This is a genomic window from Rhizobium leguminosarum (assembly GCF_010668065.1).
In the GTDB taxonomy this organism is placed as follows: Bacteria; Pseudomonadota; Alphaproteobacteria; order Rhizobiales; family Rhizobiaceae; genus Rhizobium; species Rhizobium leguminosarum_S.
In genome coordinates this window covers 55,635-169,701 of sequence record NZ_WUEN01000006.1, presented here as the reverse complement: position 1 = coordinate 169,701, position 114,067 = coordinate 55,635, and the positions used below count along the sequence as shown (strand labels likewise).

103 protein-coding genes, 14 pseudogenes and 1 riboswitch (2 of these 118 only partly in view) are annotated in these 114,067 nt (G+C 57.1%); of the genes and pseudogenes, 46 read left to right on the top strand and 71 right to left on the bottom strand.

The genetic code is table 11. The features are described from left to right. On the bottom strand, positions 1-496 hold the 5' portion of the coding sequence (locus GR198_RS18845; protein ID WP_028734672.1) for an acyl-homoserine-lactone synthase. Its footprint begins 59 nt before the window's first position; 496 of the gene's 555 nt are visible here — the first part of the coding sequence; its start codon is at positions 494-496; the stop codon falls past the left edge of the window. 582 nt (positions 497-1,078) lie between these two features. Between GR198_RS18845 and GR198_RS18840 the strand changes: the two genes are divergently transcribed. Together GR198_RS18840 and GR198_RS18835 are read left to right on the top strand one after the other, a co-directional pair. Further along, complete coding sequence (locus GR198_RS18840; RefSeq protein ID WP_018484262.1) at positions 1,079-1,774, top strand: hypothetical protein; 696 nt, start codon at positions 1,079-1,081, stop codon at positions 1,772-1,774. A 232-nt stretch (positions 1,775-2,006) separates the two neighbouring features. Further along, on the top strand, positions 2,007-2,483 hold the full coding sequence (locus tag GR198_RS18835; protein ID WP_032998704.1) for a tail fiber protein: 477 nt from the start codon (positions 2,007-2,009) through the stop codon (positions 2,481-2,483). A 756-nt stretch (positions 2,484-3,239) separates the two neighbouring features. Here GR198_RS18835 and GR198_RS18830 read toward each other — a convergent pair. Next, positions 3,240-3,983, bottom strand: coding sequence for a helix-turn-helix transcriptional regulator (locus tag GR198_RS18830; protein WP_018484264.1), 744 nt, complete (start codon positions 3,981-3,983; stop codon positions 3,240-3,242). Positions 3,984-4,679: 696 nt separating this feature from the next. Between GR198_RS18830 and GR198_RS18825 the strand changes: the two genes are divergently transcribed. Beyond that, positions 4,680-5,330: an outer membrane protein gene (locus tag GR198_RS18825; RefSeq protein ID WP_131591390.1), complete on the top strand. Its 651-nt coding sequence runs from the start codon at positions 4,680-4,682 to the stop codon at positions 5,328-5,330. 56 nt (positions 5,331-5,386) lie between these two features. Here GR198_RS18825 and GR198_RS18820 read toward each other — a convergent pair. Then, a pseudogene (locus tag GR198_RS18820) lies at positions 5,387-5,788 on the bottom strand (DDE-type integrase/transposase/recombinase); the annotation flags it as partial. 651 nt (positions 5,789-6,439) lie between these two features. Between GR198_RS18820 and msuE the strand changes: the two are divergent. From msuE to GR198_RS18780, 8 genes are all read left to right on the top strand, one after another. Beyond that, positions 6,440-7,027 (top strand): FMN reductase, encoded by a 588-nt coding sequence (gene msuE, locus GR198_RS18815; protein ID WP_131714145.1) that lies wholly within the window; start codon positions 6,440-6,442, stop codon positions 7,025-7,027. Positions 7,028-7,047: 20 nt separating this feature from the next. Then, on the top strand, positions 7,048-8,151 hold the full coding sequence (gene sfnG, locus GR198_RS18810; RefSeq protein ID WP_018517082.1) for a dimethylsulfone monooxygenase SfnG: 1,104 nt from the start codon (positions 7,048-7,050) through the stop codon (positions 8,149-8,151). A 124-nt stretch (positions 8,152-8,275) separates the two neighbouring features. After that, the gene (locus tag GR198_RS18805; RefSeq protein ID WP_164021376.1) at positions 8,276-9,190 is read left to right on the top strand and encodes an ABC transporter ATP-binding protein; all 915 of its coding nucleotides are present in this window, start codon (positions 8,276-8,278) and stop codon (positions 9,188-9,190) included. After that, entirely contained in the window at positions 9,190-10,086 is an 897-nt protein-coding gene (locus GR198_RS18800; protein WP_018517084.1) for a branched-chain amino acid ABC transporter permease, read from the top strand. Before GR198_RS18805 ends, GR198_RS18800 begins: the two co-directional genes overlap by 1 nt. A gap of 3 nt (positions 10,087-10,089) precedes the next feature. Beyond that, on the top strand, positions 10,090-11,130 hold the full coding sequence (locus GR198_RS18795; RefSeq protein ID WP_028734677.1) for a branched-chain amino acid ABC transporter permease: 1,041 nt from the start codon (positions 10,090-10,092) through the stop codon (positions 11,128-11,130). Positions 11,131-11,228: 98 nt separating this feature from the next. Further along, positions 11,229-12,563 (top strand): ABC transporter substrate-binding protein, encoded by a 1,335-nt coding sequence (locus GR198_RS18790; RefSeq protein WP_018484271.1) that lies wholly within the window; start codon positions 11,229-11,231, stop codon positions 12,561-12,563. 130 nt (positions 12,564-12,693) lie between these two features. Further along, positions 12,694-13,476 carry an ABC transporter ATP-binding protein gene (locus GR198_RS18785; protein ID WP_164069374.1) on the top strand — a complete coding sequence of 261 codons (783 nt, stop codon included), beginning with the start codon at positions 12,694-12,696 and terminating at the stop codon, positions 13,474-13,476. Between the two features lie 24 nt (positions 13,477-13,500). Further along, on the top strand, positions 13,501-14,748 hold the full coding sequence (locus GR198_RS18780) for an SfnB family sulfur acquisition oxidoreductase (RefSeq protein WP_164069373.1): 1,248 nt from the start codon (positions 13,501-13,503) through the stop codon (positions 14,746-14,748). A gap of 86 nt (positions 14,749-14,834) precedes the next feature. On the opposite strand, the gene GR198_RS36130 is transcribed toward GR198_RS18780, so the two are convergent. Then, a complete protein-coding gene (locus GR198_RS36130) occupies positions 14,835-14,969 on the bottom strand; it encodes a hypothetical protein (RefSeq protein WP_280753381.1) in 135 nt (44 codons plus the stop codon). A 98-nt stretch (positions 14,970-15,067) separates the two neighbouring features. On the opposite strand from GR198_RS36130, the gene GR198_RS18775 reads away from it, so the two are divergent. Next, positions 15,068-15,922, top strand: coding sequence for a calcium-binding protein (locus GR198_RS18775; protein ID WP_164069372.1), 855 nt, complete (start codon positions 15,068-15,070; stop codon positions 15,920-15,922). Between the two features lie 740 nt (positions 15,923-16,662). On the opposite strand, the gene GR198_RS18770 is transcribed toward GR198_RS18775, so the two are convergent. The 6 genes from GR198_RS18770 to nodD1 all read right to left on the bottom strand — a co-directional run bounded on the left by GR198_RS18770 (position 16,663) and on the right by nodD1 (position 23,688). After that, positions 16,663-17,148 carry a MaoC family dehydratase gene (locus tag GR198_RS18770; RefSeq protein WP_018068343.1) on the bottom strand — a complete coding sequence of 162 codons (486 nt, stop codon included), beginning with the start codon at positions 17,146-17,148 and terminating at the stop codon, positions 16,663-16,665. A 76-nt stretch (positions 17,149-17,224) separates the two neighbouring features. Next, entirely contained in the window at positions 17,225-19,051 is a 1,827-nt protein-coding gene (gene glmS / locus GR198_RS18765; protein ID WP_164069371.1) for a glutamine--fructose-6-phosphate transaminase (isomerizing), read from the bottom strand. A gap of 599 nt (positions 19,052-19,650) precedes the next feature. Further along, complete coding sequence (nodL, locus tag GR198_RS18760; RefSeq protein WP_164069370.1) at positions 19,651-20,223, bottom strand: nodulation O-acetyltransferase NodL; 573 nt, start codon at positions 20,221-20,223, stop codon at positions 19,651-19,653. Between the two features lie 381 nt (positions 20,224-20,604). Then, the gene (locus GR198_RS18755) at positions 20,605-21,816 is read right to left on the bottom strand and encodes a beta-ketoacyl-[acyl-carrier-protein] synthase family protein (protein WP_018068346.1); all 1,212 of its coding nucleotides are present in this window, start codon (positions 21,814-21,816) and stop codon (positions 20,605-20,607) included. Next, positions 21,817-22,095, bottom strand: coding sequence for an acyl carrier protein (locus GR198_RS18750; RefSeq protein WP_018068347.1), 279 nt, complete (start codon positions 22,093-22,095; stop codon positions 21,817-21,819). Positions 22,096-22,755: 660 nt separating this feature from the next. Beyond that, complete coding sequence (nodD1, locus tag GR198_RS18745; RefSeq protein ID WP_018484279.1) at positions 22,756-23,688, bottom strand: transcriptional regulator NodD1; 933 nt, start codon at positions 23,686-23,688, stop codon at positions 22,756-22,758. Between the two features lie 257 nt (positions 23,689-23,945). On the opposite strand from nodD1, the gene GR198_RS18740 reads away from it, so the two are divergent. The 6 genes and pseudogenes from GR198_RS18740 to GR198_RS35885 all read left to right on the top strand — a co-directional run. After that, positions 23,946-24,536, top strand: coding sequence for a NodA family N-acyltransferase (locus GR198_RS18740; protein ID WP_018068349.1), 591 nt, complete (start codon positions 23,946-23,948; stop codon positions 24,534-24,536). Next, positions 24,533-25,183, top strand: a complete 651-nt coding sequence (nodB, locus tag GR198_RS18735; RefSeq protein WP_131599290.1) for a chitooligosaccharide deacetylase NodB — start codon at positions 24,533-24,535, stop codon at positions 25,181-25,183. The genes GR198_RS18740 and nodB overlap by 4 nt, the downstream gene beginning before the upstream one ends. Positions 25,184-25,205: 22 nt before the next feature. Beyond that, a complete protein-coding gene (gene nodC, locus GR198_RS18730; protein ID WP_131599292.1) occupies positions 25,206-26,483 on the top strand; it encodes a chitooligosaccharide synthase NodC in 1,278 nt (425 codons plus the stop codon). A gap of 37 nt (positions 26,484-26,520) precedes the next feature. Then, on the top strand, positions 26,521-27,555 hold the full coding sequence (gene nodI, locus GR198_RS18725) for a nodulation factor ABC transporter ATP-binding protein NodI (RefSeq protein WP_131602520.1): 1,035 nt from the start codon (positions 26,521-26,523) through the stop codon (positions 27,553-27,555). A gap of 3 nt (positions 27,556-27,558) precedes the next feature. Next, complete coding sequence (locus GR198_RS18720) at positions 27,559-28,338, top strand: ABC transporter permease (protein ID WP_018517100.1); 780 nt, start codon at positions 27,559-27,561, stop codon at positions 28,336-28,338. A gap of 655 nt (positions 28,339-28,993) precedes the next feature. Beyond that, positions 28,994-29,215 (top strand): annotated as a pseudogene (locus GR198_RS35885) (DUF982 domain-containing protein); the annotation flags it as partial. 92 nt (positions 29,216-29,307) lie between these two features. On the opposite strand, the gene GR198_RS18710 reads toward GR198_RS35885, so the two are convergent. From GR198_RS18710 to GR198_RS18665, 10 genes are all read right to left on the bottom strand, one after another. After that, entirely contained in the window at positions 29,308-30,357 is a 1,050-nt protein-coding gene (locus tag GR198_RS18710) for a class I SAM-dependent methyltransferase (RefSeq protein WP_131714150.1), read from the bottom strand. A 136-nt stretch (positions 30,358-30,493) separates the two neighbouring features. After that, positions 30,494-30,700, bottom strand: coding sequence for a putative nitrogen fixation protein NifT (gene nifT, locus GR198_RS18705; protein ID WP_027667872.1), 207 nt, complete (start codon positions 30,698-30,700; stop codon positions 30,494-30,496). A gap of 274 nt (positions 30,701-30,974) precedes the next feature. Further along, a complete protein-coding gene (locus tag GR198_RS18700) occupies positions 30,975-31,169 on the bottom strand; it encodes a 4Fe-4S dicluster domain-containing protein (protein WP_018484288.1) in 195 nt (64 codons plus the stop codon). Between the two features lie 15 nt (positions 31,170-31,184). Next, complete coding sequence (gene nifB / locus GR198_RS18695; RefSeq protein ID WP_131714151.1) at positions 31,185-32,678, bottom strand: nitrogenase cofactor biosynthesis protein NifB; 1,494 nt, start codon at positions 32,676-32,678, stop codon at positions 31,185-31,187. A 197-nt stretch (positions 32,679-32,875) separates the two neighbouring features. Further along, on the bottom strand, positions 32,876-34,435 hold the full coding sequence (nifA, locus tag GR198_RS18690) for a nif-specific transcriptional activator NifA (protein WP_164021421.1): 1,560 nt from the start codon (positions 34,433-34,435) through the stop codon (positions 32,876-32,878). A 195-nt stretch (positions 34,436-34,630) separates the two neighbouring features. Further along, complete coding sequence (locus GR198_RS18685) at positions 34,631-34,927, bottom strand: ferredoxin family protein (RefSeq protein WP_018517503.1); 297 nt, start codon at positions 34,925-34,927, stop codon at positions 34,631-34,633. A gap of 12 nt (positions 34,928-34,939) precedes the next feature. Beyond that, complete coding sequence (locus GR198_RS18680; protein ID WP_131714152.1) at positions 34,940-36,247, bottom strand: FAD-dependent oxidoreductase; 1,308 nt, start codon at positions 36,245-36,247, stop codon at positions 34,940-34,942. After that, entirely contained in the window at positions 36,234-37,370 is a 1,137-nt protein-coding gene (locus tag GR198_RS18675; protein ID WP_164021372.1) for an electron transfer flavoprotein subunit alpha/FixB family protein, read from the bottom strand. Before GR198_RS18675 ends, GR198_RS18680 begins: the two co-directional genes overlap by 14 nt. 17 nt (positions 37,371-37,387) lie before the next feature. Then, positions 37,388-38,239 (bottom strand): electron transfer flavoprotein subunit beta/FixA family protein, encoded by an 852-nt coding sequence (locus GR198_RS18670; RefSeq protein ID WP_131714154.1) that lies wholly within the window; start codon positions 38,237-38,239, stop codon positions 37,388-37,390. A 176-nt stretch (positions 38,240-38,415) separates the two neighbouring features. Next, the gene (locus tag GR198_RS18665) at positions 38,416-38,961 is read right to left on the bottom strand and encodes a TlpA disulfide reductase family protein (RefSeq protein WP_131714155.1); all 546 of its coding nucleotides are present in this window, start codon (positions 38,959-38,961) and stop codon (positions 38,416-38,418) included. A 1,949-nt stretch (positions 38,962-40,910) separates the two neighbouring features. On the opposite strand from GR198_RS18665, the pseudogene GR198_RS18655 reads away from it, so the two are divergent. From GR198_RS18655 to nifN, 6 genes and pseudogenes are all read left to right on the top strand, one after another. Beyond that, a pseudogene (locus GR198_RS18655) lies at positions 40,911-41,507 on the top strand (IS30 family transposase); the annotation flags it as partial. Between the two features lie 597 nt (positions 41,508-42,104). Further along, positions 42,105-42,983, top strand: a complete 879-nt coding sequence (gene nifH / locus GR198_RS18650; RefSeq protein ID WP_018484299.1) for a nitrogenase iron protein — start codon at positions 42,105-42,107, stop codon at positions 42,981-42,983. Positions 42,984-43,098: 115 nt separating this feature from the next. Further along, complete coding sequence (gene nifD, locus GR198_RS18645) at positions 43,099-44,604, top strand: nitrogenase molybdenum-iron protein alpha chain (RefSeq protein ID WP_018484300.1); 1,506 nt, start codon at positions 43,099-43,101, stop codon at positions 44,602-44,604. Between the two features lie 88 nt (positions 44,605-44,692). After that, complete coding sequence (nifK, locus tag GR198_RS18640) at positions 44,693-46,234, top strand: nitrogenase molybdenum-iron protein subunit beta (RefSeq protein WP_018484301.1); 1,542 nt, start codon at positions 44,693-44,695, stop codon at positions 46,232-46,234. Between the two features lie 53 nt (positions 46,235-46,287). Next, positions 46,288-47,685, top strand: a complete 1,398-nt coding sequence (gene nifE, locus GR198_RS18635) for a nitrogenase iron-molybdenum cofactor biosynthesis protein NifE (RefSeq protein WP_164069369.1) — start codon at positions 46,288-46,290, stop codon at positions 47,683-47,685. 77 nt (positions 47,686-47,762) lie between these two features. After that, the gene (gene nifN, locus GR198_RS18630) at positions 47,763-49,082 is read left to right on the top strand and encodes a nitrogenase iron-molybdenum cofactor biosynthesis protein NifN (RefSeq protein ID WP_164069368.1); all 1,320 of its coding nucleotides are present in this window, start codon (positions 47,763-47,765) and stop codon (positions 49,080-49,082) included. A 55-nt stretch (positions 49,083-49,137) separates the two neighbouring features. Here nifN and GR198_RS18625 read toward each other — a convergent pair whose 3' ends face one another. Further along, positions 49,138-49,398 (bottom strand): hypothetical protein, encoded by a 261-nt coding sequence (locus GR198_RS18625; RefSeq protein ID WP_164021370.1) that lies wholly within the window; start codon positions 49,396-49,398, stop codon positions 49,138-49,140. Positions 49,399-49,427: 29 nt separating this feature from the next. On the opposite strand from GR198_RS18625, the gene fdxB reads away from it, so the two are divergent. The 3 genes and pseudogenes from fdxB to GR198_RS36360 all read left to right on the top strand — a co-directional run. After that, positions 49,428-49,751 carry a ferredoxin III, nif-specific gene (gene fdxB, locus GR198_RS18620; RefSeq protein WP_018484305.1) on the top strand — a complete coding sequence of 108 codons (324 nt, stop codon included), beginning with the start codon at positions 49,428-49,430 and terminating at the stop codon, positions 49,749-49,751. A gap of 449 nt (positions 49,752-50,200) precedes the next feature. Then, positions 50,201-51,280, top strand: a complete 1,080-nt coding sequence (locus GR198_RS18615; RefSeq protein ID WP_131588191.1) for an aspartate-semialdehyde dehydrogenase — start codon at positions 50,201-50,203, stop codon at positions 51,278-51,280. Further along, positions 51,234-51,857, top strand: a pseudogene (locus tag GR198_RS36360) (amino acid kinase family protein); the annotation flags it as partial. The gene GR198_RS18615 and the pseudogene GR198_RS36360, both read left to right, overlap by 47 nt. A gap of 394 nt (positions 51,858-52,251) precedes the next feature. Here GR198_RS36360 and rpoN read toward each other — a convergent pair. The 16 genes and pseudogenes from rpoN to GR198_RS18530 form a co-directional block, all read right to left on the bottom strand. Further along, the gene (rpoN, locus tag GR198_RS18600; protein WP_164069367.1) at positions 52,252-53,811 is read right to left on the bottom strand and encodes an RNA polymerase factor sigma-54; all 1,560 of its coding nucleotides are present in this window, start codon (positions 53,809-53,811) and stop codon (positions 52,252-52,254) included. 111 nt (positions 53,812-53,922) lie between these two features. Further along, positions 53,923-54,081 (bottom strand): cbb3-type cytochrome oxidase assembly protein CcoS, encoded by a 159-nt coding sequence (gene ccoS, locus GR198_RS18595; protein WP_003549679.1) that lies wholly within the window; start codon positions 54,079-54,081, stop codon positions 53,923-53,925. After that, positions 54,078-56,363: a cation-translocating P-type ATPase gene (locus GR198_RS18590; protein WP_164069366.1), complete on the bottom strand. Its 2,286-nt coding sequence runs from the start codon at positions 56,361-56,363 to the stop codon at positions 54,078-54,080. Before GR198_RS18590 ends, ccoS begins: the two co-directional genes overlap by 4 nt. Continuing rightward, entirely contained in the window at positions 56,360-56,845 is a 486-nt protein-coding gene (locus tag GR198_RS18585; protein ID WP_164069365.1) for a FixH family protein, read from the bottom strand. Before GR198_RS18585 ends, GR198_RS18590 begins: the two co-directional genes overlap by 4 nt. Further along, entirely contained in the window at positions 56,842-58,410 is a 1,569-nt protein-coding gene (gene ccoG, locus GR198_RS18580) for a cytochrome c oxidase accessory protein CcoG (protein WP_164069364.1), read from the bottom strand. Before ccoG ends, GR198_RS18585 begins: the two co-directional genes overlap by 4 nt. A 168-nt stretch (positions 58,411-58,578) precedes the next feature. Continuing rightward, on the bottom strand, positions 58,579-58,752 hold the full coding sequence (locus GR198_RS35430) for a hypothetical protein (RefSeq protein ID WP_018481651.1): 174 nt from the start codon (positions 58,750-58,752) through the stop codon (positions 58,579-58,581). A 10-nt stretch (positions 58,753-58,762) separates the two neighbouring features. After that, positions 58,763-59,626 (bottom strand): cytochrome-c oxidase, cbb3-type subunit III, encoded by an 864-nt coding sequence (gene ccoP, locus GR198_RS18575; protein ID WP_164069363.1) that lies wholly within the window; start codon positions 59,624-59,626, stop codon positions 58,763-58,765. Position 59,627: 1 nt separating this feature from the next. After that, entirely contained in the window at positions 59,628-59,780 is a 153-nt protein-coding gene (locus tag GR198_RS18570; protein ID WP_003549664.1) for a CcoQ/FixQ family Cbb3-type cytochrome c oxidase assembly chaperone, read from the bottom strand. Positions 59,781-59,788: 8 nt separating this feature from the next. Next, a complete protein-coding gene (gene ccoO, locus GR198_RS18565; RefSeq protein ID WP_164069362.1) occupies positions 59,789-60,523 on the bottom strand; it encodes a cytochrome-c oxidase, cbb3-type subunit II in 735 nt (244 codons plus the stop codon). An 8-nt stretch (positions 60,524-60,531) separates the two neighbouring features. Then, positions 60,532-62,154: a cytochrome-c oxidase, cbb3-type subunit I gene (gene ccoN / locus GR198_RS18560; RefSeq protein ID WP_131588197.1), complete on the bottom strand. Its 1,623-nt coding sequence runs from the start codon at positions 62,152-62,154 to the stop codon at positions 60,532-60,534. Positions 62,155-62,725: 571 nt separating this feature from the next. Further along, positions 62,726-62,872: pseudogene (locus GR198_RS36445) on the bottom strand (IS91 family transposase); the annotation flags it as partial. A gap of 146 nt (positions 62,873-63,018) precedes the next feature. Beyond that, entirely contained in the window at positions 63,019-63,471 is a 453-nt protein-coding gene (locus tag GR198_RS18550) for a c-type cytochrome (RefSeq protein WP_018485027.1), read from the bottom strand. Between the two features lie 3 nt (positions 63,472-63,474). Continuing rightward, positions 63,475-65,259 carry a GMC family oxidoreductase gene (locus GR198_RS18545; protein ID WP_131588199.1) on the bottom strand — a complete coding sequence of 595 codons (1,785 nt, stop codon included), beginning with the start codon at positions 65,257-65,259 and terminating at the stop codon, positions 63,475-63,477. Between the two features lie 45 nt (positions 65,260-65,304). Then, positions 65,305-66,036: a gluconate 2-dehydrogenase subunit 3 family protein gene (locus tag GR198_RS18540; protein WP_018485029.1), complete on the bottom strand. Its 732-nt coding sequence runs from the start codon at positions 66,034-66,036 to the stop codon at positions 65,305-65,307. Positions 66,037-66,088: 52 nt separating this feature from the next. Continuing rightward, entirely contained in the window at positions 66,089-67,252 is a 1,164-nt protein-coding gene (locus GR198_RS18535) for an MFS transporter (protein ID WP_018485030.1), read from the bottom strand. A 79-nt stretch (positions 67,253-67,331) separates the two neighbouring features. After that, complete coding sequence (locus tag GR198_RS18530) at positions 67,332-68,597, bottom strand: DegT/DnrJ/EryC1/StrS aminotransferase family protein (RefSeq protein ID WP_164069361.1); 1,266 nt, start codon at positions 68,595-68,597, stop codon at positions 67,332-67,334. 1,012 nt (positions 68,598-69,609) lie between these two features. Between GR198_RS18530 and GR198_RS18525 the strand changes: the two genes are divergently transcribed. The 3 genes from GR198_RS18525 (at position 69,610) to GR198_RS18515 (ending at position 72,665) form a co-directional block, all read left to right on the top strand. Beyond that, entirely contained in the window at positions 69,610-70,623 is a 1,014-nt protein-coding gene (locus GR198_RS18525; protein ID WP_164069360.1) for a substrate-binding domain-containing protein, read from the top strand. 71 nt (positions 70,624-70,694) lie between these two features. After that, the gene (locus GR198_RS18520; protein WP_131588202.1) at positions 70,695-71,795 is read left to right on the top strand and encodes an ABC transporter permease; all 1,101 of its coding nucleotides are present in this window, start codon (positions 70,695-70,697) and stop codon (positions 71,793-71,795) included. Between the two features lie 6 nt (positions 71,796-71,801). Beyond that, a complete protein-coding gene (locus tag GR198_RS18515) occupies positions 71,802-72,665 on the top strand; it encodes an ATP-binding cassette domain-containing protein (RefSeq protein WP_164069359.1) in 864 nt (287 codons plus the stop codon). A 162-nt stretch (positions 72,666-72,827) separates the two neighbouring features. Here the strand turns inward: GR198_RS18515 and GR198_RS18510 are convergent. The 7 genes and pseudogenes from GR198_RS18510 to mocR all read right to left on the bottom strand — a co-directional run bounded on the left by GR198_RS18510 (position 72,828) and on the right by mocR (position 79,798). Continuing rightward, positions 72,828-73,638, bottom strand: a pseudogene (locus GR198_RS18510) (tetrahydrofolate dehydrogenase/cyclohydrolase catalytic domain-containing protein). A gap of 3 nt (positions 73,639-73,641) precedes the next feature. Next, positions 73,642-74,526, bottom strand: coding sequence for a formyltetrahydrofolate deformylase (purU, locus tag GR198_RS18505; protein WP_164069358.1), 885 nt, complete (start codon positions 74,524-74,526; stop codon positions 73,642-73,644). Positions 74,527-74,535: 9 nt separating this feature from the next. Beyond that, positions 74,536-75,378, bottom strand: coding sequence for a 3-methyl-2-oxobutanoate hydroxymethyltransferase (locus tag GR198_RS18500; protein WP_028734529.1), 843 nt, complete (start codon positions 75,376-75,378; stop codon positions 74,536-74,538). A gap of 39 nt (positions 75,379-75,417) precedes the next feature. Continuing rightward, the gene (locus tag GR198_RS18495) at positions 75,418-76,650 is read right to left on the bottom strand and encodes an NAD(P)/FAD-dependent oxidoreductase (RefSeq protein ID WP_028734530.1); all 1,233 of its coding nucleotides are present in this window, start codon (positions 76,648-76,650) and stop codon (positions 75,418-75,420) included. A 37-nt stretch (positions 76,651-76,687) separates the two neighbouring features. Next, positions 76,688-77,005 carry a MocE family 2Fe-2S type ferredoxin gene (locus GR198_RS18490; protein ID WP_018485038.1) on the bottom strand — a complete coding sequence of 106 codons (318 nt, stop codon included), beginning with the start codon at positions 77,003-77,005 and terminating at the stop codon, positions 76,688-76,690. Between the two features lie 45 nt (positions 77,006-77,050). Beyond that, positions 77,051-78,136, bottom strand: a complete 1,086-nt coding sequence (locus GR198_RS18485) for a fatty acid desaturase family protein (RefSeq protein WP_131714165.1) — start codon at positions 78,134-78,136, stop codon at positions 77,051-77,053. A gap of 162 nt (positions 78,137-78,298) precedes the next feature. After that, positions 78,299-79,798, bottom strand: a complete 1,500-nt coding sequence (mocR, locus tag GR198_RS18480; RefSeq protein ID WP_441005367.1) for a rhizopine catabolism transcriptional regulator MocR — start codon at positions 79,796-79,798, stop codon at positions 78,299-78,301. A gap of 112 nt (positions 79,799-79,910) precedes the next feature. Here mocR and GR198_RS18475 point away from each other — a divergent pair, with 112 nt between their 5' ends. The 3 genes from GR198_RS18475 to GR198_RS18465 all read left to right on the top strand — a co-directional run bounded on the left by GR198_RS18475 (position 79,911) and on the right by GR198_RS18465 (position 83,124). Next, positions 79,911-80,840 carry a sugar ABC transporter substrate-binding protein gene (locus GR198_RS18475; protein ID WP_131714166.1) on the top strand — a complete coding sequence of 310 codons (930 nt, stop codon included), beginning with the start codon at positions 79,911-79,913 and terminating at the stop codon, positions 80,838-80,840. A 292-nt stretch (positions 80,841-81,132) separates the two neighbouring features. Beyond that, complete coding sequence (locus tag GR198_RS18470) at positions 81,133-82,053, top strand: Gfo/Idh/MocA family protein (RefSeq protein WP_018485042.1); 921 nt, start codon at positions 81,133-81,135, stop codon at positions 82,051-82,053. 177 nt (positions 82,054-82,230) lie between these two features. Continuing rightward, positions 82,231-83,124, top strand: coding sequence for a polysaccharide deacetylase family protein (locus GR198_RS18465; protein ID WP_018485043.1), 894 nt, complete (start codon positions 82,231-82,233; stop codon positions 83,122-83,124). 661 nt (positions 83,125-83,785) lie between these two features. Here the strand turns inward: GR198_RS18465 and GR198_RS18460 are convergent. The 5 genes and pseudogenes from GR198_RS18460 to GR198_RS18445 all read right to left on the bottom strand — a co-directional run bounded on the left by GR198_RS18460 (position 83,786) and on the right by GR198_RS18445 (position 88,174). Further along, entirely contained in the window at positions 83,786-84,790 is a 1,005-nt protein-coding gene (locus tag GR198_RS18460) for a Gfo/Idh/MocA family protein (protein ID WP_131714167.1), read from the bottom strand. A 335-nt stretch (positions 84,791-85,125) separates the two neighbouring features. Then, positions 85,126-86,013, bottom strand: a complete 888-nt coding sequence (gene iolE, locus GR198_RS18455) for a myo-inosose-2 dehydratase (protein ID WP_018485047.1) — start codon at positions 86,011-86,013, stop codon at positions 85,126-85,128. Positions 86,014-86,297: 284 nt separating this feature from the next. Further along, positions 86,298-86,593: pseudogene (locus GR198_RS35875) on the bottom strand (hypothetical protein); the annotation flags it as partial. 225 nt (positions 86,594-86,818) lie between these two features. Beyond that, positions 86,819-87,379: a hypothetical protein gene (locus GR198_RS18450; protein WP_131588209.1), complete on the bottom strand. Its 561-nt coding sequence runs from the start codon at positions 87,377-87,379 to the stop codon at positions 86,819-86,821. Positions 87,380-87,511: 132 nt separating this feature from the next. After that, the gene (locus GR198_RS18445) at positions 87,512-88,174 is read right to left on the bottom strand and encodes a transcriptional regulator (protein ID WP_018485049.1); all 663 of its coding nucleotides are present in this window, start codon (positions 88,172-88,174) and stop codon (positions 87,512-87,514) included. 522 nt (positions 88,175-88,696) lie between these two features. Between GR198_RS18445 and GR198_RS18440 the strand changes: the two genes are divergently transcribed. Further along, positions 88,697-89,008 (top strand): hypothetical protein, encoded by a 312-nt coding sequence (locus GR198_RS18440; RefSeq protein WP_028734799.1) that lies wholly within the window; start codon positions 88,697-88,699, stop codon positions 89,006-89,008. Positions 89,009-89,384: 376 nt separating this feature from the next. Here the strand turns inward: GR198_RS18440 and GR198_RS18435 are convergent, their stop codons facing one another. From GR198_RS18435 to GR198_RS18415, 5 genes and pseudogenes are all read right to left on the bottom strand, one after another. Then, positions 89,385-89,810, bottom strand: a complete 426-nt coding sequence (locus GR198_RS18435; RefSeq protein ID WP_018485051.1) for an ACT domain-containing protein — start codon at positions 89,808-89,810, stop codon at positions 89,385-89,387. 859 nt (positions 89,811-90,669) lie between these two features. After that, positions 90,670-91,620 (bottom strand): PLP-dependent cysteine synthase family protein, encoded by a 951-nt coding sequence (locus GR198_RS18430; RefSeq protein ID WP_018485052.1) that lies wholly within the window; start codon positions 91,618-91,620, stop codon positions 90,670-90,672. 389 nt (positions 91,621-92,009) lie between these two features. Further along, the gene (locus GR198_RS18425; RefSeq protein WP_026237082.1) at positions 92,010-92,243 is read right to left on the bottom strand and encodes a helix-turn-helix domain-containing protein; all 234 of its coding nucleotides are present in this window, start codon (positions 92,241-92,243) and stop codon (positions 92,010-92,012) included. A 565-nt stretch (positions 92,244-92,808) separates the two neighbouring features. Further along, entirely contained in the window at positions 92,809-93,738 is a 930-nt protein-coding gene (locus GR198_RS18420) for a sugar ABC transporter substrate-binding protein (protein WP_131714169.1), read from the bottom strand. 965 nt (positions 93,739-94,703) lie between these two features. Then, positions 94,704-94,916 (bottom strand): annotated as a pseudogene (locus GR198_RS18415) (IS5/IS1182 family transposase); the annotation flags it as partial. 207 nt (positions 94,917-95,123) lie between these two features. On the opposite strand from GR198_RS18415, the gene GR198_RS18410 reads away from it, so the two are divergent. The 8 genes from GR198_RS18410 (at position 95,124) to rpsU (ending at position 101,909) form a co-directional block, all read left to right on the top strand. Continuing rightward, positions 95,124-95,435, top strand: a complete 312-nt coding sequence (locus tag GR198_RS18410) for a hypothetical protein (RefSeq protein WP_131588211.1) — start codon at positions 95,124-95,126, stop codon at positions 95,433-95,435. A 424-nt stretch (positions 95,436-95,859) separates the two neighbouring features. Beyond that, positions 95,860-96,570, top strand: coding sequence for a hypothetical protein (locus GR198_RS18405; protein WP_131714170.1), 711 nt, complete (start codon positions 95,860-95,862; stop codon positions 96,568-96,570). A 221-nt stretch (positions 96,571-96,791) separates the two neighbouring features. Beyond that, positions 96,792-96,903: riboswitch (TPP riboswitch) on the top strand. A gap of 93 nt (positions 96,904-96,996) precedes the next feature. Further along, complete coding sequence (gene thiC, locus GR198_RS18400) at positions 96,997-98,823, top strand: phosphomethylpyrimidine synthase ThiC (protein WP_131714171.1); 1,827 nt, start codon at positions 96,997-96,999, stop codon at positions 98,821-98,823. A 1-nt stretch (position 98,824) separates the two neighbouring features. Beyond that, positions 98,825-99,796 (top strand): glycine oxidase ThiO, encoded by a 972-nt coding sequence (thiO, locus tag GR198_RS18395; protein WP_131714172.1) that lies wholly within the window; start codon positions 98,825-98,827, stop codon positions 99,794-99,796. Beyond that, positions 99,793-99,990 carry a sulfur carrier protein ThiS gene (gene thiS / locus GR198_RS18390; RefSeq protein ID WP_131591212.1) on the top strand — a complete coding sequence of 66 codons (198 nt, stop codon included), beginning with the start codon at positions 99,793-99,795 and terminating at the stop codon, positions 99,988-99,990. The genes thiO and thiS overlap by 4 nt, the downstream gene beginning before the upstream one ends. 3 nt (positions 99,991-99,993) lie before the next feature. Then, positions 99,994-100,767, top strand: coding sequence for a thiazole synthase (locus tag GR198_RS18385; RefSeq protein WP_131714173.1), 774 nt, complete (start codon positions 99,994-99,996; stop codon positions 100,765-100,767). Beyond that, positions 100,764-101,384, top strand: a complete 621-nt coding sequence (locus tag GR198_RS18380; protein WP_131588216.1) for a thiamine phosphate synthase — start codon at positions 100,764-100,766, stop codon at positions 101,382-101,384. Before GR198_RS18385 ends, GR198_RS18380 begins: the two co-directional genes overlap by 4 nt. A 285-nt stretch (positions 101,385-101,669) precedes the next feature. Beyond that, a complete protein-coding gene (gene rpsU / locus GR198_RS18375) occupies positions 101,670-101,909 on the top strand; it encodes a 30S ribosomal protein S21 (RefSeq protein ID WP_003554884.1) in 240 nt (79 codons plus the stop codon). A gap of 191 nt (positions 101,910-102,100) precedes the next feature. On the opposite strand, the gene GR198_RS18370 is transcribed toward rpsU, so the two are convergent. Together GR198_RS18370 and GR198_RS35870 are read right to left on the bottom strand one after the other, a co-directional pair. After that, positions 102,101-102,835, bottom strand: coding sequence for an SDR family NAD(P)-dependent oxidoreductase (locus GR198_RS18370; protein ID WP_018486496.1), 735 nt, complete (start codon positions 102,833-102,835; stop codon positions 102,101-102,103). Between the two features lie 221 nt (positions 102,836-103,056). Then, positions 103,057-103,437, bottom strand: a complete 381-nt coding sequence (locus tag GR198_RS35870; RefSeq protein ID WP_245510340.1) for a hypothetical protein — start codon at positions 103,435-103,437, stop codon at positions 103,057-103,059. A gap of 77 nt (positions 103,438-103,514) precedes the next feature. On the opposite strand from GR198_RS35870, the gene GR198_RS35865 reads away from it, so the two are divergent. Next, complete coding sequence (locus GR198_RS35865) at positions 103,515-103,721, top strand: hypothetical protein (RefSeq protein WP_245510342.1); 207 nt, start codon at positions 103,515-103,517, stop codon at positions 103,719-103,721. A 327-nt stretch (positions 103,722-104,048) separates the two neighbouring features. Here the strand turns inward: GR198_RS35865 and GR198_RS18360 are convergent, their stop codons facing one another. From GR198_RS18360 to GR198_RS18350, 3 genes and pseudogenes are all read right to left on the bottom strand, one after another. Further along, positions 104,049-104,909 carry a nucleotidyl transferase AbiEii/AbiGii toxin family protein gene (locus GR198_RS18360; RefSeq protein WP_018486494.1) on the bottom strand — a complete coding sequence of 287 codons (861 nt, stop codon included), beginning with the start codon at positions 104,907-104,909 and terminating at the stop codon, positions 104,049-104,051. Further along, positions 104,906-105,733 (bottom strand): type IV toxin-antitoxin system AbiEi family antitoxin domain-containing protein, encoded by an 828-nt coding sequence (locus GR198_RS18355; protein WP_131714175.1) that lies wholly within the window; start codon positions 105,731-105,733, stop codon positions 104,906-104,908. Before GR198_RS18355 ends, GR198_RS18360 begins: the two co-directional genes overlap by 4 nt. Positions 105,734-106,080: 347 nt before the next feature. After that, a pseudogene (locus tag GR198_RS18350) lies at positions 106,081-106,444 on the bottom strand (DDE-type integrase/transposase/recombinase); the annotation flags it as partial. A 72-nt stretch (positions 106,445-106,516) separates the two neighbouring features. On the opposite strand from GR198_RS18350, the pseudogene GR198_RS36355 reads away from it, so the two are divergent. Further along, a pseudogene (locus GR198_RS36355) lies at positions 106,517-106,631 on the top strand (IS6 family transposase); the annotation flags it as partial. Positions 106,632-106,768: 137 nt separating this feature from the next. On the opposite strand, the pseudogene GR198_RS18345 reads toward GR198_RS36355, so the two are convergent. Together GR198_RS18345 and GR198_RS18340 are read right to left on the bottom strand one after the other, a co-directional pair. After that, positions 106,769-106,939: pseudogene (locus tag GR198_RS18345) on the bottom strand (transposase); the annotation flags it as partial. 78 nt (positions 106,940-107,017) lie between these two features. After that, entirely contained in the window at positions 107,018-107,218 is a 201-nt protein-coding gene (locus tag GR198_RS18340; RefSeq protein WP_026237248.1) for a hypothetical protein, read from the bottom strand. Between the two features lie 701 nt (positions 107,219-107,919). Between GR198_RS18340 and GR198_RS18335 the strand changes: the two are divergent. Next, positions 107,920-108,323: pseudogene (locus tag GR198_RS18335) on the top strand (AraC family transcriptional regulator); the annotation flags it as partial. A 171-nt stretch (positions 108,324-108,494) separates the two neighbouring features. Here GR198_RS18335 and GR198_RS36350 read toward each other — a convergent pair. Next, positions 108,495-108,611 (bottom strand): annotated as a pseudogene (locus GR198_RS36350) (type II secretion system protein GspK); the annotation flags it as partial. 22 nt (positions 108,612-108,633) lie between these two features. Here GR198_RS36350 and GR198_RS36440 point away from each other — a divergent pair. Further along, positions 108,634-108,760: pseudogene (locus tag GR198_RS36440) on the top strand (oxidoreductase); the annotation flags it as partial. A gap of 43 nt (positions 108,761-108,803) precedes the next feature. On the opposite strand, the gene GR198_RS18320 reads toward GR198_RS36440, so the two are convergent. The 9 genes in view from GR198_RS18320 to GR198_RS18280 are tightly spaced (at most 60 nt apart) and all read right to left on the bottom strand, a layout consistent with a single transcriptional unit that may run on beyond the window. Beyond that, positions 108,804-109,880: a GlxA family transcriptional regulator gene (locus GR198_RS18320; RefSeq protein WP_164069357.1), complete on the bottom strand. Its 1,077-nt coding sequence runs from the start codon at positions 109,878-109,880 to the stop codon at positions 108,804-108,806. A 5-nt stretch (positions 109,881-109,885) separates the two neighbouring features. Then, positions 109,886-110,191, bottom strand: coding sequence for a hypothetical protein (locus GR198_RS18315; RefSeq protein ID WP_063828058.1), 306 nt, complete (start codon positions 110,189-110,191; stop codon positions 109,886-109,888). 13 nt (positions 110,192-110,204) lie between these two features. Continuing rightward, on the bottom strand, positions 110,205-110,930 hold the full coding sequence (locus tag GR198_RS18310; RefSeq protein ID WP_064249224.1) for a CbtA family protein: 726 nt from the start codon (positions 110,928-110,930) through the stop codon (positions 110,205-110,207). An 11-nt stretch (positions 110,931-110,941) separates the two neighbouring features. Beyond that, entirely contained in the window at positions 110,942-111,130 is a 189-nt protein-coding gene (locus GR198_RS18305) for a CbtB domain-containing protein (RefSeq protein WP_018484460.1), read from the bottom strand. Between the two features lie 60 nt (positions 111,131-111,190). Further along, entirely contained in the window at positions 111,191-111,517 is a 327-nt protein-coding gene (locus tag GR198_RS18300) for a nitrile hydratase accessory protein (protein ID WP_164069356.1), read from the bottom strand. An 11-nt stretch (positions 111,518-111,528) separates the two neighbouring features. Continuing rightward, the gene (gene nthA / locus GR198_RS18295) at positions 111,529-112,146 is read right to left on the bottom strand and encodes a nitrile hydratase subunit alpha (protein ID WP_018484462.1); all 618 of its coding nucleotides are present in this window, start codon (positions 112,144-112,146) and stop codon (positions 111,529-111,531) included. Positions 112,147-112,174: 28 nt separating this feature from the next. Then, a complete protein-coding gene (gene nthB / locus GR198_RS18290) occupies positions 112,175-112,918 on the bottom strand; it encodes a nitrile hydratase subunit beta (RefSeq protein ID WP_131714181.1) in 744 nt (247 codons plus the stop codon). Positions 112,919-112,944: 26 nt separating this feature from the next. Beyond that, positions 112,945-113,445, bottom strand: a complete 501-nt coding sequence (locus GR198_RS18285; protein WP_164069355.1) for a DUF1097 domain-containing protein — start codon at positions 113,443-113,445, stop codon at positions 112,945-112,947. A gap of 45 nt (positions 113,446-113,490) precedes the next feature. Further along, positions 113,491-114,067 carry the 3' portion of a CobW family GTP-binding protein gene (locus tag GR198_RS18280; protein ID WP_018484465.1) on the bottom strand. It continues 398 nt past the right edge of the window, so the window shows 577 of its 975 coding nt (coding positions 399-975); its start codon lies beyond the right edge, outside the window — the gene reads right to left on this strand; it ends in the stop codon at positions 113,491-113,493.

Genomic DNA, 114,067 nt, shown 5'->3' with positions numbered 1-114,067 from the left:
CGAAAATGCTAGGCTCTGAGAGGATGTGTGTTTGCCACCCGTTGGCGCGCAAGGTGTTTATCAGCTTTGGGTGCGTCTCGCCGATAAGCGAGGTGATGCCAGCAACGCGGCAAAACTCCATCAACCCGATCATCAAAACACGCGATACTGGAACCCCGTCAATCTTTTCGTCACCGCTTGCAACCGCCCATCGCGTCCATTCGAAAACGTCGTGCGACCTTGGCCACTTTTGGCCCCGCATGATTTGCGGGTAGACGGTTGAAAGAAGATGTGGCTGCACCGTAGGAAGGAGCCGAGAATACCCGATCACCGTATCGTTCTTGAGAACGCTAAAATGAATAGCGCAATCGTGATCAAACTGATCTATTTCCCGTCTGTCACTCTTGCGTAATGCCTGCCACCCACGTCGCTCCACAAATTGCTGGTGTCGAAATCGCCAGATTTTCTCCATGATTACGGCGTTAGCCCGAGAGTCCCCAATGCAAATCTTCATCATCGCTTCCTGACCCCCGGGGATCACTATGCGCGATCTTTCTGTCCTTCAAAATGAGTAGAAATACTCATTTCTGAGCTAGGTCGCGGATGAAAGTTCAGTGGCAGCTCATCGTTCGTCGCGCTACCATGGTTTGAAACCAAACAATCCCGCGCGGCATGGGAAATAGCGGCAACGGAAAGATCGGCCAAAACGCGCTTAAGAATGCCATCATCTCATAGCGCTAGAGTAAATTTGCAGAGCATACGGTGTGCGTCAAAGACGCCTAAGGCTCGATCAAGCCGCCTCTCAGGCCGCTTTTCGTTGATGGGATCACGTTAAAAAACCATCTCGGCCGATGCTTATCCGCTACCGACCAAATAGGCTTCCACCGCTCTTACCGTCCCGGGTCTCGGGGGCATGCCTATGGGTTAGTGGCGGCCTGTCAGGGAGTATATCTACTCATTTACGTCACCTAGAAATGATTATAGCTGAATTGGTGTCTCCAATAACACTCGCCTCAGTTGGAGCTGGGCCAAGAAGCGGTCCAAACGATTGGATCAGTCCTGGCGTCAAGACAGAAAATCAGCGGAAAGGGAGAATCAAATGTCCTTGCATGTCAGCTACGTAGACAAGGAAATGACGGATCATGCCCGTGCATCACAGCCGGGAAGCGCGGCGCTTGCCCAAGGAACGCAATATTCGTTGTTGTTGAAGAATCAATCGGCGCAACCTTGGACCTTCTATGTCTATCAAAAGATGCCTCAACCTGTTGCCAATGTCTTCTCCTTGGCATGGTTCTGCTCTCCGTATCAAATTCGGGTTGGCAATCAAATCAAGTTCACTTGGGAGCTCGCCTATAATTTCGTCTGGAGCGACACGGGACAACTGATTCCTGGCGTGGACTTTTTTGCCTCCGGGGTGGAGGACTGCAGCCCCAGCGGGAAAAACACCACTACTTTTTCATTAAGTGGTGGACCCGGCCTGACCGTGCCGATCAAGGCGGATCCTGCAGGATCACTGGTCATCAACGATGCTGGCAATGTGCCAAACAATCGGTTCTCCGTGGGCATCGGCATGTCCGGTACAGGAACTTATGTTGTACAAGCGGGCACCAATCTGTTCCACACGTTCACGCCGACTCCGAGCTATTGGATTGCGGCGGGAACGAATGTGTCTATCGGCTCGGTGCTCAGTATCGACACGATCACCCAGACCAGTGAAGCCAAGTTTCCCTCTGCCGTCTTCAATCTCGTAGGCGTGCTCCACGAGGACAATACCTGGGATGTCAACCCGGCTTGATGGCAAGGTGAATTGGCTTCAGCTCCGCCGGTCAGGTCGGAACTGATGCATGGGAGTGCCTCTTGTTGCTGATAAGTGGCACTCCTTCACTCACACATCAATCTTGACCGAGGAACCAAAGATGTTTGCAGGGCCTCCAATCGGTGCGGTGTGTTCGTTTGCGGGGCAAGTTGCCCCTATCTCGAGCTCGGTCAATACAATCTGGAGCAATACATCCTGCGCGAGCTCTGGCGTGGCTGCGGGTACAAATGCGGAAGCTCCTATCTGCTACATCGAAGCCCAGGGATGGATGCTTTGCGACGGACGTTATCTTAGGGCAGCCGCCTATCCAGAACTCTACGCCGTTCTCGGCGGACTCTATGGAGAGCGGAATTCTACGGCCGATCTGGAATTTCGGATTCCGGACTACCGTGGGCTGTTCCTGCGCGGTTTCGATGCCGGTGCCGGTATGGACCCTGACGCGAAACGACGGCTAGATCCAACCGGCAATAATGTTGCGAATGTCGTTGGATCACTCCAATGCGATGCTATGCAAGTTCATGCGCATCCCTATGAGATAACGACGCCGGCGGGAATTTCGCAACAGGGCAGTGCCGCCGGAACTTCTATTTCAAGCAAATCGACAGGTTCACCGGAAAATCCGGCACGCACAGCTCTTGAGACGCGTCCCAAGAACGTGGCCGTGAACTATCTGATCAAGTTTCGGTAACTCGAAAGGGGCGTAGGTCCTTTCATTCGATTCAGAAGCGTCGGTCCGGAAGCGACATCTTGCCGGGCGGCAAAAGAGGAGAAGCTTAATGACTGGTACTTTGAGAGCTTTCGGATGCCTAGCTGCTTTCGCTCTGACCGTCACGTTCGCGCAGGGTGCCGCGGCTGAGAAGCATCAAAAAGGCAAGGTCGGAGCGAAGCCCGTAGAAACTGGCGTTGTGATCCGCGGCGTCACGCTTGCCGGCCCGGTTGGAAATCCGGGAACGTCAACCGGGAAAACATGCGACTTCAGCGGTGAGCCCGTGGATCCATCCGGACGTTTGGAGGGGGCAAGCGTCAACTGCAGGCCAAATGGCACCCGGGCGAATACATTGCCTGGGCTACCTGCACGCTTTAACGCGTATTGCATGATAAATGCGCCGGTCAAAAGTGCGCGGATAATCCAAGCTGCCCGACCAGAAAATGCCAGCCACTGCGACCTGTCGGGGATCACCCCAAAAGACGCGACTGGTCAATTCGGGGGGGCCGTCTGGCGGTAGGCGGTCATTGGACGACTTCTGAGGAAACAAATTCAAAGCACGTCCTCGCAGCCACCCAATGGATGCTGTCTGCTCGGCCTACCGAAAACTGTGTTGCGCCTGTCTATCAATTCAGGCGCAAATTTAGCTCTGCATTTCAACGGGGCTACTATCTGATCATGATGGCTGTCGTGATCCAATAGGCCCGATCTTTGAAGTGCCCGAAAACTCCATATATTTCAGCGGATGATTCTGAGACGAAAGCTTTCGGCAATCATCTGAGGTGTATTAACCACATCGAGCTTTCGCTGGATGTTCAAAATGACATTTTGGATGGTTCGATGGGATCGTCCGAGAATCGTTGCGATCTCTATTGCTGTTTTGCCTGCGGCACACCAATGGATGATTTCGCGCTCTCGCGTTGTGATCATGGGTAAGGCCTGAATTTTTCGACTGGCATCATTCCCAATTTGGGCGCGGAGCAAGCTGTGCGCGTAAGCCGCCATCAGATAGAGCGCGCTTCGGTCGCAGGTTGAGAGCTCTACCTTTTCCGCTCCAAAACTGACAATCGATTGAAACCCAGCGGCAGTGTGTAAAGGAACGCTGAAGCCGTCAATCAACTTGAATTCGCGTGCCTCATTCATGACGCGACGGCTCTGCCGATCGAGTTTTTGATCTCGCAGAGCTTCCGACCAAACAAATGCGTGATCACATGTCTTGCTAAGCTGCACTATGGGGTCGGCGTGGACATAGTTGTTTTCACGATAGCGATCAAACCACCCGGCTGACCAATTGCCCAAAACGAAATAGGGATCAATTCGCTCCGGAGGCGAGGGAATTCCGGATATCGCGAAATAACTAAACCCGAAATATTGTGAAATTTTGCCAAGTAAGAGTAACACATCGTCTTTGCTCTTTGCACTGGCTGACTCTGACAGGAAATCGAACACCAGATTCGAGACCGTTGAGGATTCTTCCTTCACGACAACCTCCCGGTTCGGCGCAAGATTAACGTCGTCACATCTAAGCAGTGAGTGCCCAGTTCGGTGGGCGGCTAAACTCTAAAAACCATATTAGATACCCTTGATACATACAACCAAAAAGCGCATCTTTCAGGTCACGTTGGTCGCCCGAATAAACGTGCGCGTTTTCGCCAGCGGGATCGTCGTCGGCAAACCGTTTGGCGCCAGTGCCACCAGCTGGAAAATAAACCAGAATATATTAGTAAATATATGTTTGTATATTTTTCCAGTTATTGGTGAACTATCAATGCATTACCGTTCTTTTACATAGACTAAACGAATATACTATTAAATATATCCCCTGCGTCTCTTGTCTTGAATCACGTATTTGTAGAGAGTCTGCTTATGAAGGAGGTATGACAACGCTGGAATATTCAACAGGCGAAGGGCTGTCGCAGGGAAGAACGTCGGGGGCTATGGTCCAGGAGGTAGGCTCCAGCACAGCAGGGGACAACGCCCCTATGTTCCAAAAAGCGTCGGGTCGACACAAGACCCAACGGACGCGATGCGAAACTTGATCCAGTCGAGCGATCTGGCTCTTCTCATGGAAGCTCATGATGCCCTCCCCGCGGCTATCGCGGGTCAGGCGGGCTTTGCAGACCTTTGGGCGTCCAGCCCAGCACCGGATGTTAGTTTCCGCTCGTTATGGAGTTATATATGTCGCTAATTGAAAGAAAAATCTTCTCCGTGGGCGTCTCGATCCTAATGGCATGCGGCGCGTCGGCGGCCGATCTAGCTGACCACAGCGTTCCGAGCGCCCCCTCTTATGACGCACCGCGAACCTTCTCGTGGGCCGGGGCTTACGCCGGTCTTCACGGAGGTGTCGCGGCCTCCAAATTCAACCCGTTCAACAATGATCGCGCCCCAGCGGTGGGCGCTCAGGTAGGTTACAATTTCCAGGCCGGACCAGGCGTTTTCGGCGCAGAACTGGAAGGCTCTTACATGAACAACGAAGTGCGTGTGCCTGGCGGTAAGGTGGAAAGCCGCTTCCGCGGTGCCGCGAAGGCGAAGGCTGGTCTGGGCTTTGACCGCACTTTCGTCTACGGCACCGCGGGCGTCACAACGACCGAGTTCGAGGGCCGCCGCCCCGCATCCGGATCGGACAAGTGGAAATCCGGACCGGATAGCTGGAAACAGGGCTACCTCTTCGGCGGCGGCGTCGAGCACGCGTTTTCGGGCGGCGTGTCGGCAAAGATCGAGTACAACTACGTCATTAACAACGCCGTCCCGACCCCGAGCGCAGGCATCGGCTCGAAGTCCGACCTCAACGATAATGTAATCAAGGCGGGCCTCAACTTTCGCTTCTGACGAACTCGTCTGAAGCCTTGAGCATGGGCACGAATCAAGGCCCGTGCGGACAGTTTTCAGACGAGCTGGCCGCTGACGGCTTTCCACTGGGCCATGGCATGCGGTCGGTGATTGCGAATTTGGTTGGCAGAAGGTTTTGTGTGATCTGGAACGAAGAGATTGCGAACAGCGGAGAACAGCGAAACAAAATGTTGCAGGCTCCCGATTGATCGGAATCCCTGGCGCATTCGTTCCCGTTTTCGAAACGGCAGATGCGAGTTCTCCGCCCGGTTGTTCAAGCTCTTGTGTGAGCGATGCTCAACACCCGGCATGACCTGACGTTTTGCCGCTCCATAGGAGCGGAGCTTGTCAGTGATCATGCGCCTCGGCACCATCCCCTGGTTTTTTAGCAGACGCATCACCAAACGTCTGGCAGCCTTGGTATTGCGGCGAACCTGCACGATTTCGTCGAGCACATAGGCTATCCTCGATGGCGTAGCTCGGCTGCTCGTAAGACTGTGCGGCAGCAAGCCGTTATCAGCGCGAACGCACCTTTACCGCAGAGCCCGCATCGAACGGGGAAGGTGGTTCAAGCTATTGTGGCCAACGGACGCGATTGCTGCGGCCAAAGGTACTTCAGCGATATGGTGGCGCGGAGGTAGCGCCTTCAAGCTACGATGTTGATAACCGCTATGAATTGACCCGGCGCCGGGTCAATTCTAAGTCGCAATCAACATCGTGTTGCCTGTCCATCTCAATATAACCCAATTAATTAGTGCCATGAAATTCTTCTAACGAGCCACCGGTTCGACTCCCTTCAAGACCAGCAGATCAGATCTAAAATGTCAGGTCGAGGGAACGGAGGCACCCAATGGGAAATCGTCCGCTTAGATTTTTGGCGGTGGTTCGAATTCCTATAAGACGATTATCTTCAGCACACCGGTTGGTGGCCAATGGCGCGCCGAAGTCACGCCACATAGGTGCTCCGCGCACGGGCTGCTTAGTTATTATTTCGGCCGGCATGCTCGATTTCAGGATCAGAATTCCACAACTGGAAGGAATATTAGCATCCTGTCGTTATCATTAGTATATTAAATATATAGACTACGACAACAAATGAGGTGCTGCGAATGAAAATTCTGGGTCTATCGGGCAATGTCAAGCAGCCGTCGCGAACTGCCTCTGTTGTGGAGGCCGTCGTCGTTGCAGCGGCATCGAAGCTGGGCCTCGAAAGCCGAACCATAGAGCTGTTTGACGCTGCTCCGATTCTATTCAGGGCGCTTCGGTCCGACCAGCTGGATGCCGCGGGGCGTGCGATTATCGACGCCGTCGAGGCGGCTGATGTCCTGGTTGTCGGGTCGCCGGTCTACCGGGCATCGTATGCCGGCGCTCTCAAACATCTTTTCGATCTTGTTGACTACCGCGCACTGACCGGCAAGCGGGTCATTCTAGCTGCCACAGGCGGCACGCCGCTGCACGGTTTGATGATTGAACATCAGTTGCGCCCGCTGTTCGGCTTCTTCAACGCGCTGACGCTGCCGACTGCTATTTACGCCACAGAAATCGATTTCGCGAATTATGAGATCACCAGCCCTGCGGTTCGCGAGCGCATCGAGCGCGCCGTTTCAGAACTCGCGCAGGTGCTGCCGATCTCCAATAACGCCGCTGCCGACCGCGCCCATGGAAACCGCCCAGCGGCCGTCGCCGCGTCAGCTTAGTCATTTTAAGGGAGAGTGCCATGTCCTATGCCAGTAGAGAGCCGGTCAAATTTGCATACTGGGTGCCCAATGTTTCGGGCGGCCTCGTCATTTCGAACATCGAGCAACGCACCAGCTGGACGATCGAGTACAACAGAAAGCTGGCGCAAATCGCCGAGGCGAGCGGCTTCGATTACGCACTGAGCCAGATTCGCTTCACCGCCGGTTACGGCGCCGAGTTCCAGCATGAATCGGTCTCCTTTAGCCATGCACTGCTGGAATCCACGACGACACTAAAGGTGATCGCGGCCATTCTGCCGGGACCGTGGAACCCAACACTGGCGGCCAAGCAGATTGCCACGATCAATCACCTCACCAATGGCCGTGTCGCCGTCAATGTCGTGAGTGGCTGGTTCCGCGGCGAGTTCCACGCGATCGGCGAGCACTGGTTAGATCATGACGAGCGCTACCGCCGCTCGGAGGAATTCATCCGCGCGCTACGTGGTATCTGGACCGAGGATAATTTCACGTTCCACGGCGATTTCTATCGCTTCAACAATTATTCGCTGAAGCCCAAGCCGATCGATCCGCAGCCGGAAATCTTCCAGGGGGGCTCCTCGCGCGCCGCGCGCGACATGGCATCGCGCGTTTCCGACTGGTACTTCACCAATGGCAACACGCCAGAGGAAATCGGCAAGCAGGTCGCTGACATTCAGGGCAAGGCCAAGGGCAACGGTCATTCCGTCCGCGTTGGCGTCAACGCTTTCGCCATCGTCCGCGAGACCGAGGAAGAGGCAAGGTCCGTCCTTGCCGAGATCATCGAGAAGGCCAATCCGGACGCGGTCAATGCCTTTGGCCACGAGGTCAAGAATGCCGGAAAGGCGTCGCCTGAAGGCGAGGGCAACTGGGCGAAATCCTCCTTCGAAGATCTGGTCCAATATAATGACGGCTTCCGCTCCAACCTGATCGGTACGCCGGAGCAGGTGGCGCGGCGTGTGGTCGATCTAAAGCGTGCCGGGGCCGATCTCATCCTGCTCGGCTTCCTGCATTTCCAGGAAGAGGTCGAGTATTTCGGCAAACACGTGATCCCGCTGGTGCGGGCGATCGAAGAGGCCGAAGCTTCGAGCGCAATTGCTGCGGAATAAGTCATCATGAGACAGGCGGCCGGTTTTCGGCCGCCACGGGGAATAACGGAGCCGCAGATGGCGACACCTGCGGGCGGGACATTGTGCAACAAGCTATCGGTTGGGCGTAATGGAAAACGGGGGCATGCGCACGATGACATTGGCTTTTGGATCGCTGGGTTCCGCGCCTTTTCCGCCGGAGATACAGGAGCAACTGGCTGGACTTGACGGTCAGCCGCGCCAGGACGGCGAGCGGCAAGCGACCACAAGTGAGACAATTCTAGATCTTGTCGGGGTGACCTTGTCCTTCGGCGGTGTCGTCGCCCTGACGGATATCGATCTGTCAGCGCGTCGGGGAGAAATCCTCGCCATTATCGGGCCGAACGGCGCGGGCAAGAGCTCAATCATCAACGTGATCAGCGGCGTGTACCGACCGGATCGTGGTCATGTGCGGCTCTCCGGGCGCCTCTACACCCAGGTCCCGACACAGAAGCTCGCCCGTTTGGGTATTGCCCGCACGTTTCAAAATCTGGCCTTGTTCAAGGGCTTGAGCGTTCTAGAAAATGTCGTCATTGGCCGGGCGCACACGACGCGGTCGAGCTTCATCGAACAGATCGTCGGCCTCGGTCGTGCCCGCACGGAACAGACGGATGCCCGCAGTCGGGCCGTGAACGTGCTCGAGTTCCTCCACCTCTCGCATGTCGGCGATCGTCTGGCCGGTACACTGCCTTATGGGTTGCAAAAGCGGGTGGAATTGGCACGCGCGCTGGTGGCCGAGCCCGATATCCTGCTGCTCGATGAGCCGATGGCCGGCATGACGGCGACGGAAAAGAACGAGATGGCCGGTTTCGTGCGCGCCGCCCGTGACAGGTTCGGTACCACCGTCGTGCTGATCGAGCACGATATCGGGGTCGTGATGGATCTCTCCGACCGCGTCGCCGTGCTCGACTACGGCCGCAAGATCGCCGATGGAACGCCCCACGAGGTCCAGCGCGACCAGCGCGTGATCGATGCCTATCTCGGTGTCGCCCCTGAGAACGAAAACGGGGAGGGCATCTAATGGCTGATTTCGACTGGCTGTTCTTCACCGAGGTCCTCGTCGGCGGCCTTCTGTCCGGCGTCATGTATTCGCTGGTCGCGATCGGCTTCGTGCTGATCTACAAGACATCCGGCGTTCTTAATTTTGCGCAAGGGGCGATGCTTCTGTTCGCGGCGCTGACCTTCGTCAGCCTGACGGAACGCGGCATTTCCTTCCCGCTGGCATTCACTATTACCTTCGCGATCATGGTCGTTATCGGAATAGCCGTCGAGCGCACCGTGTTAAGGCCGCTGACCAACAAGCCGCCGATCACGCTCTTCATGGCGACGCTTGGCCTCTCCTATATCATCGAGGGGGCGGCGCAGCTGATCTGGGGCACGCAGGTGCACGGCCTTGACCTCGGTATCGAGGACGTGCCGTTCGACGTCGGTGGTGTCTACATCAGTCAGTTCGACATCTTCGCAGCCGTCGTTGCCGCCTCAATGGTGCTGCTGCTTTCTCTCTTCTTCCGTTACACCCGCATCGGGCTTGGTTTTCGCGCCGTCGCCGACGACCAGTTCGCGGCGCTCACCGTCGGATTGAGGCTCCCCTGGATCTGGGCGACGGTGTGGGCGGCTGCAGGCCTAGTGGCGCTGGTCGCCGGCCTGTTGTGGGGAGCCCGCGTCGGAGTGCAATTCTCCCTGTCGCTGATCGTCCTGAAGGCTCTGCCTGTTCTTGTGCTCGGCGGCTTTGACTCGATCCTCGGTGCGATCGTCGGCGGACTGTTGATCGGTGCGTCCGAGAAGCTGGCCGAGGTCTATATTGGTGAATATTTTGGCGGCGGTATCGAGGGCTGGTTTGCCTATGTCATCGCGCTCGCCTTCCTCCTCGTGCGACCTTCCGGCCTGTTTGGCCAGAAGCTCGTGGAAAGGGTCTGACCGATGTCCACGATCACTCATGATCTTCCGGCATACAGTTTCCCCGCCCGCTGGGCGACGCCACTGGCCTGGCTTGCCATTGCCTATGTCGTTGTGCCGCTTCTCGGGTCCGACTATCTGTTCGAGGCTATCCTGCTGCCGTTCCTGGCGCTCAGCCTCGCCGGCCTCGGTCTCAATGTCCTGACGGGTTATGCGGGGCAGGTGTCGCTTGGAAGTGCTGCCTTCATGGCGGTTGGCGCCTTCGCCGCGTTCAATTTCAACCTTCGCGTCGACGGTCTGCCTTTGATCGTCAGCATGGTTCTTGCGGGTTTAGCAGCCGCCGGTATCGGCCTGGTGTTCGGCCTCCCAAGCCTGCGCCTCAAGGGCTTTTACCTTGCGGTTTCGACCCTCGCCGCGCAGTTTTTCGTACAGTGGGCGCTGACCAAATTCAGCTGGTTCTCCAACGATTCCGCATCCGGCGTGATCGATGCGCCGCAGCTTTCGGTCTCCGGCCTTGTCTTCGATGGCCCGGTCGGACGATATTATTTAGCGCTGACGGTGGTCACCGTCCTCACGGTGCTGACCTATCGATTGATGAATTCGCAGACCGGCCGCAATTTCATTGCCGTGCGCGACAACGAGACAGCGGCGCGGATCATTGGCGTGCCGGTGCTGAAGACCAAGCTTCTGGCCTTCGCGGTCTCCTCCTTCATCATCGGAATTGCCGGCGTCCTGTGGGCCTTCGCCTATCTCCGCACGGTCGAGCCTGCCGGCTTCAATCTCGACCGCTCATTCCAGATCCTGTTCATCGTCATCATCGGTGGGCTTGCCTCGATCCGGGGGGCCTTTTTTGGAGCGGCGTTGATCGTTGTTTTTCCACTAGTCCTGTCGCGGCTTGGTTCGTTCCTGCTCGGCGACATCTTCAATTCGGGCGTGCTCGATATGAGCCAGCGCATCGTGCTCGGCGCACTCATCATTCTCTTTCTGATCCTCGAACCGGATGGGCTTGTCGCGCTTTGGGACCGGGTTCGAAAACGCATCGGCGCCGCGATCGTGCGGTCCTGATCGAAACGGAGCCTTCAAAGCTCTGAAATACCAACAGCCTTCATCAGATCAACCCGAACCGGCGCCTTGCCCGGTCGATACCCGGAGTATGTCCAAAAATGACGATCCTTGCCAAATTCAAGATCGTGGCTCTTGCCGCCAGCCTCGCCTTTACGGTGGCGCTGCCGATGGCCCACGCGGATGAACAATACTTCCCGCTCCAGAGCTATCGCGTCGGCCCCTATGCTGCCGGCGGCACCGGCTTCTTCGGTGGCTTCATTGATTATCTGAATCTGATCAACACGCGGGACGGCGGCGTCAACGGCGTCAAGTTGACATGGTCGGAAGCTGAAACGCAGTATGAGGTCGAGCGTGGCGTCGAAGCGTACGAGCGCCTCAAGAGCAACCCGAGCGTGGCTGCCTGGAACCCGCTCTCCGTCGGCATTGCCTATGCGATGATCGATCGCATCACCGCAGACAAGGTGCCGCTGATCACCATCAACCATGGTCGCACCGATTCGACCGACGGCCGCGTTTTCCCTTACGTCTTTCCGCTGCTTCTCAATCCCTACAGCGAAACGTCCGGCATCGTGAACTATATCGCGGGAAAGGAGGGTGGACTCGAAAGCTTGAAAGGCAAGAAGATCGTCGTTCTCTATCACGGCTCGCCCTATGGCAAGGAAACCATTCCGATCTATGAACTGCTGGCGAAGAAATACGGTTTCGAACTGCAGCAGATCGAGGTGCCGCATCCCGGCAACGAACAGCAGTCGCAGTGGCTCACGATCCGGCGCGCCAAGCCGGACTACGTCGTCCTGCGCGGGTGGGGCGTGATGAACCCGGTCGCGCTGAAGACCGCAGCGAAGGTCGGCTTCCCGGCAGACCACATTATCGGCAATGTCTGGTCCAATTCAGAAGAAGACGTCATCCCCGCTGGCGATGCCGCCAAGGGCTATACGGCGATCACCACCCAGGCATCGGGCGCCGCATATCCGGTCGTCCAGGAAATCGTCAAAACAATCTACGACGCCGGCAAGGGCAACCTCGAAGATAAGAACCGCATTGGCTCGGTCTATCACAATCTCGGTATCGTCAACGGCATCCTCAATGTCGAAGCGATCCGTATCGCCCAGGAGAAGTTCGGCAAGCGGACGCTGACCGGCGACGAGGTCCGCTGGGGGTTTGAACACCTGCAGCTCGATCCGGCGCGTGTCGAGGCGCTCGGCGCCAAGGGCCTGTTCCACTCAATCAATGTCACCTGGGACAACCACGAGGGCAACGGCTACGTGACGTTCCAGCAGTGGAATGGGAAGAAGTGGAACGTCGTCTCTGACTGGATCGCGCCGGACTGGGCATTGCTACGTCCGATCATCGAAAAGTCGTCGGAGGCTTACGCTGCGGAAAAGGGCATCAAGCTTCGTACGGCGGCAGACGCCGAAACAGCGACCAACTGATCCTTTGAAGCCGCGCGCGGCGGGCGCGGCTTCAAGCAAAGGCGCGGGAATGGATGTTGTTCCCTCTCAACCAGCCTCGCGCCTTCTCCTTTTTCAATTGCAGCTCTCAGGCATGGACAGGAACACGATCATGGCTCACGACACTGCTCTGCTTGCCGTCGATGGTCTGAAAGCAACGTACAATCATGCCATCACGGCCCTCGATGGCGTCGACCTCCATCTGGTGCGCGGTGAAATCCTGGCACTCCTCGGCGCCAACGGCGCCGGCAAGACGACAACGCTCAAGGCGCTGTCCAACCTGCTTCCAGCCGAACGTGGGCAGGTCGTTTCAGGCAGTATCCGGTTTGACGGGCTCGATGTCCTACGCACAAGCCCCGGCACCTTGGTACGCGCTGGTCTCGTGCAGGTACTTGAAGGTCGCCATTGCTTTCGCAGTCTGACGGTCGAGGAGAACCTTATCTCTGGTGGGTTGGGCCGGGGCAGCACACGCGCTGAAATTGCTGGAGATATCGAGAAAGTCTACGCCCATTTTCCCAGGTTAAGGGAAAAGCGCCGCGCCTTCTCCGGCCTGACCTCGGGCGGCGAGCAGCAGTTGACGGCGATCGGCCGGGCGCTGATGTCGCGGCCACGTTTGCTGGTGCTTGACGAGCCATCCATGGGATTGGCGCCGATCGTCGTCCAGGACATTTTCCGTATACTTCGCCACCTCAATCGAGAAGAGGGCCTTTCCATCCTTGTGGCGGAGCAGAACTCTGCCGTCGCTCTGAAATATGCCGATCGCGCCATCATTCTCGAAAACGGCGTTGCCGTCCTCACTGGCAATGCGAACGATCTGCGGGCGCGCGACGACATCAAGTCCTTCTACCTCGGCCAAAAGGCCGTGGCTCCCTCCATCCCGGCTGTTGTCAGCTAATCCAATCCAAGAGGAGAATCCACTATGACCCTTCCCACCATAAATGCCGAAAATGCCGCAAAGGCCGTGCCACCTGTTCTGCGCCCGTCGCAGCCAGCCCACATCATCAAGACTGACGCCGAAGCGATTGCCATCGCCAAGACACTTGCGGCAGAGTTCGTCAAGGAATCGGCAGCGCGCGACCGCGACCGCATCTGGCCGGTCAAGGAACTGGACGCGTTTTCGCAGAGCGGGCTTTGGTCTATCAACGTGCCGAAGGCCTTCGGCGGTCCCGAGGTCTCTTATGCGACGCTTGCGAAGGTCATCGAGATCATCTCGGCGGCCGATTCATCGATCGGACAGATTGCGCAGAACCATCTTGGCGTCGTGGCAGCGATCCGCACGGTTTCGGACCCGGCCCAGCAAAAACTGTTGTTCGCGGAAGTGTTGAAAGGAACGCGCTTCGGCAATGCCTTCTCCGAATTTGGATCCAAGCGCGCGGTGGATTTCGAGACCAAATTCGTCGATGCCGGCGATCATGTCGTCGTCAACGGCCAGAAATTCTACTCGTCAGGGGCACTGCTCGCGCATCTGGTGCCGATCGTGGCACTGGATGAGGAGGGCAGGGCCTGGTACGCCATTGCGGAGCGCGGTGCGCCGGGTCTGACCGTCATCGACGACTGGTCCTCCTTCGGCCAGCGTACCACGCTGTCGGGCACGGTCCTGCTTGACAATGTCAAAGTGCCGAAGACGCATCTCGTGCCCGGCTACAAGGGGTATGAAGTGCCGACTGCGGACGGAGCGATCTTCCAGATTATCCAAGTGGCTGTCGATACCGGCATCGCGCAGGCCGCGATTGACGAGACCGTCAGTTTTGTGCGCACCAAGAGCCGCGCCTGGGTGGATTCCGGCGTCGACAACGCTTGGGACGATCCCTACACAATCCAGGCGATCGGGGACTTGACGCTACGGCTGCATGCGGCGCAGGCGCTGCTAGAGAAGGCAGGTTATGCCATTGACCGGGCGATCCTCAATCCGAATGCGGGAACCGTTGCAGAAGCCCAGATCGTTACCGCCGAAGCGAAGATCCTCTCCACCGAAATCGCGATTGCGGCCACCAACAAGTTGTTCGAGCTGGCAGGAACGCGCTCGACCCTTGCAGAGCACGGGCTTGATCGCCACTGGCGCAACGCCCGCACCCATACTCTGCACGACCCGGTCCGCTGGAAGTACGCCATATTGGGTAAGTATTTCCTGAATGGTGAGAAGCCACCGCTCCATGCCTGGAGCTGAGGATTCCGATCTGCACAGCACCCTAAGATCAGGTGCTCTGCAGATTATGTCTGCAGCGCATACGAGGGAGGAAGCTTTCGCCTTCGTCAACGAGGTGTCGCGGACATTTTTGCCGCTGCTTGGCCGCCGATTGTCATCGCCCCAAGTCTTTTTTTCATATTCTGCCGGCCACCGCGAAGGGCGCGCAGTGCCGCCGAGATAAAGGTTTTGGCATCCGTCATTCAAATCGCTCCTATCAAAACAATGGATTTCACTAATTCGCTCTTAGAAAACATAAGGGCTGCTGGCGGCGCCGGCCGCCTCATAAGGAGTATTTACGATGAAGATCGAACGCACTGATAACAGCCCCTTTATTTTCGGATCCGATGACAAAGACACAATCGATGGAAGCAACTTCAATGACTGGATTAAAGCCTACGGCGGCGATGATTTGATTCGGGCTGATGGCGGCATTGACTTTATCGAGGCCGGTCCCGGCCATGACATTGTCTGGGCCGGGGATGGCTCAGACTCAATCCGTGCTGGTGAAGGTCACGACCTCGTGTATAGCGACGCCACCTCCGCCTCCAAACCCTTCGGCGAGCACCGCGTAATACCACATAGCGGCGAGGGCGACGATCGGATCGACGCGGGCCCCGGGAAGGATATCCTGGTTGCTGGTGACGGCGCAGATGTTTTGACTGGCGGCGAAGACGGCGACGCCTTCGTGTTTCGGTTCCACGACCCTATGGTTGGAACAACACACTGCTATACGACTGTGACGGATTTTGATCCGGAGCAGGACCGTTTTGTCCTGGACGCCGCAGATTTCGGTGGTGATAGGAATGTGTTTGGCGCGAATTTCATCAACCATTCCAAGGGTTTCCCGGGCGAATTTGTGGACACTTTCTTCAATGGCGAGGCCGCGAACGCGCACGGTGAGCACGTCGTGGTAATCACTGATCGAGGGTTCACGTCTAGCTCTGCCGCCGCGACCGCTATTCACGGCGAAGCCCGCGGTGACATCATTGTCTACCATGATGAAAAAACTCTCGGTCAAGATGGCGAAACTCACGGTGCGACACTAGCCTATGTCGATTCTGCGAACCACGCGCATGCCTTCGCTCATGTCGACAATCTGCACGACATGTCGGATCTTACCTCGCTTACGGCGGAAAATTTCGGCTTCATTTAATTCGAAGATCCGAGGAGCGTTCCACCCTTGGGGCGCTTCTCTTTTCTAACGTGGCGCGGTACCTAAAATAGAAACGACGTAGTTTTTGATCGAATGCACCGGCACGTGAACAAGGTCCAATGGCCGGTCGCGTACTGTCCAATGTCGGCGTTGTTCAACCGCAAAGACGTGACCCTGGTCGAGAGGATCGTGAGATGCTGGCGGAGTTGGCCCTGCTGCTGAAGACCGGCGTGGTATCAGGAGCGACGCCGGCGTAGCGTCCGTCTTCTGTACAGGCCCGCGAAGCAATTCCATCTTAGTGAAAGTCCGCGTTGAGGGCCTTAGCAGGATTATTTCCCGTTTGATGGCTGCGCATGGCGAGGGGCCCACGCGGTCACATCCTCTCGGTGGCGGTGCGTCTTCCGTCGAGGAAGGTTGGCATTGCCGTTACCAGTACTGTCGTCAACATACTGGCGTTGGCAACAGGCTTCGGTGATCTGCTCGGCCGGAAATGAGCAACCGCCGTTACTTCAACAATCATTTACGTTGAACGAGCCTAGTCATCTCGCTGACAACGCTTTCCAAGATGTTGCGCATCATGCAGTCTGCCGGTTTGCTTGCGGCGCAAGTCTAATCAACCTGCCGAAAGCAATAGGCGTTCGCAAGGCACGATCGTAAGGGAAAACAGACGCTTAATGCAAAACAGCGCGTAGGTCCATGGCGATGCTATCCGTAGACCAGGCAACTGGCGCGGGCTGGCGTCAAATGCCTTTAGGCCTGTCGTTCGGGTCAAACTGAATGATCGTGATCCAATTGGCAGTGAGTGCCGGTCGGTTCTCGTTCTCGATCTCGACCGTCACCTCGTAGGTGGTCACCAGCATGCTTGCGCCGCGAAATTGACATTCAGAGAGAACGAAGCGACCGCGCACACGACTGCCGGTCTTGACCGGTGACATGAAACGCACCCGGTCTAAGCCGTAGTTAAGGCCCATGGTCTGCTCGCGGATCCTTGGCATGCCGCTGAAGTTCATCGCCGACAGAAGCGAGAGTGTTAAGAAGCCATGAGCGATCGTGCCACCAAACGGGCTTTCGACTGCCGCGCGTTCCGGGTGCACGTGGATGAATTGATGATCGTGTGTCGCGTCGGCAAAGAGATCGATTGTAGTTTGATCAACGGTGATCCATTCGGATTTGCCGAGTTCCTGGCCAATTCGCGACGGCACGTCGGCGAGCGAAAGTTCGTGCATTCGACCTCACTTATTTGATGACTGATCAAGTCGTGGATTTTCTCGGAGCGAGTTGCGATTTAACCAATCGTCACAATCATTCGACTGTGACTGACTTAGCTAGATTCCGCGGCTGGTCCACATCTGCCCCCATGACCACTGCCGTGTGATACGCAAGAAGCTGTAGCGGCAGAGAAAAGATCATCGGCGCGATAATCTCCTCGACATTGGGTAATACGATAGTGTGCATGGTGGGGAGTTTCGACATCGAAGCTCCCGTCTCGTCGGTGATCAGAATGATGCGGCCGCCGCGGGCGGCCACTTCCTGCATATTGGAGACAGTCTTATCGAAGAACCGATCATGTGGCGCGATGACGATGACTGGCATATTTTCATCGATCAGGGCGATCGGACCGTGTTTTAATTCTCCTGCTGCATAACCTTCAGCATGGATATAGGAGACCTCCTTGAGCTTCAGCGCACCTTCCATGGCTAATGGGAAACTCGTGCCGCGGCCGAGATAAATCACGTCGCGGTAATGCGACAATTCCCGTGACAAGAGCTCGATCTTCGGCTTGATGTGGTTCAGCACCTGTCGCATAACGCCCGGCAACGTCGCCAAACTTTGGACGAGCACTTGTTCCTCGTCGTCCGTGATTGTGCCCCGCGCCTTGCCCGCGCCGATGGCTAGCGCAGCGAGAACAGCAAGCTGGCATGTGAATGCCTTGGTAGAAGCAACGCCGATCTCTGGCCCGGCGAGGATCGGAAAGATGGCATCTGCTTCGCGGGCAATAGTTGATTCTGGGGTATTGACGACAGCACCAATTCTCAGACCTTGTGCTTTGCAATACCGGAGCGATGCAAGCGTGTCAGCCGTCTCACCAGATTGAGAGATGAAGAGCGCTGCCGACCGTGGCGACAATGGGATTTCTCGATAGCGGAATTCGGAGGCGACATCAATTTCTACCGTCAAGCGTGCGTAGCGCTCGAACCAATATTTTCCAATCAGTCCCGCAAGGTATGCGGTGCCGCAGGCAGAAATTGCGAGGCTCTCAACCCTGGCAAAACCGATGTCGGTTGAAATGGCTTTGACATGATTTTCGTTCACATTGATGTAGTGACCAAGAGCACCGGCGAGGACCTCGGGTTGCTCGTAGATTTCCTTCTCCATAAAGTGCCGGTGATTGCCCTTGCAGACCAGGTCGGCGGTAGCAATCGATCTGTGCCGCGGGCGCGTAACGACTTTGCCTTCGATATCGAAAACCTGGACACTCGTTTTGCCTACAACAGCCCAATCGCCATCGTTCAGATATGTGATGTCATTGGTGAACGGAGCAAGAGCGATCGCGTCGGAGCCTAGAAACATCTCACCATCGCCGTGGCCTATCACTAACGGTGGTCCATTGCGCGCCACCATAATGGTGGCGGGATCATCCTCAAACAGGATGGCAAGAGCGAAGGCGCCCTTGACGCACTTCAACATGGCATGCATTGCCTCAAGGCATCCCATGCCATCCCGACGGAATTTTGTCAGGAGATGTGCAATCACCTCGGTGTCCGTGTCGGTCGTAAACTTGACCCCTACTTCCGCCAATCCGTCCTTCAGCTCGGAAAAATTTTCGATGATGCCGTTATGAACAACGGCTACACCATCGGCAAAGTGCGGGTGAGCGTTGCATTCTGTCGGTGCGCCATGGGTCGCCCATCGTGTGTGCGCAATGCCGACGGTGCCGCTCAGGGGCTCTTTTTTCAATCTCGTTTTAAGGTTCACGAGCTTGCCTTCTGCACGGCGTCGGTGCAATTCTCCCTCGAAGATCGTAGCAACGCCGGCTGAATCATAGCCGCGATATTCCAGCCGCTCCAAGGCTTCGATCAGCCGCTCCGACACGGGCTTATGTCCCACTATGCCAACAATCCCACACATGCTCGTCACCCATGTCCCAATAGCCCCCGACCGGTAATCAGGAAGGCGGACGCCGCTCGGTGCGTGTCCTCCAGCGGGTGCTAATAAATCTAAACAGATTAGTAAAATTGATTGTTGCGATAGCTATCATCCACGTCATGGATGCGGCGTACTCATAGGTTCGATAAACGCTGCACGCAGCGAATGATGCCTTCTGCAAAGTGTCGACAGATAGGCTACGCCCTGATGATGGGCGTAGCCTCTGACAAAGATATTCCAGTCAACAGGGATTGGGATTTGCCGACGACATGCCGCGCGCGCATGTCCATTCGACACGACGAATTGTCTTTCATCGTGCCCACGGACTGAAAAAACAATTCGTTTTTCTACAGGTGAAGCGGTCTGCGTCTACGGGTTGACCCTAAGTCGTAATTGCCCCTTTGCCTGCAAACGTGATCACGAACCGGTCAGCTCGACTGCCCAGCCGCATTTGCAAAGAGATTTACGTCGGAGTGAAAGTGCCGACAGTTGGAACCGCAAGGGCCATGGCGGCCCAGAAGTTCCATTCGCACAAGCAAAGAAACTACCCCTTACGGCCGGATTTACCCCAACGCCTGCTTTTATGATTGCGTCGGGCGTCCACCAGGCTTGACACGAGCTGGATTTCCCATGGCCGTGCTTCCTGCAGGAACATCTCGCGTCACCACACTACCAGCGCCAATGACAGCGTGATCGCCAATCGTCACCCCCGGGAGAATGATTGCTCCACCGCCAATCCAGGCGTGCCTGCCAATGCTGACAGGTCGTCCCAACTGCAGTCCAGCCTGGCGCTGCTCTGGATCATGTGGATGGTCCGCGGTATAAATCTGCACAGCGGGGCCTATTGCGGTTCCGTCACCGATAGTCACCGCTGCCACGTCAAGAATGACGCAGTTGTAGTTGATGTAAACCCAAGCTCCGATCCGGATGTTAAACCCGTAATCACAGTGGAACGGCGGACGAATAACAGCTCCAAGCCCGACCGCGCCCAATCGTTCTAAAAGGAGCGCATTCCACCGCTCGGCGGTGTCGCCCAGCGTGTCATTGTACCGCTTCAGCCAAGCCCCGGTGAGGAGCAGCTCGGCTTCGATCTCGGGGTCCGCTGCGTTGTACATTTCGCCTGCCAGCATTTTTTCTTTTTGGCTGCGTGTCATCGTCTCTTCTCAGATCTTGTTCGTGGGATGACGGTACTTGAGTGCGCCTACTTCGCGATCAAGCTAGCTAGCACCTGGCACGATGGCGGGCGCAGGCGGAGGTGGAATTGATAGTAACACTCCTTGTTCGTGGCAGAAAAGGATGAGGCATCAACTTTAGTCGACCGGCGAGCCGAGTGAGAGCTCCGGCGACGAAAATAGTCAGGCACCAGCTCCCCGCGACGCGTGGTGAAAGCGGAGTAACGTGGCTGCGCGGAGGAACATCTTTCAGACGCGAGAGTATCTGGGGAATTGCAGCGAAACCTTGCTGACGGGAATCGGCGGCGCCTGCTTCAGGCATTTGAAGTGGCCCTACAAGGGGTCAATCGTGACGATCCCACTTCATTGCACCTGCTTGAACGCAAGGACAGCATTCATGCCGCCCATCGCGAAGGCGTTGCTCATGGCCACGCGCACCCTACGCTCCCGGAGCACATTTGGCGTAATGTCCAGGTCACAATCGGGATCCGGCTCGCGATAGTTGGCGGTCGGCGGCACGACATCTTCTTGGATCGCCATCACGCAAGCAATCATTTCTAGCGCACTTGCTGCCCCGAGGCAGTGCGCGTGAGTGGATTTGGTAGAAGAGATGGACATCGATCGAGCATGGTCACCAAAGACGCGCTTGATCGCCGTCGTTTCGATCTGATCGTTGGCCTTGGTGCCTGTGCCATGGGCGTTGAGGTAGTCTACATCCTCGGCATTTAAACCCGCATCAACAAGGCAGGCGCGCATCGCCGCCTCCGGCCCATGCACAGCTGGTGCAGCGATGTGGTAGGCATCGGCGGAAAGGCCGATGCCGGCGACCTCGGCAAGCATCGTTGCACCGCGGGCGGCGGCATGCTCATAGCTTTCCAGCACGGCCATGCCCGCACCCTCGCCCAAAACCAGTCCTTTCCTGTCGGCGGAGAATGGCCGGCAAGTATCTGGAGCGAGTACGCGCATTGCTTCCCATGCCTTAAGCACGATCCACACGAGTGGCGCGTCGCTTCCTCCAGCTAGCATAACGTCCGCCCTACCGAGCTTGATCTGATCTACCGCTGAAGCGATCGCATGGTTGGCCGAGGCGCAGGCAGAGGTGGCACCGAAGACTGGCCCCCGCAGCCCGAGGTTCATGCTTACCTGACAGGCAGCCGCGCTAGGCATTGCCTTTACCCCAGTGAATAGCTCAGTGCGGGTCGCGCCGCCCAATAGGAGGGTGCGGTAGGCCTTCTCGGTAGCGTCCCAGCCGCCAAAGCCAACGCCCACTGTCGCGCCGAAACGGTGGGCATTTCCTTCATTGCACGAAAGGCCGGCCTGTAGCATGGCTTCTTTAGCTGCAAGCACGGCAAGCAGGCTGAAGCGGTCCATGGAGATGAGCTGTTTGCGATCAATGTCGTGTTGAGGCAGCACCTTGATCTCGGTCCCGATCATCCCCTTCAGCTCATGAATCTCTGAGTTTGAGATCGGGCCGATGGCGGAGCGGCCTTCGCGCATCTCCGTCCAGATAGAGGAAGCATCGGTGCCTAGTCCGCACAGTCCGCCCAATCCGGTGATAACGACGCGCCTGTCCATTCAGACCTCCTTGGTGAGCAAGCCACGGACGGCTTCCACCACGTCGCCGATATTGTTGAGGTTCGACCAGGCATCGGCCGTATTCATCTCGATCTTAATGCCGTAGATTTGCTCCAGATCCCAAAGGACATCGGCCAAACCCAGCGAATCGATGCCAAGCGAAGTCAACTCAGTGTCAGTCGTTATTTCGCCGAGCGCTACGGTCGTTCTCTCGGCGTTTTCCGCTTTGACGAGCTTATTGATCGCACTGATAATTTCCAGTGTGAGTTGATCAGCCATTTGTATTCCTTTCCATCATGCCTAATTTCGACAAGCCGACGGCCTTGCGAGAAGGCTCGATCTAATTGCTGCTAACATCGGAAGATGTTCCGGCTCGTCTGCGAAGTGACGACAGAAAACGATAAACTTACCGGAACGTCACCGCGCGGTTGCCCTGCTATGGATCATGTGGAATGATTGGTAAAATTGATTGTGTGGATCAAAAGCATCCACGCTATGGATTGTGGCTCGGGCATTGCCGCAGCTGAATTCATGCGCCGGCGCAGTTGCAAACCCTCCAGGAAAAGCGTGATTACGCCGTTCGAAAGAATTGAGCTTTGGCCGCTTTCCCGGGCCGGCGCGTTGTCAGTGCGGCGCAGGAAGCATGTGCGGGAGGTCGGTGAAGTCGCCGCGACGTGATGCTGGTTTTCAGCAATGAGCCGAACATAAGTGACAGGAATAAAGTTCTGATCACTTTTGCATTAAGCCAGGGAAAGCAAACAAATGGCACCTTTTCAGGTAGAAACGATGGCTCTCGGCACAATGGCTTCGATCGCTAGATGAGCTGAGGCAGCGGGGCCCGCCTGTAACGTGATGCCTCGTTTGGGGACCGAATGCATAGGTTCCAATGATCAGCGCCCGTCTAACTACTGCGGCTGTGAAATGACCCCGGGGGGTCGCTTAAGACGTACAACTTTCGGTCTCGGATTCCATGCGCGAAGCCTCTTGGATCATAATCTCGCGCATCCATATGTTTCCAGGATCAGAGTTGTGAAGAGCCGGCCATTGGACAGCCTCAGTGAACGAAAGAAGTGGCAAAGGATGCTCAATAATCCGCAGGGGAATAGTTTGTTCGTAATGTTTGACCAGCCGCAGGGGGATGGTTGCTATTCGATTAGTGCCTGACAGCAACGGCGGGATCAAGTTAAACCCCGGGACGACGAGTTCAATACGCCTCTTGAGGCCGTGCTGCAGCAATAACCATTGCTCAACGGAAGGCTTAAGACCACGTCCGAACTTAGCCGCAACATGTCCCATGGACATATATTGCTCCAGGGAGAGCTTCCCTTGCAACTGCTCGTTCGTGGAGCAGCCGACGCACACCAGTCTCTCTTCGAAAAGCCTTGCCTTCGGATGGGCGCCAGACATGAATAGATCGGGTAGGATCAGAAAATCAACATCCCCGCGGCGGAGAAGCTCCTCGGGATCGTCGTCAAGTGGCAGCAACTCGAAGCTGACCCCTGGCGCCTCCCGAGCTAAGCGCACTATGATTTTTTCGAAGAAGACCAAGGCCATGAAATCTGAAAGGATAATTCTGAATCGGCGGTCGGACTCCGCAGGGTTTATTGGATCCCATGCGATGACGGAAAGCTGAATATGCAAGAGGGCCTCGCGAACAGCGGGGGCAAGTGCCTCTGCACGCGGGGTCGGAATTAGCTCCCGTCTCTGCATGATAAAAAGGTCGTCGCGGAAATAGTCGCGCAACCTAGAGATAGCAGCGCTCATCGCGGGTTGACTGAGGTTGATGCTGCGTGCCGCTGCTGTGAGCTTGCGCTCGGTCATTAGAGCGTCGAGCGCTACAAGAAGATTAAGATCGAGGCCTTTAAAACGCATAAGTTTATATCCATTCCATAGATGATTGCCATCCAAACAATCAATTTTACCAATCTTTCGGATCACTTATAGAAAAGCCGGAACTTGATCAATATCAAGGCCGCGAACGAAAAAACGAAATGCCGGGCAGGGGCCCGATTTGAATTCTTAATTCTCTTAACCGCTCGATTGTCAAACCGGCAATCCAATAGTGATGCGCAACAATCACGCGCACCTCTGATCGTGGCTGGGTGAAGAAACAATGTGGAGCTTTTTGCATGTCTTCTGAAGTGCGATGGAAAATATGCTGGGAAAATGAGCTGGAAGCCTCAGACCACGCGGAACTCGCTGAGTTTTTTTGCAAGACCTATGGGCCGACGGGAGCTTTCAATGCCAAGCCGTTCGAGACTGGGCGAAGCTGGGGTGGTGCGAGGCCCGAACGCCGCGCAATCGCATACGACTCTCGCGGCGTAGCTAGCCACATGGGCGTGTTACGACGTTTCATAAAGGTCGGCACGACTGATTTGCTTGTGGCCGAGCTAGGTCTGTACGGAGTGCGGCCTGATCTAGAGGGATTAGGCATCGCCCACTCGGTCCGCGCTATGTTTCCGGTTCTGCGCGAGTTGAGCGTTCCATTTGCCTTTGGAACAGTTCGCCACGCCATGCGGAATCATATGGAAAGATACTGCCGAGACGGTACCGCCAATATGATGACCGGGCTACGTGTGCGCTCAACGCTTCCAGACGCGCATTCCGACCTGCCAGCCACGCGCACTGAAGATGTCCTCGTTTTGGTAGTTCCCCTCGACCGTCCAATGACGGAGTGGCCTGCGGGCTCGTTGATTGAACGAAACGGGTCGGAACTATGAAGCGGCCTGCCTATATGAGCGAAGTATTGGTCAATCACACAAGCGGCCAGGAAGATCGCTGCGTTTACTTGACGTTCGATGATGGTCCTAATCCATTCTGCACGCCGCAAATCCTGGATGTTCTAGCTGAGCACCGCGTCCCGGCGACATTTTTTGCCATCGGTTCATACGTGAAGGATCACCCAGAACTCATCCGACGTATTGTGGCGGAAGGTCACGATGTCGCCAATCATACCATGACGCATCCCGATCTTGCCACCTGCGGTCCCGAGGATGTTAAACGTGAAATAGACGAGGCGCATCAAGCCATTGTCTCGGCCTGTCCCCAAGCCTTGGTCCGGCACTTACGAGCGCCTTACGGGGTTTGGACTGAAGACGTTCTTTCAGCATCGTTGAGGGCTGGACTTGGAGCCGTGCACTGGTCGGCCGACCCTAGAGATTGGTCTTGCCCGGGCGTCGACGTGATCGTTGATGAGGTGCTTGATGCTGCTCGGCCTGGGGCAATCGTGCTTTTGCACGACGGGTGTCCTCCCGATGAGGTTGAGCAATGCTCGCTTGCCGGACTGCGGGACCAGACGCTGTTAGCACTCTCTCGAATTATTCCGGCACTGCATAGCCGCGGATTCGAAATTCGTTCACTTCCCTGAAACACTGGACAAACGAGAAACCATGACCCTGCTCGCAACAACCAGCATCGCCGCCGTTTCACTTTATGCAATGCTCTCCACCGTTTACAAGAGCGCGCAGGTCTTTCATGCTCGGCGGACAACGATCCCAACAACACCTGCGAAAGACGTCGAAACCACCCGTCTACCAAGCGTTGATGTCATTGTGCCGTGCTTCAATGAGGACCCAATCGTTCTCTCCGAATGCCTCGCGTCTCTCGCGGAACAGGATTACGCTGGAAAATTGCGTTTTTATGTAGTCGACGACGGTTCCAAAAATCGCGACGCGGTGGAGGCTCAGCGCGCTGCCTATGCAGACGATGAAAGATTCAACTTCACAATTCTCGCTAAAAATGTTGGAAAGCGCAAAGCGCAAATCGCCGCTATAACCCAGTCCTCTGGGGACCTCATCTTGAATGTGGACTCAGACACGACGATCGCCCCCGACGTCGTTTCGAAGCTCTCCCACAAGATGCGCGATCCAACGGTCGGTGCGGTGATGGGCCAAATGAAAGCCAGTAACCAGGCGGACACCTGGCTAACTCGCTTGATTGACATGGAGTACTGGCTTGCCTGTAACGAGGAGCGCGCGGCACAAGCTCGCTTCGGTGCAGTTATGTGTTGCTGCGGCCCATGTGCGATGTACCGTCGGTCTGCTATGCTTTCGCTGCTCGATCAGTACGAGACGCAGCTTTATCGCGGCAAGCCGAGTGACTTCGGCGAAGATCGCCATTTGACGATTCTCATGCTGAGCGCAGGCTTTCGAACTGAGTATGTTCCGAGCGCCATCGCGGCGACAGTCGTTCCTGACACAATGGGTGTTTATTTGCGTCAACAACTACGGTGGGCACGCAGCACCTTTCGGGATACATTGCTTGCGCTCCCCATACTGCCTGGCCTCGATCGGTATCTCACTCTGGACGTAATCGGGCAAAATGGCGGCCTTCTGCTTCTTGCGCTGTCGGTATTGACGGGTATTGGCCAGTTTGCGCTGACCGCCACAGTACCATGGTGGACGATCCTGGTGATCGGATCCATGACTCTTGTACGATGCAGCGTGGCTGCCTATCGCGCCCGCGAACTTAGGTTTCTGGGTTTTGCTCTCCACACGCTCGTGAACATCTTTCTCTTAATTCCCTTGAAGGCCTATGCCCTTTGTACCTTGTCCAATAGCGACTGGCTGTCGCGCGGATCAGTCGCTACTGCGCCCACTGTTGGTCAGCAGGGCGCCACCAAAATGCCAGGGCGGGCGACATCTGAAATTGCCTATAGTGGCGAGTGATGAACGGGTCACCGCAGCTCAAAATTTGGGACAAGAAATGAACGGGCAATTGGCGAATTTGAAGACGACAATCGCTGATCCGCACCAGGATCATATCATCATATCGGAGCGGCAGGGCCGTTCGAAATTTAAGGCTATAGACTCGCCTTCTGGCTCGTTGTCCCCAGTCGCAATCGACCTGGCCGGCGTTTCGAAATCATATGGTGGTAAAGTCGTCGTCAATGACTTGTCGTTTACTATCGCCGCAGGAGAGTGTTTTGGTCTTTTAGGACCGAACGGCGCAGGTAAAAGTACGATCACCCGTATGATCCTAGGAATGACGTCGCCAAGTGCAGGCAAGATCACTGTACTCGGAGCGCAGGAGCCGGGCCAGGTTCGCTTGGCACGCGCGAAAATCGGGATCGTGTCACAGTTCGATAATCTCGACTTGGAATTCACGGTTCGCGAAAACCTTTTAGTATACGGCCGCTACTTCCGTATGAGCACCCGAGAAATCGAAGCGGTCATCCCGTCGCTGCTTGAATTTGCGAGACTTGAGAGCAAGGCGAATACGCGTGTGGCAGACCTATCTGGAGGGATGAAGCGGCGCCTCACTTTGGCGCGTGCGCTCATTAATGACCCGCAGCTACTCATTTTGGACGAGCCGACCACTGGTCTCGACCCACACGCGCGCCACTTGATCTGGGAACGACTTCGATCGCTATTGGCACGAGGTAAGACAATTCTTCTGACCACCCATATCATGGAAGAGGCTGAGCGGTTGTGCGACCGGCTGTGCGTGCTTGAAGCTGGGCAAAAGATCGCCGAAGGCCGACCGCATGCCCTGATCGAGGAGCAGATTGGCTGTCCCGTGATCGAAATTTATGGTGGCGATCCGCAGGAGCTTAGTCTTTTGATCAGGCCAAACGCTAGGCGACTGGAAATCAGCGGAGAGACCCTGTTCTGCTACACGCCTGATCCAGAGCAGGTGCGCGCGCAACTGCGTGGATATTCGGGCCTGCGCTTGCTGGAGCGTCCACCAAATCTAGAGGATGTCTTCTTGCGGTTAACCGGACGCGAGATGGAGAAGTAGACGATGAGCGTAGCAACATTACCCGCTGGCGGTTTGAACTGGCTCGCAGTTTGGCGCAGAAACTATCTGGCTTGGAAAAAAGCGGCGCTGGCATCCATTCTCGGAAATCTAGCCGATCCCATAATATACCTATTCGGGCTCGGCGCTGGATTGGGAGTGATGGTAGGGCACGTTGACGGCGTATCGTACACCGCATTTTTGGCGGCTGGAATGATCGCGACAAGCGCGATGACTGCTGCAACTTTCGAGACTATCTATGCGGCCTTTGGCCGAATGCAGGGCCAGCGCACCTGGGAAGCAATGTTGTACACACAGCTCAGGCTAGGGGATATCGTCGTTGGGGAAATGGCGTGGGCGGCAACTAAGGCGTCGCTCGCAGGCACCGGCATTGGTATCGTCGCCGCCATGTTGGGATACACTCACTGGCTGTCTCTTCTCTATGCTCTTCCGGTCATTGCCCTTACTGGCTTTGCCTTTGCGAGCCTTGGTATGGTGGTCACGGCCCTCGCGCCCAGCTACGATTATTTCATATTTTATCAAACGCTTGTCATCACACCGATGTTGTTCTTATCAGGCGCAGTCTTTCCCATCGACCAATTGCCTGTAGCATTCCAGCAGCTTGCGGCGTTCTTGCCCTTGGCACATGCGGTAGATGTTATCCGCCCGACGATGCTGGGCCAACCAATCACCAATGTCTGCCTGCACATCGGCGTTCTCTGCATCTACATAGTCGTACCATTCTTCTTGTCTACCGCATTGCTTCGGCGGCGACTGATGCGGTGAAGAATGCTGCTTAGCAAGTAAAAGGGCACATCGCGTCTCCGCGGCCATCACCGCTAACCATATTGGGGCAGCGACGACCCCCGGCTCCAGCGGCGTGATGCCGCCTCACCAATTTGCTACGGCTGCCACCGTCAGCACCTCACTACGATTGCGCGGCCTAATGCCAAGGTCAAACGACCATTTTTCCAGCCTCGGCCAGCATGGTCTGCGTGAGCCCAGCGATGCCGCCGATGACGACCGTGCTGCCGAGCCCCGTCAGCTGATCAATCAGGGTCGGCGATAGCCGTTGGTCTGTACGCGATCTTGCGGTTTCTAGGGACGACACAATCCTCGATGACATGACCCACAGAAACCTAGGCCGGAACCGCCACGTTATCGGCTAGAGAAAGCAACAGACAGTCTGGCAATTCCCCTAAGCCAGCCTTAATCTGATCAGTGACGAGATCCGCCACGTCACAAAACTGTTGGAGGGAACTCCGAAAAACTTTCGAGCAAGGTCAGGCCCAACAACTGAGCGAGCCATCTTCGGACGGTGTCTCGCCTCACTTTCAATTGCCTCTCGAATACCGTTACGGTCCCGTCAGAAAGCCACTCGGCTAAAATGGCGCAGGATAGAGGCGATACAGTCAACGACGAAGCACGCTGGGCCCAAGGCACGCTGGACAACGCGGCGCGTCTCTTGATCAACGACGCTATGACGGCGAGGAATATGTGGCTGCCGTCAAAGCTTGCGTCGACGCATTGAGCGGTAAGACTGCCCCGGAACAACTCCGGTAAGCGCTTCTGCATGTGGCCGATGAGGCGGGTATCGCAGCTCTCTCTCGTCCGGCAGGGAGTTAGAGCGCGACGACCGGATCTGCCCTCGAGCCCCAGGATAGTCCGAATCTCAAAGGCTACCCGCTTTCGACGTCACGTCTGCGCGGAGCGCCCGCCCCAGCTGGCCGGACACGGACGCGCCACTCCTTGCCATCAGGTTGCTTCGAGCACCATGTTGAGCGAGCTCTGGGCCGCGCGCCTGATATGGGTGAAGCCGCCGGACCGGATCACCTCGGTCAGCCGCCGTTCGCCTGCCTGCGCGCCTAGCGCCAGCCCTGTCTCCTGCGCAAGCGAGGTGGGAACGCAGATCATCGTCGACGCCGAGTAGTAGAGGCGCCCGACCGGATTGATGTTCTCCTCCAACGTATCTCCCGCGATCGGCTCGACGACCATCCACGTGCCGCCGTCCTTCAGCGCCTTTCTGATATGAGACGCCGCGGCTTTCGGGTCGCCCATGTCGTGCAGGCAGTCGAAGCAGGTGATCAAGTCGAAATCCCGGCCGTCGAAATCCTCCGCCCGGCCCACCTCGAACTGCACGTTCGTCAACCCGTGCGCCTCAGCGTGCGCTTTAGCAGCGGCAATCGAGCCTGGATGGAAGTCGTAGCCCACAAAGCGGGAATTGGGAAACGCCTGCGCCATCAGCACCGTCGATACACCGTGCCCGCATCCGACGTCGGCCACCGTTGCACCCGATTTCAACCTATCGGTGACACCGTCCAGCGCCGGCAGCCAGTCCTGCACAAGGGCATTGACGTAACCTGGGCGGAATAGGCGTGCGACGGCGCAGAACATGCAGCCGGCCTGATCGCCCCAGGCAACGCCTCGGCCGGTTTTGAAGGCGGCTTGCACCTTCAGTTGGTTTTCGACCATCGCAGCAGCGGTATCGAACGCGCCGATCAGATTGACCGGGCTGTCCGGCTCGGCAAACACGAAGGCCTGTTCGGGCGTCAGCGAGAACAATCCTCGCTCATGGTGCACATAACCTGAGGCAGCCTGTGCCGCCAGCCACTCGCGCACATAGCGAGGTGCGCATCCCGAGGCATCGGCAAGTTCGTCGGCCTTCACCGGCCCGATCTCCTTAAGTGTCCTGTATAGCCCGAGAGCATCTCCAATCCGTACCAGCGGCACGCTGACCGCTCCGCCAATATCGCCAAGGATGCGGTCCACGAGGTCCTTGAGCGTGGTTTCGTTGAGTTGCGTCATATCGGATTCCTCCTGATTTATGGGCGGCCTCCTGCCGATGACCGCCTTCAAGGGATCGTGAACTCGATGCCCTATATTCGGGGTGTATGCCCGCTTGCGCTTCGCATCCACGCACATCTATCAAGCCGCGCACACGCTAACTGGGTAGCCTCCTCGCGTCGACAGTAACGGGCAGCCGCCTGTTCTGCGATAGGTCGGGGAGGGCAATCCGCCATCCATTTTTCAGCAAAATGAAGCCGCCCCATAGGTTTTTGTGCTCAACCGAAATGATCGGTTCCTCGAGGTCTTTCTTGTGAATATAGACCGATAAGCCGACGTCAGTTCTGCTGATTGTCACTCTCATGCATGTCCCTTCTCGCTGCGGCGGCTTTGGAGCTCCGGAAGTCGAGCGTTATCAAAGCCTGTTAATTCAGTACGACATCTGCCCAGGCCGATATCTCCGTTATGGCTCTGTCTGAAATTTGGACGGCATCCGTTCCGGGGCCAACGTCGGCTACTCAGGTTGCGCGCATCGCTCACTGGATGGGATATTGGTGGTACGTGAATTTTTAACCTCATATTCGCCTAGGAGACCACTGGCCACTCGTCCCATTCTTTGCGCTTTAGTCTGGTGACGATCAGGCAGGGACGCAGGTCTTCGGCATCGGACACACCGAAGCGCATTGTTGCGTGTCGAACTCACCCCTGCACTCGGTACATTTTTTTGAATCCACAACATATCCCTCACCTTTGAAACTGATCGCATCTGAGGGACATTCAAATTCGCAAGCGCCGCACTGGGTGCATTGGGATATAATGATCTTGAAGGCCATGTTTTAGCTCCTGATTCAATTAGAGGGGCCTAAAGCCGTCGGCATCGCCGGTTTGCCGCCAAACTCGGCGGCGTATAGCGCGCCAATCGCAGTCTCGATGTAATCATAGGAAAATGCGTCACTGGCTCGCACGCCAGTTTCTGCCAGCCGCTTCTTTGGGCAATCGCCGATTTTGGAAGAAAGCAGAATGTCGATGCCGTCGAGTGCAACGATAGTGTGATCGAGAGTGGCCTTCTCGCCTAAACCACCGAGGCAATACTGCTCGACCTTGCGGTGTCCCACCAAGTTGATCCCCTTTCGTGAGACTGCATACACTTGGAGTTCCCTTGCCTGACCGAAATGTTCGTTGATCCGGCCGCCACCTTTAGTCGCCACGGCAACAGCAAGGGTTCGCGAAGAACCAAGTGACTTGACTGCTTTGTTCGCGTCCAATTTTGCTGCCAGTTGATCCCCTCGCTCGTGCTGGACCAGCTTGCGATAGGCCTCGCGCTTGCTGGGGTCGAATTCAACTTTGGTAGAGATCTGGTCGAGGGCAAACTCTCGCTCGCGATCATCGCCCAACAAACCGATGGCGTCGGCCCGGCATTGTTGGCAGTGACGCATAAGCTTGACGTTGCCATCGAGACAATCTTGAAGTGCCTTCAGTTCGAACGGCTCCGGGCAACGCTGACCCGTAAGACCGTAATAAGTACCATGCGAAGGCTTGGAAATCAGGGGCACCACATTGTGCATGAATGCGCCGCGGTCTCTGATCCATCGGTTAACTTCGACCAGGTGCGTGTCATTGACGCCTGGAATCATAACCGAATTGATTTTGGTGAGGATGCCGCGCTTGGTCAGCAATTCCAAACCCAGCATTTGGCGCTCGTGAAGGATCCTGGCAGCTTCTATGCCAGTGTATCGACGATGCCCGTGGAGTATCCACGGATAGATCTTCGCCCCGACTACCGGATCCACCATGTTGATGGTGATCGTCACGTGATCGATATTCATGTCAGCTAGCTCATCGACATGATCCGGAAGCGCCAATCCATTGGTGGAGATGCATAGTTTGATGTCAGGTATTTCTCTCGCAACTCCTTCAAACGTCGCTACGGTCTTCCTCCAGTCGTAACAAGCGTCGCCCGGTCCGGCAACGCCGATTACGGAAAGCTCCGGCACTTTGCTGGCGACGGCAAGCACCTTGCGTAGTGCCTGGTCGGGAGTTAGCTTTACTGATGCGACCCCGGGACGGCTTTCGTTGGTGCAATCATATTTGCGATTGCAGTAGTTGCACTGGATGTTGCACGCAGGTGCGACCGCGACATGCATGCGAGCGAAATAGTGATGGGCTTGCTCTGAAAAGCAGGGATGATCTTTAATTCTCTCCCAGATCCGCGCATCTTTGTCATCCGTCACCGAAAGGCCATAGGACGAAGATGCGCGGCCACCGGGCATAGCGGGAGCCATCGGCGCCCGGTGGGAGGGGGCACTGCTGGTCGTCCCGACCTTTATTTCCGGTTCCCACATCGCACTGTTCCACTGTTGAGGAAAGGTTACAGCTCCAAAAGCAAGAGAGATTCAGGTCGATGAACTATTATTGTTTCAGCGCTTATGTCGCCTTACCGCTCGTTTCCCCGTTTGCTGCCGGAGATGTCTTGTAGAAATGAAAATAGATCGCGCCCGAAGTCGTTGGGCCACGCTTACGGAGTTCTTGGCGATCGCCGTCACTCCTTCTTCACATCGATACGATGCCGGCGTAGCGCATAGCCGACCTGCCGCGGCGTTTTACCCAGGATACGAGCCGCTTTGGCCTGTACCCAACCAGCCCTCTCCATTGCGTTGATCAGCCGATCACGCTCGGTGAGGCCCGCTGCCTCGATTGTGGCTGCGGCACCGCTGGGAGTGCCTGCGTGGGCGCCCAGTCCGCCCGACATTGTATCTCGCGGGTCGAGACCATGCATCGCGTCGTTGCCAATACCGTCGCCGTCGGCTTTCCGGAGGAGCGCCGAAGAACACTGGTCTTGCTGACAGGCAAAATCCGATGAAGTGATGGTATTTGAACTGGCGAGAGTGGCGGTCCTTTGAACGCAGTTGTCCAGCTCGCGAACATTGCCGGGGAAGGCGCATTTCGACAAAATGTCTATTGCCGACGGCCCGAAGTCGCAATTTCGATCATTTGCCTTGTTGAATTGCTCGAGGAACACTTGCGCTAGAAGCGAAATGTCTCCGTCGCGCTGCCGAAGCGGCGGCAAAGTGATGGGCACCACATTGATCCGGTAATAGAGGTCGGCTCTGAACTCCCCTCGAAGGACGGCCATTTCAAGGTTTTTGTTGGTGGCGCATATAACTCGAACGTCTACTTTCAATGTCTTCGTTCCGCCGAGACGTTCGAATTCGCCTTCCTGTAACACGCGCAATAACTTCGCCTGGAATTGTGGTGATACATCGCCAATTTCATCAAGCAACAGCGTTCCGCCATTGGCCAGTTCGAAACGTCCAGCTCGTTGAAGGAGAGCGCCAGTGAAAGCGCCCTTCTCATGGCCAAACAATTCGGATTCCAGAACGGTTTCCGACAGCGCGGCGCAATTCAACTTAATAAACGCCTTGCTTTTCCGTATCGATAATGCGTGTATTGCTCTAGCAAAGCATTCCTTGCCAGTGCCGCTCTCGCCTCTCAAGAGCACCGCGGAGTTCGTCGCGGCCACGATATTGGTGGTAGCTAATACCCTTTTGATCGCGGGGCTCTCCCCAACGATCCAGTCGATTTTATCGAGTTGGGTGGGATGAGGCTTCGGTTTGATTTTCGGAATCTGTCCTGCTTGTTGTTCCTCGGCGACTGAGCCGCCGTCGCTGCACAATTCGCGATCGCGCTGGCAGGTTAAGCCGATCAGGACGGCAATCATTGCCAGAAGGCTTTCGTCCTGAGCTCCGCTTTTCTGCGCGAAATCAATCCACAACGCGCCGATTGCTTTCCGGTTTACTTTAACGGGGAGAACGACAGAATTTTTCCCAAAGTGCTTCTCACCGCTAGCGATGACACGATTTATTGCGTCCGCCTGTTCAATCGTCAGAGAACGTGAGCGAACGTCGTCCCCAATGGGAGCCCGTACGTTTATCCAAGGCTCTCCTCCGGAGCCGTGAATCACGATTCCGCCGTCGCGCAATCGCAGATGCTCGACGAGGGCGTTCATGGCAGCCTTCAGCAAGTTGTCTAGAGGAAAAGAAGAGATAAGCTCTTTGGAGATGTCGTAGAGAATATGGAGCCGCGCCTCTGGTTTAATCATGCCTACAAACAGGGGAGGGTGCACTGCTTTTTACCCTGGTTCGCGAAATATGCTAACGCATATTCCTAGGTTAAAAATACGTGTTATCGACGGCGCAAAAATTAGCCTTTCGAAAGGTTGAGTGGATGCACATTCAATCGCCGCCGCTAATGCAGCTGGATCGATCGCTGCTATCCCGCCGGAGGTAGGGACTCCTCACCCGAATTTGAAGAGGACCCCGAACCCTCCCCGGGGATAATTCCACTTTATGTCGCCACTCGCTTCGCATAACACTCTGCATGTGCCGCATTCCAAGCAGCCATCCGAAACAATCGCCACTTGACCAATTTCGTTCACCTCGTAGCATTTGGCCGGACAGATTTGCGTCAAGGCGAGCAGGCTTGGGCTTGGCGACCGATGCGGCCGCACCGTAATGTGTGGGCGTCCAGTATCGACGAGATATCGGTTTTGGTACAGCTTATCCTCAATGCGCTCAATGGTGGTCGCCTTCATCGAATTTTCCTTTTAACGCCAAGATACGGCGGAGCGGACCGCGTCGCTAATCAACCCCCAACGGGATCGTGCGTTGATAAAGGAGGCAGCTGTGGCCTTCTCCCTGTTGATTTTAGGTGCACCGTCGACGCGCACAAAATTTTGCGCCGCCTGAGATATAAGCGTTGGATACGTCATGAAAAAATTGTGACTGTCGGTGTGGAGGAGGCTTGGAAGATCTTTGTGTTTGATCAGGTCTTTCATGACGAACGACTTGTCCAGCATGCCCTTATAGAGAGAGAGATTGCGCTTCGTCATGAGACCGCCACGGCTCTTTATCTGGAAGATCGCTTCACCCGCCATGAGGCCTGATGTCATCGCAAGGTTTGATCCCTCCCTATGCACGGCGTTGTTTAGTTGCGCCGCGTCGCCCACGACGACCCACCCGTTGCCAAAGAGCTGTGGGATTGCCTTGAAGCCTCCCTCAGGAATAAGATGTGCGGCGTACTCTTTGATCTCGGATCCCGCCAGTAATGGTCGGATGGATGGATGTTGCTTGAAGGCGTCAAGAAGGCGGTACGGATTTTCCATGCTTTCCGCTAAACCGGAGACGAGACAGCCGATCCCCACCGAGATCGACTCCTTGTTGGTATAAAGGAAGCCCAGTCCGGCCATTCCGCGTGAAATCGTGCCGCCGGCTTCGATCACACAGCCTTCGCCACCGGTGAGGCCGAAGCGCTCTGCGATGACCTCTTCCGGCATAAAATGCATTTCCTTGACAGCGAGTGCCACATTTTCTGGCTTCGGCATATCGCGTAAGCCGGCTCGTGTTCCAAGCAGTCCGTTCACGCCCTCAGCGAGGACGACGACGTCCGCGAGGATCACACCGCCCTCTCGGTCCGTGTAAACGCCTATTACACTACCGCTCCGATCTCGAGCAAGTTTCGTCGCTGTCGTTTCACAAAGGACTGTGCCGCCCGCCTCGCGCACCTTGGATGAGAACCATTTGTCAAACTGGGCACGGATGATCGTATACCGGTTTGGCTTCAGTTCATTGAAGTCATCAGAGCGATAGTGCACGCCCGTGTGCGACGAGTCATCCATTAGCCAGAATCGTTGCTCGACCAGATGCCGTTCCAGGGGAGCGTCATCTCGGAAGTTTGGGATAATCGCCTCCAACATGTTCGCATATAATATAGCCCCCTGAACATTCTTAGAGCCCGAATGTTCTCCGCGCTCCAGTTGCAGCACTTTTAGACCGCGGCGAGCCATCGAATACGCTGCGGCGTTGCCGGACATACCGGCACCAATGACGATCGCGTCGAACTTACTCTTGGTCATCTAGCCTTCCTCGATCCATACCCTTGATAGAGTTGTGCGGTGGCATTCGCCTGGCGAAAGCTTCTGTCAACGCCGGCAAGAACTCCAGCGCGCAAGCGACAACGCCGATGTGGGCGAAGTCAAAGATCGGAGCGTTCTGGTCGAGGTTGATAGCGACAATCAGATCGGCTCCTTCGACGCCAACGCGATGCTGGACCGCGCCAGATATTCCCGCCGCGATGTAGAGCTTAGGTCTAATGGTATGGCCGGACTGACCAATTTGTCGATCAGCAGGCATCCAGCCTTTTTGGACCAGTGGCCGCGAGCACCCCACTCCCCCGCCGATCGTCGTTGCAAGGTTTCTCAAGTATTGCAGGTTTCCTGCAGCGCCGAGGCCGAGTCCACCCCCAACCACGATGTCGGAGTTGGCCAGATCGGATTGCTCAGATCCGTCGTTGCAGAGGAATGCGAGGACTTTGGTGACGATCGCTTCCTCGACCATTGTGAGTTCGTGCTGGATAACGCGCCCAATTGGCTTATCCTCACGTTGCGGCGTCGCCATGACCCTGGACCGCACCGTTGCCATTTGCGGCCGGCTGTTCAGCGTGTAGATCGTGCACAACAAGGACCCGCCGAAAGTTGGCCGTGTCGCTGCGAGTGAACCATCTCCATCAACATCCAGCTCGGTGCAATCAGCCGTAAGCCCCGTTTGTAAGGTCGTTGCTACAGCACCGGCGAGGTCGCGGCCGAGCGTGGTCGCGCCGAGAAGGAGAATTTCTGGTTTGTGAGTAGTGACCAGATCCGTCAAAGCCTTGGTGAAGGGTTCGTTTCGATAGTTGGCGAGGAGCGGCGACTCTACCAGATAGGCGATATCGGCTCCGTAAGCGAAGGCCTCTTCGATCGCAGGCTTGGTCCCCACGCCTTCAGACGAACCGAGGATTACCCCGGCCAGTTGGACGCCCAGTTTGTCGGCTAGTCTGCGGCCTTCGCCGAGGAGTTCAATCGATACGGGATGAACCTTGCCGCGCTCAAGTTCCATGAAGACCCAGACGTGCCGGTGATCTTCGAAACACTTAAGCAGCTTTTTCCCTGAGCTGGCGCGGCCGACCGCGTTTGCCGGCGTTTCATTTTTTCTAGCGACCAAAATCTACTCCTCGCTGCTCACCGATTGCCATGGGACGTGAGCTTGCGTTCCAAAACAGGCTCGCGGGCAAAAATTGCAGCGACCGTGTCCGCCGCGACCTCGGCCAACGTTTTGTCGTTAATGTCCATTTGCATAGCTTTTTCGGCGCGCGGACCAGGAGCGAATACTCGCTTCACGACCGTCGGCGATCCCCTTAGGCCGCATTTGGTCAACTCCCCAATGCCGGCGTCAGCGGCCCCCCATTTAAGAACCGGGCTTCGCGCGGCACGGAAGGCGTCATCGAGAGAGCCCCGGCGGATTGCATTGACACCTTCCAGCACGGTGATGAGACACGGCAACGTGCTCTTCAGCATCTGCGTGCCGCTCTCCGCGTGTCGTTCAACCATGAGCTCGCGCGAAGTGGGATCAATGGAGACAATCTTCGTTACGTAAGTCAGTTGCTGGAGGTTCAGCCTCTTTGCAATTCCGGGCCCGACCTGGCCCGTGTCGCCGTCAATTGTCTGCTTTCCGGTAAAGACGATATCTGGCGCCCCATAGCTCTCGCCAATCTTCGCTACTGCTTGAGAAAGAGCATACGAGGTCGCCAGCGTGTCAGATCCAGCAAAGTGGCGGTCGGTGAGAAGCACTGCGCGATCTGCGCCGTGGGTGAGGGCTTTGCGTAGCGCTTGCTCAGCCATGGGCGGCCCCATCGTGAGAACAGTCACCTCGCCCCCATAGCGGTTACGAACTTGTAGTGCCTCTTCGAGAGCAAACAGGTCGTAAGGGTTAATGATGGTCGGTACGCCTTGGCGCATGATCGTATTTGTCACCGGGTGGACGCGTATCTGCGCAGAGTCCGGCACCTGTTTGATACAGACCACGATGTGCATAGTCGTTTAAGCTCCCAGTCGAATATGGGTTTTAGGGACCCGGCTTACTCTGAGCACTACTCGTGCCAATAAAGTTGCGCCGCAAGAAGATGCTGTCCGGGTTCAGGTTGATGCCCTCCTCAATCGCCGAGAGCGCCGCCTTCCAATTCTTAATCTCAATCGCCGCCGAGACTCGATCATGAAACAATCTGCGCAGCATAAGTCTCGCCTTCAGCAATCCGCTCCTCTTCGGCATTCTTTGCTTCCGCTCTGGCGCGCCAGGTGCCGTCAATCACTTTTGGTAAAACGTCCTGGAGCATAACCAGATCACCGATAAAGGCGATGCTACCGTCTCGGTCGACAACGAACGTCTTTGGAACGTGGAACGACAAGCTGGCTTTGAGCCAATCCTCATCCATTTCGCCTGAGTGGTCGAATCCCATCCGGATGTTCGTATTCGGGAGCGATTTGGTTATGGACGCGTCCACCTGGGCTCGGGCGTCGTCAGCCGTTGCAGCTTCCTCACTTGCTGCGATCCCAGTGAACTCAACTCCCGTGTCGATGAATTTCTTGTGCAACTTCGCCAGGTCGGATAGCTCCGGCGCGCAATAACCGCAGGTAGTCGAAAAGAACTCAACGACGTATATCTTGCCGAGCTGGAAGTTGGAAAGCGGATCGCCGCGCAGCCAGTTCTGCACTTTGATAGGCGGGGCTGGAGAGCCGAGATTTAAACTAGAAGTCACGTCTTGTTCCCCACAGTGTTTTATCCGGCGTTTCGCGCGCCAGGAATGAGCTTGTCCTGCCAAGTATCAGGTCGACTTGTTTTGACATTGAAAGGCCATCGCGGCGAACGTTCCATCGGGTGGACAAAAGACGTTTGTGATCTCGTCTTGTGAAATGGCTTCTGCGGGTGCGTGCCATTGCAAACTCCTTCTTCTAAGAGCGTGACGATAGTCACCGTCGTGACGGGACGTTGCCGAGGTCTAATGCGTATGGAGCAGGGGGCCATTCCAAATCTCCTCGCTATGTAAGTGGATTGCTGGAGGGTCAGCCTCCTTCCGATGCCGGTCAGACCGGGGCCGTGTCGCCGTCAATTGTCTGCTTCCCGACGAAGACGATACCAGGCGTCCGAAGCCCGGCACTTGTTTGATACAGACCACGATGTGCATAGGCGTTAAGCTCCCAATTGGATTTGGGCTTTAGGGACCCGGCTTACTCTGAGCACTACTCGTGCCAATCAGGTTGCGCCGGTAAGCCTTCGAGATTGCACATGTTTCGTTGTCGCTATGCGGAGGGGTTTTGTAGGGTTGCCGACATGTCGTGTCGCAATCCGCCCGATCACCACCGCGAACGGAGGGGCGGTTCGATAGGCTTCAGGTCGGATAAGTCCGTGATAGCTGCGCCACGAGCCGGAAGATTTCAACGCCGAATAATACGCACGGGGACTGAAGTTCTGGTGCGGTGGGCGTGTATCGAGCTTCGGTTTACCGTTGACAATCTGACTAGCGACACCGTATGCGCGATCAGAAGCACAGCGATCGAGAAAATAACGCTGCGGGCGCCTAGTGAGGTTGGACAAGCGGTTTAGCTGATGTTGCGGCGTGAGCAAGATCATTGCCAGAAGCGTGGAGAAACCCTTGCTGGAAATATCAATCGAAAGCGGTCCATAAACGCTGCTGCAGCGCATCGAGCTCTTGGCTTTTCTCCGTCTCAATCGTTTACATCAACGCCGTTCTGATCGGTTGACCAAACGAACAAGCCGAAGCCAGCTTGTGGTCCGTCAGACGCATGACAACGATTTGCGACATTGTCGTCACCTTTGTCAGATCAGCGACGAAGGCTACCTCCTCGATCGCGCGCCTTTTTCCGCCCACATAACTGGAATCGCAGCAACGGAGCGCGCTAAGACGATGCCCCCGTCACCCGAGCAGGACGATCCGGCAAAGATCGGCAATTCGATCGTAAGTTTGACCTGCATCAAAGACCACGAGCAGACGAGCCGTTAATCCTTAGCTCGTCAGGGACGTCCCAGCCGTGGTTCTACCCGCCAGCTCCTGCAGGCCACGCCCTCTGTCCAGGGCGTGGCCTTTTCCTTTTCGGGAAGATCACTTTCCCACGAGATTGCCTTTGGCAATTCTTAATCTGCATCAAGGAACCGATGTCCCGCAGGTGGGAGAAGTGGAGGCCAAAATCGGACAGAGCCACTGACATGCAAACTCCGACTCGCCCCGGGAGGTTTTAGCCCTGCTGGCGGGTTTTTTCTTTGCTGAAAGCAATCACGCCGATGGCGTGTTCCTGCCCTGCAGGGCAGGGTCGGCAGGGTCTAGGCCGACAGGCAAATCCTGAAAGTTGCGATTATCCGTGGTTCTGGCAGTCTCCTCCATCTGGCTGTCAATCGGCAGGGTCATCCTCGGACGTGAAAAATGGATACCGTCATTCGTCAGGCGGTGTGGATCCGCAACCCTCGCCGCATTCTCCGCTGTGCTCGCATTCAGCGCCCTTGGCAGATGAAACCTACGCCTAATGCCGTGCCGAGTGCGACGCAGGAAGGTCTAGTCAAGCCATTGATAAGGCTCGCAAACGTCCATGTTCCATAATTGTGTTTATGCCACTTTTGCATGTAGCCGGGTACATTCTATTTCCAAGTGCGACATGCTTATAAAAACAATGGCTTCGCCTTGGAGATATATGCATGTCCCTTTGCTATTCGCAGCTCACCTTGCCTGACCGCAGACGCCTATTTCACCTCAGAGAACGCAAGGTTCCCGTCTCGGAGATTGCCCACCAGCTCGGCCGTCATCGCTCGACGATCTATCGCGAGCTTAAGCGCAATACGTTCCAGGATCACGACTTTCCGGAATATAGCGGCTATTACAGCGGTATCGCCAACGACATGAGCAAGGAGCGCCGACGACGGTTGCGCAAACTCAGACGCCATCCGCATCTGCGCGACCTCGTCATCGACCGGCTGAAGGCGCGTTGGTCACCCGAGCAGATCGCTGGCCGGCTTCTCGCAGATGGCGTCAGCCCCGTCCGTATTTGCCCGGAAACGATCTATCGCTTCATCTATTGCAAGGAAGACTATCCGCTCGGGCTGTATCAGCACCTGCCGGAACACCGGGCCAGGCGCCGGCCGCGACATGCTCGACGTCGACACGGCCAGCGCTTCAGCCCGGAATTGAACATCCTGCGCCGCCCGGACGTCGTTGCCGATCGCAAGCAGTTCGGGCACTGGGAATGCGACCCGATCCAGTTCCGCAAGAAATTCGGCAAGGCCAATGTGACATCGTCGTCTAACGGTCATGATTGCTGACCGCGTGTGCGGGGGCGAGAGCTTCGTTGACATCACTGCCACTATCATAATGGACAGCAGAGTAGGACGTTAACCCTATGCGGGGCACCAGACCCGGCATCAATTACGTCTTCCTGGTGAAGTGGATCGCTAGCCGTGGCGTAATCGAAGTGACATGGCGCTTGATCATCGCCGGACAGCGCTTTGCGGCAAGTGATCAAAATTCGTTACGGCTGGTCTGGTGATGGGATACAGGCTGTTCGAACAATAATCCTAGAATCTACACACGGATAAATGAGACATCCTGTCGGTTGGTCAGATATTGCACCAAGGGTCAGTACCATTCGTTGGCCCTCAGAGGGTGACAATCCATTTCGACATTGTCATCACCTTTGTCGGTTACGTGACAAGCGTTCCTGTTCTCAATCCCGTATTTTACGCCCACATAACTGGAATCGCAGCGAATTATTGTTCGTCATCTCAATCGGCCTGCTTGGCACGAATCTTGAGAGCTATTGCGAGGCAGCGGAACGGCCTCCGCATCCGCGTTGCGGGATCACCGCATTGCCTCGAACACATGAAGGAACGCCAAACATGGCAGCTCTGCGTCAGATTGCATTCTATGGAAAGGGCGGGATTGGCAAGTCCACTACGTCCCAAAACACGCTAGCCGCTCTTGTGGACCATGGGCAGAAGATCCTCATCGTCGGCTGTGACCCGAAGGCTGATTCTACTCGCCTGATCTTGAACTCGAAGGCCCAGGATACGGTTCTTGATCTCGCAGCAACGAGAGGTTCGGTTGAAGATCTTGAACTCGAAGACGTGCTCAAGATAGGCTATAAAGGTATCAAATGCGTGGAGTCTGGCGGCCCGGAGCCAGGCGTCGGATGCGCGGGACGCGGCGTTATCACGTCGATCAACTTTCTCGAAGAGAACGGCGCCTACAACGATGTCGACTACGTGTCTTATGACGTGCTCGGTGACGTTGTGTGCGGCGGCTTCGCGATGCCGATCCGTGAAAACAAAGCTCAGGAAATCTACATCGTCATGTCCGGCGAAATGATGGCACTCTATGCCGCCAACAATATCGCCAGGGGCATCCTGAAATATGCTGCAGGCGGCAGCGTACGCCTGGGTGGCCTCATTTGTAACGAGCGTCAGACCGACCGTGAACTCGACCTCGCCGAAGCGCTGGCTGCTAAACTCAATTCCAAGCTCATCCACTTCGTGCCACGCGACAACATTGTCCAACATGCCGAGCTTAGAAAGATGACGGTAATCCAATATGCGCCGGACTCTCAGCAAGCGGCCGAGTACCGGACACTTGCCCAAAGAATACATGACAATTCTGGCAAAGGCACCGTCCCCACCCCCATCACCATGGAAGAACTTGAGGACATGCTTCTCGATTTCGGGATCATGAAAACCGACGAGCAGATGCTCGCCGAACTTCAAGCCAGGGATGCGAAGTGATAGCTGCCAGTGATCACACTGACACGAGCGCGCACCGACACGCAAAGCGCCCGCCATCCCGTGAGCGAGGTTTCGCCAATGAGGCTTCATCCGGATTTTCTAAGGGGTAGGGTCAATGAGTCTCAAATACGACAATGACAGTGACTTCCATGCGAAGCTTATTGCGGACGTGCTGTCGCAATATCCGGGCAAAGCAGCAAAGCGCCGCAGTAAACACCTTAGCCTGGCAACGAGCGAAAAGGACGCCGGCGAGGACCCAAACGCGATTAGCGAATGCGAGGTAAAGTCGAACATCAAGTCTGTTCCTGGCGTGATGACGATCCGCGGATGCGCGTATGCGGGTTCAAAGGGCGTCGTCTGGGGACCGATCAAGGATATGATTCACATTTCACACGGGCCGGTCGGCTGCGGTCAATACTCCTGGTCGCAACGTCGCAACTATTACGTCGGTCTGACAGGCATCGACACTTTCGTGACGATGCAATTTACCTCCGATTTCCAGGAGAAGGACATCGTTTTCGGCGGTGACAAGAAACTGGAAAAGGTCATCGACGAGATTGCTGAACTTTTCCCGCTAAGCAATGGCATCAGCCTGCAGTCCGAATGTCCGATCGGTCTGATTGGCGATGACATTGAGGCCGTAGCGCGAAAAAAGGCCAAAGAACATACGACGACCGTCGTGCCGGTGCGCTGCGAAGGCTTCCGTGGTGTGTCGCAATCGCTTGGCCACCACATCGCCAACGACGCAATTCGAGATTGGGTCTTCGACAAGAAAGACTTAGAATTCGAGCCGGGTCCTTACGACGTAAATGTCATAGGCGACTATAACATTGGCGGCGATGCATGGGCGTCGCGCATCCTGCTCGAAGAGATCGGATTGCGCGTGGTCGGCAACTGGTCGGGAGATGCAACTCTCGCCGAAGTGGAGCGCGCTCCGAGAGCTACGCTCAACCTCATTCACTGCTATCGGTCGATGAATTACATCTCCAGACACATGGAGGAAAAATATGCCATTCCTTGGATGGAGTATAATTTCTTTGGCCCATTCCAGATCGAAGCCTCGCTGCGCAACATAGCCAAGCATTTCGGGCCGGAGATCGAAGATAGAACGGAAACAGTCATCGCCAAATACCGACCCTTCGTTTCGGCTGTGGTCGACAAATATTGGCCGCGCCTTTCTGGGAAACGGGTGATGCTCTACATCGGCGGATTGCGTCCTCGTCACGTCATCACCGCCTATGAGGACCTCGGAATGGAAATCGTAGGAACCGGTTACGAATTCGGTCATGGCGACGACTATCAGCGCACCGGCCACTACGTAAAAGAAGGCACGTTGATCTACGACGACGTGACTAGCTACGAACTAGAGAAATTCATCGAGGGAATTCGGCCCGATCTCGTCGGGTCCGGCATCAAGGAAAAATACCCGGTGCAGAAAATGGGCATTCCGTTCCGTCAGATGCACTCCTGGGATTATTCTGGTCCGTATCACGGCTATGACGGCTTCTCGATTTTCGCCCGGGACATGGATATGGCCATCAACAATCCCGTTTGGGGTCTTTACGACGCGCCGTGGAAGAATGACCGCGCTTCGGCGGGTGGCAGTAGCATGAGGACCTAGTATTTCTCGAAGAAAACGCGGGAGGCCTTCCGCGCCGAAGGTCTCTGTACCGCCTCCATGTCGCAGCCAGACCGAAAGAGGTGACCCTATGCCGCAATCAGCTGAGAAAGCTCTCGACCATGCGCCTTTGTTCTGCGAGCCGGAATATAGGCAGATGTTGGCCGAGAAAAAGTTGAACTTCGAATGCCCACACCCTGATCAGGTCGTGTCAGACCAACGCGAATTCACGAAGACCTGGGAATACCGCGAGAAAAACTTGGGCCGCCAAGCCCTTGTCGTCAATCCAGCCAAAGCCTGCCAGCCACTCGGCGCGGTCTTCGCAGCGGCGGGATTCGAGCGAACGATGTCGTTCGTCCATGGCAGCCAAGGTTGCGTTGCCTACTACAGATCGCACCTATCGCGCCATTTCAAGGAGCCGTCATCGGTGGTCTCGTCATCAATGACAGAAGACGCCGCTGTATTTGGCGGCCTGAAAAACATGGTCGACGGTCTCGCCAATACGTACAAGCTCTATAGCCCGAAGATGATCGCGGTGTCGACCACATGTATGGCAGAGGTCATCGGAGATGACCTGCATGGTTTTATCGAAAACGCCAAAAGTGAAGGTTCGGTCCCGCGCGATTTCGATGTCCCCTTCGCCCACACACCTGCCTTTGTCGGCAGCCATGTCGATGGCTATGACAGCATGGTAAAAGGTGTGCTGGAGAATTTCTGGAAGGATGCCGCGCGAAAGGAAGCCACCGCTTCTATCAACATCATTCCTGGATTTGATGGCTTCTGCGTTGGGAACAATCGCGAATTAAAACGCCTGCTCGACTTGATGCAAGTGACTTACATGTTCATCCAGGACGCATCAGATCAGTTCGATACGCCTTCCGATGGCAAATTTCGGATGTATGACGGCGGGACCAGCATCAATGACGTGAAGGCGGCGTTGAACGCGGAGTGGACATTGTCCCTGCAATATTACAACACTCGCAAGACGTTAGATTACTGCAGAGACGTTGGACAAGCGGCGACCTCCTTCCACTACCCTCTCGGCGTCGAAGCTACCGACGAATTTCTGATGGTGATATCGGAGATTTCCAGCAGAGAAATTCCCGAGGCGATCCGTCTGGAGCGCGGCCGACTCATCGATGCGATGGCGGACAGCCAAGCTTGGCTATACGGAAAAAAATACGCAATCTACGGCGATCCAGATTTCGTTTATGCGATGGCGCGCTTCATCATGGAGACCGGCGGCGAGCCAACCCACTGCCTCGCCACAAATGGCACCTCAGCTTGGGAGGACGAGATGAAGGAACTCCTCGCATCCTCGCCCTTCGGGAAGAATGCACAGGTTTGGCCAGGCAAAGATCTCTGGGCACTGCGCTCGCTACTGTTCACCGAGCCGGTGGATCTCCTGATCGGAAATTCTTATGGGAAGTATCTCGAACGGGACACCGGTACCCCACTGGTTCGGCTGATGTTTCCAATTTTCGACCGGCACCATCATCATCGATTCCCCCTCATGGGCTACCAAGGCGGACTGCGTCTTTTAACGGCGATCCTCGACAAGATCTTCGACAGCCTCGATCGCGAAACGATGCACGCGGGTGTGACAGATTATTCGTACGACCTCACTCGCTAAAAACGGCGGCCGGCCAGGCGGCCTATCTCTCAACCAGATATGAAGGCAGACGAATGTCCTCGCTCAACGCCAAAAACAAAGATGCCTTCCACGAGCTAGCGAGTGAAAGGAGCGGCAGCAAGGGTCCTAAGGCGCGCCGAAGGAATTGCGCGAGGCCAATGGCCCCGGGAACGGCCGTCGGCGGTTGCGCTTTCGACGGCGCCAAGGTCGCACTGCAGCCGATCACCGATGTCGCGCATCTTATTCACGGGCCGCTCGCCTGCGAGGGAAATTCCTGGGACAACCGTGGCGCTGCCTCGTCAGGTCCAATACTTTGGCGCACGAGCTTCACGACTGATCTTACGGAAATCGACATCGTAATGGGACACAGTGAACGGAAGCTCTTTAAAGCGATCCGGGAAATCAAGGATGGGTATGCGCCCGCAGCAATCTTCGTCTATTCAACCTGCGTTACGGCGATGATCGGTGACGACATCGACGTTGTTTGCAAGCGAGCGACGGACGAATTTGCCTTACCGGTGGTGCCGGTCAATGCGCCAGGCTTTGTCGGGTCTAAAAACCTCGGCAACAAGCTAGCGGGCGAGGCGCTGCTCAAGCATGTCATAGGTACCGTGGAGCCCGATGAACCGGGCCTTTGCGACATCAACATACTCGGCGAATTTAACCTCTCGGGTGAGTTCTGGCAGGTGAAGCCGCTCTTGGATAAGCTCGGCATCCGCGTCCGCGCCTGTATTCCCGGAGACGCGCGATATCTGCAAGTCGCCTCCGCCCACCGCTCGCGCGCAGCGATGACGGTGTGTTCGACAGCGTTCGTTGCGTTGGCACGTAAGATGCAGGAACGCTGGGACATTCCATTTTTCGAGGGCTCCTTCTATGGCATCTCCGGCACCTCGGAGGCACTCCGGCGGATCGCCGATCTGCTTGTAAAGAAGGGTGCTGACCCCTCGCTTTTGCATCGCACAGAAATCCTTGTAGCGGAAGAAGAGGAAAAGGTGTGGAAGAGGCTGGAAGCCTACCGACCTCGCCTTGAGGGCAAGCGCGTGCTTCTAAATACAGGCGGCGTGAAATCCTGGTCGGTCGTCCATGCCTTGATGGAGATCGGCATGGAGATCGTCGGCACATCAGTCAAGAAATCGACGCTCGAAGATAGGGAGCGAGTGAAACAGACCCTGAAGGAGGAGAACCTCCTGTTCGAGTCGATGTCGCCGCGCGAGCTTTTCTCGCTTCTGCTCGAGAGAAAGGCTGACATCATGCTGTCGGGCGGACGCACCCAGTATATAGCGCTAAAGGCAAAACTGCCCTGGCTCGACATTAACCAGGAGCGTCATCACGCTTACGCTGGCTATGAGGGAATGGTGCAACTTGCTCGACAAATTGACCTGGCAATCCACAATCCGATGTGGCCGCAGGTGCGCGAGCCGGCGCCATGGGAGCCGGCCTTGGTCGTTTAAAAACGAGCGAAAAGAGAAGCGTAAGCGCGTCGAACCAAAACCGCGAAATCACTCGCAAAAAATGTTGAGGTCGTACTATGGCACGCGTCGTATCTCAAACGAAGTCGGCGGCGGTCAACCCCCTGAAGTCGTCTCAGCCGCTCGGTGCTGCCTTCGCCTTTCTGTGCGTCGACGGCGCAATACCTCTGCTCCATGGCAGCCAGGGATGTACGAGCTTCGCGCTCGCACTGCTCGTGAGGCATTTCAATGAAGCGATCCCGCTGCAAACGACGGCGATGAACGAAGCCGCGATAATCGTCGGCGGCGCGGATCGTCTCGAAGAGGCAATTCTCAGCCTCAAAGCCCGCACAAGGCCACGACTGATCGGGATATGCACGACCGCATCGGTAGAGGCCCGCGACGAGGATGTCGCCGGTGACGTCGAAAACATCAAACGCAAGCGGGCGATAGAACTTGTGGGCACCGAAGTGGTACTCGCCAACACGCCGGACTTTGACGGCGCGATAGAGGAAGGTTGGTCCAAAGCTGTTACCGCCGTGATCGAGGCAATAGCACGACCTGACAAGCAGTATCGCAATCCGAGGAAGATCGCGATCTTGCCTGGCTGGAACTTGACAGTTGCCGACATAGAACATCTGCGCGAGACGGCCGTAAGCTTCGGGCTCGACCCGGTTATTCTGCCCGACGTATCCGGAGCGCTCGACGGCTCCATCCCCGAAGAATGGATGCCGACAACGTATGGCGGCACGAAATTGGAGGAGATCCGCGATCTCGGTGCGACGATGCAGTGTATCGCAATCGGTGAGCATATGCGGCGACCGGCTGAAGCGCTGCAGAGACTGACCGGCGTGCCGTACGTGCTGTTTAGATCGCTGACGGGCCTAGAGAACGTCGATCGCTTTATTCGCGTGCTTGCCGCTGTGTCATGCAAACAGACACCGCTCAATGTCCGCCGTAACCGAATGCAGTTGCAGGATACCATGCTCGACGGACATTTCCATATGGCAGGCAAGAAGATCGCAATTGCCTCCGAGCCGGATCAACTCTTCCAGTTCTCCGATTTTTTTACTGCCATGGGTGCGGAAATTGCGGCCGCGGTCACCACGACCGGCACTTCGAAGGCGCTCGAGATGGTACCGGCGAAGACCGTCAAAGTCGGCGATCTCAGTGATCTGGAAAGTCTCGCCGCAACGGCCGATCTTATCGTCACTCACTCGCACGGCCGTGAAGCTGCCAGACGTCTCGGCGTTCCGCTGATGCGGGTGGGTTTCCCCATGTTCGACCGCTTCGGCAGCCAGCACAAGCTTACAATATTATACCGGGGAACCCGCGACGTGATCTTCGACTTCGCGAACATCATTCAGGCTAACCACCCTCCGAACCCCTGGCCCACTTGACTCAACCGACAGGCGGGAATCGCAAAAATGAGATCAGTTCGTCGCCTCTCGCTCTTCAATGGCGGACTTCATCAACGCGGACGAAATGGCAGTTGGGCGCTTTGCGAATCGATCGGCCAAATGATTGGCCATCTATGACGCGGCGCGCGACGCCGTGGACCTTCGTGGAAGCCGCTAGGTTCGAGATATCTCCGACGAGATCGGAAGACACCGTATCGAAGGAGGACTGCACCGGGGCAAAGATAGCGGCGTTAGACAGCTGCTGGCTCGCATTTTGTCCCGCAATCGGCGCGCCCTCGGTGGTCACATTTGTCATCGGCAGAACTCGCTAAATTGGAGGAATCTATGACAAGCTCATCCGTGACTCGCGACGGGTCCCTATGGATTCCGGAATATCTGAATTCGATCAACCCTGCGATGTGCATCGGCTGCGGTCGCTGTTTCAAGGTCTGCTCACGTGAGGTCATGCATCCCTACGGCATCGATGAAGCAGGTGAAATGCTCGGTGTCTGCGATGGCGAGGACGACTTTAATGGTGAGCTCAGTCGCGTGATCATGGTCATTGACTATCCCGGCCGCTGTATCGGCTGCGGAGCTTGCGCACGCGTCTGTCCCAAGAATTGCCAGACTCATATCGCCGTTGATGATCGTGCGGTGCACGAATCTTGAATTCCGTTCGGAGCGGTAGAAGCCGCCGGCGCTATTCACAGCGCGAGACAATCGCATCGGTTCGAAGGCGTGGAGAAGGCGGCATGGCAGCTTTGCGTGAAAGCAAATCCAGCCATGCGACGCGAAGCTCTTTCTGGGCATCCAATCTGCCATTCGGAGACGATCATCACTGGAAACACCAGGTCGAAAGTCCAACGATCCGAAGAGAGGGGACATTGAACTGTGAATCAAGCCGCGACTTACCTCTCTGCCATTATTCTTTGCGTCGCCGAAGCGACTGTTGCGAGTGAAACCAACGTCATGCCCAACCCGTCCGGACTCGATGTGGTCGACCTCGGAACATGTAAACCCGCCGACGAGGTCGACGGCCTTCCGGTTACATCCTTGGGTGGCGGAAGCGAGCTTCGTAATTTGAAAGCAAGATCCAACCGTGAGCTTCTAAATTACTCATGAGAGCATTAGATATTTCTGTCGTTGGAGCAACCGGGGCGGTTGGAACGGCCCTGATCAAGTTATTGGAAAAAAGCGAGATTGCGATCAATCGACTGCGGCTGTTCTCCTGTAGTTCAGGTGCGCGCCAATTCAAGTTTCGAGACCAAACATATTTAGTTGAGGCACTCCGCGACATCGGCGATATCGCCGATACAAAAACCGATATCGCATTCTTCTGCGCAGGCGGTGACGTAAGCGCCAAATGGGGGGCTCCGTTCGCATCCCAAGGCACCTTGGTGATTGACACCTCGAACTCCTTTCGAATGGACCCTGACGTACCACTCATCGTACCACAAGTTAACGCCCGTTCACTTACTGTTCGCCCACCGTCTGGAATAGTAGCAAACCCAGATTGCTCCACGATACAGCTGGTTCGGGCACTGAAACCGCTGATAGCGACGTTCGACATTCACCAGATCATTTTGACTACCTATCAGGCAGCGTCTGGAATGGGTCTGCTCGGGTGTAAGGAGCTACTAAACGGTGCCGAAGCCGTGCTCGAGGGGAGCGCCGGCCCCCCTGCGGAGAGGTTTCCTGTCCCTCTCGCGTTCAATGTCATACCGCAGATCGGAGAGATTTCCCGCGAAGGCGTGGCTCTTGAGGAACGCAAGCTGGTTCAAGAATCACGGAAGATCTTCGGTATGCCTCATCTGCAGTTAACTGCCACCTGCGTTAGAGTGCCGGTAAAGACGGGTCATTCCGAGGCGGTATACGTCGAGTTCGACGATCATGTTCGACTAGAACAGGTCCGTGAGCTCCTGGCAAATGAACCAGGTGTTCGACTTTATGCTGATGAAATTCGCGACGGATATCCAACGCCGCGCTTTCTGGGAGATCCTGCAGATGTTCACGTCGGACGGGTCCGAGTTAATCCCGAGAATCCGCGCGGGCTGTGGATGTGGGTGGTAGCCGACAACCTTCAGGTTGGGGCCGCACTCAACGCACTCCTCATCGCACAGCTTGCGATCGCCAATAACTTGATCGGTGAACATGAAGACTGTCAAGTTCGGGGGGTCGAGTTTTCGAGATCCTTTTAATACGCTTGAGTCGCTCGGCATTTAGCTGAGCTGCGGACTGCAGGAGGAAGTAAGATTATCGCCGTGGTCAGCGCAAGGTCTGGAATGACCGACAAGCTGAAAGCAACCATGCTTGGCGTCAACAGGGAAGCATCACCATCGAATCTTGATGCGGCGCTTGCCACCGGCGAGATGCTAAGTGCCTACCTGATGGATGCTGCAGTCAGCTGCCTTGGAACTCCCGTAACGTCGTTGAACGGCTATGTCCTTAGGATACGCACTAATTCAGACTTCGGCCGAGCGTCAGTAAAAAGCGTGGATCCTCAGCCAATCAGGGGCTGCACTCCAGGAGCATGACATTGTCATTGCCGCGGGTAGTCAGACAATTGATCAGTCGGGCAGACTAACGTTTCTCGGCAGAAACAGCTCAGATCTGACAGCAGTCGTGATCGCAGCTATGTTGGGAGAGCAAGCCTGCGACATATATTCAGATGTTAAGAGCGTCTACACGGCAGATCCTAATCTTGTCCCAGGGGCACGATTAGTCCCGAAGATTGCCTACCGGACAATCGCGCAGATGTCGCGGCATGGCGCAAAGTGCAGGCTCTCGCTTGTCGAAAAATTGTACGTCTCCGTTGTATAATGTGGCGCCGCGATACCTGTTCCTGCGCTGAGATATCTGAGGAATTGAGTTTGCCGTCGCAGATGCTGTCATAGCCGCCGCACTTCTTGATCCAGCTCGAGCGCAGGGTGCGATCTAACCCCGATTGCGGTTGCGACGCTAAGCGCGGTGCCGGCACATTTCGACACAAAACACGCCGTGACCCGCGAAGCGAGCTAAGACCCAGAAACCGGAGCCGCGCCCACAGTAAACAATGCAGACTTGGCCTGCGCAAGCCGCGGGCGTGATCCAAACTCACCCAAGGGCTAGCTTTCATAAGGTCGCGCCGCTTAAGGCAGGATTTTTCGGTTCAGGTCGAAGCATTGCTGCGTCAGAAGCCTGCGACCTTGGCGAGCGCCCGCTTCTCGCGGCGGCGCTGGACCGAAGAGGCGATGTTCATTGCCTCCCTGTATTTCGCAACGGTGCGGCGGGCGAGATCGATTCCGCCCTTCTTCAGCATGTCGACGATATCGTCATCGGAAAGCACCGCCTCCGGGCTCTCCTGCAGGATCAGCGCGCGGATCTTGTGACGCACGGCCTCAGCCGAGTGGCTATCGCCGCCAGCGACGGCGCTGATCGAGACAGTGAAGAAATATTTGAGTTCGAAGAGGCCGCGCGGCGTCAGCATATATTTGTTCGACGTGACGCGGCTGACTGTGGATTCATGCATCTTGATCGCCTCGGCGACCGTCTTCAGGTTCAGCGGGCGCAGATAGTCGACGCCGTGCAGCAGGAAGGCGTCCTGCTGGCGGACGATTTCGCTTGCCACATTCGTGATGGTGTTTGCTCGCTGATCGAGGCTGCGGGTCAGCCAGTTGGCGGTCTGCAGGCAATTAGAGAGGAAAGCGTGATCCTCGCCGTTCTTTGTCACCCGGGAAAAATAAGACTGGTTGACCAGCACGCGCGGCAGCGTATCCGGATTGAGCTCGACCAGCCAGCCGCCATCCGAGGAGGCTCTGACGACCACATCCGGCATGATCGCTTCGGAAACACCTGTCTCGAAACCGCTGCCGGGCTTCGGATTGAGCTGGCGGATCTCGCCGAGCATGTCGAGAAGATCTTCCTCGTCGACGCCGCAAAGCCGCTTCAACGTGGCGAAATCGCGCCGGGCGAGCAGTTCGAGGTTTTCGACCAGCACCTGCATGGCGGGGTCGTATCGGTCTTTCTGCCTGAGCTGGATCGCCAGGCATTCGGCAAGGCTGCGGGCGAAAACACCCGGCGGATCGAGGCTCTGGAGGGTGGCGAGCACGCGCTCGGCCTGTGCGAGGCTCGTGCCCAGCCTCTCGCCCGCCTCGACGATATCGGCCTGCAGATAACCGCAATCGTCGAGCTGGTCGACGAAATTCTGCGCGATCAGCCGGTCGGCCATGTCAGGCAGGACGAAGGGGATCTGCTGGGCGAGATGATCGCGCAGCGATACCTGGCCGGCGACGAAATCGTCGAGATCGTAGTCGGCGCCCTCGCCGCTGCCCGGCATCGATTTCCACTGGCTGACGAGCTCGGGCGCATCGAGGCGCTGCGGGGCGCCGTCATCAGGAAAGACATTGGTGTAATTGGCGTCGAGTTCGTCGTTCAGCCGGCTCGTGCTGGCACTGCCGCCATTGTCATACCAGTCGCTGGAGAGCGCCTCGGCGCGGTTGTCGTAGCCATCGTCCGACCCGGCATCCTCCGGCTGATGAGCATATTGCTCATCTTCGCTTTCGCCGCGTTCGCCGGCCGCCTCGCCGTCATTCGACGGAAATTCGAGCAGCGGGTTCTTCTCCACTTCCATGGCGATGAACTGGTTGAGTTCGAAATGAGTCATCTGCAGCAACTGGATGGATTGCATCAGTTGCGGTGTCATCACCAGGGACTGGGTCTGGCGCAGGAAAAGATTGGCGGACAGTTTCATGATAAAATTCCACTTAATTCTTGAGACCATGCCTGATCATGACCGCAGGGCACGGAGATCGATGCCTTCACGTGAAATTGGCACGCTTGCGTGTTTGGACCCAGTGTGCGGTCAGGGTTCTCGTTGATCGGTTTCGTCCTCGGCGAGGATTCGCCAGGCGGCGCCTTGAAGGTCGTCATACTGGCCGCTTTTCAGCGACCAAAGGAATGCCAGGAGTCCTATTCCTCCCATCAGCAGCGCGATCGGTATGAGATAGATCAACATGTTCATGCGGCTTTGACCTCCGCACTCCTGCCGATCCCCCGTCGAATGTGCATATCCGGACCCTTGCCGAAGCCGTTCAAGCGCAGTGCGTTCGTCACGACGATGATCGAAGATGTCGACATTGCCACCGCCGCTATCAGCGGCGTCGCCAATCCGGCGATGGCGATCGGCACCGCCAGAACGTTGTAACCAATGGCAAGAGCGAAGTTCTGCCGGATGAGGCTGGCGGATCTTCGCGCAACGGCGATCGCTTCCGGAACAGCGTCAAGCCGATCGTTGAAGAAAACGAAGTCGGCGGCCTGTCTGCCGATATCGGAGGCCGTGGCCGGCGCCATCGAGACATGCGCCGCAGCAAGTGCCGGGGCGTCGTTGATACCGTCGCCAACCATCAGCACGCGACGACCTTGGCCATTCAGCCTCTGGGATTCCTCGACCTTCTGTTTTGGCGTCAGAGAGCCAAAAGCCCTGTCGATACCCAGAGCATGCGCCGTATTGTCGACGACGGTCTGCCTGTCGCCGGACACGATCAGCGTTTCAAGCCCGGCTGCACCGAGCCGGTCGATGGCCTCGCAAGCACCCGGACGAAGCGTGTCGTCGAAGAAGAAGCGGGCGAGATCGACGCCATTCTTCGACAGGACCACTTCCGAGTACGGACTATCGGCAGTCCGGGACACGAAACTGGTTCCGCCGGCAAACGCCGTGTTGCCCAATCGATAGATATCCGCTCCGTTCCTGGCCTTCAGTCCACCACCGGGGATTTCCGTGACGCTGTCGAAGGATATGGGGGCGGTTTCGGCGTCCCGCACCAGAGCCCGAGAAAGAGGATGCCGTGAATGCTCGGCCAATCCGCAGGCGATTGCAGTGGCGCTCTCGTCCATGGTGTCCACTCCGACAAGGCGCGGACTGCCCATCGTCAAGGTGCCTGTTTTGTCAAAGGCCACGGTGTCGGCCTCGGCCAGTCTTTCGAGTGCTGAACCGTCCTTCACCATGATGCCCTTCCGGAAAAGCTCCCCCGCAGCGACAACCTGGACCACCGGCACGGCAAGACCCAACGCACACGGGCAGGTGATGATCAGCACCGCTACGGCGACCAGCATGGCCTGTTTCCAGTCTCCGCCCAGGATGCCCCAGGCAAGGAAAGAGACCAGCGCCAGCAGATGCACGATCGGGGAATAGAGTGCGGCAGCGCGATCGGCGATCCTGCGATAGCGAGCCCTTCCGCCCTCAGCGGCTTCCATCAGGCCGATGATCTCCGAGAGAAGCGAATTCTTGGCAATTCTCGTTGCCCGCAACACCAGCGAGCCGGTCAGATTCATTGCCCCGGAACTCACTTCGCTGTTGATGGCAACGGCGACGGGGCTACTTTCGCCGGTGACGATGGAGAGATCCACGTCGCTTTCTCCGCTGACGACTATGCCATCGACGGGAACCCGTTCGCCTGCGGCTATCGAGATTTCATCCCCCGCCGCGATCTCTTCTACCGCAATGTAATGTCGCGACCCGTCCGGATTGATCAGCAATGCTCCGCGCGGGGCCAGTCTTGCGAGTCCGTTGATCGCCGCCCGAGCCTTTTCCCGCATGACATGGTCGAGGGTTCTGCCGATCAGCAGGAAGAAGAGCAGCGAGACCGAAGCATCGAACCATGCATGCTCGCCGTGATGGACGGTTTCCCATAATGAAACGGCATAGGAGAGCGTCACGGCGAGCGAGATCGGAACGTCCATGTTGGTGCGCCCGTGCCGGAGCGCATTCCAGGCCGATTTGAAGAAGAAGCGCCCCGCATAAACCAGCGCGGGCGCTGCTATCATCGCCGAGATCCAATGAAACATGTCGCGCGTCGCGGCATCTGCGCCCGACCAGACCGATACCGAGAGCAACATGATGTTGGCGGCCGCAAAACCGGAAACGCCGATCGCGAGGAGAAGCTGATTTCTGGTCTTGTCGTTCTCGGGAGCTGAGGGCGTGAAGAGATGCACGCGGTATCCGGCCGAGTTGATCGCTGCGAGGATCTTGGACGGATCGGTTGCACGCGTCTCGATCTCCTCCTGGTAAACGCAGGTCACCCTTCGAGCCGTGAGATTGACTCGCGCTGTCTTGACGAAGGGAAGCGTCAACAACGCCCTTTCGATGGTCGAAATGCAGCCGCCGCAGTGAACGTCGGGAACACTCAGGTCCAGCTGACGCAATCCTTCGCCGAGCGGCTGGCTGGAAAGGCGAACCTCTTCGGCACTGGATGATGTCGTGCTGAGGGCAAGCACGCTTTCTGCGTCCATGGTACAGCAGGTCATTGGCCTAACTCCGCAGTATCGAGGCGTTTTGCCTCATGCATGACGACCACGCCGCCGTTTCGCGAGATGGCCTCGACGATCCAGTCACCTTCGGCTAGGCCATGCTCCGCTTCGAACCGCCCCGCGGCTGCCTTCTTGAGCGTAAGGTGGAAGTCCTCGTGGTCTCCGACGGGCCGTTTGAAATTCAGAACGACGTCGTCGACGATCGCAGGCGATCCGCTCTTGTCGTGAATGTCGTAGCGGATCTCGTGCCCCTTTATGGAAAGGGTGCCCTCGATGCCGGAAGTGGCCATTGCCTTCATCGCCGCCGCTTTGCGGTTGAACTCCTGACTGGCGACATAGGTGTTTTCCACGACCAGACCGCTCCAGCTGGAAGAGGCATAGAAGGCCATGGTGACGTTTACCGCGATCACCACGCAAAAGAATGCCGAGGTCGAAAGCAGCATGTGCAGGCCTGTAAAACCTTGAGCGGAGGTCTTCATTTGATGTCTCCCGGTGCATTGAACGCCGCGCGGTAGGTTGCCCGATCGGCATGATCGGTATCTTCGATAACGAACAGAAATTCATTGGTCGCGGCTCCGGTAGGCTTGCGCGTAACGAAGACCTTGAGCGTCGTGGCCGCGTCGGGTTCAGCATGGACTGTAAAGCTGCGAGCGTCTTCCTTGGCGAACTCAGGAATGCGCATCGTCGCCCCCTCCAGCCCGACCAGGCTTATGTTCACATCCCTCGGCGTCGGCACCATGTTCAGGACACGAAGCGTGTAGCCATTCCGTAGAGAGCCGTCGCTTTCCAGAACATATTGGGGGTTTCGGTCGTGAACGACGTTGAGTTCAAGGCGCTCCCGAAAGGCGAGATGGACGAGCATGGCCATGCCGACCGACGCCCAGGCGACTGCGTAAAACACGGTTCTCGGACGAAAGATGATACGCCAGTTGAAGTACCGGATCGCCGGAACGAAGGCCCCATCCTCGTTTCGAACCCTGGACGGCTGGACGGCCGTTCGTCCTTCGTCCGTGGCAAGCGACATGTTGCTCGAATATTCGCTCAGCGTGGCGTAGGCGATCAGGCCGCGAGGCTTCCCGCGCTTGTCCATGACGCCGTCGCAGGCGTCGATGCAGAGCGCGCATGTGATGCACTCCATCCGCTGCCCGTCGCGAATATCGATCCCCATCGGACACACCGCCACGCAGGCATTGCAATCGACGCAATCCCCGACCAGCAGGCCCTTGGCTCGAGCTTTCTTCGGGTAACGCGACCGCTGCTCGCCCCGCCAGTCATTGTAGGTGACGACGAGAGAATTTTCGTCGAGCATCGCACCCTGGATGCGTGGCCACGGACACATGTAGGTGCACACCTGCTCGCGCATGAGACCGCCGAGCACATAAGTCGTTGCGGTAAGGATGGCGACCGTGGTGTAGGCGGCTGCAGGCGCGCGGCCGGTGAACAGCGAAACAAGCAGGCTCGGCGCGTCGGAAAAATAAAAGATCCACGCTCCGCCAGTGACGACGCCGATCAGGAGCCAGATCGAATGTTTGACGACACGCTTCCTCAGCTTGGCGAAGCTTAAGGGACCAGCGTCAAGCTTCATTCGCGCGTTTCGATCGCCTTCGATCGCACGTTCGACGACGAGAAAGAGATCAACCCAGACGGTCTGCGGACAAGCGTAACCGCACCATGCGCGGCCAACCGCGGAAGTGACGAGAAACAGGCCGAACCCCGCCATGACGAGGAGACCCGCCACATAATAAAATTCCTGAGGCCAGATTTCGATGAAGAAAAAGAAAAAGCGCCGTGAAGACAGGTCGATGAGGATTGCCTGGTCAGGCGCGTAAGGACCGCGATCCCAGCGAATCCATGGCGCGAGATAGTAGATGCCGAGGGTGATCAGCATCACGATCCACTTGAACCGACGGAAACGTCCCTCTGTACGCCTGGGAAAAACCTTCTTTCGAGGTGCGTAGAGAGGCTGTCGATTGCGACGGGCATTGACCGGCTTGACACTGAGCCTTTTGATGTTTTCGGGATCTGATGCAGTGTAGAGGTTCATGGGACCTATCCGATTTCACCTGCCGTTGTCCCATCTGCCGCGCATCCGTCCTTGATGCAGATCAAGAGCGAGGGCCTTCCCGCGAAGCGAAACGCCACGCCTCTGGAGAGGCGTGGCCCTGAGCTGCGGGGAACAACCACAGCTGGGACGTCCTCGACAAAATTGCGGTTAACGGCTTGTCTGCTGGTGGTTTTTGAGGCGGGTCGAACTGCCGATCTTTGCCGGATCGTCGTGATCGTATAATGGGGGCATCGTCCCAGCGCGCTCCGATATACGCGATCGGATGTCGGCGCGCGGCGTGCCGTAGAGGCCGAGGATTGGATTGTGGTCATGATCTGACATGGCATCCTCCTTAGGTTCCGCCGCCGAGCGAATGGACGAAGATCGTCAGTTCCTTGACCGTCGTGTCGCCGAGACGCCCTGCCCAAGCAGGCATGACGCCGTGTTTGGGAGCGGCTACCTGGCGCATGATCGCATCCTCGCCGCGTGCCTTCAGCCAGATCGCATCGGCGAGATCCGGCGCGCCCATGTCGGCCTTTCCTTTGGCGTCGTCGCCGTGACATGCGGCACAGTTATCGAGGAAGACCTGTTTTCCGGCCTCTGCGAGACCGGGGTCCGACGGTGTATTGGTCAGTCCCCAGACGTAAGCCGCGACCTGTCTTGTCTGGAGGGGATCCAGAACATCGGCAAACGGCGGCATCTCGGACGCATGAGTGTCCGTATCCCCGTCGAAACGAATCCCATGGGCGATCGTCGCCTGGATGGCATCCAGGTCTCCGCCCCACAGCCAGTCGTCGTCGTTGAGGTTCGGAAATCCCGGGCCGCCGCTTGCTCCCGAGCCATGGCATGTCGCGCAGTTCACCTTGAATGCAGATGCGCCGCCGGCGATCGCAAATTCGCGAAGGGCAGAATCGGAATCGATCTCGTGTACCGTCTTGGCGGCGATCAGATCATGAAGCGTCGTCTGCGATGCCTTGGCCTGATCCAGGTTCTGCTGCAGCTCGGCGCGGCTGGAAAAGCCCAGCATGCCCTTCGTGGCGTCGGTAATCATCGGGATCGCGGGATATGCGATTGCATAGCCCAACGCCCAGACAATTGTGGCGTAGAAGGTCCATACCCACCAGCGGGGCATCGGATTGTTGAGTTCGCGGATGCCGTCCCATTCATGTCCCGTCGTTTCGACGCCGCTAAATTCGTCGATATGTTTTTCCGACATCTCAATCTTCCTTCAGGGGAATATCGGCGGCCTCTTTCGCCGTCTGCTTGCTGCCTGGGCGAAGGGTGAACACAACGACGCCGACGAAGAATGCCGCCATTGCCAGGAGGCCCCAGCTGTCGGCGAAGTGTCTCATTGCAGTGTAGGTTTCCATGGATCACCTCATCGGTAGCCGGTCGCATCGTCGTAGGTCGAGAAATCGACCAACGTTCCGAGCATCTGCAGGTAGGACACCAAGGCATCCATTTCGGTCAGCGCAGCAGGATCGCCGTCGAAATCGCCGGTCTTCGCCTTCGGATAGCGGGCAAGCAGCGCCGTCGTATCTGCGTTCGGATCGGCTTGGGCCTTCATGTCGGCCTCTGCGTTCGCCAGCATGTCGTCGTTATAAGGCACGCCCACATCCTCGTTGGCCTTCAGGTCCATTCCCACGTCCTTGACCGTCACCCTCTGTTCTTTGAGGAAGGCGTAACTTGGCATGATCGACTCCGGCACGACTGCCCGTGGATCCGCGAGATGCTGGACATGCCATTCGTTGGAGTAGCGTGCGCCGACACGGGCTAGATCCGGCCCGGTTCGCTTGGATCCCCATTGGAAAGGATGGTCGTACATCGACTCGGCCGCGAGCGAATAATGGCCGTAACGTTCGACCTCGTCGCGGAACGGCCTGATCATCTGGCTATGGCAGAGGTAGCAGCCTTCGCGGATGTAGATGTTTCGTCCGGCCAGCTCGAGCGGCGTATACGGCCGTATGCCTTCCACCTTTTCAATCGTGTTCTGCAGATAGAAAAGCGGCGCGATTTCGACGATGCCGCCGATGCTCACGACGAGCAGCGAGCCGACGAGAAGAAGCGTCGCGTTCTTCTCGAGGATCTGATGTTTATCAAGTATCGATGCCATGTCTCACCTCATTCGGCAGGCTGTGCTTGGGGCACGAAAGTGGTTGGGATCGCAGCTTCGTCGCGCAGATGGCCGCGGATCGTCATGAACACGTTCCAGGCCATGACGAGACCACCCGCCAGGTAAAGGGTTCCGCCCACGGCGCGCAGCACGTAGTAGGGGAACATCGCCGCGACCGTCTCCGCGAAGGAATAGACGAGGAAGCCCTGGGAATTGTACTCGCGCCACATGAGCCCCTGCTGGATGCCGGCAACCCAAAGCACGGCGGCGTAGACGACGATCCCGAGGGTTGCGAGCCAGAAGTGCCAGTTGACCATCCGCAGGCTGTAGAGACGCTCGCGTCCCCAGAGTTTCGGCGTCAGGTAGTAGATCGCCCCGAAGGTGATCATTCCCACCCAGCCGAGAGCGCCGGAATGAACGTGACCGATCGTCCATTCGGTATAGTGGCTGAGCGAATTGACGGTTTTCACCGACATCATCGGGCCTTCGAAGGTCGACATCCCGTAAAAGGCGATGGCGACGATCATCATACGGATGATCGGATCGGTGCGGATCTTGTCCCAGGCGCCTGAAAGGGTCATGAGACCGTTGATCATGCCGCCCCAGGAGGGCATCCAGAGCATTATCGAGAAAACCATGCCGAGCGTCTGGGCCCAGTCGGGCAGCGCCGTGTAATGCAGATGATGCGGACCGGCCCAGATGTACATGAAGATCAGCGCCCAGAAGTGGATGATCGAAAGCCGATATGAATAGACGGGTCGGTTGGCCTGCTTCGGCACGAAATAGTACATCATGCCCAGGAAGCCGGCGGTGAGGAAGAAGCCGACGGCGTTGTGGCCGTACCACCATTGGGTCAGTGCGTCCTGGACGCCCGAGAAGGCGGAATAGCTTTTGGAGCCAAGAAACGAGGCCGGAACCGCCAGGTTGTTGACCACGTGCAGCATCGCAATGGTGACGATGAAGGCAAGATAGAACCAGTTTGCCACGTAGATGTGCGGCTCTTTGCGCTTCAGGATCGTCCCAAGATACACTGCGAGATAGGCGACCCAAACGATCGTCAGCCAGAGGTCGACGTACCACTCAGGTTCGGCATATTCACGGGCCTGGGTGATTCCGAGAACATATCCGGTCGCAGCCATAACGATGAAAAGCTGGTAACCCCAGAATACGAACCAGGCCAGGTTGCCGCCGAAAAGACGCGCGCGACAGGTGCGTTGCACCACGTAGAACGACGTCATGATTAGCGCGTTGCCGCCGAAGGCGAAGATGACCGCCGACGTGTGAACGGGCCGCAGCCTCCCGAAATTGAGATAAGGGGCGATGTTGAGGTCAGGAAAGGCCAGTTGCAGCGCGATGATCACGCCAACCAGAAAACCAACCACGCCCCAAAACACCGTGGCGATCAAGCCATGCCGTATCACCTCGTCGAAATAGCCGGACTTATCGACTTTGCGCTGTTGGCCTGCCGGCGAAAAGTCGACCTTCCTGACCATCAGCACAGCCCCCATAACGAGGCAGAGGCAAAGTATGCCCATATGGACCGCAAAGAGATGATCACGCGCGAATGCGGCTACTAGCAGCGCGAGAAACGCCGCGACCGCGATCACCATCGTTTCCGTTGTGTAATTCATGATGTCGTCCCCAGTACGCCGACGACCGCGTCGCGGCCGTCTTTCTCGCCAGCACTGTCACGAAGCCGCAAAATGCTCCTTGATCCACATCAACGAGAGGACAGAAAGACGGGACGACGCTGCGGCTATAAATGCAAAGGCTCTTGATCCGTTGACACATGCTGACTACTCCACCGTCAAGTTCACGTCGCGTCATCCATTGTTGCCCTTGGGCAAGCCCACTCGGAGGCTCATTTGCGTTTGAGCGTTCAATCCCGGGTTTTGACGGTTCATCATTTCCTTGCAATTGAAGGAACGAGCTATGGGCCAGGTTTATGGGTGAACACCCAACGACAGGGGCAATCCATTTAACATATGGAATACTGAAGAGAGAGCTTCGGAGCTTTCCGATTGGCTATGGAGTCACCGCAAAACGTTGGCCAACGGACTACGCGTGAGCGACAACGCCTTTCCCTTCCTGCTTATGTTGGGTGTCTGGCCGAAATGGGAGCAGTCCAGCGGTGGTTGGCCAATGGTGGTAGAAGTCGACACATTAATCATCTTCGTCAGGTTCTCGACACATCTACGGCTGGTGACTGCGTTCGGCAGCAAGCCTGCGCAGCGTTTCGGCGACGGCGCGAAAGAGATCGTGTGAACGGCATTTTTGTTCTGGAAGGCGATTGCGGAACGCCGCGCAGTCCTGACACCGCTGGACATGCCCGCCGAGGCGAGCGGTCCGGCCAAATGCCGCGATAGCGGCTTTGTTCAATCCTGAATGTCGATCGGTCCTAGCTGTCGTCCTAACGAGTGGCTTCTACGGCGACCTGCGGATTTCGTAGCGGATCGTCAGTCTTTTCGTCCCAACGGCCTGCTAATCCACCGTTATCACCCCGGGAGTGCCTCTCGCACGTTGGCGACATCTTCAGCTGTGACGCAAATGGCGGCACCGCCCCAGTTGCTGAGAACGTAATTTGCCAGTCGCGCGATTTCTTCATTGCTCATTTTCCACCCAAACGGCGGCATGTGAACTCCCCCCTGCCCGCCGGTTGTGCCGGCAATGATCATTTCAATCAGATGCTTAGCCTTAGGGACACCGTTCCCGGCAAGCGATGGGATCATTGACTCGATGCCTTCGCCCCGAGCGCCGTGGCAAGTCGAACAATTCACCTCGTAGCTAAGTGCTGCCTGTGTCATTGCGCAGGAAGAAATGGGCATCGGGGCGCGGGTGGAATCAACGACGAGCGATCGACTTAAAACGAAGAGATTGCCCGCCTGGTGGACTGAGCCACCGAAGGCCGCAACGACGAGCGCACCAATAATGTTTTTCCACTCCGCCATTGGTCAGCCCTTCTGCAATGCGCCGGGTTTGCGAGCGTAATTTCCGCAGATCGCGCGCGCCGCGCGTAACGCCAGCGCGCCCACGGTTCCCGTCGGATTGTACCCACCGTTGTTGGGAAAGGCCGATGCACCGACGACGAAGACGTTGTGGCAGTCCCAGCTTTGAAGGTACGAATTTACCGCCGAACTGGTCGGGTCGGCCCCCATGACGGCGCCACCTATCGTATGGTTTGACGCGCCGATCGCCGTGGTGAATGGTTTCTCGGCGAAGTTGAAGGCGCTGAACTGCGATGCGCCCATTCGCTTGCCGATTTGTATCGCGCGATTCATGGTGAACGTCGCCATGGCGCGGTCATTTCGGGCATAGTCGTATGTCAGACGTAACAGCGGAAGGCCGAAGGGATCCTTGTAGGTGGGATCGAGATCAAGGTACCCACGCTTGATCGGCATCGATGTCCCTTGATTGAACAGGACTCCATAGTTCTGGTAGTAGTTCGAATAAGCTCTCTTGAAGCCCGAGCCCCAGCGTGGCGTGCCCGGTGGTAGCTTGTTGGCGTTGGCAATCGGTGTGCCGTCGCGCGAAAGAGTCAGGATGCCCGCCCCACCGATGAAATCGAGTGACGAGTGGTCGAAATTGTCGCTGTTGTAGTCGTCGATTTGAGAGCCTAGGCCACCGGCCCCGATGAACGGATTGATGTGGTCTTCCTCGAACCAGAGATCTGCCCCCGACACGGTCTGGAAGCTGAAATTGCGGCCGACGACGCCTTCGCTTGTGAGCGGGTCATACGGCTTGCCTATGCCCGACAGAAGCATTAGTCGAACGTTTTCCATTTGGAAAGCCGTTAGACAAATGATATCGGCCGGCTGCAGAACCTCGCTACCGTTCTGGTCGATATAGGTCACGCCGGTCACAGATTTTCCGTCAGCAGCTTTGTTGACGCGCGTGACACATGCGTTGGTGATGAGCCTGAAGTTGGGGTTATTATTCAACAGAGCTGGAAAGACGCACGTCTGTGGACTTGCCTTCGAATAGTTGCCGCACCCGTAGGACGGACAAAAGCCGCAATAGGTACATGGCGCCATCGTAACACCGAGCGGATTGACATAAGCCTGCGAGACATTCGCACAGGGAATAGTAAAAGGGTGAAGACCCATCTCCGATGTCGCCTTGTTGAAAATCTCCATCATGCGGAGCGTTTTCAGCTTCGGTGTCGGGTATTCCCGCGACCGCGGCCCTTCGAAGGGATTGCCCCTGCTTGTGAGCTTGCCCCTGAGGTTGCCTGCCTGACCGGCTACGCCTGCAATTTGCTCCCAACGATCATAGTCGGGTTCCAGTTCAGCGTAGGTGATGCCCCAGTCCTGCAACTGCAATTCCCCGTCTTCAGCGCGGGCCATGCCATAGCGTTCGATCGTTTCGCTACGAACCCGAAAGTCCCAGGGATTGAAGCGCCAGGCCATTCCTGCCCATTGGAACCCCTGGCCCCCGACGCCTCCGCCGAGCTCCGAAATACCGAAGTCACGCTGTGGCACGGCCGTCTGGTCCAACGTGTTGCGCATGGTGAGAGTGGTGTCGTGCGGCGGTGCGAGCAGCTCCCTGCGCGTTTTCCAGCGCAACTCGTCGGGATCAGCCGTAAGCGGCGTATCTGGAAAGGTATCTCGCCAAGGACCGCGGTCAATCGCGACGACGTTCATATTTGCGCGGGAAAGTTCCGCGGCCATGAGCGAACCTGCCCAGCCGAACCCGACGATGACAGCGTCAACCTTGGGATTGGTGCGTCTGGTGGTCATACTTGTTGAACCTCGATAATTGCAGGAAGCAGAGAAAACGCTTCCTCAGTTCTTCGGAACGAGACTGACGGGGACCAGATTGAGCTTCTGTCCTGTCCGGTCGGTGTAAGCTCTGTAATCGTAGCGAGCACCGGGGAAGCCGATCATCTTCCAGCCCGCCATATCTTTGTTCCCGCCATAGTACGGATCGGCGAAATAACCCTCGCGGACATTGGTCAACATAAGTTCGAAAAAAGCTCTAGCATTGAGGGCCGTTCCCAATTTGATCGTGCCCTGCTCCATACCTGCTAGAATTTCATCCTGGCGGCTCGGCGGCAGGTCGGCGAAGGACGCGCTGTCCGTTTCTAAGGTATAAGCTCGCAGCGCTTGGAGGCCGGCACGGTATCGCTCGCGCGGTGTGGCGATAAATTGGGCCTTCTGAAGCATTTGCTCTTCGTGCGGTTGCTCAGGTCCTTCTCGATAGAGCGTCGAGGCTTCCCCGTACCCGCCGGTAAGTTGTGCGTCGAGGAAATCAAGGCATCCAACTTTCGATGCTGATGGTCCAAACTGATCTTCGGGAATCAGACGATCGAATACCGCCTTTAGGGTCCTCACGTCCTCATCATCCATGAGAGCCTTGCGAAAACCCCCGTGCTCGATCGACTTCAGGGGGGATCTTTTATTTGAGTCAGTCCCGGTGGGGTATCCACTCATTTCCTCGCCACAGGCGGGCTTGCATCCGATCGGACCGGCGGCAACGAGCGCCCCGATGAGGGTTAGTACGTCTCTCCTTTTCATATTGAATCTTCCCTTTTGCAACAATAGCTTATTGCGGCTCATCCCAAGGCCATCAGCGTGAAGCGGGCGGGCGTTTGCGTCCTTGAAAAAGGACCGATGCATACGCCAGCGTCGCTCCGACCGCACTGACGATCAGCAAGGCTTTGTTGAGCCCCACTGCGCCGGCCGCGCCACCAATGATGGGTGGACCGACGAGAAATCCGGAATAGCCGCAGACCGACACAAATGCGGTCCCGAGACCGTCTGGCACCACCTCACTTGCATTTCTGAAGATGATAGGCACTAGGTTAGCCATGCCTATGCCCAGTAAGGAAAAGCCGGCGAGCGCAGCTGCGAAAAACGGGATTGACAATGCTATTGTCATGCCCGCCGACATGAGGCCGCCGCTAATCGCAATCATGGCGCGATCACCGATAACGCTTCCGATGCGGTCTCCTGAGATCCGGCCGACGATCATAAAGACCGCAAAGGCCAGGTAACCCAGGACGGCAGTCTGAGGCGACGTTGGCCAGTAGTCCTCTAGATAGATCGTGCTCCAATCGGCGATTGCTCCATCGCTCATCATGGTGAGGAATGACAGGAATCCGAGCAAAATGAGCCTGCCGTTGCCCAATGCCCCTAACTCCAGACTGATCCTGCTCCGATCAGCGTCCAGATCAAGGTGTGGGAAGAGTCGCCAAGAAAGCATTAGAGTGCCAACCAGCAAGGCAATGGCCTGGACCAGCGGATGATAGCCTCTACCAATCCACCAGTAGGACAGAAGTGAACCCGCAAGCGCTCCAATGCTGGAGAAACCATGCAGTAGCGATATGACGGGATCGCTTCCTCTCTTACCAAGATTGGTGCCCTGGTCGTTCATCGAAACGTCCATTGAGCCGTTCGCGGCGCCGAACAGGCCGACGCCGACCAGGAGGGCGATGTGGTTTGGAGCTACAAACACAAAACATAGCGCAGCTGGAAAGAATAGGCAGGACAGGATCGATATCCGCCGGCTCCCGAAAATCTGCACGAGATAACCCGTGAGCGACATGATCAACACCGCTGCGGCTCCCATTGTTAGGAACACGATGCTGAGCCCGAATTCGCTCAGACCAAACGACCGTCGGATATGAAGTATGTTTGTCGCCCAGGTGCCATATACCACTCCGTTTATAAAGAACTGGAAAGCCACCGCCATGACTCGCTTTTGGGGAACAAATATGCGAGCGTTACTCATTGGAGGCTCCGCTTCCGTTGTCGAGATGATCAGGACCTGCGTAGAGCTGCCAGAACCATCAGGCCCGTGGGTTGCTTGTCTATTCTAATGAGGCAAAGTAATCGCTCCAGACTTGCCTGAGCTTCGAAACGAGAGCCGTCATGGTTGAGGGATCCTGGGCAATCAATGGGTACTTCTCGTCGAAAACGATGAACGAGTTTTCGATTGCAAGGTGCCCCGCAGTTTTGGTCCAGTCGATCGTGCCCGCATACGGCCTGAACACCTTCTGAAGCGGGAGTATAGGTGCTGTCCACAGCGTGCTCGGAATGCCGCTCCTAGCAAGAGTGTTGCGCAGCCCTTGTCTGATGTCCGCCATTGATCTCCCGTAGTGATCGACTGCCCCATAGTCGATACCGACGCGGATCTTGTGCCAAACATGCGTTTGGTGGGAGCCGGGCTGGGTGATTTTGAGAAAGGGAACTTGTGCCGCCTCTGCAACGAGTGGCTTCATAGCCTCCTGGAGCCATTCTATCCGTTGATCGAGATGCTCTAGCTGATTGATCACCAGAGCCGCCGAAAGCGGGTTTAACCTAAACATGCCGCCGATCTGCTCGCACTCACGAAAGACGGCATATCCTTCCCGCAGCCCCTCCTCAAAGTGATAATTATGCTTTGGCGTAGGAAGGCCGAAGTTGCAGATATCGCGTGCCTTTTGGGCAAGGGCGGCATTTCTCGTCACAAGGAAGCCACCGTCGCCGGCGGAGAAATGCTTGCTTTTCTGCATGCTGAAGCAGCCGATGTCAGAGAGAGTCCCGACATACTGTTTCTTATAGAGTGCGCCGTGGGCCTGGGCGCAGTCCTCAATGATGGGAACTCCTTTCTCCCGCGCAATGGCGGTAATCTCGTCCATTTCGCAGCTCAGGCCATGCATATGAACGACGATGATTGCCTTGACGTCCGGCGTAATCGCTTTAGCCACTGCCTCGGTAGAGAGATTGTAGGTGTCGCTATCAATGTCGACGAAGCGGGGAATGGCGCCGATAAGAGTCGCTGCAAATGCAGTGGCGCTCCAGGTGTAGGAAGGCACAAGAACAACGTCTTCCGGCCCAACGCCGAGCGTCAGGAGGGCCACCATCAGCGCGGTAGTGCCGCTATTTGTCGAGACGACATGACCGCCGCCGATCCAATTCTCCACCGTCTTTTCAAACTCATTAATGACTTCCAGACCCGAGCCGGAAAGTTCACCAGACGAAATACACGCGATGACTTTCCGGTAGTTCGCTCCCGTTAAAATCGGCCACCGATGCAGCGTCCGGGTTCCGTTTGGCTCCGCAGAGGGAACCTGAAAATTTGGCTTTGATGGCATTTAATTTACCCCCGTGTGGGTTGGTGCATCCCGGGCGTCAATGTTGCCCGCTTCCATACTGAGCACATCTCGTGCCAACCAGATTTCCATTGAAAATAAAGAGGAAATTCGAACTGAGCTGCGTCGTATGTCCGACATTGGACAATGATCGTGTAGAGCTATCATCGGCGCGGCAGTACCGCTATTTGTCGAGACGACATGCCCACTGCCGATCCAATTCTCCACTTCTTTTCAAACTCATTAATGACTTCCCGACCCGAGCCGGATAGTTCACCAGGCGAAATACACACGATGACTTTCCGGTAGATCGCTCCCGTCAGAATCGGCCACGGATGCAGCGTCCGGGTTTCGCTTGGGTCCGCAGAGAGAACCCGAAAGTTCGGGCTTGAGGGCATCTCTATCTATCCTCTGTCTGGTTGGTGCATCCTCGGCCTACTCTTAGCACTGCTCGTGCCAACCAGACCCGCATCGGAAATGACGGGGAGTTTCGCGCTTGGCGGTGTTGGATGTCCGACATTGGACGTGCTCATGTCCAGATTGTTGTCTTCAGTTGCCCCGACACAGGTAAGTCGAAACCCATCTTGAGTTCTGCGGTTTCCATCTCTGGGAGAGGGCTTTCGCGCCCCGTTCGGCCTCATTTGTATGACGGCGGTCTTCGCGCGAGCTGTTTATTACTCTGCCGCACGCGTTCACCGTGCTCGCGAAATGCTATCTCCGTACGTTTTTTAATCTGCCTGATGTGGCGTTTCCGCACCGATCCGCCGCCAATAATGTACGAATTACGGGCTGCCGGCTCATGCCCAGCTCGATCTCCCTCGCAAAGCTGCGTGCTGCCAGCATGCTCCACTCATCGTCAAAGGCTTTCGTTAGCTCCGATAACGCTCGCCGCCACGGGCCGGATGTGGACCTAAGAAATCGTTCAGAAACGGTTCTACTTATCGACCCAATACTGTCTAATGTTCCCAAACCCGCGACTGAATTACACTTGCGCGGAAGAACAAAGGGAACAACAATGCAAGCGTTAAAACCGCTACTAAACAACTGCGCAATGATGTCGGCTAGTAAAGCCCTTACAGCCCCCAGCACATTGGCATGGGCGCTTATGCTCATCTGCATTTCAAATGCAGCACCTGCATCTGCCGAAGAAAATATTTCCATCTACTTCGTCGGGTGTGCGGCGCCAACCGGCTTCCACGGCTATCTTGCGCGCGGCGCTGAAGAGGCCGGAAAAAACCTTGGAGTCAAGGTCAACTATATCTATCCCGACCAGCTGACAATTCCCAACCAGATCCAAAAGATCGAGGAAGCCATGGCAGCGCAGGCGGACGGTATCGCGGTTTGCGCTTTCGCCGACGACGCCGCCTATGCCGATGTGGCTGCACGAGCCAAAGAAGCCGGGATCGCGTTCGGCAGCGCCGCGGCGCCTCCGCCGGGGTCGCACATCCGAAAGCCGGACGATATTTTTCTCTTCCGCGCCGGTTCTGACGAAGGCGCCGCCGGACAGCTGTCGGCCCGACGTCTGCGCGACATGGGCGTAAAAGGACGCGTGGTTGTTGCCAATCAGCAACCCGGTGACGCAACTTGCCAGCTGCGTGCAACCTCCGAAATAGATGCCCTCAAAGCCGGTGGGATCACGGCGGACTTCCTGGAAATGTCAATGGATCCGGGCCAGCAGGCCGAAACCCTATCCAACTATCTGCGTCGCAACCCTGACACAGTCGCCGCGACGAGCACATGTGACGTGGTGGACGGCTTCCTGACGGCGAAAGCGGACAGCGGACGGAACGACCTGATCCTGACCGGCTACGACATCAATGCACAATCGCTCACGGCGATCAGTGATGGGCGGCAGGCTTTCACGATCGACCAGCAGCAGTTCTGGCGCGGCTACATGCCTGTTCTGCTGCTCACTCACTACCTGAAATATGGCTTGCTCGAAGGAAACTACTTCCTGACCGGCCCGACGATCGTGGACAAGACCAACGTTGAGAAGGTTCAGGCGCTGGTGGGCAAGGGTTATCGTTGAGCGATAGTCTGGGAGCGACCCGGTCATTTCGCCGGGTCGCAATCTTCTAATCAATTTGGCGGGAGGCCAAAATGTCCGACGAAGTCCACCTCGCCCACGCCCCTACACGCAGCATCGCTTGCGCTGAAGCGTTCCGTCGCTTCATGCTTCGGCCTGAAGCAACATCGGTCGCTGCCGTTGTCATCCTTTTCATCCTGTTTTCCCTACTCGCGCCGCAGCTGTTTCCGACCAAGATTACTTATATCAGCATCATGGCGATCGCTGCTGAACTCGGGATCGTGTCTATCGGCGCCACGCTGTTGATGATCTGCGGTCATTTCGATCTTTCGGTCGGCGCTGTACTCGGCCTCACATCTTACGTTTGTGTTGTATTGATGCGCGATTATGGATTTGATCCAGTTTCGGCATCGGCCGTCGCGATCGCCGCCGGCGCAGCGCTGGGGGCGGTCAACGGATACATGGTTGTGCGTTTCCGCATCCACTCTTTCGTGGTGACGCTTGGCACAATGCTCATTTGGCGCGGTGTTTTGATTGCGCTTACCGGCGGATTTCCGATGACGGTGGAGATCCCTGCAAGCTTCCGGGCGACGATGGCCGGACCGTTGATCAGCGATTTTCGTATGTCGATGTTATGGTTTCTCTTGATAGGGATTTCAGGGACGCTTCTGCTCTCCCGTACGAAACTCGGTAACTGGATCCAAGCACGGGGCCAGAACGAGAACGCGGCCAGGAATCTCGGCGTACCGGTCGATAGGGTCACCATCATCGTCTTCATGATCTGCTCCGCGCTGGCTGCCATCGCAGGAATAATTCAGGTTGCACGCTTTGGATCCGTAGATGCGCTGCGGGGCGAAGGTTTCGAACTTCAAGCGGTCGCAGTGACAGTGATCGGGGGGACACTCCTCTCCGGTGGCTATGGTAGCGTTATTGGAACGATCCTGGGCGCCGTTACCTTCGGAATGATCCAGGTCGGGCTGGTTCTCGCGGGAGCCCCGGGTCATCTCTTCAAGACCCTCACCGGAATGATCGTGGTTGGTGCCGTCATCCTCAATACATCGATCAGCAAGCGGATGTCAAAGTCGCGACCTTTGTCGGGCTATCGTCGGGACAGTTCGACAGCAGACGCAGCAATCAACGCCCAGACCGCGATCAGCAAGAACACGAACGGATGAATTGAAATGAGCAAGGACGTGATCTCTAATGACAGCCAGGCAGCGGTCGCTACTCGTGCCTTACCCGCAGGCAGCGGCAGCGATGATATGAGGGGGCTCACGCGCCAGATTGAGCCAATTAAACCGGCAGACGTGCCGGTCATTGAAGCCATCGGACTATCGAAGGGCTTTGGCGCGACCACGGCGTTGGTGGATGTGTCTCTCAAAGCCTACTCGGGTCGTATTCTTGCCCTTTTAGGCGACAATGGAGCGGGCAAGTCCACGTTGATCAAAATCCTTTCCGGAGTATTTCCAGCGGATCGCGGCGAGCTGCGCTTCAATGGGGAAGCCATTGTTTTCCGCAATCCGAAGGACGCGCGTGAACGTGGCGTCGCCACGGTGTTTCAGGATTTGGCGGTTTGCGAACTTCTCTCCGTCACCCGTAACATCGTTCTCGGACGAGAACCGCAACGAGGTTTAGGCCCGTTCAAATGGCTCGATCTAAAACGCGCAAATGAGATGGCGCAGTCGGCTCTTCATCGGTTAGGCGTGCGCTGGGAGCGCGGGTTGGACGAAAGAGGAGCAAACATATCCGGTGGCGAGCGCCAGTCGCTCGCTATCGCCAGGGCCATGTATTTTGGATCCTCTCTCCTCATTCTCGACGAGCCGACATCGGCCTTAGCGGTGCGGCAGGCGGGCAAGGTTCTCGATCATATCGTCACTGCCCGCGACCAAGGTCAGGCCGTCATTTTCATCACCCATAACTTCCGGCACGCCCTAGCGGTCGCTGACGATCTTGTTGTCCTCTCGCAGGGAAAGGTTGTTGGCACCTTCAGGCGCGCCGAAGTCAATCTCGATGACCTCACTGACCTTGTTGCCCATGTGGGCTAAGTGCTACGTTTTAGAAAAAGTGCGCCGTCAACCTGTTTAGGCCATGAGGTCGCGTTAGTTGATTGTGAGTTTCTCGGCGGGGAGAGGAGTGTCGACTGGGGAATGGTCTCTCCGCCCAATTGGCGACAAGATTCGGTCAGCGACGCCGAGTCTCAGCGATCGCTATCTGAGTGCTGCAGGCTGGCGCTCCGAAAGCTGCGGCATGTTCGATGCCTCGCTAAAACGCGCAAGTGAATCTTCGGCACATTTTAGAGTGTTAGCCATCAGCATGGCGATCGTCATAGGCCCGACACCTCCTGGAACGGGCGTGATCCCCGCCGCGACTTTTTCAGCCTCCTTGAAAGCAACATCTCCGACAAGCCGTGTCTTGCCCTCGCCTTATTCTGGAGCCAGCACGCGGTTTATACCGACATCGATGATTGTCGCGCCTGGCTTCAGCCAATCACCGCGAACCAATTCGGGACGGCCGACCGATAACAAGAGCATTCAGCCGGAAAGGTTGTCTCCGTCGGCGTGCCGAATGAGCATCATAGCACCGGCCGGTGTGCAGGAGACCAGTCCAGCAACGAGATTCCCACTCGCCACTTTCCCGGCGTTTACGACGTGCAGGCCATCGACGTCCTTCTCCGGCAGAATAGACCGGATGATCTCTTCTTGCTCTAAGTGTTTCGGCAATGGCAACTGAACGAGGATTCCGTGGATAACTTTGTCCGCATTCAGCAGCGCTATCCGATCTAGCAGCTCTTCCTGTGAGGTTTCTGCAGGAAGATTATACTGCATCGAACGGAAGCCACACCAGCTGGCCATCTCGCTTTTGGCGTTCACATAGGTACGGCTAGCTGGATCGTCCCCAACAAATGACCACTGCGAGACCGGCTTCGAGCCCAGAGGTGTTCTGAAGCTCAGCTGCCCTTGCCTTCACTGCATCGAGGACCCGATCGGCGTTTCGTTTTCCCAGCAAAACATACGCCATGCCTCACCCCATCCTTTCCGAAGCGTAGCTGCCGGGGCTTGCCGGAAAGACCACGGTACGATTGCCGTTGATGAAGGTGCGGTGATGGATATGGGCATGGATGGCACGCGCCAGCACCTGGCTTTCGACGTCGCGGCCGATGGAGACATAGTCGTCGGGCGACTGCGCATGGGTGATGCGCGCCGTGTCCTGCTCGATGATCGGGCCTTCGTCGAGATCGGCGGTGACGTAATGCGCCGTTGCCCCGATCAGCTTCACGCCGCGCTGATAGGCCTGCTTATAGGGGTTGGCGCCCTTGAAGCTCGGCAGGAAGGAATGGTGAATGTTGATGATCCGGCCGGACATTTTCTGGCACATCTCGTCCGACAGGATCTGCATGTAGCGGGCGAGTACGATCAGCTCGGTGCCGGTCTGCTCGGCCACTTCCATGATATGGGCCTCGGCCTGCGCCTTGTTGGCCTTGGTGACCTTGATGTGGTGGAAGGGGATGTCATGGTTGACCACGACCTTCTGGTAATCGAAATGGTTGGAGACGACACCGACGATATCGATCGGCAGCGCGCCGATCTTCCAGCGGTAGAGCAGGTCGTTCAGACAATGGCCGAAACGCGACACCATCAGCAGCACCTTCATGCGCTTCTCGCTGTCGTGAAAATCGTAATCCATCGCGAAGGGCGCGGCGACGGCCGCGAAACCGGCGTCGATATCGGCGCCCGAAAGACCCTCTTCCGAAATGAAGCTGACGCGCATGAAGAATTTGCCGGTATCGAGATCGTCGAACTGCGAGCTGTCGATGATGTTGCAGCCCCTGTCGGCCAGATAGCTCGAAATCGCCGCGACGATACCGCGTGTCGACTTGCACGTCACCGTCAAAACATAATTGGTCATGCTTTATCCCTAATTCGCTGCGGTGCCATCACGACATTCTCTTGCGGTGGCGGAAAACGGCTGTTCACTTTCGACTTTTCTCAGAAAGCCTTCGAGCTCCTCTGGCGCTATGCTGACCAAGTGCCCCTTCTCTGGGTATGCACCAGATCGCACGTCTTCAGCATATTCGCGGAACGCTTCCACACGCTCCCGATGCAGCCGATCGAATTCAGAAGCAAAATCGCGGTAGACTTTAGCGTGGCGAGGATAATGACCCCGGTTCTGCCCAAGCACATCCTCGGCAAAAAGGTATTGGGCATCACATCCTGTGCCCGCACCCATGGAAAGCATCAGGAGTGATGTGCGTTTGGAAATCGCCGCAGCGACCTCGCCAGGCACTACCTCGATTTCAGCTGCGAAGGCGCCGGCCTCCTCGAGAGCTTTCACCTGACGCCAGACTTCAAATGCACTGGCGGCCGTTTTACCGACTGCGCGAAAGCCGCCCGTCCATGTCGCTTTAGACGGAATAAGCCCGACATGGCCACAGACCGGGATTCCTTCCTCCCGTAGGCGTCGCACGGTCGACATTCCGGCGGCGCAGTAGACAGCGTCGCCGCCGGCACGAATTGCCTCGAAGGCGGCTCGAAGGTAGTCCTCAGCAGTAATCAGATCATCCAAACCGGGAAATGCGAACACGGTTGGGGCCACCTCGCGAAAGGCGGGGCCAAGCAGTTCCGGAGGAACCGAGACGAGATCGATGCCCGCCTTCTCCGCCGCCTCAGCTTCCTCAAGCGTGACGACCCGCAGCATGCTGAGCTGCCTGTGACCTCTGATTGACAACAGGTCGGCGACGGTCGGGCGGCGATGATTCATGGAAATCTCCAGCACGTTTTAGAGTGAATGGTGGCAGCTTTACGCGGCCAATAGTTTTTTGAGGTTGGTTTTTGGGGAAGCAAGCGCTTCCGGGTCCAGCCGCCGTTTTGCAGCGATTAGCATCTCGGCAAGTCGAATATCGCGCGCGACGGCGTTTCCCGGGCCAATGCCGCTAGCGGCAATCAAGCGATCTTCGCCATCAAGATGAAAGAGGATGAACGCCCCCTGATCAAGGTCGCGTCGAACGGTTGTCGCAGCACCATCGGAAAGACCGGCGATCTGAAGCGTCAGTTCATATTGATCCGACCAAAACCAGGGCACGCTTGCGATTGCGAGGCCCCTGCCCAGCAGATTGGCCGCAACGAGCATTCCCTGATCCTGCGCGTTCCGCCAAGCTTCAAGCCGCACCCGGCGTTCGCGATAATGCGAAAGTGGAAACGAGCAACAATCACCAGCGGCAAAGATGTCAGGGTCTGATGTCCTGAGCGTGGCATCGACGGCGATGCCGTTGTCAATCAAAAGTCCAGCAGCCTCGGCAAGTTCCACATTGGGGATGACTCCGATGCCGACGACAACAATATCGGCCAGTCTGGTGGTTCCGTTCGCAAAGAGAATTTGCACCTTATCATTTTCAGTTGCGATGGATGTGATTTGCTCACCGCATAAAATGTTCACACCCTCCTGCCGGTGTCGCTCGGTGACGACCTTCGCGATTTCTGCCGGCACCCCCCGCGAAAGGACGCGGGGTGAACTCTCGATCAGTAATACCTCGGCACCGAGTTTCCGGGCGGTCGCAGCAATTTCCAGGCCAATGAAGCCGCCGCCGACAACGGCAAGACTCTTGCCTGGCGCTAATGCCTCGTGGATCGCGACTGCGTCGCCATGGTTCCGCAGCATGCAGATGCGTCCCAAACCTGGATCACCGGATACTCCTGCAAAGGGGCGCGGCCGGGCACCCGTCGCAAGGAGAAGCTGATCATAAGGAAATTTTCGGCCGTCGGAGAGCCTCACCAGTTTGCTTTGCCGATCGACCGTGTCAACAGGAACGCCTGTTAGAATGGTGATCCTGGCCTCTTCGTAACGCGCCGGACCGGCCACATATTGAGGCGGTGCGGCACTGGCGAGACCCGTTTTTGAAAGTGGTGGCCGCTCATAGGGAAGATGTGGTTCGGCGCCGATCAGGGTGATGTCGCCGTTAAAACCTTGCTCCCTTAAAGCAAACGCGGCCCTTGCTCCGCATTCTCCGCCACCGACTATAATGATCTTACTCATCTTTCCTCCCCGTCGCGTGAAGCGTCGCGTCATCGAATTACGAAATCGCGATGAAGACGGTCCCAGCCTCCACCTTCGCCGGATAGGTTTTCAGATTGACGCAGACCGGCGCTCCCATTGCCTCGCCAGTCTTGTAGTTGAAGCGGCCATTGTGCTTTGGACATTCGATGATTTCATCCATGACAAGCCCATCAGCCAGATGTATTTGCTCATGCGTGCACAAGCCGTCCGTTGCATAATAACCACCATCGGAACTGCGGTAGACCGCGAACGTGCGCCCGTCATGATCGAAGCGGATGAGGTCTTCCTCATCGATATCATCGACCCCGCACACCTCAACCCAACCTTGGCTCATGTTTGCTCCATCCGAATGTCTCGCTTCGATCTTGATCGTGTTCTGTCACTCGGCGGCGGACACGCGTTGAGCGCCGTGAAGTTCCACATGATAAGGTTTCGCCGTCGGCGGCAACTCGCGCTTGACGTAGTAGTCCTCGTAGCGCAGCTGTCGAATAAAGGCCGGGATCATCTCGCGGTAGCCATCAATAATGGAGGTATTGGGTGCCGGCAGGTCGTGCTTGATGAGCGCGTGCAGCTTCGGTAGTGCGTGGTAAGGCACCATTGGGAACATGTGATGCTCAACATGATAGTTCATGTTCCAATAGATGAAGCGGCTGATCGGATTCATGTAGACTGTGCGGCTGTTCAGGCGGTGGTCCGTTACGTTGTCTGCAAGGCCGCCGTGCTGGAGCAGGCCCGTCATTGCAGCATGCCACGCACCATAAAGTCGAGGTAGACCGATCAACAGGAGTGGCAGGACCGAGCCGAGCCACATCGACAGCGCGATCGTCCCTGCATAGCTCGCGAGCCAGATCCGCGCCACGCGGACGACCTTGCGCTGTTCCGTCTCCGGGATAAACGTCTTCTCCTCTTCCGAGACATTGCCAGCGGAATTGCGCAGCATGTCCACAACTGCGTGCCAGACATCGAGAATGCCGAAAAAGTCGAGGATTAGCCGCAACAGATCCGGCGGCCGCATGACGGCGATCTCTGGATCGCGGCCGACGATGACCGTATCGGTGTGATGGCGCGCATGGCTCCAACGCCAGGTTACCGGATTGCGCATGATCATGAAGCAGGCGATCTGGTAGACAATAGCGTTCATCCACCGCGTCTTGAAGGCGGTGCCGTGGCCGCATTCGTGCCAGCGGCTGTCGGAGGCCGAGCCGTAAAGCACACCGTAGGCCAGGAAGAAAGGCAGCGCGATCCACGAGCCCCAGAAGTAGATGCCGAGCCCCGCAAAAACTGCCATACTACCGAGCCAGAGGGCCGTGTCGCGGATCGCCGGCGCATCGGAGCGCTGCATCAGCGCCTTCATCTCCTTGCGCGGAATGTCGGTGTGATACCATTCCGCTGCCGCAAGTCCGCTCGCAACCGCAGCTCGCGATCCACGACCAACCAGGCTGTAATCTCTTTGCGCTAAAACCATGGATTGCCTCCGTCGCAATGCTGAGGCACGAGCCTAGAGGTTTAGTGGACCCTTCGTTAGAGCCGCCTTCGTCCTTTTCTCCAGAACCACTTCTTCCGCAAAAAAGTACGCAGCAATTCGTCCTGAACAACGCATATCCGGAACTCAGCACGTCTCAGATGGTTAACCAGACGTCGGTTGTTTTTCAAAAGTGCCGCTATTTTCAGCATCAATGAATGCCGCTCGCAGGCAGGCAATTCCCTCCCGCATGGCCTTCAGGTCGATGCCCGCGTAACCCAGTATGGCGCCCTGTTCAGGTGGGCTGCTGAAAAACTGCCGCGAAAGCGGTGAGAAGTTCACGCCCTGTTTTTGTGCTGCGGCCCAAAGCGTCTCATCTTCGACTGCCTGCGTGAACCGACCGACAAGCTGCATACCGGCGTCACTTTCCTCGATAGAAAGCCAGCGATTGAGACTGCGGTGGCACATTGATACAAACACCTTCTGGCGCTCAGCATAGAGGCGCCGCATCCGGCGAAGATGCGTGGCGAAGTAGCCCTCGCTGATAAAGTCGGCGAGCGCCGCCTGCAGCAGGAGAGATGGATAGTGTCCGGTGTTACTGGCGACCCGCTTAAAGCCGTCGGCGAGATGTGGGGGCACAACGACGAAACCAATCCTGAGAGACGGAAAGAGCGTCTTGGCAAACGTGCCCATGTAGATCACGCGGCCGGATTTGTCTAAGCCTTGCATCGCCGGTATCGGCCGCCCTCGAAAGCGATATTCGCTGTCGTAGTCGTCCTCAACGATCCAGGCATCATGCCTTTCGGCGATCTGGAGAAGCCGAAGCCGATCTTCCATGCGCATCACGCAACCTAGCGGCCACTGGCAAGACGGCGTGACGAAGATCAGGCGCGGCGCTGGGCGAGCCTCATCGTCGAGCGACCAGCCATCCCGTCCGACCGGCAAGGGCACGAGCCTTGCTCCGGCGCTCAATAGCGCATTCTGAGCGCCAATGTAGCCGGGCTCTTCCATCCAGCAGACGTCTCCCTCATCGACGAGCACACGAGCGAGAATGTCCAGGGCAGCCTGGGTGCCATTGACAACGATCACCTGTTCTGGTCCGCAATCGACGCCGCGCGAAGCCTGCAAGTACTCCGCAATCGCTGTCTTCAGCCGAGGATGGCCCGTGACCCAGTGATAGCCATAGAGGTCCTCCTGGGAGTAGCGGGTGTGCCGTTTGAGCAGCCGCGCCCACGTCGAGAAGGGAAAGCTTTTGATTTCTGGATATCCGGGATGGAATGCGATGTGACCGGGGATCGTTCGGTCTCGAGGCTGTTTCGCCATCCTCGACCCTCGCGACGAGAGAGACGGCGCGCCGGTCTTGTCAAGAGCATTGCGCGCAGTCACAGCATCTGCAGGCAACGTCGCTACCCAGGTGCCCGATCCGGAGCGAGATTCAAGATAACCCTCAGCGAGTAGGGCATCGTAGGTACTGATGACAGTGTTGCGGCTGACGCCGAGATCCTCAGCCATCAAACGAGTTGGGGGAAGGCGTGTGTCGGCCTTCAAACGACCGGCCAGTATTTCTGAGCGCAACTTCTCGTAAAGCTGCCGGTGCATCGGAACGCTGGCTTCTCTATCGAGAACAAGCATATCGGAGGGAAAGCGGGTGCGACATTTAGTCAAATTGGTCCCCTCAAAATCGTCTAAAGCTGCTCTTTCAGTTGAGCCAGTATCGCGTCAATCTTCGGCCTGTTCAAGTGCTGGATTTCCAGCGTCAAGAGCGGGGAGAAAAGAAGTGAAAAAAATTATCATAGGCGGCGCGATGGCCGTCCTCATGTCGACCTCTGCACATGCGGGGACCATCGGCGCCTCGATGGCGGTATTCGACGACAAATTCGGGACGTTGCTGCGCAACGGCATGGAGGAGTACGCCAATACGCTTGAGAACGTGGACCTGCAGATCGAAGACGCGCAGAATGACGTGGCTAAGCAGCAGAGCCAGGTCCAGAATTTTATCGCCGCTGGGGTGGATGCGATCATCGTGCAGCCGGTCGATACTGATGCGACAACCGTGATATCGAAGATCGCGGCCGATGCGGGCGTGCCCCTGGTCTACGTCAACCGCGAACCGGTGAACGTCGACACTCTTCCGCAAACACAAGCTTTTGTGGCCTCGAACGAGGTGGATTCCGGCACTTTACAGACCCAGGAAGTTTGCAGGCTCCTCAACGGAAAGGGAAAAGCCGTCGTGATAATCGGGGAGTTGTCGAACCAGGCGGCTCGCATGCGCACGAAAGATATTCATGACGTTCTCGCTACCGACAAGTGCAAGGGCATCGAGATCGTCGAAGAGCAGACAGCAAACTGGCAGCGGACCCAGGGCGCCGACCTTATGACCAACTGGCTGTCTGCAGGCTTCGAATTCGATGCCGTAATTGCGAACAACGACGAGATGGCGATCGGCGCCATACAAGCCTTGAAAGCCGCAGGCCGTTCGATGGATTCAGTCGTGGTTGGCGGCATCGACGCCACCGATGATGCGCTGGCCGCAATGGCGGCCGAAGAACTGGACGTCAGCGTGTTCCAGGACGCTATCGGTCAGGGCAAGGGTTCTATCGACGCCGCGCTCAAGCTCGCCAAGGGGGAGCCCGTCAAAAAGAAGATCTACATCCCCTTCGAGCTGGTCACGAAGGAGAATCTAGCAAAGTTTCAGGGAAAGAATTGACCTTGATCCGTGTGGACCTAACCGGAAATGCCGGAGCCCCAATGGCTCAGATGCTACCATCGTTAGCCGCCTGGCCGGCGGCAGATCGTGAGCCACTGATCAGGATTTCGAGGTTTGCCATGGCGACAGTGGCGACCATCGCCTGGTGATTTTGGTCCCGGAACTGCAGTGATTCGACAACCAGCCCCCGCAACTTTCTGGATCCCTAATCCCGCGATGTTGCGTCTGCCAGGGCCAAAGACGGGTCCGCCGCGACGGACCGATATTTAAACTCTTACCGCAGGATTAAGTTATGAGGGAATTCCGTCTTGGTTTGATCGGTGCTGGCCGCATGGGTCAGGTACATTTGCGAGCGGCTTCTGAGAGTTTGCTCGTGGAAGTCACGGCTGTGGTCGAACCGGTAGCCGCTACGAGGCTTGCGTTGGAACGCAGTGGTATCAAAACTTACGAAACCGCGGATGAAATGATTGACGCAGGCGAGATCGAGGGAGTTCTCATCGCGACTCCCAGCAAGACGCATGTGGAAAATATTAGGAACATAGCTGCACGCGGCTTGCCAATCCTCTGCGAGAAGCCCTGCGGCGTCACTGCCGAAGAAGCTCGCAAGGCAGCCGAGGCGGCCGAACAATTCAAAGTGCACTTGCAGATTGGATACTGGCGGCGGTTCGTTCCTGAACTGGAGAAACTGCGACAGAATATTCGGAGCGGCCTGCTTGGTGAGCCTTACCTCATATCTTGCTTCCAATGGGACGAAACTCCCCCTGCGGCCTCATTTCGAGCCACTGGAGGCGGGGCGCTTATCGATATGGGCGTTCATGAATTTGACCAGTTGCGCTGGCTTACGGGTCAGGAACCGAGCAATTTCCGGGTTGCCGCCTCGAAAACGACTTTCGCAGGAAAGGTGGAAGGTGATCCGGATGCTGTTCAGCTGCTTTGCGATCTTTCAGGCGGTGGCGTCGGTCTGGTTTCTCTGGGGCGGAGATTTCCACCTGGGGACGCGTGCTGGGCTCAGGTCTTCGGCACCTCAGGCTTCGAAGAAGCTCGCTTTTTCTGGCCCCCAAATGGAGAGGCGGTATTCTTAAATGCGTTACGGAGCCAGCTTGAAGATTTCGTCCAAGCGGCACGCGGTGGAGTCTCCCAAGGTGCAACCGCACAAGACGCCGTCACCGCGCTCGCCATCGCAGAAGCAGCCACTGAAGTACTCTCGGTGTGAACTAATCAGCTATAGGCAGAGATAGGCGATCAGCTATCGGTCGATGCTGTTTGCACGAGGGGGCCGCAAAGCACAGGCGATTGTCGAAAGGCAGTTAGCATCTCATGCGGCCATGGGCGAGAAAAATTCGCAACGCTGGCTGCTGTAGCCGGCTTATCTACGGGAGAGACCAAAAGAATGACCAGTGTCGGGAGAAGCGACGAACGAGAGACCATACCCCCCTCCGTTGTCGTCAATATCGACGACGTCGGCATGTGTCACGGGGCCAATCAAGCCTATCTTGAACTGCGTCGGCTTGGAGCGGTGGACTCAGGTTCCGTCATGGTGCCGTGTCCATGGTTTCTGGAAATCGCCGAGGCTGGCGTGCTCGAACCAGGTTTAAATCTTGGGATCCATCTCACGCTCACATCGGAAAAGCGCCACTACCGGTGGCGGCCTCTAACGAAGGCTACGGCTGCATCGGGTCTGACGGATCGATACGGCTTCATGTGGCAGAGTGTTGCCGAGTTGCGGCGCTACGCTCATCCGGATGCGGTCGAAGCGGAGATGCGCGCTCAAGTCGAGACGTTTCTCGCGGCCGGCCTGACTCCTTCGCATATCGATGGCCATATGGGGGGCGTCTTTTCACCAGAGTTTGTGGACCGATATGTCGCGCTGTGCCTGGAGTTTGACCTGCCCGCGCTGTTTCCTGCAACGATCGCAGCATATGGACCAAAGCACAATCTGGGCGAGGTCGATCAGGATTCTTATACGAATGGAGCCGATCGGCTAATCGCCGCGGGCGGAATTCTCGCATGCAGAGCTCTCGAGACCCCGTGGCACAGAAGGGAACCTGCGCCCGATCGCTACCGAAACCTCTACGAACAAATCGGACCTGGGCTTAACTTCCTTTGTCTGCATGCAAACGCGGTTGGAGAGATCGAGGCAATTGAACCCGATACCGCGCAAATCAGAATTGAAGAATTTGAGCTTTTGAAGGACCCAACGTTTCGCAGTTGGGCCGACAGCCTTCCAGTTCGGCGCGGCTCATTGCGAGAGCTTATGGCAGCCGATCGTCCGGGCTCCCAGTAGTATAGCTATGACAGCGTGTTACGCTTGTTGTGCGAAGCCGCCAACTTCGCTAGGCGATGTTCGATTTCGAACGGACGTCGGGGCAGAACTCGCCACTGAACATCCTTGACGCCACCACAGAATTCCAAAAGATCGTCTTCGACGCGAGCGGTTAAATATCGCGTGGGACATCGTCAGCCGCCTCAACAGCTGGATCTCGCGACTTCGCGTCATGACGCTTTCGACGTCGAGCCGCATGGCGTTCGGCCGCCCCTTGCAGAGCCGAGTGATTTTCGCGGCCATTGACGCAATCGATCCGGATGCGGCGGCCGTCGCGTGCGGCGCCTTTGTCGGCGCCGCAGCGGGCGGTCGCCCGGACCATTCTGGCCTGACTGACCCCGTCATGGCCGAATGTTGTGTCGAAGACACTGCGCGACAAGCGGTCAATGCTGGATGTCGTGGATAAGAATCTCGGATGGGGTGCCTGAAACGAAAGCGGTGATCGACTGGCTAAACCGCGCACGGGGTCAGCTCGCATCCGTCTTCACTGACAAATCGACCAGCAGCAAGTCGCCCTCGTAGACTTGCCTCGGGAGATGGCGTTTTAGACCGATCGTGAACGCTTGGAACGCTGCGGCAGCAGGACCCCGGCGATTGCAAGCGGAACTGCAATGCCCAACCGCTACAAGGGTTCGGCGATACCGCTTTTGACAGAACGCTGAATCGCATCAATCACCTTCATGGTTCCAAGCGACCATTCGAGTTCGATTGGCAAAGAGCGCCCGGAGCGTACCGCCGCGCTGAACCGCTCCGCTTGGAGGCGATACTGGTCGGCCGGCGCGACCAGCCTAGTCTCGGCTGCGGCCCCTGCGAGTTTGCTCCCATCGTCCAACTGGATCCTGCAAAGATCATCTGGCGTTGGATTGAAGGGATTGCTGAGGCTGAGTGACTTACGGGTGCCAAAGATTTCGACGTGATGACGCAATGCCAGTTGTGTTGAGACCATAAGCGTTGCATGGCGCGCCCGCGGAAAACTGAGGATAGCGCTCGTCAGCCGATCAACACCGAAATCAGGGTCGAAGGCGCTAACAGCAAATACCCTTTCGGGTTCGGCGCCGAAGACCAGCCGGGCGGCAGCGATCGGATAAACACCGAGATCATACAGCGCTCCTCCGCCGATTGCGGCGTTATTGACGATGCTCTTGGGATCGAGATTGATTTCAGTGAACACTCCCGTCACAGCGCGTACTTCACCGATTTCGCCGGAAGCGACAATGCCGAGCGTTTCGTCCCACTGCCGGTGCGCCTGGATCATAACCGCCTCCTGGATCAGCCGGCCCGTCCGATCCCGGCAGTCGATAAGGCGGTTCAGTTCCCCGACATCCAAAGCCAAGGGCTTCTCGCACAGAACATCCTTGCCCGCCTCGGCGGCACGGATCGCCCATTCAACGTGGAGGTGGTTTGGCAGTGGGATATAAACGGCTTCAATGTCGGGGTCTGCCAGGATCGCATCGTATGACCCGTAGCTACGTTTTAAGCCCAGACGGCTCGCCGCAGCCTGCGCCTTGTCCGCATCGCGCGATGCGATCGCCACCACTTCGAGCCCCTCGGCACGTGACATCGCCGGAATGACTTTCTCAAGGGCGATTGCGGCCGTACCAATTATTCCCCAGCGTACTGGCTGCATAGCTTCCTCATCCTATTCGAGCAACGTGGTTCCGCCAAGGGCGACTATGCGCGTTGCTCGTTTCATAGACATCCCGGCTGCTGGCGGATCAACGTCAAGAGCCTCGGTAGGACGTTTACTGCGACGCCCCGTTCTCATCCGAGCCAACCATCAGTCATTGCCGTAGGGCGTCGGCCCTTCCACGTCTGAATCTTCCGATCTCGAAGATAGGAATTTTACGGGGCGACACGCCTTGCAACGTATCGCCCCGAGCCGCGGGGCCCGGAGGATTCAGTCGCCCGCGGGTTAAATGTTGCCCGATGCGCGTTAGGTCGACATCCTTGTGCCGATGCTGGTCACAAGCCGGCCGTTGCAATCATTCTGGCCAAGTTTTCGTGGCCCATTGTAGCGTAAGTTAACGGATTGGCCTTTTTCGGATCCTGCTCTGCTTCAACAACGAGCCAGCCGCTATAGTTCGTTTTAGCCAGCGCTTTTAAGATAGCGGGAAAATCAACGCTGCCATCGCCAGGAACGGTAAAGATCCCCTCCAAAACGGCGTCCATGAAACTGAGGTCCTCCTCCCGCGCTTTTCGAAGAACATCAACACGAACGTCCTTGCAATGCACATGGACGATACGCTCCGCATGGCGACCGCAAAGACCGACAGGATCGCCGCCACTGAAGGCACTGTGTCCGCTGTCGAATAGAAGGCCAACGGAATCTCCCGTGACGGACATAAGCCGGTCAACCTCGCCGTCGGTCTCGACAATGGTCCCCATATGATGGTGATAAGCTAGGCCAACGCCGAATTCCGCCATCCGTTCTGCGAGTTCCGTGAGCTTCCGGCCATAGCCCTTCCATTCTTCATCCCTAAGTCGCGGGCGTTTCGAAATTGGCTGCCAGATGCCGTCGTGCCGACCCATAGACGTGTCAGCGTAGACAGCGTACTTCGCCCCAAGATCCCTGAGCAGCGTCAGATGCCCCAGGATGGCGTCGAACTCCACCTCGACATCGCGCTCATACAGGCGGCCGTCCCACCAACCGCCGGCGAGTTGAAGCTGATGAGCGGCGAGTACACCTTTCAAAACTCCGCTCTCGCGGGGGTATTTGCCGCCCAACTCGGTCCCTGCATAACCCGCCTGCCTCATTTCGGAAAGGCACTGCTCCAACGGGGTGTCGCCGCCGAGATCGGGAACGTCATCGTTCGTCCAAGTGATAGGGTTGATGGCAATCTTGACAAACATTTGTCGTTTCCTTCGTGCCGTTTTCACAGCGGGTTCCTCCCGCAATACTTATGGCTGATTTCCTAGATCATTATTGGACCTTTAGTTAGAGCCAATTCTTCGCGTTTGGACAGGTCCGCCCTCCGATACTGCACGATCGGGCGAAGGTCTGTGCCACCCGATGGCTTTGGTTCTGGCTGTCATGGCCGCGGGCGCTTCGGTTTTGGCGCTCGAGCGTAGTCAGATCCTCTGACGCCTGGCGCGATTTAATCGGGCGGCATCGAGCAGCCGAGCCGCTTGTGGAAATCCGGGTACTTGCGGGCGAACTTTGAAAGAAACGCTGGGGAAGCACGCCGGTAGTTGCCGGAGAGTCGGCGCCGATCCTGATCTGCCAGATGGTCTTGCCGGCCACCGCCCTGGTGATCTCAGTGGAAAGTTTAACCTCGCTCAAAATCCCAACGCAGTGCTAGCAGAAGGTCTTCCCTGCCCTTGTCAGTTCTACCCGCCCGGTTGAGCGGATGAAGAGCGGGCAGCGGCGTTTGCGCTTCAGCGCCTGCACATGTTGGAGGGCACCGCCTGGCGATGTGCACCTTGGCTGCATTTCCGTTTGGGTCCGCAACCTCCGCCGAAGACCTTAGATGCCTCCTCAGAGGCTCAGGGGGTTGCCATCTAAGGCGTGAACCCTCGGTTAAACAATGTCGAACAATAGGTGTTGTAAGTAAAATGAGATGGTAGCGCACGCGAAGTTTCTCGATGATTGCCGTTTGATCCGACAAATCACCCGGGCCACGGTGGCCCGATTAACGGGCCGCAAATTGTGACAGCTTCAACGTTCGAACCGTTCCAGCATCCTCTTCAGTTGTGCGTTTTGCTTTTGGAGCTTGCGCGCCAGTTGGTCTCGGAGCAGCCTGATCTCTTCATCAAGGCTGATTGCATCGGCAGAACCGGCGGGAACACGTGGAGAAGGTGGGAGAGCGACTGCAATCGTTTCTGCTCTCTTGTCCCGTCTGCTGCGCTTTCGAGTTGCACCTTCGCCAGTCTGCGAGGGCTTTGGTGTGTCGTACGAGGCTGTACCGGCGTCATCGGATAAGACCGGATTAGCCGCCTCCACGGGACTAGCGCTTTCGACATCTGTCGTGTCATCAACAACGCTTGCCGTTTCCTCGGAATGATCCGGGTCCGCCGGAACCGCCGGGGAATGACCGTGAAGAACTGGCTTTTCGTCCGCCGGACGGTCTGCGCCGTCCAACTCGTTGTTGTCTGCTGTTTCAGTCGGCTTGGCGATGGCCAATACGTCCGGCTTCACGTCATCGGTCGAGCCGTGTTCTTGCCTCTGCTGCCGTCGCGGGGACACCAGCCGGGCAAGAAGTTTCCAAGGAGACGCCATTTTATTCGACCTCGAATTCTACTCCGGTATGCATACCGCGAGCAAAAGCGTTGGCGGCAGAACGAACCGCCGCCAAAAAGTACACTTCAATAAGCATGAGAATGCGGCCAGCACTTGGCCGTCTGCTGCCAATCAACCGAGGTTGAGTCGCTTTCGAAGATCGGCATTTTCAGCACGGAGCTTCTCCGCCAGCAGCTTGCGCAGCCTCTGGTTTTCCTCTTCGAGCTGCAGAAGATCCGCGATCTCATCAACTGCCGCCACCGGCGGTGCAGCCGCTATTTGGATAGCCTTCGGAGCGCGTTTGACGGGCGCACGCTTGGCACTCACCGTACCTTCGTCAGACTTTGGCCTGCGTCCTCTCTTCTGCTTGACAGCTGCGGCACTCGCAGCCGCTGCCGGTTGCACGGAAACGACGGCTGCGGCCGTTTCAGGCACCGCTTTCTTGGCGCGAGGTTTGCGCACCTTCTTCGGTGCATCGGGCGCCACGGCGGCCGGCGTTTCAGCATTGGTCATCGTATCGTTTTCGTCGGCCATTATGGTCTCCTGTAAAGCCGATGCATTTGTCTCCTGCTCGATCGGCAGTGTCAATAACGACCCGGCCTGTTCTTCTCCGGATACAAGCATCTCGCTGCTTCTTGCCTGAGGAGTTAATGACATAAATGGCATTGCCTCGTCCTGCAGATCTTGAGCAACGGACTTGAGATCGGTGTCTCCCCAAATCGAATTCGGTTTAGAATTGAGTTTTCGCCGACCTGATTTGTACTCGACGGCAAAGCTGCGCTGCACTTTTTTCACTTTAGGAAGCCTCGGGTGTCTGTGGCAATTTTTCAGCGATGTCTTCAGTTTCGCAACAAGCCTTTCAGATAACGACTGCAGTCCATTCGGTCTATCCTTTTTAAGTATTCGGCTCAAACGCGGCTCCAGTCGCAGAGAACCACTTATGGACGCAACTGTGACAAAACGATAGAATCGCAGCCGTCGGGATATAGTTCCGTTGGCGCCGCTTCATTGTGGCTGATTCTTGTTGACTACATCGCGTTCTGAGCGGAGGAAATCGATGCGGCAGTCCGGGCCACCCCCTGCAGCATCTTGATCGTTTGTCTGTTTATCAAGAGGCGCACCGCCGAGCGCTGACTTTCGGTCCGACCGCCCGCGGATTATCGCGGCATTCGGCCACAATGTTCACTTAATACCGCGCAATATTTAAAGCTATTCGGTAACCTCGGTAAGACCGATGCTGGCCGCGAGGAACCCGGCAAACACCCCGGCCTTCTGGCGAACATTGACAGGTCCTACCCATCGGCAAACCATCTGCAAATGTCCTACACTGCCGCCTTTATCTCTGAACTCACCCGGGCGGCCAACGAGGTCGACAAACTGAGCACTGGCGAATACCGCCGCCTAGTCGAACGCGCGGTAAGAATGGTGCGGGAGATGCGCCTGGAAACCGGCACTCGCCCCAGCCGCGGAATTTATGTTGCGATGGGGGACCTTGAGATCGCTGCGTTGATGACAGAGGCTGCTGCGAATAACGACGAAGTCGAGGGTGTTTTGCTGAACCTCGCCGGCATGATCCGAGCGCTGAAGATCATGGTGGATGGGAAGATTGACGTGCGGAAGAGCGATTAAGCGAGTTGGTGTTGGGATGCCCAAACTCCCGCTTTGTAGAGAACCTGAGTAGATATCATTGATCCGCGTGACCTCAATCAGTTGGCATCCGCAAATTTGATCGCACATCTCTACATTAACCGTATTCCAAAGATCGTGGAGTGCCCTAACTCGACCGACTCCATTGTCATGCTCCCTTTAAAAACTCGATGTGTTGCCCGCGTCAGGCTTTGCGAACGGTTTTCGCCAAAACAATGATCGCCCGTATCGACGATCTTCGCAGCTTCTCGGTTGATCGCGATGGCGCCTCGGCGAGGAACGCCCAGGTCTGCTCGTGCTGCCGCTTGCCCGCGAAGTCAGTAAAGCTTCGCCGGCTATGTGCGGGGAATACTGTTCGTCAACATTTGCGCATCGCCCGCGCGGATTCGCGTTGCAGCGTTTCCAGCAGATGCAATGCTCGATCAGCTAGGCCCGCCGGAACAAAGATGTGGTCGTGGTGATATGCTGCCACCATGTTGCACGGTATGCCAGCTTCTGCGAGAGAGGCAGCAACGCCCGCCGTAAGGCCGACGCCATCGAGCGCAGAATTCACATTGAGGGTGATCTGGCGCATCGCAAGTGAAGTTTCGAACCCCGCTTCGTGCGCCTCTCCTTTCGCAAGGATGACTGTCAAACCTTCTCTTTCGTGAAATGTCCCAATCGGATTCAGATTGTGGACTTTGCTCCCTTCACTGGGTATCGAGCAGAACACATACTCGCCGTCTTCGAGCGAGGGCGTCATGTTCGACAGCATTTCGAACTTGTCTCGCGACACAATAGTCATTTTAGAAGTCTCCTTTGCCTATCATCATGATGTAGGTGTTCATTGTCTAAGACGGGGCGCGAACAAATGAGATTTCCTTAACTGGCATAAGGCAGATTGACGATGTTGGATCGATGAGCGGGCGGCCAAAGTACTTCGGATTACTCCTTCGGCGGTCCCGTAACATATTAGAGCGCTTGAGGAAAAGGCCGGCGGTCTTGATCATCCGCGGTCATCCGTGCCGGCCTACCCCAATTGGAGAGTGGATATCCCGTCACGCCCACGACACTCGCACGACAACGCTGACTCCTTCTTAGAGGCACGGCTACGTATGAAGCAACGGTTCTGCTCAGGTTACTCGCTCTTCCCGCAATTGGCGTCATCCGGACATCTTTCGCGATGCGCCCCTATAAATCCAACGGTTCGCTACCTCGCGACAGCGCCGGCATCCCTTAGTGTCGCGGTAACGCACAGGGTGGCTCCTGCGTCGGGGTCGAAGTAAAGCGACAATGTTAGGCCGTAAGCCGTCGTCAGGGCCGCAGACTATGCCGCCTAAAAGTTCAATCAGTCGATTACCAGTTAGACCGAAGCAGCTGATCAGCCTTCTGATGGACACATCGGCAACGCAGGCAAGAAGGTGGGCAAGCCAGGCTTGGGCTTCGACGCCGTTTAGATTGGCGATCATCGTGGACGGAATGTGAGATTTGCTCATGGGCACGATCATGAACCTTCCCTGCCCCGTTGACAGGATGCTCCAAAAAACTGCGTCACCGATACAACGAGGGGCGCGTTTGCCTAGGGGCCGGGGCCAACCGTTGTGTCGCGCAGGTTCCAATTCAACCGAAGGTCCAGCGTCGTCCCGGCCGTCGCTCGACCGTTGTCAGGCATCTGCAAAAAGCTTCCCGTTCATGTACTTTAGACCGGTGTCGCTCGCGACCGTGACGACCGTCTTACCCTGCCCCAACTCCTTGGCCAAACGAATCGCCGCAGTGACATTGAGGCCCGTGGACGTACCGACCAGCAATCCTTCCTCCCGTGCCAATCGGTGACACATAGCGCGTGCTTCCTCTTCCGGAATGCTGCGCGCTTCGTCATAGAGATCTTGATTGAGCAAAGGCGGAACGAAGCCTACCCCTATGCCCTCGACGTGGTGGGTTCCGGCCCAACCTTTCGATATGACAGGTGAGGAGGCCGGCTCCAGAACCACGATGCGAACCGACGCTGAGCGCGACTTCAGAATCCTTGCCACACCCATTGTCATCCCGGCCACACCAACTGCGCCACAGAAGGCGTCGATACCGTCTGGAAATTGTTTGACCAACTCATGGCCGATTTCCTCGTAGCCAATCAAGGCGTCGAGGTTGTTAAACTGGTCCGAATAATAGCAGTCTGATCGGATGGAGACCTCCTGGGCTTGACGGATCATAGACGGAATCAGATCGGCCGAGATTTCGCCGGACGGGCTGTGGATCAGATCAACGGTTGCGCCAAAGCTGCGCATGGTACGCAACTTCTCCATGGCAAAGGCGTTGGAAGAAGCCACAATGAAATGATAGCCTTTCACTGCGCAAACGAAGGCGAGCGAGGACCCCGTGCTTCCCCCACTCGCCTCGACTACTGTCATTCCTGGCTTCAAATCTCCGCGGCGCTCAGCCTCTTCTATGATGGATTTTGCCATGCGGTCTTTATACGAGCCTGTCGGGTTGAAATACTCGAGCTTCACAAAGACTTGAGCGCTCCCGTCCGGTACGACGCGACGCAGGCGTATGACCGGTGTATTGCCAATAGCGTTGAGCGCTGACTCGACGGGGGGCGGGGGGCTCAGTTGCATGTTTTATTTGTCCTTCCGGTTGATCGTCTAGCGTCTATTGGGCAAGCCACCCAGGTGAACCGCGTGTTGAGTTTTCGATGGGCGTCAAACCGATGCAAAACACCCAAGGAGATCATACAGCGGATTCCCACGAAGTTTCCCAAGAGACTGCTGAACCTTGGAATCGAGCTGCACGCGATGATGCCGAACTTGCGAGCGGAAGAACTGCGCCAGCCGCGCCATTCCCCTTGAAGAGTCAGCTGGTTGTCGAACATCACAGCCGAGGTTCCCTGCCCTACCCTTGAAAACTGTGCCCGAGTTGAACAGCATCCCATTGAAGCGCGACCCGTGAGTTGCTGCACCCACCTTCCTTGAGGAGGTAGAGCCGTGGAAAAAGCTGTTCAACGATGTCAGCGCGGCGCATCGCATATCTTTTCTAGAATCCCTAGAACGGATGCAGTCCTTCGGATCCTCGACGCGTCGAAATCCGCGTCATTCTCCAGAGCTGTCACCTCTGCCACAGTCAGACCAGTGGTTTCTGCGACGTCGTCCAGCGAATAGCCGCGAGCCAGGCGAGCTTCTGCAAGCAGGGCGCCAACGGACGGGGCAACTGGGGGTTTCGCAATCTTCGAGACCATGTTCATGTCGATTAAGGCTCCTTTTGGCAGCCGGAAAACGTGCATCCGTTTTCTAGTTCCACCGCTGCCGACCGCGTCCGGCAACGGACAGTTTCTTCGAATTCCGCGGGCGCACTTTCTATCAGTTTGTGCAGCGGAGTACAGGTCTGACGCGATGAAGGGCGGACAACCCTTGCGTAGCAGCCGACGAGAGGTAACCCAAGCTCCCAACTGCGGCGCACACTCACGACGGCCGACAAGTAGCTTCCGATCTGGCAGGAGCGTTCGCCCCGGTAGGGAAGCTCGTAGGGAGTGATGCACTGATCATTCCCAAGCGGAGAACGATGGACAAACAAGCCGAGAGTTGCCTCGGCGCGATACGCTCATGGCCCGCAGATTCGGCCAGAGCCTGTGAGAAACCTGCCGGGCGCTGTTGATCGGCCGTCGTCTTGAAGAGATCGCCTGAGAACGGCGCATGGGGATCAAGCGCAGCAGCCTGAGCTCAAGGGTCGTTCATCTTTAAGGATTTGAGGAACTTCGAGCGCCCGAAAAGAGGATGCGGACAAAGCCCGCATCCTGTGTGGCGTTCGCCTCAGTTCTTGGTGACGAAGTCCTTGACGTTGTCGGGCGTGACGAGCTGGAAGGGAATGTAGACCTTCTTGTCGATCTTTTCGCCCTTGGCGAGCTTGAGCGCTGCATCGAGCGAGCCCTTGCCCTGGCCGGCGGCATCCTGGAACACCGTGACGTCGAGATCGCCCGCCTGCATGGCAGCAAGCGCGTCCTGGGTGGCGTCGACGCCGCCGACGACAACCTTGGTCATATCCTTGCCGGCCGCCTTCAGCGCCTGGATGGCGCCGATCGCCATTTCGTCGTTGTTGGAGATCACGGCGTCGAACTCGATGCCGCTGGAGAGCCAGTTGGTCATCAGGTCGGCGCCCTGGGTACGATCCCAGTTCGCCGTCTGCTCTTCGACGATCTCCAGGCCCTTGCATTCATCCGTCTTGATGACGTCATGAACGTCCTGGGTCCGCATGCGCGCAGCCTGGTTGGAGAGTTCGCCCATGATGACGACGGCCTTGCCCTTGCCGCCGAGAATGCGGCAGATTTCCTTGGTTTCCAGCGTGCCGGATTCCTGTTCGTTGGAAGCGACGAAGGCCTGCTTCTCCGGCAGCGTGTCGACGTTGACTGGCTGACGGTTGACGTAAACCAGCGGAATGCCGGCATCGGCCGCAAGCTTCGACATTGCCGTGGTCGCATCGGTGTCGACAGGGTTGACGATGATCGCATCGACCTTGGAGGCGATGAAATTCTGGATCTGGCTCTGCTGCTTGGAAACGTCGTTCTGTGCGTCTTCGACCTGCAGCGTCACACCGCTCAGTGTCTTTGCATAATCGGTCATGCCGTTGCGCAGAACCGTCAGGAAATTGTCGTCGAATTTCGCCATCGAGACGCCGACCGTTTCTGCGTGAGCGGCCGTCGACATGACGAGCGCCATCGCGGTGCCCAGGATAAACTTTTTCATTTTCACTTCCTCCACAAAGCGGTGCCCGGCTGCACCCTCCTCACGCCGGGTTTCCAGCACACTGGCCGAAAACAATTATCAGGGCTCCCAGAAAAAGGCCGGACATCACCATAAGATATCAAGACAATCTCGATGCTGACGACTAGCCTCTCCTTCGCCCGCTACGTTGACTCGCGCGAACCCCAAATTTTTTGGTGCCTGATTTGATGATTTAAGTGCGCAGTCTTCAACAGCGCCAATGTCGAGCGTCTTTCACAGATGACACCACAATGATGCAAAGCCGACACATGCCATATTGTCCAATCTCTTCGTCAGCTCTCGCGTGATCGCGAGGCAACGTGACGCAGTTTTGGTAAGCTTCTATCTATTTCGTTTTGCGGTCCATTCATCGTTGTTTGTGAAGTCTCTCATTCTTGAAAGAATCGTCGTCGTGAATGAGAGAACCCCATCAATCCCCGGGTATTTTCAGGAATATCGAACCCGATGGCAGGAGAGATTAACAAAAGCGGCGCCGCCGCAATGGACCGGGCAGTCGCTGAACTGGGCCGGTCGAGGCGGCAACTCTATACTCGCCCTCGCAGACCTCCTGGCTCCGGCGCAGACCTCTCCGGAGAGGTCGTTGGCGACGACATGTCATCTGCACTTGTCGATGCAATTTTATTTCATGACCATGTCCAATCGCTGGCCATAGATTGTGCAAATACACGAGGGGTAAAAACGATCATGGCCTGAATTCTCAACCGAATGCTGACGGCCGTACCCCTGCCATGGCGACCTTGTCAGCGTCAGCGTCCGACTCCTTGAATCGACGGTCGACTTCCGCGCGTTCCTCTCTGCGGCCGCGTTAAGTTCCGAGAAGAAGTGATGCATTGAGACAGCAAACTCTACAAATGCGATCGGCGACGACCGCGGGCGTTAGTGCACAGATCTGGAATTGAACGGATGGGGATCTTTGAAACGGCTGATCATGCCGAGGGTGCCTTGCGGCGGACGAATTTCGGGCGTGCGCAGTCAAGCATGCGATTGAGAACGGCGCAGCCGATGACGCCTTCGGTCTGCTGACCAGGCCGCGACCTCGCCCACAGACGCCGCCCGATGATGGACTTTTATCGCCCGATTGCCGTTTCGACCAGCGAGCGTTTGCCGTAGCCGTTAGAGAGTTGCCATTTCATGCGGCCGCCAAAGACATGAAATGCGATATATCGAAGTATATACAATAATATATTCCATAACTCACGGATTTCCTACAATAGAAAATGAGATCTGCCAAATTTGAAACGATATACTTTAAAATATATCCGGCACATCTGTTGCGTTGCTTGTCGTTTTCATCAAGTGTCCTGTTATGATGAGTTACGACAGTGCAACAGGAAGATTCTTTCCCCATGAATGCTGAACTCTTGCCGGCGACGTCATCGTCGGGAGGCTTGCACAAGGAGCACGACGACATGGATCACCAAAAGAAATCAGACAAGCGCCTTGGCTACTCGCATCTGCGGTTGGCAACCATCGACGGCGTGTCGCTGCCTGGTCTACAATTGTCACTCGACCGGCAGGAGGGCTCTGTGTCGACGAAGAAGACCTTTTTCGAACAATTGCTCCTGGATTTTGCTTTCGGTTGCTACCTATTTTATCCGATCCAGCTGTATGAACATCCCGCAACGAGCGAGAGGACGACAAAGGCGCTAAACCGTTAAGTGAAAGTTACGATATATAATTGGGAGAATTTGGACCGGCCGCCACGTTCCTCCTTTGAAATCTACGTCTATCGGGTTTCCATATTTCAGGATGGAAGCGTCGGCTCAGTCGCCAACGCTTGCAAACTCCAACAACAGATCGGCGCGCGGATGGAGGATATCATGGACGACCTTGATGCGACGCAAGCAAAGGACGGCTCGGGCACACAGGCTTCAATAGGTACGAACCAGCACGGCAGGAACATCGGAAGATGGTAAGAAAGCCTATTGGGAACCCGACCGTTAAACGGTACATGCAAGGCGCAGTTCAAATCTCTCTGCCGGTATCAAATACGCTGACAACGCGCGCTCGCCTGCCAAAATCAAAGAAATTTGACGCGCAGGGTTAGCCCATCAAATTTACTGCAGAAAGGATTCGTTCTCCGTGTCATTTTGTTCTTCGAAACGCATTCGCATCGCCGCACTTGCAGCGACCGCCATCGTGCTGGGCACCCAGATCGCAATTGCGCAAGAACCGTCTATAGGGTCTCAGTGGCTGAACTCGCCGGCATCTCGAGTGGAAGCGCTTGCGGTCCTTCAGACCTTGAATGCCAATCTCCTGAGTAACGCCAGTGCTACGTTGACCCTTGATCGCTGGTGTGCCGCGCACAAGCTCGCACCGGAGGGTTCTAAGATTGTAGCTCAGCGTGTGGGCGGGCAAGACAAGCCGGCCGATGAGCACATCCGTGAACTTCTGACCGTCGGACCCGGTGAGCTGATCGCTTATCGCCGCGTCCGCCTGGTCTGCGGCGACCGCGTCTTGTCCGAAGCCGACAATTGGTATGTACCTGCAAAATTAACTGCAGAGATGAATCAGGCGTTGAATACCAGCGATATCGCGTTTGGCAGAGCCGTTCAGGCTCTCAAGTTCACTCGCACAAACCTGTCTGCCAAGTTGCTCTGGTCCCCTCTATCCGAAAGCTGGGACATGGACGGTTTAATAACGCATGAAACAGGTTCCCTTACCCTGCCGCCGTTCCTGCTCGAACATCGTGCCGTACTGAAACTTCGAGATGGCAAGCCGTTTAGCGCCTTGGTCGAAAGCTACACGGACAAAATACTAGACTTTCCAGTTCCGCGCCTGCTTTCTCAATAGCGCTTCGGTATCTCAGCATACTTGCTGAACTGCGCGGGATAAAAATCGACAGCCACGGCATGCGACAAGAGCGCCTGCCTTGCGGAAGCGTGCCGGTCGGGCGACTGACTTGTCGATTCGTTTGATCGCGGCGACCACGCACGGTAGCCTGAGTGTAACCTGACTCCAAGCCGTCGCAGATTGTCGCTTGACAGTCCCCTCGGCAAGCCTCTACCCTTTTTTGCATTCACCAGGGGGGTCCCGGCAAGGGGCTGAGATACTGCTATCGCGCGCAGTGACCCGTTGAACCTGATCCAGTTCATACTGGCGTAGGGACGGTGCAAGCGCTCGAGAGGTTTCGGATTCACGCGTGGAATCCGTGCCGGCGTCTTTCCATCATTCCGGCTGAGGACTGGGTCTCCAAACTCAAACTTGGAGCCTCAAACCATGAATATCGCCGCAAAGAATATCACCCCAACCGTCACCACCGGCCCCTTGCCGGCATCCAGGAAGATCTACATTCGCGGGGACATCCATCCCGACATTTGCGTGCCGATGCGCGAAATCAGCCTGCATCCGACATCAGGCGAGCCGCCCGTTGTCGTCTACGACTCCTCCGGCCCCTATACGATCGACGGCGCCGAGATCCGTATCGAACAGGGGCTGCCCTCACTGCGACGCGACTGGGTTCTCGCCCGCGGCGACGTCGAGGCCTATCAGGGCCGCCATGTCCGTCCCGAAGACAACGGCTTTGCCAGCGGCGAAAGGCTGACGCCTGAATTCCCCGCGCTACGCCAGCCGCTGCGCGCAAAGGACGGCAAGGCCGTCACCCAGTTCGCCTATGCGCGCGCCGGTATCATCACGCCGGAAATGGAGTTCATCGCCATCCGCGAAAATCTCGGCCGCAAAGCGAGGGCCGAAGCCATGGTCCGCAGCGGCGAGAGCTTCGGCGCCCATATTCCCGACCATGTGACGGCGGAATTCGTCCGGCAGGAAGTGGCGGCGGGTCGGGCGATCATCCCCGCCAACATCAACCATCCGGAAGCCGAACCGATGATCATCGGCCGCAATTTTCTGGTGAAGATCAACGCCAATATCGGCAACTCCGCCGTCACCTCATCGATGGCGGAGGAGGTTGAGAAGATGGTCTGGGCGGCCCGCTGGGGCGCCGATACCGTCATGGATCTCTCCACCGGCCGCAACATCCACAACATCCGCGAATGGATCATCCGCAATTCGCCGGTGCCGATCGGTACCGTGCCGCTCTATCAGGCGCTGGAGAAGGTCGAGGGCATTGCCGAGAACCTGACCTGGGAGGTGTATCGCGACACGTTGATCGAACAGGCCGAACAGGGCGTCGACTATTTCACCATCCATGCCGGCGTGCGGCTTCACTATATCCCGCTCACCGTCAACCGCGTCACCGGCATTGTCTCGCGCGGCGGTTCGATCATGGCGAAGTGGTGTCTCCATCATCACCGCGAAAGCTTCCTCTACGAGCATTTCGAGGATATCTGCGACATCTGCCGCGCCTATGACGTCTCCTTCTCGCTCGGCGATGGCCTGCGCCCCGGCTCGATCGCTGACGCGAATGATGTGGCGCAGTTCGCCGAACTGGAAACACTGGGAGAGCTGACCAAGATCGCATGGGCGAAAGACTGCCAGGTGATGATCGAGGGCCCCGGCCATGTGCCGATGCACAAGATCAAGGAGAACATGGACAAGCAGCTCGAAGTCTGCGGCGAGGCACCCTTCTACACGCTCGGGCCGCTGACGACGGATATCGCACCCGGCTACGACCACATCACCTCTGGCATCGGCGCTGCGATGATCGGCTGGTTCGGCACCGCTATGCTCTGCTACGTCACGCCGAAGGAACATCTCGGGCTTCCCGATCGCAACGACGTCAAGACCGGCGTCATCACCTACAAGATCGCCGCCCACGCCGCCGATCTCGCCAAGGGGCATCCAGCCGCACAACTGCGCGATGACGCGCTCTCCCGCGCCCGTTTCGAATTCCGCTGGGAGGATCAGTTCAACCTCTCGCTGGACCCCGAAACCGCCCGCAGCTTCCACGACGAGACGCTGCCGAAGGAGGCGCACAAGGTCGCGCATTTCTGCTCCATGTGCGGCCCGAAATTCTGCTCCATGCGCATCTCGCACGATATCCGCGCCGAAGCACAGAAGGAAGGTCTGGATGCGATGGCAGCACGTTATCGCGAGGGCGGCGGCCTCTATATTCCGGTAGAAACCCTGCAGCAAACGAGCGAATGAGATGCGTGTGCTTGTCAAAGGGGCCGGCGTTGCCGGCCTGACGGTGGCGCATGAACTGCGCGCTCGAGATGCCGAGGTCACCGTGCTGGATCCACATGACGGTTTCCTGCGTGCTGCTTCGTGGCTCGCGGGCGGAATGTTGGCGCCCTGGTGCGAGCGGGAGAGTGCTGATGACGCAGTACTCATGCGCGGTCTCACCGCCGCCGACAAATGGGAGGCAATGGTGCCGGGAGAGGTGCGACGAAACGGAACGCTCGTGGTCGCCTCTGCTCGCGATCTTGGTGAACTGCGACGCTTTGCCTGCCGCACGACGGGTTATGAATGGCTGGAAGAGCCGGCGATCGCGGCGCTGGAACCCTCCCTTGCCGGGCGGTTCCGGCACGGGCTGTTCTTTCGCCGCGAAGCCCACCTCGATCCCCGGCGAGTGTTGTGTCTGCTGCGCACCAAGCTGACGGATCAGGGGGTCACCTTCGTGGGCGAGAGGCCGCACGAGAGCTTCGACAGTGTCGTCGATTGCACGGGCGCAGCGCAGATCGGCGAGGTAAAGGAATTGCGCGGCGTCCGCGGCGAAATGCTTTACCTTAGAAGCTTCGACGTGGATCTCTCCCGGCCGGTCCGCCTGCTCCATCCGCGTTTCCCGGTCTACATCGTCCCGCGTGGAGACGGTCTGTTCATGGTCGGCGCGACGATGATCGAGACGGAATTCGACGGGCCTATTGTCGCCCGTTCACTGATGGAACTGCTCAACGCTGCATACACGCTATTTCCGGCCTTTGCCGATGCAACCATAATCGAAACGGGTGTCGGAATCCGCCCAGCCTTTCCAGACAATCTTCCACGCGCAAGCCGTCAGGGAAAGGTGATCTCGCTCAACGGCCTCTTCCGCCACGGCTTTCTGCTCGCGCCAGCCATGGCCGCCGAGGCCGCTGAACTTGTCTTCAACCAACACACCACGGGAAGGAACGCCCCATGAAATTGATCGTTAACGGCGAGGCTCTGGATGTCGCGGCTGAGACGCTGTCGGAGCTTTTAGTCCTGATGGAATACGAGGGTGACTGGCTGGCGACAGCCGTCAACGGTGAGCTGGTCCATCGCGAAGACCGGTTCGATCGTTCGCTCAACGACAATGACAGGATCGAAATCCTATCGCCGATGCAGGGAGGCTGACGGATGCTGACGCTTTATGGAGCCGAAATAAGCTCCCGTCTGTTGCTCGGCACAGCCCGATACCCCTCTCCTGCCGTCCTCTCCGAGGCCGTCAGGCAATCGGCGACGGAAATCGTCACCGTCTCACTTCGTCGTGAGATGTCTGGCGGCCGCAGTGGGGGCACCTTCTTCGAAATGGTCCGCGCGCTCGGCGTTCGTATCCTACCCAACACTGCAGGTTGCCACAGCGTCGCAGAAGCGGTGCTGACCGCAAGGATGGCACGCGAGCTGTTCGCCACCGACTGGATCAAGCTCGAGGTCATCGGCAACCATGATACGCTACAGCCGGATGTCTTCGGTCTCGTCGAGGCGGCTCGCATTCTCGTCAGCGAAGGTTTCGAAGTCTTCCCGTACACGACCGACGATCTGGTCGTGGCCGAACGACTGCTGGAGGCCGGCTGCAAGGTGCTGATGCCTTGGTGCGCACCGATCGGCAGTGCCGCCGGGCCGCTCAATCCGACAGCGCTCAGAGCAATGCGGGCCCATTTCCCTGACGTGTCGCTGATCGTTGATGCCGGCATCGGTCGGCCGTCGCACGCAACTGCGGTCATGGAGCTCGGTTTCGATGCGGTTCTGCTCAACACCGCCGTTTCCGGCGCCGGAGATCCCGCGGCGATGGCAGCCGCCTTTGCCGCGGCAATCGCCGCCGGCAAGCAGGCCTTTGACGCTGGCGTGCTGGAGCCACGCGACATGGCCGTCCCCTCCACGCCGGTGATCGGAAAGGCGGTGTTCACATGAAGCTTGATCCGTTCTACCTGATCGTCGACAGCGCAGAGTGGATTGCCCGGCTGGTACCCCTCGGCGTCAAGCTGGTGCAGTTGCGCATCAAGGATCGTCCGGAGACTGAACTATGCGCCGAGATCCGTCGCGCAGTAGCAGTCTGCGCTAAACATCAATGTCAGTTGATCGTCAATGACTACTGGCGGCTTGCGATCGAGGAAGGTTGCGGCTTCGTACACCTCGGCCAGGAGGACCTCGCGACAGCGGACCTCGACGCGATCCGAGCGAGCGGCCTGAAACTCGGCCTCTCAACGCACGACGAACGTGAGTTGGAAACCGCACTGGCAGCAAAGCCTGATTATATCGCACTCGGCCCGGTCTACACGACGATTCTCAAGCAGATGAAATGGGCACCGCAAGGACTGACGCGGCTGAGCGAATGGAAATCGCGCATCGGCGACCTGCCTCTGGTCGCCATCGGCGGGTTGAATGTCGAACGGATCGAAGACGTCCTTGCTCACGGGGCGGATAGCGTCGCGGTCGTGACCGACGTCACGCGGCATGAAAATCCGGAACTGAGAACAAAGCAATGGATCGTCGCGACAGCGCAGGCGAGAATCCGCAATCTTCAATAGGTCCTCAGGAAGCCATTGGCAATGGATTGTAAATCAGCAGATCGCCACGGAAATGGCACCATCAAAAAATCGGAGTTTGAACAATATGGACACCGAAAGCTCATCGGTCTTCAAAGGATATGAACTTCTGACCCATCAACCGCTGGCAGAGCTTACCCCTGGCCCCATTCGCGGTCGTGCCCATCAAACAGTAGAGACAGAGAATCTAGGCAAACGGTCTTCCAAGCCTTGATCATCAATGCGCATGGATCTAATGAGGCGCGTCAGTGATCCTAGGAGATTAGAATGCAAGTTCTGGTACGTGACAACAACGTTGAGCAAGCGCTCCGTTTTTTGAAAAAGAAGTTGCAGCGCGAAGGCGTTTTCCGGGAGGCGCGACTTCGGGAGCGTTTTGAAAAGCCGTCCGAAAAACGTGCTCGTGAGAAGGCCGAGGGTATCAGGCGCGTCCGTAAACTCGCTCGCAAAAAGCTTGAGCGGGAAAGCGGTATCTCGGCTCCCAAGAAGGCGAGAGCTTCTGGTCGCTAGTGGGGATCGAGTGACGGATGTTTCGTCTGTCGAGGGTATGACGGCCGAGGGCGTACGTTATCGACCGTGATCCGGCCTCCACCCAATTCCCGCTCGCTTGGCGGCTCCGCGCCAATACGGCTATCTGCGCACAGCGTTAAGTTTACGGTGCCCGCCGATCGCATTCCACGACCGCCCCTCCCCTCGGCAGATCAGACATGCTGTCCGCCGTTGATGTGGATTTCGGCGCCATTGATGTACGAGGAGGCGTCACTGCATAAAAAGTATATTGTTTCTGCCACTTCGCGGGGCGTTCCAAGCCGAGCCATCGGGACTTCTTGCTCGACCAATGCGTTGGTGCCCGGCGACAGGATTGAGGTTTCGATTTCGCCTGGAGCGATCGCGTTTGCACGCACACCACGCGGGCCGAACTCATGGGCGAGTTCGCGGGTCAAGGAAGCGAGGCCTGCTTTTGACGCCGCATACGCAACGCCCGCAAAAGGATGAACGCGCGAGCCCGCGATCGAGGTCACATTGACAATGAGACCCTTGGCCGCCTCAAGCTCCGGCAGGAGTGCCCGCGCGAGCAGCGCCGTCGAGATCAGATTGACGTTCAGCACTTTCGTCCAGGTTTCAGCATCGGTTCCGCGAACGCCCAGCCTTGATCCGCCCGGGCCTTTGGGCGAAATGCCGGCATTGTTGACCAGTGCGTGAAGCTTCCCATCAGGAAGACGCTCCCTAACCGCTGCGACTAGCGGGCCGACCTGAGAGAGATCTGCAAGATCAGCCTGTATGTGACTCTCCTTTGCTGTCGGCCAGGCGCATTCCTCTGAAAATGGCTGTCGCGACACTGTGAGGATGCGCCAGCCTTTCTCCTGAAATAACTTTACAGTTGCGTGGCCAATCCCGCGGCTTGCGCCTGTCAACAGCATGTATCCGGTTGCCATAAGACCCTCATCCATCTAGATGTATGATGCCTCATAAATGAGAAAGCGTTTGGCGCAAGATGTACGTTTGCCTACGCTCAAATATTATCGCATCGACGTCCACACAGACGTCATTCAGCAGCAGCTACACTCACATGCGCAAGGATGACTCGTCCACCCTGATCGATGTCGTCCATGATTGCCCGCGCCGCCCCCTCCCCCGCTGCCGATATCCAGTCTCATTACTTGCGTACGAGCGCTGGGTGATCAACCGGCACCCAGCGGCCATCTTGGTCGTGTGAGATGCTCGCGTAGCTTTGTTCTGGTGTCCATTCCGGCGTCTCGGCAAACTGGAAAAAAGAGCTCAGATCCGAGTGACCACCCAAGCCGATCGACGGGGTATATTGAGCTGCAAGCATAGTCACACATGCGGCGACGGCGTTGAACGTGTGTTCGAGCCGCGCGTCACTGAATTGTGTTTCTCTATCGTGTTTGACCCGGTTATAAGCGTCGTACCAGGGGAGAGTCTTGGTGGGATCTTGAGAATTCCACCCGGCGAAGGGGCGAATAGGCGTTAGCCACGGATAGGGACGAAAGCCGACCGCATACTGATCGAGGCGCATGACCGTAGCAACCGCACATAGTCGTTCGTGTTGAGTTTCTGGCCCGACCTACCGTTCGCGACCAGGACCCCCCGCCAATGCGCTTCGACCTCGGTCGCTGCAAGGATCAGCAGGTTGCGGATTTCGTGACCGTAAACACCCAGCGTTTCGGTATGGGGATGGACGGTTTGACAGATGCGACCGAGATGATGCGTCAGAGCGCGCGCTTGACCAGCACCTACGGCAATCGTGTCGCGCTCTTCGCCGGCGTCGGGGTTTTTAGGATGGGCGAAGCTGCCATTTAGCGGCCTGGCGATGCGACGATAGTAGTGAGCTGGCGGGAGATCGAGGCGATGAAACGGCCCGGTCTCGGGTCCGCCAGGAGTAAACCAAGGAGTGTCTTCTCGAAATGCCGCCCAAATCGAGGCCCGTTTGCCCCTTTTAATATAGGTCCCCGCGCCCTGCTCGGGATTGGAAACACCCAGCCTCACTGCCTCAGAGTCTTGGATACGCCACACCTGCGTCCCGGACCCATCATTGTCCTGGCGAAGATAGTGCGTCGGCGGCTCCTCTTCTCTCGTTCCGTCGCTCATCCCAGGCCACCCTCGACGTCATCGTTCCAATTCATATCTCTACACCACGCCGAAGCGCTTGCGCATTTCAGCGGTGCGTAACCACGTGTCACCGGGCAAGCGTTCGATGAATGCCGCAAAAACGCTGGTAAATGACTGGAGGGTCGTTTGGTCGGTCAGCGCTTCGGCCTGCTGTGTCGGAAGCAATGGCTGCATGTCGGTCAGAAAGCGCGGCCGGGCAAGCTTCGCGAACATCCGTTGCTCAGCCTGTGCCCGCGTGATCACCTGGCCCGAAAGTGCGACGTAGCGGCCAAAAAAGTCAGCCACTTTCTCCACATTCAGGCCCTCAAACGTCTCCAGGCCATGCGCCAGGTCATAGAGATCGCGACCCTTCTCCCGCTGCAGCAGCGCGCGCAGCTTGGTGGCCAACATTTCCTCCCGGGAGAATGTCGGGACGGACGCATTCCCGGTGAACCATGGATTGGTCACGCCGAACGGCAAGTCGATCGGCGGATCATACGCTTCGATCTCGCTGATGTTGGTTTCGACCTTGAGGCGGATGGGGACGCCGCCGCCGTCCTCGGCCTCAATCCGGAATTTCAACTTGGGTGCGACCGGACTTGACTCGTACTGACCGTGTCCAAGCCACGGCTCGAGGACGACACGCAAGGCGTCCAGGACCGGGCCGATCGGCCCGGCCTCTGTGCGCACGAGATCAATGTCTTCCGAGTAGCGCAGCGGAGCCGGGAAGTGCAGTTTGTTGAGGGCTGTGCCGCCGCGAAACCTCAAGGCTTCGCGCAAGAAGGGGTCGGTGAATATCGCGACCACCGCCCGGCTGATAATCAGATCCTGTTCGATCTGACGTTGATCGGCCCAAGGCGCGACATTGCCCCACGCGACAATATTCTGAGCTGGTATCATTCATCGGCCTCCGGATAGCGGCGGACGATGACCCGCCAACGCGGGTCGCGCTCGAGCACTTCAGTAGAAAAGTCGGGATCGCCGGCTTCTTTGCGGTCCAGCTCCGTCCAGGGCAGGTTGCCGCGGTCTTCCAAGGCGGTACGCATCGACGCCAGGCGTGTGCCGTGACCCAGCCTGTCGAGAAGGTAGCCGAGGCGCTGCACGACCGGCCGTTCGGTGACGCGCGACAGGTTGGTCAGGCTTTCGAAATCAATCTGCGGCGCGATGTCCCTGAGGACAGTGAAGATGTTATCAAGACCGCCGGCGCCACGAGAATACCGCAGAATGTCGAGCGCTGTGAGAGCTGGTGACGACACTTTCATCGAACCTGTCTCGGTTTTCTTGTCGACAACGCCCGCGGCGACGGTCTCCATATCCTTTCGGTAGTAGAAGACGACGCGGTTGCGACCGGCCCTGATCTTGGGGAGCCGTTTGGCCGCCACGACTTGAAACTCCATCACGGCCTGATGCGTGGCACCGTGCAGTTCGGCAGCCTTAAGCAGACCGACATAATAGGAATTCCCCTCATGGCGCATCAGCGCGTCAATGTACCAGGTTGGTGGCGGAGCGCCCAATGACATGAATTGTGGAGGGACCACGATATAGAAGTCGTGGCGCGGGTTAAGGAGTAGTTTTCGACGCTGCAAACGCTCGGCTGAGTCCAGGAACGCGCCACGATTGATGCCCAGCGCTTCGATCGCCTCTCGGCCATCAAAAACCACCCGCCCCTGGGAGAGCAAGTTTGATGTATAGGCGGAAAGCGCGGCCCGTTTATCGTGAATCATGTCCAATTATCCGCTCTATGTACAGACATTGCAACACGTTTTGTTTGCATGGGTAATTCATGTTCGAATATCCGCGCTAATGCGGATTTTCCAACATGATTTCTCTCCATAGCTTGCAAATCCAGCCGTTGCGCGGACCTTCGCTTTGCGCGCCGGAAGGGACTCCTCGCCAAAGCGAAGGGCGACGCTGCGCATGCCGAATCAATTCCCTGACGCGGGCTATTTCCTGAGCCGTCAGACGCTCGTTCCCTCAAAAAGGCCAGGCATGGCCCTATGGCGTGAAAAGCTCTTCGCCGGGCGTTGTCACGTTGTTTGAATGTGGCCACGTGAGGCCGAGCCTGCGCTTTTCAGGCAGGCCGTGCACTCACGGCTTCCCACGCGGCCCATTGCCTGGCGTCGATGGGTTCGAATTTGTGCTGCGGAGCGGTTGGTCTGGGATGGGACGAAGAGGTTTCGGACGGCGGAGAAGATCGACACGAAATGTTGCAATGAGCCAACCGACCGGAAACCCTGTCGCGTTCGCTCCCGTTTTCTCAACGGCAGGTGAGAATTCTCCGCCCGGTTGTTCAAGCCTTTATGCGAGCGGTGTTCCACGTTCGGCATGATCTGGCGTTTGGCCGCCCCGTAGGAGCGCAATTTGTCGGTGATCATACGCTTTGGCGGCATGCCCTGTTTCTTCAGAAGTCGCGTCAGCAGGCGCTTGGCCGCCTTGTCGGTGCACTCACGGTCATGGGTGCGCTGCTACCTCAATTTCCTTACCGCTCAATCAATGTGACAGTACCCTCTCATCAACCCGTCCGACGGCGGGAGAGGATCATGAAGCGCTTCAAGTCAGCGCGACACCTTCAGCGTTTCGTTTCCGTACACGACCCGATCGCCAACCTCTTTAACGTTCCCCGCCACGATATTCCATCCACCCACCATCGAGAATTGCGAGCAACTGCCATCCAAGCATGGCGCCAAATCGCGCCACGCCGAATGAACCAGAGCCTCACTCCCAGATCTTGTCTTCGCAGCGTTAAGTTTACAGTGCCCGCCGAGCCGTTCGGGCAGGTCACGCCAGCGACCGCCGGAACGGGCCACCCACAACAGCGCGTCCAGGAACAGCCGGTTGTTCGTGCGCGGGCCGCGTTTGCCCTTCGTGCCGCCCGGCACACAATCCTTGATCCGTTCCCACTGGTCATCCCGAAGCGCATCACAATCCACGGCCGATATCCAAAAGTCAGCCTTGAATCTGATTTGCGCCTCCGGCGGAATCCCAAACCGTTAAATCGTCACCACGACCTAATTCGGTCGAAGCCTTTTGGTCGCAATCAGCATGACGAGATCTTCGGAGGCATCTGCGAGCGCCAGTGCCAATTCCGCAGCCGACCATCCACGTTTCTGCAAACTGACGAGCATTTCCACCATCGCGACTTCGACTTCTCGTCTGCAGTTCGAAATCGGCTTCAATTCGATATGTTTCTCATCACATGCCGTGGTCATCTTAGCCTCCGCTCTGCCATATGAAAGGCAGCGTCAACAATTTCGACAATGGGTGGATATGGTAGGGGTTGCATGCAAGCCTCAAGCCATTACGCATCGACACAGATTGCCTCGGCTGCGCGCAACCCCTCGCGCGCCATTATTTGCCGATGTCCGGCATCAGGAGCGTCTCGCATGTATCTGCACAATAGGCGGTGGAATTCTTCCCGGCGCCTGAGCGGGTGCACGTAGAATGATTCCTGTTGCAAGCCAACGCTTGCGCAAAGCGCGCAAGAACAATTCTCCGATAGTTCACGACCTATCCTCCTATTTTTGCATGTTTTGTTTTGAATAAATATCGTTTTATGTTGCCGGCGCCCCGAACCTACATTGCACCGGCAGCTGCGTATTTTGGAATTTCCGAACTTCCTTCGGAATTAACCACTACTCATTTAGATATATGAACAGGACGCAATTGTCGTTATCGCCGCATCCTGAAAATTATCGGTCCGTCCATTTCTGCTCACCAGGGAATATGATAAGTAGCTTATGCACGTAATGCTTTAGCCAATTCGGCTTTTGTAAGATGGCTGCGCGGTTCAGCCGCGAAAACGATTGTTTGCTTCAGTTTCAGCAGCCCGGATCGGCTTATGCGCTGGAGGAATTGGATGGTTACGGAGTCTGGAGATGACCCCGCTGCGGGACAGGAATGACCGGCGCACCTGGAGCGGCGGCGCTGGTGCCCTTGCGATTTTCGACGCATAACCCTGCCACCGAAAGAACAGTTCCAGTCCTGGCGATCACATATGGCGCCGCTTGTGGATGTTCATCTGCCGGATGGAAAACAGAGGGCGACGGTTTTCTTGCGGAACAGACCGGATGGCATCTCGGCGATATCCTCATCGTTCAGCAGCGCGCGCAGGCATGCAGCTATATTCGCGATCAGGCCATGCTGCGATCGAGCCCAATCGATCACTGGAACGTCGGCGTAATGCGCAGCGGCAGGGCGTGGACCGAGGCCAAACGGCATGTAACGGCGACCCCAGGCGAGTTATTTTTCAGGTCTCTTGGTTATCCTTACCGCGGGCGGATGACCGATTCAGTCGCTGTGCTCGTCTTCTTGCCGTAGCTGCTTGATTGTGACCCGATGCACTCGGACGTGAAGTGCGTCGGCTTAGACTTCGGCGACAGAATCGTCCCGCCGCCGAACACCCTCCAGCTTATAGAAGCCGCGGCCATCGCCAATTTCGTAGCAGAGGTCGAGGTGCGGTACCGTCACGGTAACCGGGCATCGAGCCGCCAGATCGACCAACGATGCTGCCGAAACGCTCGCGCGCCGCCACATGTCATCGATGCTGTCGAAGGGGTGATCGGCACGGGCGGCCACTATGCGTGCTGCGTCGACCGCCGCTAGATGTTCGAATATCGTTCTTTTATGGTCAGGCACCAACTGCCGTACCGATCGCTATGGTGGTGCGACGATCAAGGAGCGGTCACGGTTCGCAAGCGAGGTCGTCGCTGCCATTCCGGGGGGAGGTTGGCCCGGACTTTCCGATCATCCTGGGTCGGTTGGTGTGTGAAGAAATTCAATGCCACAGACGCAAACTCAAACCGCTCGCGCTCCTCGCCCGCTGACCGTGCCCGGATGGGAGGTAGCTAACGCTATCTCCATCGCGAGAGCCCTCCGCGGGTGCCCTTTAGCATCGCCAATAGGCATGGTTTGCGATGGCTTCGACGATGTCTGAAAACGGCTCCTGTAGTCATTCGGACTTACGCCGATGGTTTTGGCGAAGACCCGGCGCATAGCATTCACGTCCGCGAAGCCGCAAGTGGTAGCGATCCTCAAGAGCGGCTGCGTGGTGTCCTGCAGCAGTCGTCTCGCAGCGTCCGTGCGGGCGGCTGCAACGAATTCCGCTGGCGTGAAGCCGAGCTCCTTACGGAAGACCCGAGCGAAGTTCCGGGTGCTCATGCCGACCTCGTGGGCAAGACTCTCCACGTCGAGGTCGCGGTTCAAATTCGACAAGACGTACTCCTGGGCCTTCTGGATCAGGGTCGTTTCCGACATCTGGCCGACGAGATACGCACTGAACTGCGACTGTCCGCCAGGTCTCTTCATGAACATGACCATGTAGCGCGCAACGATCATTGCGGTGTCCTTGCCATGGTCTTCCTCGACGAGCGACAATGCGAGATCGATACCTGCCGTGACACCGGCAGCCGTTATCAGAGAACCGTCGCGCACGTAGATGGCGTCGGCATCCAGATCGATATCGGGATATTCGTCGCTGAACTTCGCGGCACATTCCCAATGCGTGGTGACCCTTTTTCCGTCGAGAAGACCGGCGGCGGCGAGCAGGAACACTCCAGTGCAGATCGATCCGAACCGTCTGGCCGTCGGTACTCGACGCTGGAGCCAGGCGATGACGGCTGGGTCGATTTCGAAGAAGGCCGGGTCGCCTGCTACGAGTAGGGTGTCGATATCCTCGTCCTCATCGAAGATTGTCCGATCGGCCATGAACCGCAACTGGCCCGTTCCCGCCACGGAAGGGGCGCCAGTCGACATGATTTGGATATCGTAAGCGTCCATGTCGCCCAATCGTCTTGCCGCCTCCCAGAAGACCTCGGCGGGACCAACGATGTCGAGTGACTGCACGCCGGGTGGCGCGAGGATGACGATTCGCATGGACTTTAGTCTCCTGGTTTGTCATTCGCCAAATTGGTCATGCAAGATCGCTGCCAGTCCCCGCGCGTCAGGATGTTTCGGATCTGCCTGCTGTTGAGGTGGAAGTTACATCCCTCATGCACATCTCCATTGTCGATCTTCGCCTTGGCTGCCGCCTCAAACGCGACGCTGTTCTGTTCGTAGAACTCGATGCAGTCGTGCCGCTTTGGGGGTTTGAGCAACATTGCGCGGAATGCTCGGCGATGCACGATGCAATTGCCACCATTTCCGGCGGCAAACTGCAGCGCATCGAGGTCGTCCCTCCAGATCATATCGTTTCGTTGCTCACGTCGTGCGTTCGAAGCGGTTGAAGAGTGTCCCGCTCAACGAGCCCAGGAGCGCCCAGAACAAGAGGCTGGTCATGACCGCCGCGGCAACGAATTGATGCTCGAGAGCTTCCGGTGCCAGCGCGTGCATTCCTTGCGGGGCCGCAGGCGCGCCGATCAGATGAGGCGCGGCGATCAGCGCGATGGCAACCAGGGCCGCCCATGGCTTACGCTTGAATGAAATCAGTCCGATACCTGCAGCAGTTGCAAGGGCGGTTCCGATCCACCAGAGTTGCCGGTCACCAAGCGGAGCGGAGGGTGTCCCTGGCAGCTCCGGCGGCAGACCCAGCATGGGAGCGATCATGACACATGCGAACCCTGCCAATCCCCAAAGCAGGCCTTCGCGCCACGTCACCGGTTTTCCGCGCATCGCGATAAGGCCACAAAGCGCCAGCGCATATCCAATCGCGGTCAGCATGTTGGCGGCCACCGTGAACGCCATTCGTTCAAACCCGTCTGCGGGTTCCCAGGCGCCTTCTTCGTGATCGTGACCAGCGTCATGGACGTGGGCATCCACCATGGGGGACGTGGTGATCGCCTGGGGCTCCACTTCGCCCGCTTTTTCGTAGACCTCCGCCTTGGCGATCAACTGGCTTGTGCCGGCAAACTGAACCGCGCTTACCGACACACCAACGATGACGCCGGTAAGGGCAGCGGTAAAAACGATGGAGCGAAACAAAGACATTTTAGAGGCCCTCAGTGGCAAGGAAACGCATTGGCATGACGGGTGTCATGCGCTGCGTTGTGAACGATCTCGATATGGGAAAACCCTACAAAGCCGACGATGATCGCGCCAAAGCACAAGGCCATAGCCGCCTGAAGAATTCTGGCTGCGGAGTTCGCTATGATGGGCGTCGAGATGGTTGATGTTGCGGATACTGACATTTTTCGTACCTTTCGAGACGGGCGGCGTGCCCTTTGCGACGTATCTGTTGATGTTTTTGATCAGGCCGCGAGCACGGCCCGGATCTCTTCGGGGTCGATGATGCCAGCCTTGACGACTGCCTTCTCAAGCGCCGCCAGGAACTGGTCGTAGTAGTTCCATGTCGAGCGATCGACAGAATGGGCATCCTCCCAGGCCTTGATCGTCGAGATGAGTTCGTCGCGAAAATCATCCCATTCAAAAATGCCGTTCTTGGCGAGCGCCAGGGCCATTCCGAACGAGGACCGCTCCCATTGCGAACCGAAGCAGAGAGACCCGTTGGCGCGAGGCGGATTGTCGGTCTTCCCCATCATCTCGGTGATTGCGAAGTGCTCGAACTGAGTCAGCATCGTCGACGGCCTCACGCGGCCTTGGCGATGGCGACGCCCATCATAGCCTCGGGAGTAACGAGCGCCTCAAGCTCCGCTTCCGTCATTCCTTCTGTGCCAACGGGACGTTCAGGAACGACGAACCAGCGGATCTGCGCACTGGAATCCCACACCTTGATTTCGATGGCCTCGGGGACCGGGAGTCCGAACTCGCCCAGAACAGCGCGTGGTTCGCGGGCGGCGCGGCTGCGAAAGGTGGGATCCTTGTACCAGTAGGGAGGCAGCCCCAGGACCGGCCAGGGATAGCAGGAGCAAAGTGTGCATATGATAAGGTTGTGCACATCCGGCGAGTTCGCGACGGCACGCATATGCTCACCCTCGGCGCCTGCCATGCCCTCGGGCAGATTGAGTTCGGCGATCGCCGCAGGTGTGTCTGTCACGAGCCGATCTTTGAAGGACGGGTCAACCCAGGCTCGGGCGACGATCTTTGCACCGTTGAAAGGTCCCATCTTCGTTTCGAAGAAGTCGAGGACCGTGTCGACGGTCTTGTCCGTTATAATACCCTTTTTGATCAGCAGGGCTTCGAGAGCCTTGACCCGCGCGGCGCTGTAGGCTTCGCGATCCTCGCGATATTGAAAGCGGTCGATCATGTGATGTGTGCTCCTATTGGATGGCGGGTCAAGCAGCCTGTTTGGCAGATGCTGCCGCAGGCGCTTCGACGTAGTGCGAATACAGATCGGCGTAGAGACTGAAGTTTTTCTCAGTGTTGCCGGGCCAGAGGTCTTCCGGTTCGAACCGAATGCAGTAGACGGGCATTGCAGCGCCGATTCCGTCTGTCCCCGTATCGCAAAGGTAGACGTAGGCTCCGTCATAAACCGTCTCGACGGTACCGCTCTTGTTGCGAAGAAAGCCTGGAAGTCTGGTGTGCTCGATGGAGGGAACGTTCTTGATTGAAACCAAGTCGCCGACCGCGAAATCAAAAGACACATTGGTGTCGCGCTTCGGGCTGTCGCCTTCGACGAGATATTGCACCACCCGGTTGTCGATGGCCGCGTCGCCGGCGGCCGGAACCGACCTCGACGGATCGCTATAATATTCTTCCGTCAACGCGTCGAGTTCGTCCGCGGTGATATATTCGTTGTCGATGAAGTAGCCGGAGATGCCGCCGAGCCATTTTTCGTAATAGCGGAATTTGAAATAATCGAACGGGTTCAGGGATTCGGCACCCTTTCGAAGGTCCGCCCATGTCCAAACAGTCGTGAATTTGGACGGCGTCGGGGGAAGTGGCAGTTGCGAGGAAAGCGCCATCATCGCCGTATGGATGCCGAAGATGCGGGTTTCCCAGGTTTCGACGAAAACGCGCGTCTCGGTACTCACAGGGCCTAGACCCTCAAGTCCGCCCAGATAGTGTTGCAGTTTCATGACGTTGTCCTTTCTGCGTTACGGAATTAGGCGGTGACCGGCTTCTTGGCCGCCAGGAGATTGGTGCCCATTTCGGAGAGCAAGCCGAAGACGCCTCCAAGCAGCATGGCGGCCATCGCGACGAGTGTTGGATGATTGATGCCCGAGGTCACAACGGTGGTGTTGGTGGCGGCCGTCGTGCCCACGAAAGAGGCGAAACCAAAGACGATCGCTGGTGTGAAGCTCAGGATCGGAATGGAGGAAGCGAGCACCATTGCCGACGTGCCGAGACCAACCAGGACGGCAGCGAAGATTGGATGGGCTGGTGCAAACTGGATGATCAGGAGCGTGATCGTGGCGATGATGATGCCCGTCCAGTTCGAAACAATGCTTTTGATCAGTCCGCGCTTGCCACCGCCGCAAGCGAAGAAGGAAGCCCAGGCGATGAACGTCACCCAGACGGGAACGGGAAATACGGTCGCGGTAATGTAGGTATCGATCGCGCCCAGGACGCCAAGGCTGATCATTGCGGCAACGAGAGGGGGCATGTTCTGTCTCCTTGATGGACAAGTGGCATTTCCGGAATGAAGGGGTCAGGAAGCGAGTGCATGAGGCATGGCAAGGCAGCTTCTGAAGCCCTCGCGCAAGCCACCTTCGTCGAGATTGCGACCGATAAAGACCATGTCGCTAACGCGAGCCTCGAAGGGCTGCCACATCTTGCCTGGGCGTCCTTCCAGGGTCATATGGACGCCATGGAAGACGTATCGCCGCGCCTCGCCTGCGAAGTTCAATACGCCCTTCATGCGGAAAAGATCGGTACCGATCTCCTGGACAAGTCGGGTGAGCCAACCGTTGAGAGCTACCGGGTCGAGAGCCCCGTAGTCGCGGATGGCGACGCAGCCGATGGTCTGGTCGTGCTCGTGGGCATGTTCGTCCAGGATGTTCGGATCGATCGCCAGAATGTTCTTGAGGTCGAAGGCACCGATCCCCAGGACGTCCGCCAGTTCCACGTCGCAGGAACTTGTGCGGATGATCCGGGCCAGCGGGTTGCGCCTCGTCAGGTCCCGTTCGATTTCGATCAAACGATATTCATCTTCAAGATCGATCTTGTTGAGCAAGAGGACGTCGGCGAAACTGATCTGCTCGACCGCCTCCTCCTGCGAGAGCTGG

Bases quoted from the DNA above. Each gene is read 5' to 3' on its own strand.
- GR198_RS18840 (WP_018484262.1), top strand. From the start codon at position 1,079: ATGTCCTTGCATGTCAGCTACGTAGACAAGGAAATGACGGATCATGCC.
- GR198_RS18825 (WP_131591390.1), top strand. From the start codon at position 4,680: ATGTCGCTAATTGAAAGAAAAATCTTCTCCGTGGGCGTCTCGATCCTA.
- msuE (WP_131714145.1), top strand. From the start codon at position 6,440: ATGAAAATTCTGGGTCTATCGGGCAATGTCAAGCAGCCGTCGCGAACT.
- sfnG (WP_018517082.1), top strand. From the start codon at position 7,048: ATGTCCTATGCCAGTAGAGAGCCGGTCAAATTTGCATACTGGGTGCCC.
- GR198_RS18805 (WP_164021376.1), top strand. From the start codon at position 8,276: ATGCGCACGATGACATTGGCTTTTGGATCGCTGGGTTCCGCGCCTTTT.
- GR198_RS18800 (WP_018517084.1), top strand. From the start codon at position 9,190: ATGGCTGATTTCGACTGGCTGTTCTTCACCGAGGTCCTCGTCGGCGGC.
- GR198_RS18795 (WP_028734677.1), top strand. From the start codon at position 10,090: ATGTCCACGATCACTCATGATCTTCCGGCATACAGTTTCCCCGCCCGC.
- GR198_RS18790 (WP_018484271.1), top strand. From the start codon at position 11,229: ATGACGATCCTTGCCAAATTCAAGATCGTGGCTCTTGCCGCCAGCCTC.
- GR198_RS18785 (WP_164069374.1), top strand. From the start codon at position 12,694: ATGGCTCACGACACTGCTCTGCTTGCCGTCGATGGTCTGAAAGCAACG.
- GR198_RS18780 (WP_164069373.1), top strand. From the start codon at position 13,501: ATGACCCTTCCCACCATAAATGCCGAAAATGCCGCAAAGGCCGTGCCA.
- GR198_RS36130 (WP_280753381.1), bottom strand. From the start codon at position 14,969: ATGACGGATGCCAAAACCTTTATCTCGGCGGCACTGCGCGCCCTTCGC.
- GR198_RS18775 (WP_164069372.1), top strand. From the start codon at position 15,068: ATGAAGATCGAACGCACTGATAACAGCCCCTTTATTTTCGGATCCGAT.
- GR198_RS18770 (WP_018068343.1), bottom strand. From the start codon at position 17,148: ATGCACGAACTTTCGCTCGCCGACGTGCCGTCGCGAATTGGCCAGGAA.
- glmS (WP_164069371.1), bottom strand. From the start codon at position 19,051: ATGTGTGGGATTGTTGGCATAGTGGGACATAAGCCCGTGTCGGAGCGG.
- nodL (WP_164069370.1), bottom strand. From the start codon at position 20,223: ATGACACGCAGCCAAAAAGAAAAAATGCTGGCAGGCGAAATGTACAAC.
- GR198_RS18755 (WP_018068346.1), bottom strand. From the start codon at position 21,816: ATGGACAGGCGCGTCGTTATCACCGGATTGGGCGGACTGTGCGGACTA.
- GR198_RS18750 (WP_018068347.1), bottom strand. From the start codon at position 22,095: ATGGCTGATCAACTCACACTGGAAATTATCAGTGCGATCAATAAGCTC.
- nodD1 (WP_018484279.1), bottom strand. From the start codon at position 23,688: ATGCGTTTTAAAGGCCTCGATCTTAATCTTCTTGTAGCGCTCGACGCT.
- GR198_RS18740 (WP_018068349.1), top strand. From the start codon at position 23,946: ATGTCTTCTGAAGTGCGATGGAAAATATGCTGGGAAAATGAGCTGGAA.
- nodB (WP_131599290.1), top strand. From the start codon at position 24,533: ATGAAGCGGCCTGCCTATATGAGCGAAGTATTGGTCAATCACACAAGC.
- nodC (WP_131599292.1), top strand. From the start codon at position 25,206: ATGACCCTGCTCGCAACAACCAGCATCGCCGCCGTTTCACTTTATGCA.
- nodI (WP_131602520.1), top strand. From the start codon at position 26,521: ATGAACGGGCAATTGGCGAATTTGAAGACGACAATCGCTGATCCGCAC.
- GR198_RS18720 (WP_018517100.1), top strand. From the start codon at position 27,559: ATGAGCGTAGCAACATTACCCGCTGGCGGTTTGAACTGGCTCGCAGTT.
- GR198_RS18710 (WP_131714150.1), bottom strand. From the start codon at position 30,357: ATGACGCAACTCAACGAAACCACGCTCAAGGACCTCGTGGACCGCATC.
- nifT (WP_027667872.1), bottom strand. From the start codon at position 30,700: ATGAGAGTGACAATCAGCAGAACTGACGTCGGCTTATCGGTCTATATT.
- GR198_RS18700 (WP_018484288.1), bottom strand. From the start codon at position 31,169: ATGGCCTTCAAGATCATTATATCCCAATGCACCCAGTGCGGCGCTTGC.
- nifB (WP_131714151.1), bottom strand. From the start codon at position 32,678: ATGTGGGAACCGGAAATAAAGGTCGGGACGACCAGCAGTGCCCCCTCC.
- nifA (WP_164021421.1), bottom strand. From the start codon at position 34,435: ATGATTAAACCAGAGGCGCGGCTCCATATTCTCTACGACATCTCCAAA.
- GR198_RS18685 (WP_018517503.1), bottom strand. From the start codon at position 34,927: ATGAAGGCGACCACCATTGAGCGCATTGAGGATAAGCTGTACCAAAAC.
- GR198_RS18680 (WP_131714152.1), bottom strand. From the start codon at position 36,247: ATGACCAAGAGTAAGTTCGACGCGATCGTCATTGGTGCCGGTATGTCC.
- GR198_RS18670 (WP_131714154.1), bottom strand. From the start codon at position 38,239: ATGCACATCGTGGTCTGTATCAAACAGGTGCCGGACTCTGCGCAGATA.
- nifH (WP_018484299.1), top strand. From the start codon at position 42,105: ATGGCAGCTCTGCGTCAGATTGCATTCTATGGAAAGGGCGGGATTGGC.
- nifD (WP_018484300.1), top strand. From the start codon at position 43,099: ATGAGTCTCAAATACGACAATGACAGTGACTTCCATGCGAAGCTTATT.
- nifK (WP_018484301.1), top strand. From the start codon at position 44,693: ATGCCGCAATCAGCTGAGAAAGCTCTCGACCATGCGCCTTTGTTCTGC.
- nifE (WP_164069369.1), top strand. From the start codon at position 46,288: ATGTCCTCGCTCAACGCCAAAAACAAAGATGCCTTCCACGAGCTAGCG.
- nifN (WP_164069368.1), top strand. From the start codon at position 47,763: ATGGCACGCGTCGTATCTCAAACGAAGTCGGCGGCGGTCAACCCCCTG.
- GR198_RS18625 (WP_164021370.1), bottom strand. From the start codon at position 49,398: ATGACAAATGTGACCACCGAGGGCGCGCCGATTGCGGGACAAAATGCG.
- fdxB (WP_018484305.1), top strand. From the start codon at position 49,428: ATGACAAGCTCATCCGTGACTCGCGACGGGTCCCTATGGATTCCGGAA.
- GR198_RS18615 (WP_131588191.1), top strand. From the start codon at position 50,201: ATGAGAGCATTAGATATTTCTGTCGTTGGAGCAACCGGGGCGGTTGGA.
- rpoN (WP_164069367.1), bottom strand. From the start codon at position 53,811: ATGAAACTGTCCGCCAATCTTTTCCTGCGCCAGACCCAGTCCCTGGTG.
- ccoS (WP_003549679.1), bottom strand. From the start codon at position 54,081: ATGAACATGTTGATCTATCTCATACCGATCGCGCTGCTGATGGGAGGA.
- GR198_RS18590 (WP_164069366.1), bottom strand. From the start codon at position 56,363: ATGACCTGCTGTACCATGGACGCAGAAAGCGTGCTTGCCCTCAGCACG.
- GR198_RS18585 (WP_164069365.1), bottom strand. From the start codon at position 56,845: ATGAAGACCTCCGCTCAAGGTTTTACAGGCCTGCACATGCTGCTTTCG.
- ccoG (WP_164069364.1), bottom strand. From the start codon at position 58,410: ATGAACCTCTACACTGCATCAGATCCCGAAAACATCAAAAGGCTCAGT.
- GR198_RS35430 (WP_018481651.1), bottom strand. From the start codon at position 58,752: ATGTCAGATCATGACCACAATCCAATCCTCGGCCTCTACGGCACGCCG.
- ccoP (WP_164069363.1), bottom strand. From the start codon at position 59,626: ATGTCGGAAAAACATATCGACGAATTTAGCGGCGTCGAAACGACGGGA.
- GR198_RS18570 (WP_003549664.1), bottom strand. From the start codon at position 59,780: ATGGAAACCTACACTGCAATGAGACACTTCGCCGACAGCTGGGGCCTC.
- ccoO (WP_164069362.1), bottom strand. From the start codon at position 60,523: ATGGCATCGATACTTGATAAACATCAGATCCTCGAGAAGAACGCGACG.
- ccoN (WP_131588197.1), bottom strand. From the start codon at position 62,154: ATGAATTACACAACGGAAACGATGGTGATCGCGGTCGCGGCGTTTCTC.
- GR198_RS18550 (WP_018485027.1), bottom strand. From the start codon at position 63,471: ATGGCGGAGTGGAAAAACATTATTGGTGCGCTCGTCGTTGCGGCCTTC.
- GR198_RS18545 (WP_131588199.1), bottom strand. From the start codon at position 65,259: ATGACCACCAGACGCACCAATCCCAAGGTTGACGCTGTCATCGTCGGG.
- GR198_RS18540 (WP_018485029.1), bottom strand. From the start codon at position 66,036: ATGAAAAGGAGAGACGTACTAACCCTCATCGGGGCGCTCGTTGCCGCC.
- GR198_RS18535 (WP_018485030.1), bottom strand. From the start codon at position 67,252: ATGAGTAACGCTCGCATATTTGTTCCCCAAAAGCGAGTCATGGCGGTG.
- GR198_RS18530 (WP_164069361.1), bottom strand. From the start codon at position 68,597: ATGCCATCAAAGCCAAATTTTCAGGTTCCCTCTGCGGAGCCAAACGGA.
- GR198_RS18525 (WP_164069360.1), top strand. From the start codon at position 69,610: ATGCAAGCGTTAAAACCGCTACTAAACAACTGCGCAATGATGTCGGCT.
- GR198_RS18520 (WP_131588202.1), top strand. From the start codon at position 70,695: ATGTCCGACGAAGTCCACCTCGCCCACGCCCCTACACGCAGCATCGCT.
- GR198_RS18515 (WP_164069359.1), top strand. From the start codon at position 71,802: ATGAGCAAGGACGTGATCTCTAATGACAGCCAGGCAGCGGTCGCTACT.
- purU (WP_164069358.1), bottom strand. From the start codon at position 74,526: ATGACCAATTATGTTTTGACGGTGACGTGCAAGTCGACACGCGGTATC.
- GR198_RS18500 (WP_028734529.1), bottom strand. From the start codon at position 75,378: ATGAATCATCGCCGCCCGACCGTCGCCGACCTGTTGTCAATCAGAGGT.
- GR198_RS18495 (WP_028734530.1), bottom strand. From the start codon at position 76,650: ATGAGTAAGATCATTATAGTCGGTGGCGGAGAATGCGGAGCAAGGGCC.
- GR198_RS18490 (WP_018485038.1), bottom strand. From the start codon at position 77,005: ATGAGCCAAGGTTGGGTTGAGGTGTGCGGGGTCGATGATATCGATGAG.
- GR198_RS18485 (WP_131714165.1), bottom strand. From the start codon at position 78,136: ATGGTTTTAGCGCAAAGAGATTACAGCCTGGTTGGTCGTGGATCGCGA.
- GR198_RS18470 (WP_018485042.1), top strand. From the start codon at position 81,133: ATGAGGGAATTCCGTCTTGGTTTGATCGGTGCTGGCCGCATGGGTCAG.
- GR198_RS18465 (WP_018485043.1), top strand. From the start codon at position 82,231: ATGACCAGTGTCGGGAGAAGCGACGAACGAGAGACCATACCCCCCTCC.
- GR198_RS18460 (WP_131714167.1), bottom strand. From the start codon at position 84,790: ATGCAGCCAGTACGCTGGGGAATAATTGGTACGGCCGCAATCGCCCTT.
- iolE (WP_018485047.1), bottom strand. From the start codon at position 86,013: ATGTTTGTCAAGATTGCCATCAACCCTATCACTTGGACGAACGATGAC.
- GR198_RS18450 (WP_131588209.1), bottom strand. From the start codon at position 87,379: ATGGCGTCTCCTTGGAAACTTCTTGCCCGGCTGGTGTCCCCGCGACGG.
- GR198_RS18440 (WP_028734799.1), top strand. From the start codon at position 88,697: ATGTCCTACACTGCCGCCTTTATCTCTGAACTCACCCGGGCGGCCAAC.
- GR198_RS18435 (WP_018485051.1), bottom strand. From the start codon at position 89,810: ATGACTATTGTGTCGCGAGACAAGTTCGAAATGCTGTCGAACATGACG.
- GR198_RS18430 (WP_018485052.1), bottom strand. From the start codon at position 91,620: ATGCAACTGAGCCCCCCGCCCCCCGTCGAGTCAGCGCTCAACGCTATT.
- GR198_RS18425 (WP_026237082.1), bottom strand. From the start codon at position 92,243: ATGAACATGGTCTCGAAGATTGCGAAACCCCCAGTTGCCCCGTCCGTT.
- GR198_RS18420 (WP_131714169.1), bottom strand. From the start codon at position 93,738: ATGAAAAAGTTTATCCTGGGCACCGCGATGGCGCTCGTCATGTCGACG.
- GR198_RS18410 (WP_131588211.1), top strand. From the start codon at position 95,124: ATGAATGCTGAACTCTTGCCGGCGACGTCATCGTCGGGAGGCTTGCAC.
- thiC (WP_131714171.1), top strand. From the start codon at position 96,997: ATGAATATCGCCGCAAAGAATATCACCCCAACCGTCACCACCGGCCCC.
- thiO (WP_131714172.1), top strand. From the start codon at position 98,825: ATGCGTGTGCTTGTCAAAGGGGCCGGCGTTGCCGGCCTGACGGTGGCG.
- thiS (WP_131591212.1), top strand. From the start codon at position 99,793: ATGAAATTGATCGTTAACGGCGAGGCTCTGGATGTCGCGGCTGAGACG.
- GR198_RS18385 (WP_131714173.1), top strand. From the start codon at position 99,994: ATGCTGACGCTTTATGGAGCCGAAATAAGCTCCCGTCTGTTGCTCGGC.
- GR198_RS18380 (WP_131588216.1), top strand. From the start codon at position 100,764: ATGAAGCTTGATCCGTTCTACCTGATCGTCGACAGCGCAGAGTGGATT.
- rpsU (WP_003554884.1), top strand. From the start codon at position 101,670: ATGCAAGTTCTGGTACGTGACAACAACGTTGAGCAAGCGCTCCGTTTT.
- GR198_RS18370 (WP_018486496.1), bottom strand. From the start codon at position 102,835: ATGGCAACCGGATACATGCTGTTGACAGGCGCAAGCCGCGGGATTGGC.
- GR198_RS35870 (WP_245510340.1), bottom strand. From the start codon at position 103,437: ATGCGCCTCGATCAGTATGCGGTCGGCTTTCGTCCCTATCCGTGGCTA.
- GR198_RS35865 (WP_245510342.1), top strand. From the start codon at position 103,515: ATGCGCTTCGACCTCGGTCGCTGCAAGGATCAGCAGGTTGCGGATTTC.
- GR198_RS18360 (WP_018486494.1), bottom strand. From the start codon at position 104,909: ATGATACCAGCTCAGAATATTGTCGCGTGGGGCAATGTCGCGCCTTGG.
- GR198_RS18355 (WP_131714175.1), bottom strand. From the start codon at position 105,733: ATGATTCACGATAAACGGGCCGCGCTTTCCGCCTATACATCAAACTTG.
- GR198_RS18340 (WP_026237248.1), bottom strand. From the start codon at position 107,218: ATGACCACGGCATGTGATGAGAAACATATCGAATTGAAGCCGATTTCG.
- GR198_RS18320 (WP_164069357.1), bottom strand. From the start codon at position 109,880: ATGCGAATCGTCATCCTCGCGCCACCCGGCGTGCAGTCACTCGACATC.
- GR198_RS18315 (WP_063828058.1), bottom strand. From the start codon at position 110,191: ATGATCTGGAGGGACGACCTCGATGCGCTGCAGTTTGCCGCCGGAAAT.
- GR198_RS18310 (WP_064249224.1), bottom strand. From the start codon at position 110,930: ATGTCTTTGTTTCGCTCCATCGTTTTTACCGCTGCCCTTACCGGCGTC.
- GR198_RS18305 (WP_018484460.1), bottom strand. From the start codon at position 111,130: ATGTCAGTATCCGCAACATCAACCATCTCGACGCCCATCATAGCGAAC.
- GR198_RS18300 (WP_164069356.1), bottom strand. From the start codon at position 111,517: ATGCTGACTCAGTTCGAGCACTTCGCAATCACCGAGATGATGGGGAAG.
- nthA (WP_018484462.1), bottom strand. From the start codon at position 112,146: ATGATCGACCGCTTTCAATATCGCGAGGATCGCGAAGCCTACAGCGCC.
- nthB (WP_131714181.1), bottom strand. From the start codon at position 112,918: ATGAAACTGCAACACTATCTGGGCGGACTTGAGGGTCTAGGCCCTGTG.
- GR198_RS18285 (WP_164069355.1), bottom strand. From the start codon at position 113,445: ATGCCCCCTCTCGTTGCCGCAATGATCAGCCTTGGCGTCCTGGGCGCG.